At 64.5% G+C, this 111,982-nt stretch carries 111 protein-coding genes, 3 tRNA genes and 2 rRNA genes (2 of these 116 cut by a window edge); 52 read left to right on the top strand and 64 right to left on the bottom strand.

Going from position 1 to position 111,982, the window contains the following annotated elements:
* From rpsP to FIV09_RS01010, 12 genes are all read left to right on the top strand, one after another.
* Positions 1–104 carry the final stretch of a 30S ribosomal protein S16 gene (rpsP, locus tag FIV09_RS01065; protein ID WP_152448245.1) on the top strand. 283 nt of this gene lie to the left of the window's left edge, so the window shows 104 of its 387 coding nt (coding positions 284–387); the start codon falls outside the window, past its left edge; it ends in the stop codon at positions 102–104.
* A gap of 237 nt (positions 105–341) precedes the next feature.
* Positions 342–1,130 (top strand): MipA/OmpV family protein, encoded by a 789-nt coding sequence (locus tag FIV09_RS01060; protein WP_152448244.1) that lies wholly within the window; start codon positions 342–344, stop codon positions 1,128–1,130.
* Between the two features lie 78 nt (positions 1,131–1,208).
* Positions 1,209–1,718: a ribosome maturation factor RimM gene (gene rimM / locus FIV09_RS01055; RefSeq protein ID WP_152448243.1), complete on the top strand. Its 510-nt coding sequence runs from the start codon at positions 1,209–1,211 to the stop codon at positions 1,716–1,718.
* An 89-nt stretch (positions 1,719–1,807) separates the two neighbouring features.
* Complete coding sequence (locus FIV09_RS01050) at positions 1,808–2,956, top strand: hypothetical protein (protein ID WP_152448242.1); 1,149 nt, start codon at positions 1,808–1,810, stop codon at positions 2,954–2,956.
* Positions 2,957–3,024: 68 nt separating this feature from the next.
* Complete coding sequence (trmD, locus tag FIV09_RS01045) at positions 3,025–3,834, top strand: tRNA (guanosine(37)-N1)-methyltransferase TrmD (RefSeq protein ID WP_152448241.1); 810 nt, start codon at positions 3,025–3,027, stop codon at positions 3,832–3,834.
* A 54-nt stretch (positions 3,835–3,888) separates the two neighbouring features.
* The gene (rplS, locus tag FIV09_RS01040) at positions 3,889–4,296 is read left to right on the top strand and encodes a 50S ribosomal protein L19 (protein ID WP_152448240.1); all 408 of its coding nucleotides are present in this window, start codon (positions 3,889–3,891) and stop codon (positions 4,294–4,296) included.
* Positions 4,293–4,514: a 50S ribosomal protein L31 gene (gene rpmE, locus FIV09_RS01035; protein WP_152448239.1), complete on the top strand. Its 222-nt coding sequence runs from the start codon at positions 4,293–4,295 to the stop codon at positions 4,512–4,514. The genes rplS and rpmE overlap by 4 nt, the downstream gene beginning before the upstream one ends.
* A gap of 349 nt (positions 4,515–4,863) precedes the next feature.
* Positions 4,864–5,382: a hypothetical protein gene (locus FIV09_RS01030; RefSeq protein ID WP_216646440.1), complete on the top strand. Its 519-nt coding sequence runs from the start codon at positions 4,864–4,866 to the stop codon at positions 5,380–5,382.
* Position 5,383: 1 nt separating this feature from the next.
* Entirely contained in the window at positions 5,384–6,304 is a 921-nt protein-coding gene (locus FIV09_RS01025; RefSeq protein WP_152448238.1) for an endonuclease/exonuclease/phosphatase family protein, read from the top strand.
* Between the two features lie 120 nt (positions 6,305–6,424).
* Positions 6,425–7,234, top strand: coding sequence for a division plane positioning ATPase MipZ (locus FIV09_RS01020; RefSeq protein ID WP_152448237.1), 810 nt, complete (start codon positions 6,425–6,427; stop codon positions 7,232–7,234).
* Positions 7,234–7,431 carry a hypothetical protein gene (locus FIV09_RS01015; RefSeq protein ID WP_152448236.1) on the top strand — a complete coding sequence of 66 codons (198 nt, stop codon included), beginning with the start codon at positions 7,234–7,236 and terminating at the stop codon, positions 7,429–7,431. The genes FIV09_RS01020 and FIV09_RS01015 overlap by 1 nt, the downstream gene beginning before the upstream one ends.
* 105 nt (positions 7,432–7,536) lie before the next feature.
* On the top strand, positions 7,537–7,950 hold the full coding sequence (locus FIV09_RS01010; protein WP_152448235.1) for a hypothetical protein: 414 nt from the start codon (positions 7,537–7,539) through the stop codon (positions 7,948–7,950).
* Here the strand turns inward: FIV09_RS01010 and FIV09_RS01005 are convergent.
* Entirely contained in the window at positions 7,925–8,398 is a 474-nt protein-coding gene (locus FIV09_RS01005) for a GNAT family N-acetyltransferase (RefSeq protein WP_152448234.1), read from the bottom strand. The genes FIV09_RS01010 and FIV09_RS01005 overlap by 26 nt on opposite strands.
* A 189-nt stretch (positions 8,399–8,587) precedes the next feature.
* Between FIV09_RS01005 and smc the strand changes: the two genes are divergently transcribed.
* Positions 8,588–12,043 carry a chromosome segregation protein SMC gene (gene smc / locus FIV09_RS01000; protein WP_152448233.1) on the top strand — a complete coding sequence of 1,152 codons (3,456 nt, stop codon included), beginning with the start codon at positions 8,588–8,590 and terminating at the stop codon, positions 12,041–12,043.
* A 329-nt stretch (positions 12,044–12,372) separates the two neighbouring features.
* Here smc and FIV09_RS00995 read toward each other — a convergent pair whose 3' ends face one another.
* Positions 12,373–13,545, bottom strand: coding sequence for a lytic murein transglycosylase (locus tag FIV09_RS00995; RefSeq protein ID WP_152448232.1), 1,173 nt, complete (start codon positions 13,543–13,545; stop codon positions 12,373–12,375).
* Between the two features lie 166 nt (positions 13,546–13,711).
* Here FIV09_RS00995 and FIV09_RS00990 point away from each other — a divergent pair, with 166 nt between their 5' ends.
* Positions 13,712–14,086, top strand: a complete 375-nt coding sequence (locus tag FIV09_RS00990; RefSeq protein WP_152452265.1) for a response regulator — start codon at positions 13,712–13,714, stop codon at positions 14,084–14,086.
* Between the two features lie 20 nt (positions 14,087–14,106).
* On the opposite strand, the gene FIV09_RS00985 is transcribed toward FIV09_RS00990, so the two are convergent.
* The 8 genes from FIV09_RS00985 to FIV09_RS00950 form a co-directional block, all read right to left on the bottom strand.
* The gene (locus FIV09_RS00985; RefSeq protein ID WP_152448231.1) at positions 14,107–15,096 is read right to left on the bottom strand and encodes a glutathione S-transferase family protein; all 990 of its coding nucleotides are present in this window, start codon (positions 15,094–15,096) and stop codon (positions 14,107–14,109) included.
* 190 nt (positions 15,097–15,286) lie between these two features.
* On the bottom strand, positions 15,287–15,523 hold the full coding sequence (locus tag FIV09_RS00980) for a hypothetical protein (protein WP_152448230.1): 237 nt from the start codon (positions 15,521–15,523) through the stop codon (positions 15,287–15,289).
* Positions 15,523–16,440, bottom strand: coding sequence for a methionyl-tRNA formyltransferase (gene fmt, locus FIV09_RS00975; protein ID WP_152448229.1), 918 nt, complete (start codon positions 16,438–16,440; stop codon positions 15,523–15,525). The genes FIV09_RS00980 and fmt overlap by 1 nt, the downstream gene beginning before the upstream one ends.
* A gap of 73 nt (positions 16,441–16,513) precedes the next feature.
* Positions 16,514–18,055, bottom strand: coding sequence for a sodium:alanine symporter family protein (locus FIV09_RS00970; protein WP_152448228.1), 1,542 nt, complete (start codon positions 18,053–18,055; stop codon positions 16,514–16,516).
* Positions 18,056–18,066: 11 nt separating this feature from the next.
* A complete protein-coding gene (locus FIV09_RS00965; RefSeq protein ID WP_152448227.1) occupies positions 18,067–18,501 on the bottom strand; it encodes a universal stress protein in 435 nt (144 codons plus the stop codon).
* Between the two features lie 82 nt (positions 18,502–18,583).
* Positions 18,584–19,285: a metallophosphoesterase family protein gene (locus tag FIV09_RS00960; RefSeq protein WP_152448226.1), complete on the bottom strand. Its 702-nt coding sequence runs from the start codon at positions 19,283–19,285 to the stop codon at positions 18,584–18,586.
* A gap of 98 nt (positions 19,286–19,383) precedes the next feature.
* Positions 19,384–20,982 (bottom strand): phosphoglycerate dehydrogenase, encoded by a 1,599-nt coding sequence (serA, locus tag FIV09_RS00955; RefSeq protein ID WP_152448225.1) that lies wholly within the window; start codon positions 20,980–20,982, stop codon positions 19,384–19,386.
* Between the two features lie 116 nt (positions 20,983–21,098).
* Positions 21,099–22,253 carry a phosphoserine transaminase gene (locus FIV09_RS00950; RefSeq protein WP_152448224.1) on the bottom strand — a complete coding sequence of 385 codons (1,155 nt, stop codon included), beginning with the start codon at positions 22,251–22,253 and terminating at the stop codon, positions 21,099–21,101.
* A 215-nt stretch (positions 22,254–22,468) separates the two neighbouring features.
* Between FIV09_RS00950 and serB the strand changes: the two genes are divergently transcribed.
* Positions 22,469–23,350: a phosphoserine phosphatase SerB gene (gene serB / locus FIV09_RS00945; protein WP_152448223.1), complete on the top strand. Its 882-nt coding sequence runs from the start codon at positions 22,469–22,471 to the stop codon at positions 23,348–23,350.
* A gap of 5 nt (positions 23,351–23,355) precedes the next feature.
* Here serB and FIV09_RS00940 read toward each other — a convergent pair whose 3' ends face one another.
* Positions 23,356–24,357, bottom strand: a complete 1,002-nt coding sequence (locus FIV09_RS00940; protein WP_152448222.1) for an asparaginase — start codon at positions 24,355–24,357, stop codon at positions 23,356–23,358.
* Between the two features lie 169 nt (positions 24,358–24,526).
* Here FIV09_RS00940 and FIV09_RS00935 point away from each other — a divergent pair, with 169 nt between their 5' ends.
* Together FIV09_RS00935 and rlmN are read left to right on the top strand one after the other, a co-directional pair.
* Positions 24,527–25,054, top strand: coding sequence for an invasion associated locus B family protein (locus FIV09_RS00935; RefSeq protein ID WP_152448221.1), 528 nt, complete (start codon positions 24,527–24,529; stop codon positions 25,052–25,054).
* A gap of 131 nt (positions 25,055–25,185) precedes the next feature.
* Positions 25,186–26,364, top strand: a complete 1,179-nt coding sequence (rlmN, locus tag FIV09_RS00930) for a 23S rRNA (adenine(2503)-C(2))-methyltransferase RlmN (RefSeq protein ID WP_152448220.1) — start codon at positions 25,186–25,188, stop codon at positions 26,362–26,364.
* A 16-nt stretch (positions 26,365–26,380) separates the two neighbouring features.
* Here rlmN and FIV09_RS00925 read toward each other — a convergent pair whose 3' ends face one another.
* Both FIV09_RS00925 and FIV09_RS00920 read right to left on the bottom strand, forming a co-directional pair.
* Entirely contained in the window at positions 26,381–27,613 is a 1,233-nt protein-coding gene (locus FIV09_RS00925) for a GAF domain-containing sensor histidine kinase (RefSeq protein WP_152448219.1), read from the bottom strand.
* Positions 27,614–27,680: 67 nt separating this feature from the next.
* Entirely contained in the window at positions 27,681–28,796 is a 1,116-nt protein-coding gene (locus FIV09_RS00920) for a TauD/TfdA family dioxygenase (protein ID WP_152448218.1), read from the bottom strand.
* A gap of 207 nt (positions 28,797–29,003) precedes the next feature.
* Here FIV09_RS00920 and FIV09_RS00915 point away from each other — a divergent pair, with 207 nt between their 5' ends.
* The gene (locus FIV09_RS00915) at positions 29,004–29,534 is read left to right on the top strand and encodes a DUF3833 domain-containing protein (protein WP_152448217.1); all 531 of its coding nucleotides are present in this window, start codon (positions 29,004–29,006) and stop codon (positions 29,532–29,534) included.
* 87 nt (positions 29,535–29,621) lie between these two features.
* Here FIV09_RS00915 and FIV09_RS00910 read toward each other — a convergent pair whose 3' ends face one another.
* Positions 29,622–30,527 (bottom strand): LysR family transcriptional regulator, encoded by a 906-nt coding sequence (locus FIV09_RS00910; RefSeq protein ID WP_152448216.1) that lies wholly within the window; start codon positions 30,525–30,527, stop codon positions 29,622–29,624.
* Positions 30,528–30,726: 199 nt separating this feature from the next.
* Between FIV09_RS00910 and FIV09_RS00905 the strand changes: the two genes are divergently transcribed.
* Positions 30,727–31,176, top strand: coding sequence for a DUF4399 domain-containing protein (locus FIV09_RS00905; protein ID WP_152448215.1), 450 nt, complete (start codon positions 30,727–30,729; stop codon positions 31,174–31,176).
* 72 nt (positions 31,177–31,248) lie between these two features.
* Here the strand turns inward: FIV09_RS00905 and FIV09_RS00900 are convergent, their stop codons facing one another.
* Positions 31,249–31,809, bottom strand: coding sequence for a DJ-1/PfpI/YhbO family deglycase/protease (locus FIV09_RS00900; protein WP_152448214.1), 561 nt, complete (start codon positions 31,807–31,809; stop codon positions 31,249–31,251).
* 161 nt (positions 31,810–31,970) lie between these two features.
* On the opposite strand from FIV09_RS00900, the gene rnhA reads away from it, so the two are divergent.
* Together rnhA and FIV09_RS00890 are read left to right on the top strand one after the other, a co-directional pair.
* Positions 31,971–32,429 carry a ribonuclease HI gene (rnhA, locus tag FIV09_RS00895; protein ID WP_152448213.1) on the top strand — a complete coding sequence of 153 codons (459 nt, stop codon included), beginning with the start codon at positions 31,971–31,973 and terminating at the stop codon, positions 32,427–32,429.
* A complete protein-coding gene (locus FIV09_RS00890) occupies positions 32,426–33,073 on the top strand; it encodes a trimeric intracellular cation channel family protein (protein WP_152448212.1) in 648 nt (215 codons plus the stop codon). Before rnhA ends, FIV09_RS00890 begins: the two co-directional genes overlap by 4 nt.
* 5 nt (positions 33,074–33,078) lie before the next feature.
* Here the strand turns inward: FIV09_RS00890 and FIV09_RS00885 are convergent, their stop codons facing one another.
* The 3 genes from FIV09_RS00885 to FIV09_RS00875 all read right to left on the bottom strand — a co-directional run bounded on the left by FIV09_RS00885 (position 33,079) and on the right by FIV09_RS00875 (position 37,369).
* Positions 33,079–33,945 (bottom strand): FAD:protein FMN transferase, encoded by an 867-nt coding sequence (locus tag FIV09_RS00885; RefSeq protein ID WP_152448211.1) that lies wholly within the window; start codon positions 33,943–33,945, stop codon positions 33,079–33,081.
* Positions 33,942–36,053: a 4Fe-4S binding protein gene (locus tag FIV09_RS00880; protein ID WP_152448210.1), complete on the bottom strand. Its 2,112-nt coding sequence runs from the start codon at positions 36,051–36,053 to the stop codon at positions 33,942–33,944. The genes FIV09_RS00885 and FIV09_RS00880 overlap by 4 nt, the downstream gene beginning before the upstream one ends.
* 62 nt (positions 36,054–36,115) lie before the next feature.
* Complete coding sequence (locus FIV09_RS00875) at positions 36,116–37,369, bottom strand: RsmB/NOP family class I SAM-dependent RNA methyltransferase (RefSeq protein WP_152448209.1); 1,254 nt, start codon at positions 37,367–37,369, stop codon at positions 36,116–36,118.
* 65 nt (positions 37,370–37,434) lie between these two features.
* Between FIV09_RS00875 and FIV09_RS00870 the strand changes: the two genes are divergently transcribed.
* A complete protein-coding gene (locus FIV09_RS00870) occupies positions 37,435–37,617 on the top strand; it encodes a DUF1674 domain-containing protein (RefSeq protein ID WP_152448208.1) in 183 nt (60 codons plus the stop codon).
* A gap of 72 nt (positions 37,618–37,689) precedes the next feature.
* On the opposite strand, the gene FIV09_RS00865 is transcribed toward FIV09_RS00870, so the two are convergent.
* Both FIV09_RS00865 and dapB read right to left on the bottom strand, forming a co-directional pair.
* Positions 37,690–38,046 carry a dihydrodipicolinate reductase gene (locus FIV09_RS00865; protein ID WP_152448207.1) on the bottom strand — a complete coding sequence of 119 codons (357 nt, stop codon included), beginning with the start codon at positions 38,044–38,046 and terminating at the stop codon, positions 37,690–37,692.
* A 97-nt stretch (positions 38,047–38,143) separates the two neighbouring features.
* Positions 38,144–38,956, bottom strand: coding sequence for a 4-hydroxy-tetrahydrodipicolinate reductase (gene dapB, locus FIV09_RS00860; protein WP_152448206.1), 813 nt, complete (start codon positions 38,954–38,956; stop codon positions 38,144–38,146).
* An 84-nt stretch (positions 38,957–39,040) separates the two neighbouring features.
* Here dapB and rbfA point away from each other — a divergent pair, with 84 nt between their 5' ends.
* The 6 genes from rbfA to lpxK all read left to right on the top strand — a co-directional run bounded on the left by rbfA (position 39,041) and on the right by lpxK (position 44,878).
* Positions 39,041–39,439, top strand: a complete 399-nt coding sequence (gene rbfA, locus FIV09_RS00855) for a 30S ribosome-binding factor RbfA (RefSeq protein WP_152448205.1) — start codon at positions 39,041–39,043, stop codon at positions 39,437–39,439.
* A 4-nt stretch (positions 39,440–39,443) separates the two neighbouring features.
* The gene (locus tag FIV09_RS00850; protein ID WP_152448204.1) at positions 39,444–40,193 is read left to right on the top strand and encodes a phosphodiester glycosidase family protein; all 750 of its coding nucleotides are present in this window, start codon (positions 39,444–39,446) and stop codon (positions 40,191–40,193) included.
* Between the two features lie 81 nt (positions 40,194–40,274).
* Positions 40,275–41,621 carry a TldD/PmbA family protein gene (locus FIV09_RS00845; RefSeq protein ID WP_152448203.1) on the top strand — a complete coding sequence of 449 codons (1,347 nt, stop codon included), beginning with the start codon at positions 40,275–40,277 and terminating at the stop codon, positions 41,619–41,621.
* Entirely contained in the window at positions 41,608–42,402 is a 795-nt protein-coding gene (locus FIV09_RS00840; protein WP_152448202.1) for a 3'(2'),5'-bisphosphate nucleotidase CysQ, read from the top strand. The genes FIV09_RS00845 and FIV09_RS00840 overlap by 14 nt, the downstream gene beginning before the upstream one ends.
* 254 nt (positions 42,403–42,656) lie before the next feature.
* On the top strand, positions 42,657–43,871 hold the full coding sequence (locus FIV09_RS00835; RefSeq protein ID WP_152448201.1) for a 3-deoxy-D-manno-octulosonic acid transferase: 1,215 nt from the start codon (positions 42,657–42,659) through the stop codon (positions 43,869–43,871).
* Entirely contained in the window at positions 43,871–44,878 is a 1,008-nt protein-coding gene (lpxK, locus tag FIV09_RS00830) for a tetraacyldisaccharide 4'-kinase (protein WP_152448200.1), read from the top strand. Before FIV09_RS00835 ends, lpxK begins: the two co-directional genes overlap by 1 nt.
* A 15-nt stretch (positions 44,879–44,893) precedes the next feature.
* Here the strand turns inward: lpxK and FIV09_RS00825 are convergent, their stop codons facing one another.
* Positions 44,894–45,757: an N-formylglutamate amidohydrolase gene (locus FIV09_RS00825; protein WP_152448199.1), complete on the bottom strand. Its 864-nt coding sequence runs from the start codon at positions 45,755–45,757 to the stop codon at positions 44,894–44,896.
* 162 nt (positions 45,758–45,919) lie between these two features.
* Here FIV09_RS00825 and FIV09_RS00820 point away from each other — a divergent pair.
* The 3 genes from FIV09_RS00820 (at position 45,920) to yghX (ending at position 47,272) form a co-directional block, all read left to right on the top strand.
* Positions 45,920–45,994 (top strand) — tRNA-Val (locus tag FIV09_RS00820).
* 84 nt (positions 45,995–46,078) lie between these two features.
* A complete protein-coding gene (ykgO, locus tag FIV09_RS00815) occupies positions 46,079–46,204 on the top strand; it encodes a type B 50S ribosomal protein L36 (protein ID WP_005850168.1) in 126 nt (41 codons plus the stop codon).
* Between the two features lie 162 nt (positions 46,205–46,366).
* Positions 46,367–47,272 carry a YghX family hydrolase gene (yghX, locus tag FIV09_RS00810; protein WP_152448198.1) on the top strand — a complete coding sequence of 302 codons (906 nt, stop codon included), beginning with the start codon at positions 46,367–46,369 and terminating at the stop codon, positions 47,270–47,272.
* Between the two features lie 56 nt (positions 47,273–47,328).
* Here yghX and FIV09_RS00805 read toward each other — a convergent pair whose 3' ends face one another.
* The 16 genes from FIV09_RS00805 to FIV09_RS00730 form a co-directional block, all read right to left on the bottom strand.
* Positions 47,329–48,999 (bottom strand): peptidoglycan-binding protein, encoded by a 1,671-nt coding sequence (locus FIV09_RS00805; protein ID WP_152448197.1) that lies wholly within the window; start codon positions 48,997–48,999, stop codon positions 47,329–47,331.
* Positions 49,000–49,034: 35 nt separating this feature from the next.
* Positions 49,035–50,246 (bottom strand): phenylacetate--CoA ligase family protein, encoded by a 1,212-nt coding sequence (locus FIV09_RS00800; protein WP_152448196.1) that lies wholly within the window; start codon positions 50,244–50,246, stop codon positions 49,035–49,037.
* 187 nt (positions 50,247–50,433) lie between these two features.
* A complete protein-coding gene (locus FIV09_RS00795) occupies positions 50,434–50,706 on the bottom strand; it encodes an HdeA/HdeB family chaperone (protein ID WP_172975593.1) in 273 nt (90 codons plus the stop codon).
* Positions 50,707–50,857: 151 nt separating this feature from the next.
* Complete coding sequence (locus FIV09_RS00790) at positions 50,858–51,682, bottom strand: ABC transporter ATP-binding protein (protein WP_152448194.1); 825 nt, start codon at positions 51,680–51,682, stop codon at positions 50,858–50,860.
* A 2-nt stretch (positions 51,683–51,684) separates the two neighbouring features.
* Entirely contained in the window at positions 51,685–52,449 is a 765-nt protein-coding gene (locus FIV09_RS00785; protein ID WP_152448193.1) for a polysaccharide lyase, read from the bottom strand.
* A gap of 87 nt (positions 52,450–52,536) precedes the next feature.
* Positions 52,537–53,838 carry an ABC transporter substrate-binding protein gene (locus FIV09_RS00780; RefSeq protein WP_152448192.1) on the bottom strand — a complete coding sequence of 434 codons (1,302 nt, stop codon included), beginning with the start codon at positions 53,836–53,838 and terminating at the stop codon, positions 52,537–52,539.
* Positions 53,839–53,898: 60 nt separating this feature from the next.
* Positions 53,899–54,975, bottom strand: a complete 1,077-nt coding sequence (locus tag FIV09_RS00775; RefSeq protein ID WP_152448191.1) for a branched-chain amino acid ABC transporter permease — start codon at positions 54,973–54,975, stop codon at positions 53,899–53,901.
* Positions 54,976–55,058: 83 nt separating this feature from the next.
* Positions 55,059–56,012, bottom strand: a complete 954-nt coding sequence (locus tag FIV09_RS00770) for a branched-chain amino acid ABC transporter permease (protein WP_152448190.1) — start codon at positions 56,010–56,012, stop codon at positions 55,059–55,061.
* 123 nt (positions 56,013–56,135) lie between these two features.
* Complete coding sequence (locus FIV09_RS00765) at positions 56,136–56,948, bottom strand: ABC transporter ATP-binding protein (RefSeq protein ID WP_152448189.1); 813 nt, start codon at positions 56,946–56,948, stop codon at positions 56,136–56,138.
* Between the two features lie 3 nt (positions 56,949–56,951).
* Positions 56,952–57,539 carry a hypothetical protein gene (locus FIV09_RS00760; RefSeq protein ID WP_152448188.1) on the bottom strand — a complete coding sequence of 196 codons (588 nt, stop codon included), beginning with the start codon at positions 57,537–57,539 and terminating at the stop codon, positions 56,952–56,954.
* The gene (locus tag FIV09_RS00755; protein ID WP_152448187.1) at positions 57,536–59,512 is read right to left on the bottom strand and encodes an AMP-binding protein; all 1,977 of its coding nucleotides are present in this window, start codon (positions 59,510–59,512) and stop codon (positions 57,536–57,538) included. Before FIV09_RS00755 ends, FIV09_RS00760 begins: the two co-directional genes overlap by 4 nt.
* Before the next feature lie 288 nt (positions 59,513–59,800).
* Positions 59,801–62,587, bottom strand: coding sequence for a formate dehydrogenase subunit alpha (fdhF, locus tag FIV09_RS00750; RefSeq protein ID WP_152448186.1), 2,787 nt, complete (start codon positions 62,585–62,587; stop codon positions 59,801–59,803).
* 155 nt (positions 62,588–62,742) lie between these two features.
* The gene (locus FIV09_RS00745) at positions 62,743–64,311 is read right to left on the bottom strand and encodes a GMC family oxidoreductase (protein WP_152448185.1); all 1,569 of its coding nucleotides are present in this window, start codon (positions 64,309–64,311) and stop codon (positions 62,743–62,745) included.
* Positions 64,312–64,329: 18 nt separating this feature from the next.
* Positions 64,330–64,854 carry a Twin-arginine translocation pathway signal gene (locus FIV09_RS00740; RefSeq protein WP_152448184.1) on the bottom strand — a complete coding sequence of 175 codons (525 nt, stop codon included), beginning with the start codon at positions 64,852–64,854 and terminating at the stop codon, positions 64,330–64,332.
* Between the two features lie 75 nt (positions 64,855–64,929).
* The gene (locus tag FIV09_RS00735; protein WP_152448183.1) at positions 64,930–65,325 is read right to left on the bottom strand and encodes a VOC family protein; all 396 of its coding nucleotides are present in this window, start codon (positions 65,323–65,325) and stop codon (positions 64,930–64,932) included.
* Positions 65,326–65,419: 94 nt separating this feature from the next.
* Positions 65,420–65,713, bottom strand: coding sequence for a ribbon-helix-helix domain-containing protein (locus FIV09_RS00730; protein WP_152448182.1), 294 nt, complete (start codon positions 65,711–65,713; stop codon positions 65,420–65,422).
* Between the two features lie 196 nt (positions 65,714–65,909).
* On the opposite strand from FIV09_RS00730, the gene FIV09_RS00725 reads away from it, so the two are divergent.
* A complete protein-coding gene (locus FIV09_RS00725) occupies positions 65,910–66,566 on the top strand; it encodes a histidine phosphatase family protein (RefSeq protein WP_152448181.1) in 657 nt (218 codons plus the stop codon).
* Positions 66,567–66,615: 49 nt separating this feature from the next.
* The gene (locus FIV09_RS00720) at positions 66,616–66,954 is read left to right on the top strand and encodes a DUF2794 domain-containing protein (protein ID WP_152448180.1); all 339 of its coding nucleotides are present in this window, start codon (positions 66,616–66,618) and stop codon (positions 66,952–66,954) included.
* Positions 66,955–67,025: 71 nt separating this feature from the next.
* Here the strand turns inward: FIV09_RS00720 and FIV09_RS00715 are convergent, their stop codons facing one another.
* The 4 genes from FIV09_RS00715 to FIV09_RS00700 form a co-directional block, all read right to left on the bottom strand.
* On the bottom strand, positions 67,026–67,979 hold the full coding sequence (locus FIV09_RS00715) for an agmatinase (protein WP_152448179.1): 954 nt from the start codon (positions 67,977–67,979) through the stop codon (positions 67,026–67,028).
* On the bottom strand, positions 67,969–68,841 hold the full coding sequence (locus FIV09_RS00710) for a C40 family peptidase (RefSeq protein ID WP_254702282.1): 873 nt from the start codon (positions 68,839–68,841) through the stop codon (positions 67,969–67,971). Before FIV09_RS00710 ends, FIV09_RS00715 begins: the two co-directional genes overlap by 11 nt.
* Positions 68,838–70,223 carry a M17 family metallopeptidase gene (locus tag FIV09_RS00705; protein ID WP_152452262.1) on the bottom strand — a complete coding sequence of 462 codons (1,386 nt, stop codon included), beginning with the start codon at positions 70,221–70,223 and terminating at the stop codon, positions 68,838–68,840. Before FIV09_RS00705 ends, FIV09_RS00710 begins: the two co-directional genes overlap by 4 nt.
* Positions 70,224–70,338: 115 nt before the next feature.
* Positions 70,339–70,719: a hypothetical protein gene (locus FIV09_RS00700; RefSeq protein WP_152448178.1), complete on the bottom strand. Its 381-nt coding sequence runs from the start codon at positions 70,717–70,719 to the stop codon at positions 70,339–70,341.
* Between the two features lie 151 nt (positions 70,720–70,870).
* On the opposite strand from FIV09_RS00700, the gene FIV09_RS00695 reads away from it, so the two are divergent.
* A complete protein-coding gene (locus FIV09_RS00695) occupies positions 70,871–71,524 on the top strand; it encodes a carbonic anhydrase (protein WP_152448177.1) in 654 nt (217 codons plus the stop codon).
* Positions 71,525–71,543: 19 nt separating this feature from the next.
* On the opposite strand, the gene FIV09_RS00690 is transcribed toward FIV09_RS00695, so the two are convergent.
* Positions 71,544–71,858, bottom strand: coding sequence for a hypothetical protein (locus FIV09_RS00690; RefSeq protein ID WP_152448176.1), 315 nt, complete (start codon positions 71,856–71,858; stop codon positions 71,544–71,546).
* Between the two features lie 149 nt (positions 71,859–72,007).
* On the opposite strand from FIV09_RS00690, the gene FIV09_RS00685 reads away from it, so the two are divergent.
* Positions 72,008–72,493, top strand: a complete 486-nt coding sequence (locus FIV09_RS00685) for a hypothetical protein (RefSeq protein ID WP_172975586.1) — start codon at positions 72,008–72,010, stop codon at positions 72,491–72,493.
* On the opposite strand, the gene FIV09_RS00680 is transcribed toward FIV09_RS00685, so the two are convergent.
* Entirely contained in the window at positions 72,490–73,512 is a 1,023-nt protein-coding gene (locus FIV09_RS00680) for an aspartate-semialdehyde dehydrogenase (RefSeq protein WP_152448175.1), read from the bottom strand. The genes FIV09_RS00685 and FIV09_RS00680 overlap by 4 nt on opposite strands.
* A gap of 135 nt (positions 73,513–73,647) precedes the next feature.
* Positions 73,648–74,490 (bottom strand): TIGR00730 family Rossman fold protein, encoded by an 843-nt coding sequence (locus tag FIV09_RS00675; RefSeq protein WP_152448174.1) that lies wholly within the window; start codon positions 74,488–74,490, stop codon positions 73,648–73,650.
* Positions 74,491–74,629: 139 nt separating this feature from the next.
* Here FIV09_RS00675 and dapD point away from each other — a divergent pair, with 139 nt between their 5' ends.
* The 4 genes from dapD to FIV09_RS00655 all read left to right on the top strand — a co-directional run bounded on the left by dapD (position 74,630) and on the right by FIV09_RS00655 (position 77,265).
* On the top strand, positions 74,630–75,457 hold the full coding sequence (dapD, locus tag FIV09_RS00670; protein ID WP_152448173.1) for a 2,3,4,5-tetrahydropyridine-2,6-dicarboxylate N-succinyltransferase: 828 nt from the start codon (positions 74,630–74,632) through the stop codon (positions 75,455–75,457).
* Between the two features lie 68 nt (positions 75,458–75,525).
* Positions 75,526–76,554, top strand: a complete 1,029-nt coding sequence (locus tag FIV09_RS00665) for a sodium:calcium antiporter (protein ID WP_152448172.1) — start codon at positions 75,526–75,528, stop codon at positions 76,552–76,554.
* Positions 76,555–76,601: 47 nt separating this feature from the next.
* On the top strand, positions 76,602–76,847 hold the full coding sequence (locus FIV09_RS00660) for a GlsB/YeaQ/YmgE family stress response membrane protein (protein WP_152448171.1): 246 nt from the start codon (positions 76,602–76,604) through the stop codon (positions 76,845–76,847).
* Positions 76,848–76,911: 64 nt separating this feature from the next.
* Positions 76,912–77,265 (top strand): hypothetical protein, encoded by a 354-nt coding sequence (locus FIV09_RS00655; protein ID WP_152448170.1) that lies wholly within the window; start codon positions 76,912–76,914, stop codon positions 77,263–77,265.
* Positions 77,266–77,304: 39 nt separating this feature from the next.
* Here FIV09_RS00655 and FIV09_RS00650 read toward each other — a convergent pair whose 3' ends face one another.
* Positions 77,305–78,378 (bottom strand): Hint domain-containing protein, encoded by a 1,074-nt coding sequence (locus FIV09_RS00650; RefSeq protein ID WP_152448169.1) that lies wholly within the window; start codon positions 78,376–78,378, stop codon positions 77,305–77,307.
* The gene (locus tag FIV09_RS00645; protein WP_152448168.1) at positions 78,375–79,946 is read right to left on the bottom strand and encodes a Hint domain-containing protein; all 1,572 of its coding nucleotides are present in this window, start codon (positions 79,944–79,946) and stop codon (positions 78,375–78,377) included. The genes FIV09_RS00650 and FIV09_RS00645 overlap by 4 nt, the downstream gene beginning before the upstream one ends.
* Positions 79,947–80,194: 248 nt before the next feature.
* Here FIV09_RS00645 and dapE point away from each other — a divergent pair, with 248 nt between their 5' ends.
* The 4 genes from dapE (at position 80,195) to FIV09_RS00625 (ending at position 85,470) form a co-directional block, all read left to right on the top strand.
* The gene (dapE, locus tag FIV09_RS00640) at positions 80,195–81,337 is read left to right on the top strand and encodes a succinyl-diaminopimelate desuccinylase (protein WP_152448167.1); all 1,143 of its coding nucleotides are present in this window, start codon (positions 80,195–80,197) and stop codon (positions 81,335–81,337) included.
* Positions 81,334–81,753, top strand: a complete 420-nt coding sequence (locus tag FIV09_RS00635) for a GNAT family N-acetyltransferase (protein WP_152448166.1) — start codon at positions 81,334–81,336, stop codon at positions 81,751–81,753. Before dapE ends, FIV09_RS00635 begins: the two co-directional genes overlap by 4 nt.
* A gap of 41 nt (positions 81,754–81,794) precedes the next feature.
* Positions 81,795–84,089, top strand: a complete 2,295-nt coding sequence (gene rnr / locus FIV09_RS00630) for a ribonuclease R (protein ID WP_152448165.1) — start codon at positions 81,795–81,797, stop codon at positions 84,087–84,089.
* A gap of 97 nt (positions 84,090–84,186) precedes the next feature.
* Entirely contained in the window at positions 84,187–85,470 is a 1,284-nt protein-coding gene (locus FIV09_RS00625; RefSeq protein ID WP_152448164.1) for a lytic murein transglycosylase, read from the top strand.
* Between the two features lie 56 nt (positions 85,471–85,526).
* Here the strand turns inward: FIV09_RS00625 and FIV09_RS00620 are convergent, their stop codons facing one another.
* Genes FIV09_RS00620 through gpmI form a run of 5 tightly spaced genes read right to left on the bottom strand, consistent with a single transcriptional unit; the run spans position 85,527 to position 90,582 of the window.
* Positions 85,527–86,018: a hypothetical protein gene (locus FIV09_RS00620; RefSeq protein WP_152448163.1), complete on the bottom strand. Its 492-nt coding sequence runs from the start codon at positions 86,016–86,018 to the stop codon at positions 85,527–85,529.
* Positions 86,018–86,500: an RNA pyrophosphohydrolase gene (locus tag FIV09_RS00615; RefSeq protein ID WP_152448162.1), complete on the bottom strand. Its 483-nt coding sequence runs from the start codon at positions 86,498–86,500 to the stop codon at positions 86,018–86,020. Before FIV09_RS00615 ends, FIV09_RS00620 begins: the two co-directional genes overlap by 1 nt.
* A 54-nt stretch (positions 86,501–86,554) precedes the next feature.
* Complete coding sequence (locus FIV09_RS00610; protein WP_152448161.1) at positions 86,555–87,940, bottom strand: S41 family peptidase; 1,386 nt, start codon at positions 87,938–87,940, stop codon at positions 86,555–86,557.
* Positions 87,941–87,946: 6 nt separating this feature from the next.
* Entirely contained in the window at positions 87,947–89,074 is a 1,128-nt protein-coding gene (locus tag FIV09_RS00605) for a murein hydrolase activator EnvC (RefSeq protein ID WP_152448160.1), read from the bottom strand.
* The gene (gene gpmI / locus FIV09_RS00600) at positions 89,071–90,582 is read right to left on the bottom strand and encodes a 2,3-bisphosphoglycerate-independent phosphoglycerate mutase (protein ID WP_152448159.1); all 1,512 of its coding nucleotides are present in this window, start codon (positions 90,580–90,582) and stop codon (positions 89,071–89,073) included. The genes FIV09_RS00605 and gpmI overlap by 4 nt, the downstream gene beginning before the upstream one ends.
* 165 nt (positions 90,583–90,747) lie before the next feature.
* Here gpmI and FIV09_RS00595 point away from each other — a divergent pair, with 165 nt between their 5' ends.
* On the top strand, positions 90,748–91,635 hold the full coding sequence (locus FIV09_RS00595; RefSeq protein WP_152448158.1) for a capsular polysaccharide synthesis protein: 888 nt from the start codon (positions 90,748–90,750) through the stop codon (positions 91,633–91,635).
* Between the two features lie 33 nt (positions 91,636–91,668).
* Here the strand turns inward: FIV09_RS00595 and carB are convergent, their stop codons facing one another.
* Positions 91,669–95,013 (bottom strand): carbamoyl-phosphate synthase large subunit, encoded by a 3,345-nt coding sequence (gene carB, locus FIV09_RS00590; protein ID WP_152448157.1) that lies wholly within the window; start codon positions 95,011–95,013, stop codon positions 91,669–91,671.
* A gap of 290 nt (positions 95,014–95,303) precedes the next feature.
* On the opposite strand from carB, the gene bchJ reads away from it, so the two are divergent.
* Complete coding sequence (bchJ, locus tag FIV09_RS00585; RefSeq protein ID WP_152448156.1) at positions 95,304–95,909, top strand: bacteriochlorophyll 4-vinyl reductase; 606 nt, start codon at positions 95,304–95,306, stop codon at positions 95,907–95,909.
* Between the two features lie 5 nt (positions 95,910–95,914).
* On the opposite strand, the gene FIV09_RS00580 is transcribed toward bchJ, so the two are convergent.
* Positions 95,915–97,147 carry a cyclopropane-fatty-acyl-phospholipid synthase family protein gene (locus FIV09_RS00580; RefSeq protein ID WP_152448155.1) on the bottom strand — a complete coding sequence of 411 codons (1,233 nt, stop codon included), beginning with the start codon at positions 97,145–97,147 and terminating at the stop codon, positions 95,915–95,917.
* A gap of 169 nt (positions 97,148–97,316) precedes the next feature.
* Here FIV09_RS00580 and aspS point away from each other — a divergent pair, with 169 nt between their 5' ends.
* A complete protein-coding gene (gene aspS, locus FIV09_RS00575) occupies positions 97,317–99,098 on the top strand; it encodes an aspartate--tRNA ligase (protein WP_152448154.1) in 1,782 nt (593 codons plus the stop codon).
* 3 nt (positions 99,099–99,101) lie between these two features.
* Here the strand turns inward: aspS and FIV09_RS00570 are convergent, their stop codons facing one another.
* The 3 genes from FIV09_RS00570 to FIV09_RS00560 form a co-directional block, all read right to left on the bottom strand.
* On the bottom strand, positions 99,102–99,947 hold the full coding sequence (locus FIV09_RS00570) for an NgoMIV family type II restriction endonuclease (protein WP_152448153.1): 846 nt from the start codon (positions 99,945–99,947) through the stop codon (positions 99,102–99,104).
* Positions 99,944–100,924 (bottom strand): DNA cytosine methyltransferase, encoded by a 981-nt coding sequence (locus tag FIV09_RS00565; RefSeq protein WP_152448152.1) that lies wholly within the window; start codon positions 100,922–100,924, stop codon positions 99,944–99,946. Before FIV09_RS00565 ends, FIV09_RS00570 begins: the two co-directional genes overlap by 4 nt.
* A 270-nt stretch (positions 100,925–101,194) precedes the next feature.
* Positions 101,195–101,911 (bottom strand): response regulator, encoded by a 717-nt coding sequence (locus FIV09_RS00560; RefSeq protein WP_152448151.1) that lies wholly within the window; start codon positions 101,909–101,911, stop codon positions 101,195–101,197.
* A 129-nt stretch (positions 101,912–102,040) separates the two neighbouring features.
* On the opposite strand from FIV09_RS00560, the gene mce reads away from it, so the two are divergent.
* Positions 102,041–102,445 carry a methylmalonyl-CoA epimerase gene (gene mce / locus FIV09_RS00555; RefSeq protein ID WP_152448150.1) on the top strand — a complete coding sequence of 135 codons (405 nt, stop codon included), beginning with the start codon at positions 102,041–102,043 and terminating at the stop codon, positions 102,443–102,445.
* Between the two features lie 31 nt (positions 102,446–102,476).
* Positions 102,477–102,764: a DUF1467 family protein gene (locus tag FIV09_RS00550; protein ID WP_152448149.1), complete on the top strand. Its 288-nt coding sequence runs from the start codon at positions 102,477–102,479 to the stop codon at positions 102,762–102,764.
* Positions 102,765–102,772: 8 nt separating this feature from the next.
* On the opposite strand, the gene FIV09_RS00545 is transcribed toward FIV09_RS00550, so the two are convergent.
* The 4 genes from FIV09_RS00545 to FIV09_RS00530 all read right to left on the bottom strand — a co-directional run bounded on the left by FIV09_RS00545 (position 102,773) and on the right by FIV09_RS00530 (position 104,851).
* Positions 102,773–103,471, bottom strand: coding sequence for an EI24 domain-containing protein (locus FIV09_RS00545; RefSeq protein WP_152448148.1), 699 nt, complete (start codon positions 103,469–103,471; stop codon positions 102,773–102,775).
* Entirely contained in the window at positions 103,468–104,046 is a 579-nt protein-coding gene (locus FIV09_RS00540) for a nitroreductase (protein ID WP_152448147.1), read from the bottom strand. The genes FIV09_RS00545 and FIV09_RS00540 overlap by 4 nt, the downstream gene beginning before the upstream one ends.
* A gap of 114 nt (positions 104,047–104,160) precedes the next feature.
* Positions 104,161–104,406: a hypothetical protein gene (locus FIV09_RS00535; protein ID WP_152448146.1), complete on the bottom strand. Its 246-nt coding sequence runs from the start codon at positions 104,404–104,406 to the stop codon at positions 104,161–104,163.
* Positions 104,407–104,464: 58 nt separating this feature from the next.
* Positions 104,465–104,851, bottom strand: a complete 387-nt coding sequence (locus tag FIV09_RS00530) for a thiol-disulfide oxidoreductase DCC family protein (RefSeq protein WP_152448145.1) — start codon at positions 104,849–104,851, stop codon at positions 104,465–104,467.
* Positions 104,852–104,938: 87 nt separating this feature from the next.
* Here FIV09_RS00530 and FIV09_RS00525 point away from each other — a divergent pair, with 87 nt between their 5' ends.
* The 3 genes from FIV09_RS00525 (at position 104,939) to FIV09_RS00515 (ending at position 106,270) form a co-directional block, all read left to right on the top strand.
* Positions 104,939–105,682, top strand: a complete 744-nt coding sequence (locus FIV09_RS00525) for a M48 family metallopeptidase (protein ID WP_254702281.1) — start codon at positions 104,939–104,941, stop codon at positions 105,680–105,682.
* A gap of 70 nt (positions 105,683–105,752) precedes the next feature.
* The gene (locus tag FIV09_RS00520; RefSeq protein WP_152448144.1) at positions 105,753–106,013 is read left to right on the top strand and encodes a DUF6455 family protein; all 261 of its coding nucleotides are present in this window, start codon (positions 105,753–105,755) and stop codon (positions 106,011–106,013) included.
* Positions 106,013–106,270, top strand: a complete 258-nt coding sequence (locus tag FIV09_RS00515; protein WP_152448143.1) for a DUF6455 family protein — start codon at positions 106,013–106,015, stop codon at positions 106,268–106,270. The genes FIV09_RS00520 and FIV09_RS00515 overlap by 1 nt, the downstream gene beginning before the upstream one ends.
* A gap of 20 nt (positions 106,271–106,290) precedes the next feature.
* Here FIV09_RS00515 and FIV09_RS00510 read toward each other — a convergent pair whose 3' ends face one another.
* Positions 106,291–107,280, bottom strand: coding sequence for a complex I NDUFA9 subunit family protein (locus FIV09_RS00510; protein WP_152448142.1), 990 nt, complete (start codon positions 107,278–107,280; stop codon positions 106,291–106,293).
* A 146-nt stretch (positions 107,281–107,426) separates the two neighbouring features.
* Here FIV09_RS00510 and FIV09_RS00505 point away from each other — a divergent pair.
* Positions 107,427–107,512 (top strand) — tRNA-Leu (locus tag FIV09_RS00505).
* Between the two features lie 614 nt (positions 107,513–108,126).
* On the opposite strand, the gene FIV09_RS00500 is transcribed toward FIV09_RS00505, so the two are convergent.
* From FIV09_RS00500 to FIV09_RS00490, 3 genes are all read right to left on the bottom strand, one after another.
* Positions 108,127–108,203 (bottom strand) — tRNA-Met (locus tag FIV09_RS00500).
* A gap of 58 nt (positions 108,204–108,261) precedes the next feature.
* Positions 108,262–108,376, bottom strand: a 5S ribosomal RNA gene (rrf, locus tag FIV09_RS00495).
* Between the two features lie 195 nt (positions 108,377–108,571).
* Positions 108,572–111,982 (bottom strand): 23S ribosomal RNA (locus tag FIV09_RS00490) (it continues 90 nt past the right edge of the window).

Below are 111,982 nucleotides of genomic sequence, written 5' to 3'. Positions count from 1 at the left end.
CCCCGGGCAAGGCCGCGCAGGAGCGCGCTGCAGAAAAGGCCGAGAAGGCCGCCGCAGCCGAAGCGCCCGCAGAGGACGCAGCAGCGGAAGAGACCGCGGAATAATTCGGGCACCCGGTTCGTCCGGCTCGATCGGAACGCGCGGCGGATAACCCGTCGCGCGTTTTCTTTCGGGGACAGCGTCACTTTCCTGCGGCGGAAGATCGCGGATTCGTGTGCGGGCAGACACAACATCTGGTCAAGACGCCCACCGCGCCTTAGGTATCTGAGTAACAACAGTTCGTATCCGCGCGCAGCGTGCCGTTTCTGCGCCCCCGCACGACATTCGCAGGAGCATCCGCGATGAAGACCCTGATTTCCGTGGCAGCCCTCGCCGCCACCTTGGGCGCCTCGGGCGCGACGATGGCAGCCGCGCAGTCGCAGGCATCGCCCGGCGATCCCGCACTGAGCTTCACCCTGCGCGGCGGCGTCGCCTCCGGCCCGGCCTATTTCGGTGCCGAGGAATATGAATACGCGCCCGATCTGGGCTTCAAGTTCCATTCGATCAATATCGGGCCGCTGGCCTTCGGCGATCCCGACCCGCAGGCCCCCAAGCGCGGCTTCGGCGTGGGCGGATCCTTCCGCTATATCGGACTGCGCGATGCCAGCGAGTATGACCTGCTGACCGGTCTCGATGATATCGACCCGGCCTACGAGCTTGGCCTCGGTGTCAGCTACGCCACCCAGAATTTCAGCGCTTTCGCCGATCTGCGCCGTGGCTTTGGCGGTCACCAGGGCGTTGTGGGCGAACTGGGCGCGGACGTGACCCTGCAGGCCAGCTCCGAGGTGACGCTGACCATGGGGCCGCGCGCCCTGTTCGGCGATGCGGAATTCACCGACACCTATTTCGGCGTGTCCTCCTCGGAGGCCTCGGCGCTCAACCCGGCCTATGACGCCGAGGGCGGCCTGGTCTCTGTCGGCGCTGAGATCGTGATGACCTATCAGATCAACGACGATTGGGGCATCGAGACGGGTCTGACCTGGGATCGCTACATGAACGATGCCGCCGACAGCCCCATCGTCGAGAACGGGCGCCGCGACGATCTTGGCGCGCGGGTGGGACTGACGCGGAATATCCAGCTCGGTTTCTGATCCAGCCCTTATACCAGATTGCGCTTCGACCGCGCCCTGCGCTAACGCTGTGACGCGAAAAGCGAGAGGGATCCTGCCATGTCGGACGATCGCATCTGTGTAGGCGTTGTGGGCGGCGCGTTCGGCGTCAGCGGCGAAGTGCGCCTCAAGAGCTTCACCGCAGAGCCCGACGCGATTGCTGATTACGGCCCGTTCGAGACGGAAGACGGCGCCCGCAGCTTCGACATGCAGCTTGTCCGCCCGATCAAGCAGGGCTTCGCGGTGCGTCTATCCGGAGTACGCTCCAAGGAAGATGCGGATGCCCTGAAGGGCGTGCAGCTGTTCGTACCGCGCACGCGCCTGCCGCAACTGCCCGATGACGAATATTACCACGCGGACCTGATCGGCCTCGCGGTCCTCGACACCGGCGGAGTGGCCTTGGGCACGGTGCGCGCCGTTCTGAACCATGGCGCGGCGGACCTGCTGGAGGTCGCGCAACCCGGCACGAGCCAGACTGCGCTTCTGCCCTTCACCCAGGCAATCGTGCCCACGGTCGATCTGGCCGCGGGAAAGATCATCGCCGATCCGCCTGACGGCCTGTTTGAATAGGAAAAATTCTATAAACCGCCCAGCCGCTGCCAGAACTCTGCCGGATTCACGCACGATGTGTTGCGCGTGCAATGATGGGTGGATTTGGTTTGGACACGCAGCGACTGGCCCTGACGGTACTGGCCTTGATGCCGGGTCTTGTGCTCCTCGCGATCCCCGCGCCCGTGGTGGCGGAGGCGGCGGATGCGTTGGGCATCACGGGCCTAATGGGCCTCAGCGCCCTGATCTCCGTGATCGCGGTTCACGTCTCCGGCTGGCGCATGTCCGGGGTGCCTAGCGCAAGCCGGACCCCGTCGCCTGCCCCCGCATTGGGAGGCCTTCTTCTGCCGCGCGCACATCGCACGCCCCCTGCGGATTTCCCACCGCTCGACCGGCAACGCGCGCATGTGCTGCAACGGCTCAATCTTCGCACCCGGCCCCAGCCGAAACCCTATGGCGCGGCGGAACCGGACCGCGTGGATGACGCTCTGGCCACCGTGATCGGGCATGTGGTCGAGCTGTGGCAGGTGGAAAGGCCCGAGGAACTGACCGATCCGCAGATCCGCGAATTGTACATGCTCGACCGGCTTGCGCGCTCGGCTCCTGCCTCGGCAGGCAGGCTCGCACAGAACTTCCGCAACCCGTCTCTGGCCATCGATATCCGCGACAAGATCGCCGCCTTGCGCACGCGTCGGAAGGACTTCGAGCAGCACCGCGACGCGCTCGAAGCAACGCGGCACCTGTTCAGCACCGGTACAGCGCAGGGCGGCCTGAAAGATGCGGCGACCGTGCCGGACCCCGATCTGTGGCACCATGTCATCACGCAGCATGACCCGACCGACCTCGCGCAACGCGACGCGGCGCTGGCCTGTGTCCTGCAGCGCGACTGCAACAGGGCCACGATCGCCCTTTGGTTCTTCGATCTCGTGATGGACGGCACGCTCGAAGAGGCCGCCCGCGCAGGCGATACTGCCTTCCTCGACAAGGTGCGTGAGGTCATCGCGCGATGGAATGCCCACCGCTATATGCGAGACGAGATCGGCCTTACGCCCGAGGATGCGCTGGCAGACGCTGCGATGGCGGTCGCGCGCCGCCTCGACCGGGTTGCCGAGCTGGCGGGAACACCGCGCTGGGACATGCCGGTCGCCATGTTCGAGCAGTATGACGGCCCCCCGCCGCGGCCGCGCCCGGCCTGGAACATCCCCGAGGGCTGCATCACCACCGCGCCCCGCGACGCCGATTACCTGCCCGCGCCATAGGCCTTTGCTTCCCGCCCGGGAGGGTCTAAAGCCCGCAGCTGAAGCTTGATCGGGACGGACCATTCACCATGCGATCCTACGGGCGCAAATCCATCTCTGCCACGTCGCGCCCGCGGGATCTCATGACCCCCGACGCGGCCCTTGCGGGCGTCTGGACCGCGCAGATCATCACGCTCTTTCCCGAAGCCTTTCCCGGCACGCTCGGCCTGTCGCTCACGGGTCGCGCGCTGAAGGAGCGGCTCTGGCAACTTGAGACGATCCATCTGCGCGATTACGGCGAGGGCAAGCATCGCAACGTGGACGACACACCCGCAGGCGGCGGCGCAGGCATGGTCCTGCGCGCCGACGTGATGGAAAAGGCGATTGCCGAGGCGCGCGCACGCATGCCGAAAGACGCCCCCCTGATCTACCTTTCGCCCAGGGGCCGCCCGTTCACGCAGGAGCGCGCGCAGGCTCTGGCCGCGGGTCCAGGCATGACGCTTATCTGCGGCCGGTTTGAGGGGCTCGACCAGCGCGCTATCGACCATTTCGGCATCGAAGAGGTCTCGATGGGCGACTTTGTCCTCACCGGCGGTGAGATCGCCGCGCAGGCCTTGATCGATGCGAGCGTCCGACTTATACCGCGCGTGCTCGGGAATCAGTCGTCCGTCGAAGAGGAAAGCTTTTCGCACGGACTTTTGGAGCACCCGCAGTACACCAAACCCGCCGTCTGGAACGGTCGCGCGATCCCCGAAGTTCTTCTGTCGGGCCATCACGCGAAGATCACCGACTGGCAGCGGGACCAGGCCGAAAGGCTGACGAAAGAACGACGACCTGATCTCTGGCGGGCTTACCTTCAAGCGCAAGGTAGGGACCCGGATGAAGACCAAGAGCTCTGAGGCGGCAATCACCTTTGCGGATCGAAACCGCAAGCATGTATAGGAGTGGATCAGATGAACCTGATCGCAGAACTCGAGGCGGAACAGATCGCCTCGCTCGGGAAGGACATTCCCGATTTCAAGGCCGGCGATACCATTCGCGTCGGCTACAAGGTGACCGAAGGGACCCGGAGCCGCGTGCAGAACTTCGAAGGCGTCTGCATCAGCCGCAAGAACGGCAAAGGCATCGCGGGCTCGTTCACCGTTCGCAAGATTTCCTTCGGTGAAGGTGTGGAGCGTGTGTTCCCGCTCTACTCGACCAACATCGAAACCATCGAGGTTGTCCGCCGTGGCCGCGTGCGTCGCGCCAAGCTGTACTACCTGCGTTCGCGTCGCGGCAAATCGGCCCGGATCGCGGAAGACACAAACTACAAAGTCCTCAAGGGCGACGGCAAGAAGCCGGTTCAGGGAGCGTCGACATGAGAAAAGGCATCCACCCCGAATACCACGTCGTGACCGTCAAGATGACCGACGGCTCCACGTTCGAGACCCGCAGCGTCTGGGGCAAGGAAGGCGACACGCTGTCGCTCGACATCGACCCGACCGTGCACCCCGCCTGGACCGGTGGCTCCTCGCGCCTGCTCGACCAGGGCGGCCGCGTGTCGAAGTTCAAGAAGAAGTACGAAGGCCTGGGCTTCTAATCCCCGCTTTCATGATGTTTCGGATGACGCCGCCCTTCGAGGCGGCGTTTTTCGTTTCGCACATCCGCTCGAAGAGGGAGGAGATATCCTTCGTTGAAGCGGATGCTTTTCCTAACTTTCGTCACGCCACTTCTGTTGGCCCTCGCAAGGGAACAGCGTGGGTCCGGATCAAGCCCGCGCGAGGTATGGCGCGACGGCTCGACAGCACCCTGTCGCACTCCTAGTGTCTCGCTCAAATCGAGACGATATCGAGCAGCCCATGCAAGCCTTCCTCCTCCGTGCCGCCATGATCTCACTCGCGCTGTTTGTGGCAGGATGCGGGGCCGCGCCTGTGGACCGGGATCCTGCCGTGAGCCAATCCGAAATCCGCGCGCTGGCAGCGGCCTTCGAAGACCTGGCCCCAGAGGTCGATCCCGAGGAAGCGGCCCGCGCCGCCCGGATCGCCATCACCTATCCGCTGGAACTGCGCGCGCTCTACGAGGTGGAGGACGGGCCCGTCCTGCACAATACCAAGGTGAATACCGGATTGAAGCCGCGCGGGCTCTGCTGGCACTGGGCTCAGGACATGGAGCGGCGCATGCGTCAGGAAGGCTTCGAGACGCTGGCCCTGCACCGCGCCGTCGCCCCGCCTCGCAACCTTTTCCGGCTGGAGCATTCCACCCTGATCATGTCGGCATCGGGCGCGCCCATGGAGAAGGGGCTGGTTCTCGATCCGTGGCGCATGGGCGGTGTGCTTTACTGGGGGCCCGTGACGGAAGACCCGCGCTATGACTGGCTGCCCCGGGCCGAGGTTCTGGCCAGCAAGGGCTACAGCATACCCGCGGGCGCGCCGAACACGCTCGTCCCGATCACACGGGATGCTCTGTGACATGCGCCTGCTGCGCCGTATCACAAAACTGGCCGTCGGCCTCTGCGCCTTTCTGTTCCTTGTGGCCTGCGCGTTGCATGTGACCAACAGCACCGCGAGCGATGTGCCCGCGAAGGTGGAGGGCACCCACCGGGTCGCCACGCATAACGTCCATTACATCTTAATGAACGAGGCCGAGGGCGCCTGGTCGCGGGGCGATTGGCAGGCCCGCGCGCCCGCCATGGACGCGGCCTTCAAGGCGATGGACGCCGATATTGTGGCGTTTCAGGAGATGGAAAGCTTCGCGGGCGGCAATTCGGACGATGTGAACCTCGCCCGCAGCTACCTTCTGGAGAACAATCCCGGCTATGCGGCGGCAGCCGTCGGCGATTGGCGCGATTTTCCCTCCACCCAGCCGATCTTCTATCGCACCGACCGCTACGAGCTGGTCGATCAGGGCTGGTTTTTCTTCTCCGACACGCCGGACGTCATTTATTCCCGCACCTTCAACGGCTCCTACCCCGCCTTCGCGTCTTGGGCGCGGTTCCGCGAGCTGTCGGGCGGCACGGAATTTGTCGTGAAGAACGTGCATTACGAATACCGGTCCGGCTCCAACCGCCTTAAATCGGCAGAACTGACGGCGCAGCGGTTAGCGCCCTTCCTGAACGAAGGCCTCCCGGTTCTCCTGGTCGGGGATTTGAATGCACGGCTGGGCTCCGAGACGGCGGGTATCCTTGAAGACGCGGGCCTTGCCTTTCTGGACGTGGACGGCGCGACCTATCATTTCGATCGGGGCATCAACCTCTTCGGTGCCATCGATCATATTGGCCTGTCGCAAGGGATCACGGCCCGCGCCGGTCCCTTCACGCTGCAACGCAAATTCGCAGGCGAATGGCCCTCCGATCACTACCCTGTGCTGGCGGATATCACGCTGCCCGAGTGATCAATCTGCCGCGCCCGGCCTGGCATCGCGTGGCGGCGTTGACGTCGTGACTTCCCTTGTGATGGCACCCAAGATACCGTAGCGCCGGGGACGGGTAACGGAATATCTGGGGAAGCTCGCGTGGCGCATATCATCGTTGTCGGAAACGAAAAGGGCGGTGCAGGCAAGTCTACCGTGTCGATGCATATCGCAACCGCCCTGTCGCGGATGGGCCATCGCGTCGGCACGCTCGACCTCGATCTGCGCCAGCAGACCTTCGGGCGCTACATCCACAATCGCAACGCGACGCTGCAGGCCGAAGGCCTGTCGCTGCCGACGCCGCATTACATGGAGCTCCCCGAGGTCGACAAGGAGACGCTGGCCCCGGGCGAGAACGTCTACGATCACCGCCTATCCGCCGCCGTCGCCGTGCTGGAGCCGCAATCCGATTTCGTGCTGATCGATTGCCCGGGCTCGCATACTCGTCTCAGCCAGGTCGCCCATTCGCTGGCCGACACGCTGGTCACGCCGCTCAATGACAGCTTCGTCGATTTCGACCTGCTCGCGCATATCTCCTCGGATGGCGAGAAGATCGAGGGTCCCTCGGTCTATTCCGAAATGGTCTGGAACGCCCGGCAATTGCGCGCACAGGCAGGGCTCGCCCCGATCGACTGGGTCGTGCTGCGCAACCGGCTTGGCGCGCAGAACATGGTGAACAAGCAGAAGATGGAAAAGGCGCTCGAGCGGCTTTCCAAGCGGATCGGCTTCCGCGTCGCCCCCGGCTTTTCCGAGCGGGTGATCTTCCGCGAATTGTTCCCGCGGGGCCTCACGCTGCTCGACCTCAAGGATGTTGGCGTGAAGCAATTGAACATCTCGAATGTCGCGGCGCGCCAGGAATTGCGCGACCTGATGAAGACGATGAACCTGCCGGGCGTCGAGGTGGCGTTCTGATGGCCGGACCCGGACCCACGCGCGGCGAGCTGATCTTCCGGCTTTGCTTCTCCATCGCGGGTCTGGGGCTTCTCGCCGTTGCCGTCGCAGTGCGTGGCATGCCCCGGGGCGCTGCCCTGTTCGAGGTCTTCGGCATTGCGGGCGCCTTCTTTCTGGGCACGGCGATCTGGACCATCATCAAGCTGCGCAAACGTTGAAGCGGCGGCCTGCGCAGCCTGTGCGCCCTGCGACCGACAGGGGATTTTAGCCCCTATGAGAGCCGCATTAACCGGGCCTTAACCACCCCTGCCGTCCCTTGGCGCATGCGTTGCTTCCTGCCCCTCCTGCTCGCCCTCGCACTCTCCGCCTGCAATACCGGCGGGCCCGGCTTTTCGCGGATCGCGGCGGAGCGCGTGACCCAAAGCGGCAGCACCTTCCTCTTTCGCCGCAACGGTCCCCTGATCGAAGCGCAGCGTGTCTCGCCCGAGATGCTGCCCCGCTTCCAGCCCGTCGCACGCAAGGCAGGCATCGCCGCGCAGGCCCGAACGGGATGCCCCGTCCGCTGGATCGTTGGCGATCAGGCGATGATGATCATGGCATTGGATTGCCCCGGCGGACCGAAGCCACCCAAAATCCCACGGTCGCGCTATTGGAGCTGTGAGGCGATCGGCTATGCGCGCCCTGTGGGTGAGCGCCTCGTCTCCGCCGACGTCAATCTGACGTGTCGCAGGCGGTGAGCGCCTTTTCGTAGAACACGCTCGTGCCGTTCTCCTCATAGGCCCCGAACGGCCCCCGCCGGACATATCCCGCCCGTATGTAAAGGCGGCCCGCTGCTTCCAGAAGATCGCCCGTCTCGAGCCGCAGAAGGGTGATGCCCCGCGCTTGCGCCTCGGCCTCGGCATGGGCCAGAAGCGCTGCGGCCACACCGTGCCCTCGGGCCTCCGGCATCACGAAAAGCGATTTGATCTCCCCGTATTCGCCCGCGGCCTTCAAGGCGACCGTCCCGAGGATTGCGGCGTCATCCCGCGCCGCCCACAGGGTGATCTCGGGTGCGGCCAGCGCATCAAAATCCAGAAAGGAATTATGCTCTGGCGGGAACAGCCGCTGCATCAGCGCATGGCTTTCGCTCAATACGGTCTCGACGCCCTCGGCGCGCGGTGCGGTGGTCTCGATCCTGATCGGCATGGCTGTCCTTTCCACCGCGATAGGGAAGAAGCCCAGACCTTTTCCTGTCAAGGCCGCTACGACTTGCGGTTAGCACCGATATCTTGTGGATAAGCCGGATCTCACAGCGATATACAGGTGGTTTTGTTTGACTCCGAGGGCTGCCAAACCCCAATCTGACGGGAACGGGCGGAATCGGGAGCCAGAGCCTTGCGCTTTTCGAAACTGAAACTGACGGGCTTCAAAAGCTTTGTGGACCCCACCGATCTGGTGATCTCCGACGGGCTGACGGGCGTTGTCGGACCCAATGGCTGCGGCAAGTCGAACCTTCTCGAAGCGCTGCGCTGGGTCATGGGGGAGAACCGTCCGACCGCGATGCGCGGCGGCGGCATGGAAGACGTGATCTTCGCCGGGGCCGCGTCGCGTCCCGCGCGCAACTTCGCCGAAGTGGTCCTTCAGATCGACAACAGCGAACGGCTGGCGCCCTCGGGGTTCAACGATACCGACAGCCTCGAGATCGTCCGCCGGATCACGCGGGATGTGGGGTCCGCCTACAAGACCAACGGCAAGGATGTGCGCGCGCGCGACGTGCAGATGCTGTTCGCCGATGCCGCGACCGGGTCGCACTCGCCGGCCCTTGTGCGGCAGGGTCAGATCTCGGAACTGATCAATGCCAAACCCAAGGCCCGCCGCCGCATCCTCGAAGATGCCGCGGGAATTGCGGGGCTCTACCAGCGCCGTCACGAGGCGGAGCTGAAGCTGAAGAATACCGAGGCGAACCTCGCCCGCGTCGATGACGTGATCGAGAATCTGGCCAGCCAGCTCTCCAGCCTTGCGCGGCAGGCCAAGCAGGCGGCGCGGTACCGCGCCATCGGCACCGATCTGCGGCAGGCCGAAGGGTTGCTGCTTTACCGGCGCTGGAAGGATGCCGACCTCGCCCGCGCCACGGCGGAAGAGGCGTTGCGCGGCAAGCTCGCCACCGCCGCACAGGCCGAACGCACCGCCCGCGACGCGGCGAAGACGCGCGAAAGCGCGGAGGAGGCGCTGCCGCCCTTGCGCGAAGAGGAAACGGTCTCCGCGGCGATCCTTCAGCGCCTGACGGTGGAGCGGGATACCCTGTCCGAGCAGAAGGCGCGTGCCGAAGACACCATCCGCACGCTGTCGCGCCGGATCGAACAGCTGACCCATGACCTCGACCGCGAGGCCGGCCTGAACCGCGATGCAGGCGAGACGATCGAGCGCCTGGAATGGGAGGCGCGCGAGCTGGACAAGGCAGGCCGGGGCTATGACGACCGCCTCGCAGAAGCCGCGGAGCAGGCCTCCGATGCCGCCACGATCCTGCAGGAACGCGAAAGCCTGCTATCCGAGCAGACCGAAGACGTGGCGCGCCTCGCCGCTCGGCACCAATCGGCGCATCGCTACCTTGCCGACACGCAGAAGACACTGGCGCGCAACGCGACGGAGGCTGAAAAGGCACAGGCGCTCGTCACGGAGGCGCAGGAGACGCTTGCCGGCGCCGCCGACACGCGCCACGCCGCCGAAGAGCGTCTTGCCGCGGCGCAAGCCATGGCCCAGCGCGCAGACACGGTCCTGACGGATGCCGAGGCAGCCCGCGCCGAGACGCAGAGCCGCGAAGCCGATGCCCGCGCCGAACGCTCCGAGGCCGAGGGCGAGATGAACGCGCTCCGCGCCGAGGTCACCGCCCTTGCGCGGCTTCTGGATCGCGACACCGCAGAAGGCGGCCAGATCCTCGACCGCCTGCAGGTCGAACAGGGTTTCGAGAAGGCCCTGGGCGCGGCCCTGGCCGATGATCTACGCGCACCCGAAGTGGATGCGGACGGACCCTCGGGCTGGGCGGTCCTGCCCGCCTATGACGTGGCACAACCCCTTCCCGGCGGCGTGACCGCGCTGACGCAGCATGTCTCCGTGCCCGAAGTGCTTGAGCGCCGCATGAGCCAGATCGGGCTCGTTGATGCCGATGAGGGCAATGCGCTACAGGCCGCGTTGAAGCCCGGTCAGCGGCTTGTCAGCCTCGATGGCGATCTCTGGCGCTGGGATGGCTATCGCGCCTGGGCGGAGGACATGCCCTCGGCCGCAGCACTCCGCCTGGAGCAGCTCAATCGGCTGGAAGCGCTGAAACAGGAGAACGCGCGCGCAAGCTCCCGGCTCGACGGCGCGGCACAGGCCCATGAAACGCTGAAAGCGCGGCTCGCTGACCTGACCCGCGCCGACAAGGAGGCCCGCGAGGCCCGTCGGGCTGCCGATCAGGCCGTGACGGAGGCCTCCCGCGCGCTGAGCCGTGCGGAGGCGGATCGCGACATGGCAGAGGGCAAGCTGGAAAGCGCCCGTCTGTCCGTGAAGCGCCACGAGGATGAGGCCGCCGCCGCGCGCGCCCAGGTCGCCGAGGCCGAGCAGGCCGTGGCCGCACTCGGGGATCTGGAGACCGCCCGCGCCGAGGTCGAAGACGTCAAGATGACGGTTGAGGCCGCGCGCATGACGATGATGGCCAAGCGCTCTGCCCATGACGAGATCCGCCGCGAGGGCGATGCCCGCCGGGCGCGCTCCCAGCAGGTGACCAAGGAGCTGTCGGGCTGGCGCCACCGTCTGGAGACGGCAAAGGGCCGCAGCAGCGAACTGGTCGCCCGCAAGGAAACCGCCGAAGCCGAACTGGCAGAGGCCGAGACCCTGCCGGGCCAGCTCGAGGCGGATGAGGCCCGGCTGGGCAAGGCGATTGCGGATGCGGAGGCGCGCAGCAAAGGGGCCGCCGATGCCCGCGCCACGGCGGAGGCGACCCTGCGCGAGGCGGTCGCGGCCGAGCGTGACGCGGAGCGCACGGCCTCCGAGGCCCGCGAAGCTCGCGCCGCCGCCGAAGCCCGCGCAGAAGCCGCACGCGACGCGGTAACGGCCGCCGCCGAGCGCATTTCTGAGGAGCAGGAGACGACACCCGCCAAACTCCTGGAGCGGCTGGATACCGACGCCGAGGCGATGCCCCGCGCCGACGAGATAGAGGCGCGCGTCAACGCCCTCAAACGCCAGCGCGACGCCCTCGGTGCCGTCAACCTGCGGGCCGAGGAAGATGCCCGCGAGGTGCAGGAGGAGCATGATCTGCTCCTGTCCGAGAAAACCGACCTCGAAGAAGCCGTGAAGACCCTGCGCTCTGGCATCGCCTCGCTCAATCGCGAAGGGCGCGAGCGGCTGCTGACGGCCTTCGAACAGGTGAACGCCAATTTCTCGCTCCTGTTTACGCATCTTTTCAACGGCGGCGAGGCGAACCTCGTCATGGTCGAAAGCGACGATCCGCTGGAAGCGGGGCTCGAGATCATGTGCCAACCGCCCGGCAAGAAGCTCTCGACCCTGTCGCTTCTGTCCGGGGGGGAGCAGACGCTGACGGCGCTGGCGCTCATCTTCGCGGTTTTCCTCGCGAACCCGGCGCCGATCTGCGTGCTCGACGAGGTGGACGCGCCGCTCGACGACGCCAACGTGACCCGCTTTTGCGACATGCTGGACGAGATGTGCCGCCGCACCAACACGCGCTTCCTGATCATCACGCACCACGCGGTAACCATGGCCCGCATGGACCGTCTCTTCGGCGTCACGATGCAGGAACAGGGCGTCAGCCAACTCGTCTCGGTCGACCTCAAGAAGGCCGAGAAGATGGTCGCCTGAGGCGCGTATCGGGCGTCCTCAACGCCTCTTTAACCATGTTGTCCCTCTATGGTGCCGTCGCGACACATCGCGGCGCAAGGAGGTGATCCAATGTGAGTGAAGATCAATTTCGAAGATGGATGGTCGTCATCGCGGTGGCAACGCTGTGCGTGACGATCCTCCGGCTCTGGATCGGCCAGTAGGCTGAAAAAGAGTGACCCGGCGGAGAGGCAACTCTGCCGGGTCTATTTTGAGGCGATCATGTGAGCGCACCAATTTCGATGTCTCACTGAATACCATATTTCTTTCCATTGCGTAAAGATCCCGCAGCGCCCTGCCTCGCGACCCGCTTACAACCGGTTCAGCAAGTCCCGCGTCGGCCAGGCATCGGCCGGAAGGCCCAGTTCTCGCTGCACATCGCGCACCGCGGCCCGCGTGCCCGCCCCGAGGATGCCATCCGCACCGCCGACATCGTAGCCCCGCGCCTGAAGCTTCTGCTGCAAGGAGACCATCTCTTCGCCCGACAACCCCGCCGATGGGTTGCCCGCATCGTAGACCGGTGCGCCCTCCAGCCGCGTCGCAAAATAGGCCGCGGTCATGACGTAGGTAAAGCTCTGGTTCCATTCGAAATAAACGCTGAAATTGGGATAGGCGATGAAGGCCGGCCCGTCCTTGCCCTGCGGGATGACGATGGAGGCGCCCGGCCCCGAGCCATCGAATGTGCCATCGCGGGGTGCCACGCCCATGGCGCGCCATTCCTCCACGCTCTTTTCGGTCTCGAGCCCGGCCTGGTACCAGTCGAAATTCTCCGGCAGGCGCACTTCCTCGATCCAGGGCGCGCCCGGACGCCAGCCGAGATCGGCGAGCATCGCGGCGCCGGAGACCAGCGCATCCGGTGCCGAATTCTTCAGATCGACGCGCCCGTCACCATCGCCGTCGCGGCCGTTCTCCAGGATGTCTTCCGGCAACATCTGCACCATGCCGATCTCCCCGGCCCAGGCACCGGTCGTGCGCGCGGGGTCGAAGGCGCCCTGCTCGAACAGCTCCATCGCCGCGAAAATCTGCGGGCGGAAGATCTCGGGCCTGCGGCAATCATGCGCCAGGGTCACCAGTGCGTCGGCCGTGTTGAAATCGCCCTGGAAGGCGCCGTAATCGGTCTCGAAGGCCCAGAAGGCCAGAAGCACACCGCGAGAGACGCCATATTCCGCTTCGATCCGGTCGAAGATCGCATCGTATTGGCGGCCAAGCTGTTGTCCGCGGTCCAATCGGTTCTGACTGATCAGCTTGCGCGAAAACTCCAGGAACGGTGCCTGAAAGAAGCCCTGCTGACGGTCGCGGTTCAAAACCGACTGGCTCTGGCGAACGGGTGCGAGGAACCGCTCTGCCACGGACGGGTCGATCCCCCGGGCCTGGGCCTCTGATTTCAGACCGGCGAGGAAGTCCGAAAATCGGCCCCCGCAAGCGGTGTCTGCGTGAAGGGGGCCTGCGGTGAGGGCAAGCGTGAAGGCGAGTAGGCGGATCATGGAATATCCTGAATTCTGATACGGTTGTCCGACGCTAACAGTGCTGCCGCCCCGGTGAAAGATCGGCGGGAATCCGAGCAGAATGGCGCCACCCGGAAATAAAACCTAGGTCTGACGCATCTTTTGCCTGATATTGTCGACAGAATCCCGGCTCGTCTGGACCTGCATGAATATCCTGATCGTCGAAACCAATCCCGATCTCGGTCGCCTGTGGCAAAGCCATGTGGAGCGGCTTGGTATGGACGTGACCAGGACCGAAAGCCAGGCAGGCGCGGCCCATGCCATCCAGACCCAGCATTTCGATCTGATCGTTCTGAACCTTCTGCTCGAAGATGGCAGCGCCTTTGCCGTGGCCGATTTCGCAAGTTACCGGCAGCCCGATTGCAAGGTCATCTTTGTCAGCCGTTCGAGCTTTTTCTCCGACGGCTCGATCTTCAATCTATGTGCCAATGCCTGTGCCTTTGTCCCCGCGGGCACCGCGCCCGAGGATCTGGCGGCCATGGCCGAACACTACGCCTCGGAGCCGGGCGGCACGCGCTAGGCGCACCAACCCCGCGTAAATCAGGCCGCGCGGAGCCGCTCCCGCCCATGCGGCGCATCGAGATCGAGCGCGGGTCCAATGGGCACGATCCGATGCGGATTGATCGTCTCGTGGCTGTAATGGTAGTGGCGCGAGATATGCGCAAAATCGACCGTGTCGGCCACGCCGGGCCATTGGTAGAGCTCGCGCAGATAGCCGGACATGTTGGGGAAGTCCGTGATCCGGTTGCGGTTGCACTTGAAGTGACCGTGATAGACCGTGTCGAACCGAATGAGCGTGGTGAACAGGCGCCAATCGGCTTCGGTGATCCGGTCCCCCATGAGGTAGCGCTTCTGCGACAGCCGATCCTCGATCCAGTCGAGCGACGCAAACAGCGGCCGCACCGCGTCCTCATAGGCCTCCTGCGTCGTGGCGAAGCCGGATTTGTATACACCGTTATTGACCGTGTCGTAGATGCGCGCGTTCAAGGGTTCGATCGCCTCCCGCAGCGCCTCGGGCCAGTAATCGTCCGTATTGCCCGTCAGCCCGTCAAAAGCGGAGTTCAGCATGCGGATGATCTCGGCCGATTCGTTCGACACGATAGTCTCGCGCTCGCGGTCCCACAGGATCGGCACCGTGACGCGACCCGAGATCTCGGGGTCCGCCTTGAGGTAGATATCCCGCGCAAAGGGCAGACCGTAGAGCCTGTCGCCCGTGGCGCCTGGGAAATCCGTCTCGAATGTCCAGCCATCGGACAGCATGTCCGGATGCACCACCGAGACGTCGATATGATCCTCGAGCCCCTTGAGCTTGAGGAAAACCAGCGCTCGGTGCGCCCAGGGGCAGGCAAGACTGACATAGAGGTGATAGCGGCCGCTCTCGGCCGGAAAGCCCCCCTCACCCGACGGACCTGCCGACCCATCCGCCGTAATCCAGTTCCGGAACTTTGTCTCGGACCGGACGAATTTGCCGCCGGTTTTCGACGTGTCGTACCAGGTGTCGTGCCATGTGCCGTCAACGAGTTGACCCATCGGAGCCTCCCTTTTCTGCTGACGAACAGATATACCGGGCGGCAAACCGATCCATTCCCGCTCTCCGCGCGCGCCTCGTGCGTCACCGCACAGCGGGCCGCCCCTCACGTTCGGACCAGAAATACCTCCGGAGAGCACGAGAGGCTGGCCTCTCGTACGCCGCGGACCGGCTCGATGCCGGTCTGCGGTGTCACTTGCGCCAGTGGAAGGGCACGATGATCAACGATCCGATCGAGGCGGCAATGGCGTTCCAGCCCTGCCGACCGAACCCCACACCGAACATGATCGAGACGAAGTAGAACAGGAAGGCGCCGCCGATGCAGATGATCACGCTTTGCAGGATGCCGTTATGGGTGAACCCCGTTTTCTCCGCCGCGACGCCCACTAGGGCTGCGATGACAACTGTACCGATAAGGGTGGGAAGCATCAGTCGTCCTTTCCAAGAATGGTGCCCGCGGGCAGATCCGTGCCGCGCAAGAAGTCGTCCGCATCCTGCGCGCCGCGTCCGGGCTTCTGCGCGCGGGTGATCTCCACCGCGCCTTCGCCACACGCGACCCGAAAGCCGCCTTCCAGAACCTCGCCCGGCGCGCCCGATCCCTCCGCAAGCCGCGATCCCAGCAGTTTCAGCCGTGTCTCGCCTGCCTCGGTCCAGGCACCGGGCCAGGGTGCGAGCCCCCGGATCTGACGGTCGACGATGCGCGCCGGGCGCGTCCAGTCGATCCGCGCCTCCGCCTTGTCGATCTTCTCGGCGTAGCTCACGCCCTCGGTCGATTGCGGCTCGGGCGTCAGGCTGCGCAGCTTCATCAGCGTCTCGACGATCATGCGCGCGCCCATCTGCGAGAGCCGATCCTGCAGCTGGCCGGTCGTCTCCTCCGCGCCGATATCGAGCGCTTCGGCCATCAGCACGGGCCCGGTATCGAGCCCGGCCTCCATCTGCATGATCGCGATGCCAGTCTGCGTATCGCCCGCCATGATGGCCCGGTGAATGGGCGCCGCCCCGCGCCAGCGCGGCAGAAGCGAGGCATGGATGTTGATGCAGCCATAGGTCGGCGCATCGAGCACCGCCTGCGGCAGGATCAGACCATAGGCCACGACCACGGCGGCTTCCGCCCCATGCGCCGCGAACGCCTCCTGCGCGTCGGCATTCCGCAGCGATTTGGGATGGTGCACAGGCAGCCCCAAGGCCTCGGCCCGCGCATGCACCGGCGTCGGACGGTCCTTCTTGCCGCGCCCGGCAGGTCGAGGCGGCTGGCAATAGACCGCCGCGATATCGTGGCCCGCATCGACCAGCGCATCCAGAACCGGCACCGCGAAATCCGGCGTGCCCATGAATATCAAGCGCATGGAACCTCCCAAGTGATCCTTGCGCCTTGGTCCTAGCCCGCGCGGCCCCTCGTGGAAAGGGCCGCGCGCTTTCTTATGCCTTGTACTTCTTGATCTCGCCCGAGCGCAGCTTGGCGCTGTAATTCGTCAGCTCCCGCTTCACGATCGGCATCAGGAAATAGAGCCCCAGCACGTTCACGACCGCCATGGCGAAGATCGCCGCATCCGAGAAGTCGATGACCGGGCCGAGATTGGCCGAGGCACCGATGATCACGAAGAGGCAGAAGATCACCTTGAAGACGACCTCCTTGGTCTTTCCCTCGCCCACGAGGAAGGTCCAGGCCTTCAGGCCGTAATAGGACCAGCTCAGCATCGTCGAGAAGGCAAACAGGATCACCGCCAGCGCGAGGATGTACTTGAAGCCGTCGATCTCGGACGAGAAAGCCGCCGAGGTCAGCGAGACACCGGTATTGCCACCCACCGTCTGGATCGCGTTCCCCGCCTCGGTCAGCACGAACAGCCCGGTTTCGGGATCGGTGATGAGCTGATCTGTGATGATGATGACAAGCGCGGTCATGGTGCAGACGACGACGGTGTCGATGAAGGGCTCCAGCAGCGACACGAAGCCTTCGGTGATGGGCTCCTTGGTGCGCACGGCGGAGTGCGCGATGGCTGCCGATCCCACGCCCGCCTCGTTGGAGAAGGCCGCGCGGCGGAAGCCCTGGATCAGCGCGCCGACCATGCCGCCTGCAACGCCGAGGCCCGTGAAGGCGCCCTCGAAGATGCGGCCGAAGGCGGTGCCGATCTGATCGGCATTCATGGCGATGATGATGATCGCCGTGCCGACGTAGAGCACCCCCATGAACGGCACGACCTTTTCCGTCACCCGCGCGATGGATTTCAGACCGCCCACGATCACCGCGAAGACGATGCCCGCAAAGACGATGCCCGTGATCCAGCCCGGGTAATCCCCGAAGACGCCGGCAAGCTGCTGATGCGCCTGGTTGGCCTGGAACATGTTGCCGCCGCCCAGCGCTCCGAAGATGCAGAAGATCGAGAACAGAACCGCGAGGATGCCGCCGCCCGGCAGACCGCGCTCCGCAAAGCCGCGGGTGAGGTAATACATCGGCCCGCCCGACACCGTCCCGTCGGGATATTCGTTGCGGTATTTCACCCCGAGCGTACATTCGGTGAACTTCGACGCCATGCCCATGAGACCCGCAAGGATCATCCAGAACGTGGCCCCCGGCCCGCCGATGCCGATGGCGACCGCAACACCCGCGATGTTGCCAAGGCCCACCGTGCCCGACAGCGCCGTGGCCAGCGCCTGGAAATGGCTGACCTCACCCGCGTCATTCGGGTCCGAGTAATCGCCTTTCACGAGGGCTATGGAATGGGCCGCCCAACGCAGCTGCACGAAGCCGAAATAGAAGGTGAAGACCGTCGCCGCGACAACCAGCCAGCCGACGATCCACGGGAAATTGGTGCCAGGGAAATTGGAGAAAATCAGGCTGACGAACCAGCCGGTGGAATTTGCGAAAATCGCGTTCACGGTCTCGTCGATGCCTTGCGCCGCGGCGGGTGCCGCGAAGGCCAGCAAGGCCATGACGCCCAGGAAAATACGGGAAAATGTCATGAGATGTCTCCTCACGGAACGATGGTACAGGGGATTGTGGCGATCTGTATGAGCGTCGCCGCCGTCGAGCCGAAAAAGCGCGCGGCGAGACCACCATTGCCGTCACGTCCGACGACGATCTGGCTGGCCCCGTGGTCCTTGGCCACACGGGTCAGGATTTCGGCGGAATGGCCGTACTGGATGACGGGCGTGATCTCGACGCTGCTGCCCGACACCCGTTCCAAGGCGGGTTTCACGACGGCGCTTTCGGCGCGGGCCAGCTCTTCCTTGCGGCGCGAATGACGCTCCGCCAGCTCTTCCGCGGTCAGAAAGGAATAGGGCGACCATTCAAGGACATGCACGAGGATGATCGACGTGTCTTGCGACTTTGCCACCGTCAGGGCGTGGTCGAGGGCGCGGTGCGACGGCTGCGAGCCGTCATAACCGACAAGGATGGGAGCAGGCATCTTGGAACTCCGTGATGAGGGACTGAGAAGCGAGAGCGTAGACCCGCCCGCCCGACCTCCAAAACGATTTGTTACAAAACCTTCAGATTTGGCGGAAAGTGCCGTCCTCAAAGGCAAAAGCATGACGCCCCTCAAGGCGCACGGGCACCAGCGGACGACCGTAACCCGCCCCGCCATCAAGGTTCAGCCGATTGCCGTAATGGCATGGCGCCTCCAGCGCGGTATGGCCGTGCACGATCAGCTTGCCGTGGTCCTGCGGGGCGGACAGGAACGGCTCGCGGATCCAGAGAAGATCGCGCCTCGCCTGCCTGGCGAAGGGCACACCGGGCTGGATGCCTGCGTGACAGAAGAAGTGGTGCTCCGTCTCGAAGGACAGTCGCAGGCTGCGCAGGAAGGTCACATGCGCCTGGGGCACGGTGGCGCGCATCTCGGCATGGATGTCGGCGTCGGGGCGGCGCGGATCGGGGTCGACGCCGTAAGACGCGGTCGTGGCGCGTCCGCCGACAATGTCCCGCAGCCAGAAGGCAGGCTCCTTCCGCGAGGGTGCGGGCCCGAGCAGAAAATCCAGCATCATCTCGTCGTGGTTGCCCATGAGGAAGGTCCAATCGGCCCCGCTGGCCTGCCCTTCAATCAGGATGTCGAGGACGCCGCGACTGTCCGGGCCGCGATCGGTGTAATCCCCCAGAAAGACCACAGGCGCGTCTTGCCCGTCCTGCGCGATCGCGTCGAGCGCCCGCTGCAGCGCGTCCCGCTGGCCGTGAATGTCACCGATGGCATAGATCATGCAGGGCTCCTTCGGACGAATTGCGGATACGGCCCTTCAAACGATGAGGCCGCGGGCGTGCACCCGCGGCCCCTGACAGGATAACGCGTCCGGCCCGATCAGGCGACGTCGAATTCCAGCGGCTTGACCTGCTGGAACATGCCCGTGCCGTGGAGCTCTTCCACAACCGTGTCGTTGATCCGGTCATCGACGTAAAGCAGCGCAATCGCCTCGCCATGCGCCGCGGCACGGCCCAGGGTGAAGTTCGCGATGTTCACGCCGTTCTTGCCCATGGTCATGCCGAGCGTGCCGATGATGCCCGGCACGTCTTCGTTGGTGGTGTAGACCATGTGGCGGCCGACCTCGGCGTCGATATTGATGCCCTTGATCTGGATGAAGCGCGGCTTGCCGTCCGAGAAGACGGTGCCCGCGATGGAGCGCTCGCGCTTTTCGGTCTTCACGGTCACCTTGATGTAGCCCTCGAAGGCGCCGGACTTGCCCTGGTTCGTGGTCGACAGCTTGATGCCACGCTCCTTCGCGATGAGCGGGGCCGAGACCATGTTCACCTCGGGATTCACGCGCTTCATGATCCCTGCGATCAGGCTGCAATTCAGCGCCTCGAGGTTCATCTCCGCAACAGAGCCGTCATAGAGGATGTTGATCGCCTTGATCGGCTCATCGGTCATCTGCCCGACAAAGGCGCCGAGATGCTCGGACAGCTTGATCCAGGGGCCCATGACGCGGGCTTCCTCGGCGGTCACGGACGGCATGTTGAGCGCGTTGGTCACAGCGCCCGTCAGCAGGTAGTCGGCCATCTGTTCCGCGACCTGCAGGGCGACATTCTCCTGAGCCTCAGTGGTCGCAGCACCGAGATGCGGGGTGCAGACGACGTTGGGCAGACCGAAAAGCGGGTTCTCGGTTGCGGGCTCCTCGGCGAAGACGTCGAAGGCGGCACCGGCCACGTGGCCCGATTTCAGAAGATCCGCGAGAGCTGTCTCGTCCACGAGACCGCCACGCGCGCAGTTGATGATCCGCACGCCCTTCTTGGTCTTCTCGAGGTTTTCGCGCGACAGGATGTTCCGGGTCTGGTCGGTCAGCGGCACGTGCAGCGTGATGAAATCGGCGCGCGACAGAAGCGCGTCCAGCTCGACCTTCTCGACGCCCATCTTGTCGGCCTTTTCCTCGCTGAGGAAGGGATCATAGGCCACGACCTTCATCTTCAGGCCGCGCGCACGGTCGCAGACGATGCCGCCGATATTGCCCGCGCCGATGACGCCCAGCGTCTTGCCGGTCAGCTCGACACCCATGAACTTCGACTTCTCCCACTTGCCCGCATGGGTCGACGCGGAGGCCTCGGGGATCTGGCGCGCCACGGCGAACATCATCGCGATGGCGTGCTCGGCGGTGGTGATCATGTTGCCGAAAGGCGTGTTCATGACGATGACGCCCTTCTTCGAGGCGGCATCCTTGTCGATATTGTCGGTACCGATGCCCGCGCGGCCGATGACCTTCAGGTTCGGCGCATTCTCGAGGATCTTCGGCGTGACCTTGGTGGCCGAGCGGATGGCGAGGCCGTCATACTGGCCGATGACTTCGGCGAGCTTGTCCTTGTCCTTGCCGAGATCGGGCTGGAAATCGACGTCGATGCCGCGATCGCGGAAGATCTGGACGGCGGCGTCCGACAGCTTGTCGGAGATGAGAACCTTGGGTGCAGTCATGTGCATCATGCCCCGGATATGTTCCGGGGCCTCCTGGAATTGTGGGGGAGGAAGAGGACCCGGATCACGGTCCGGGACCTGTTGCGCATCATTCGCAGGGTGGGTGAAAAACCACCTCAGGCCGCCTGGGCCTGTGCCTGCAGCTCGGCGTGATAGGCCCAGTCGAGCCAGGGCAGCATCGACTCGATATCCGCCGTCTCGACCGTACCGCCGCACCAGATCCGCAGACCGGCAGGCGCATCGCGGTAGGAGCCCACGTCGAGCGCGACACCCTCGGCTTCGAGCCGCTTCTGCACGGCCTTGGCGAAGGCCGCCGGATCGGCAATGGCCGGGTCCGTGAACTTCAGGCAGACGGAGGTGTTCGACCGCGTCGCGGGATCGCTTGCGAGGTTGTCGATCCAGTCATTGGCGTCGCAGAAATCCCAGACCGCCTGTGCGTTGGCATCTGCCCGCGCCATCAGGCCCGTGAGACCGCCCACGGACCGCGCCCAGTCGAGCGCGACGAGGTAGTCTTCGACCGCCAGCATCGAAGGCGTGTTGATCGTGGCGCCTTCGAAGATGCCGTCAATCAGCTTGCCGCCCTTTGTCAGGCGGAAGATCTTCGGCAGCGGCCATGCGGGTGTGTAATTTTCCAGCCGCTCCACCGCGCGCGGTGACAGGATCAGGATTCCATGCGCCGCCTCGCCGCCCAGCACCTTCTGCCAGGAGAAGGTCGTCACATCGAGCTTGTCCCAGGGCAGGCCCATCGCGAAGGCCGCGGACGTCGCATCGCACAGGGTCAGACCCTTGCGATCCGCCGGGATCACGTCGCCCGAGGGCATGCGCACGCCGGACGTGGTGCCGTTCCAGGTGAAGCAGACATCGTTGTCGTAGTTGAGCGACGCCATATCGACGATTTCGCCGTATTCGGCGGTGTGAACCTGGTGCTCGATCTTCAGCTGCTTGACCGCGTCGGTGACCCAGCCCGCGCCGAAGCTTTCCCACGCGACCATCTCTGCCGGACGCTCGCCCAGCATGGTCCACATGGCCATCTCGTAAGCGCCGGTATCGGAGGCGGGCACGATGCCGATCTTGTAATTCTCGGGGATGCCCAGAACCTCGCGCGTGCCTTCGATGGCCGCTTTCAGCTTGTCCTTGCCCACCTTGGCGCGGTGGGACCGGCCGAGGGCTGCATCAGACAGCTTGTCGAGGGAGAATCCGGGGATCTTGGCGCAAGGGCCAGAGGAAAAACGCGGATTTGCCGGCCGCGTTGCCGGTTTCGTGGTGCTCATGATGGCTAACCTTCCAGATAGTCGCCCTTCGTTGGGGAAGGGTGTCCCACCGCCGCATGTACTGCCCAACCCCCGGCGCGGCAAGCCTTGTTCTGCAGGCAAGGCCGATTTGGCGCAGGGCGGGGCTAACACGGCCCGCAAAAGGCCGATGCCCAAGCCTTCCGTCGCCGCATCCTTGCCGCTATAGCGCGGCAAACGCGCGAAAGGCCTAAGCCATGACCCAGATCGTCACCCTTCTGAGCAACCCCGCAGTCCCAAGCCTGGACCCCGCCGCAGCAGAGGCGCTGCGCAATGCCTGGGGTGGCGGCGATCTGGATTGGCTCGCACCCGACGAGGCCTGCGAATTCCCGATCGGGTCGGTGCCCGGCAATGCGGCGATGGTGCGCCTCGACATGGCGGCACTTGGCATCGACATGGTCATCCAGCCCGCCGAGGGGCGTCGCAAGCGCATGTTGCTCGCGGATATGGACAGCACGATGATCGAGCAGGAATGCATCGACGAGCTGGCCGAGGTCGCGGGCGTCGGCGCGCATGTGAAGGACATCACCGCGCGCGCCATGAACGGAGAGCTCGATTTCGAAGGCGCGCTGACGGAACGGGTGGCGCTTCTGAAAGGGCTCGATGCGGGGGTGATCGACGAGGTGCTGCGCACGCGAATCACCTACATGCCGGGTGGGCGCACGCTGATTGCCACGATGAAGGCCCATGGCGGGCATGCGGTGCTGGTGTCGGGCGGGTTCACCGCCTTCACGCAATCGGTGGCTACGGAACTGGGCTTCGACGAACATCGCGCCAACACCCTTCTGACCGAGAACGGCACCCTGACCGGCGAGGTGGCACGGCCGATCCTCGGGCGCGCGGCGAAGGTCCAGGCCCTTGAGGAGATCACCGCAAAGCTGGGCATCACCGAAGCGGACGTGATTGCCGTGGGCGATGGGGCAAATGATCTTGGCATGCTCGGGCGGGCGGGCACGGGCGTCGCACTCCACGCCAAACCCTCGGTGCAGAAAGAAGCGCAGCATTGCGTCAATCACGGCGACCTGACCGCGCTTCTTTACATACAGGGCTATGCCAAGTCGGATTTCGTCACGGGCTGAAGCTCTCAGGCGCCCAGCGTCGGCGCAGGTCGGATCCCGCCCGTCACGATACCGCGCCAATTGCGGATCTCCGGATTGAGAAAGCGCTGCACGTCCGGATGGCCCGCATCGAGCGCGCCAAGCCGCACGAGCAGCGCCGCGATGGTACATTCGGCTGCCCGCGTTGCGCCATCCATCACCTTAACCGCAACGCCCAGGCCCCGGTTGGGCAGGATGGCCACGAAATAGCCCTCCGCGCCGGTTTTCAGCGCCACAGGCTCGGATGCTGCGCGCATCAGCAGCGTGCAGGCGCGCCCCTCGCCTGCCACCAGCTCGGGATGCGCGATCATCGCGTCCCTGAGGCGTGTGGCGGCGCCTGACAACGCGTCGGATCGCTGATGCGCCGTGGCAAACCATGCCATCGCGCGCGCCATCCCGGACATCGTCGTCGCGAAATTCGGGGCAGAGCAGCCGTCGATCCCGAAAAACGGGCTGGCCTGATCGGTCACAACCTCGAACGCCTCACGGCAGGCCTGCTGCACCGGGTGATCGGGCGCGTGGTATTCCGGACCGCCACCCAGATGCGCGTTCAACGTCAGAAAACCCGCATGCTTGCCCGAGCAGTTGTTGTGCACCTGGCAGGGCGCCTCATCCGCCTTGAGCATCTCGTGACGCAGGGCGCGGTCGCGGCTCGGTTGCGGACCGCAGCGCAACGCGTCGTCGGACAGGTTCAGCGCCTGAAGCCAGTCCTCCACCGCCGTGACATGGACGGGCGCGCCGTTATGGCTGGCGCAGGCCAGCGCCAGGTGCCGGTCGGTCAGTCCATGCGCGTCCGCGGCACCCGACGTCAGCAGCGGCAAGCCCTGGATCATCTTCGAGGACGAGCGCGGCAGCACGATGGCCTCCGCATCGCCCCAGACCTCCTGGGGCACGCCATCCGGCCCCGCGATCACCGCGTGGCCGCTATGGACCGATTCGGCCATCGGGCCACGCCAGATTTCACACAAATGGGCGGCAGGTCGGGTCATCTCGGGCGCTCCTCACGTCTTGGCGATAATCTGCCGACGGGGCTTTTCGCGCTCGGCAAAATCGGGCTAGTGTCCAGCCCGATATCGGGGTTCAACCGGGCAAGATAACCCGGAGCCGCCTTGGCACAACCCGTAACATTGAGGGTCAGGTCTGGTGGAGTTTCAGGCAATGAAGTTGAGAGTGAAAAGCAGCCTGCTTGCGGCGTGTCTGGCCTTTGGCAGCACCGCTGTGGCGCAGGAAGAAAGCACGAACCGCGTCGACGCAATGACCGACTGGTCGGTCTTCGAAGGCACCGATCCGCGCGAATGCTGGGCGGTCACGACCTACAAGGAAAGCGTGAACACCCGGGATGGCCGCGTCGTGGCCGTGACCCGCGGCGAAATCCTGCTGATGGTCTTCTACCGCCCCGAGGCGAACGTGACCGGCCAGGTCGCGTTTACCGGCGGATACCCCTTCGCGGATGGATCGACCGTGAACGTCAATATCAGCGGCACGGAGTTCGAGCTCTTCACCGACGGCGAATGGGCCTGGCCCGCAACGCCGCAGGACGATGCGCGCCTCGTGACCGCGATGAAACGCGGCGCCGATGCCGTCGTGACGGCGCGATCCTCGCGCGGCACGCAGACCAAGGACACCTTCTCGCTGCTGGGCTTCACCGCCGCCGTCGAGGATGCGGAGCGGCGCTGCACGAGCTGAGCCTATCGCATGGATGCGACGATCCGGGCGGCTTCGGTCGCCCTTTTCCTTTTGGAATCGCGGCGCAACTCCTATATGCAGCCCACTTTCATTGGTTTTCAGGCGGCACGGACCGCCCCGGAGCGACTCAAATGACCGCGAACGCACCGATCACGCAGGACCTCGTCACCATTCCGCGCAAGGGCGAGGATGGGCTGCCGAACATCATCGGCCTCACCCGCGACGCGCTGCGCGACCGCTTCGCCGCGCTCGGCACGCCCGAGAAGCAGGTGAAGATGCGCGTGAACCAGGTCTGGGCCTGGCTCTATCATTGGGGCGTGCGCGATTTCGACGCGATGACGAACCTGTCGAAAGACTATCGCAAGCTCCTGTCCGAGAATTTCGTAATCCGCGTGCCCGAGGTCGTCTCGAAGAATGTCTCCATGGATGGGACGCGCAAATACCTTGTGCGGATCGCGGGCGGACATGAGGTCGAGGTCGTCTACATCCCCGAGGCGGATCGCGGCACGCTCTGCATCTCGTCCCAGGTGGGCTGCACGCTGACTTGCTCATTCTGCCATACGGGCACGCAGAAGCTCGTGCGGAACCTGACCGCCGGTGAGATCGTGGGCCAGATCATGGTCGCGCGCGACGACCTGGGCGAATGGCCCGAACAGGGCGCGCCCAAGAACGAGACGCGTCTTCTGTCCAACGTCGTGCTGATGGGCATGGGCGAGCCGCTCTACAATTTCGACAACGTGCGCGACGCGATGAAGATCGCCATGGATGGCGAGGGGATTTCTCTGTCGCGCCGCCGCATCACCCTATCGACCTCCGGTGTTGTGCCCGAGATCGCCAAGACTGCCGAGGAGATCGGCTGCCTTCTGGCGGTGTCCTTCCATGCGACGACGGACGAGGTGCGCGACAAGCTCGTGCCGATCAACAAGCGTTGGAACATCGAGACGCTGCTGGCTGCACTCAAGGAATATCCGCGCCTGTCGAACTCGGAGCGGATCACGTTCGAATACGTGATGCTGAAAGACGTCAATGACAGCGACGCCGATGCCAAGCGGCTGGTGAAGCTGATCCAGGGCATTCCCGCCAAGATCAACCTGATCCCGTTCAACGAATGGCCGGGCGCGCCCTATCAGCGGTCGGACTGGTCGCGGATCGAGGCATTCGCGGACATCATCTACAAGGCGGGCTATGCCTCACCGATCCGCACACCGCGGGGCGAGGACATCATGGCCGCCTGCGGGCAGCTGAAATCGGCCACGGAACGCGCCCGCAAGAGCCGCCGCGAGATCGAGGCCGAGGCCGCGCGCGGCTAACGCCGGTCGTGGCGGATCACTCCGCCGCGATGACCTTCGGTGTTTGCGCCGCATCGATGCGCCAATGTGGCAGCCGGATGCGCGCGACCGTGTGCTCCGCGTCGGCATCGATCATGAAATCACCGCCATGCAGCTCCACGAGCTTGCGGGTCAACGGCAGCCCGAGGCCAAGACCGCCTCGCGCATCACGATTGTCGATGGCGGTACCCACGACGAACGGCTTGTAGAGCTCCGCAAGGTCCACATCCCCGGACATGGTCCCGTTGTCGCGCACGATGATTTCGAGATTGCCCTCCGCATCGAGCGCTGTTTCCAGCACCATGTCCGATCCGCCATGCACGATGGCATTGAGCGAAAGCGCCGCCAGTGCCAGCTTGATCTGGTCGGCATCGGCCGAGAGCGCACCGTCGAAACCAAGCGTGCCAAGGGTCATGCTGCGATCCGCGCCCTCGGCCGTGGGGACATGCACCGCCACGACATCCTCAAGAAGCGACCGCAAATCCACGACCTCATCGTTCAGCCGCAATTCCCCGGTCTGCGCGTCCGAGAAGGTGATGACCGAGTCGATCAGCTTGGCGAGGTTTTCCGACGCCCGAATGGCCGCATCGGCCAGCCGTGCCTCCAGGGGTGTCTCAAGCCGCGATTGCAGCATCCGCATGCTGCCCAGGGCCACCGTCAACGGCGTGCGCAATTCGTGGCTGATCAGGTTGAAGAACCCGGCCTGGCTCAGATCCGGCGCATCCGACGCCTTGTCGAGCGGTGCGGCTTCAAGTGCCGCGACCACCGCCTGGCCGAGCGCACGCAGCGTGTCGAGCTGCTGCTCGCTGGGCATCTCGTGCGGCTTGAGATCGATGGCGCACAAGCTGCCGAACCGGTAACCGTTCGACAGAACCAGCGGGACACCCGCATAAAAGCGCGCGCCGGGGCTGCCCGGCACGACCATGGGATGCGCCTTGAAGCGCGGATCTAGGGTCATGTCCGGCACCACCATGACCTCATCGGACATGATCGCGAAGGCGCAGAAGCCTTGCGTTTTCGGCATCGTGGGCAAGTCCATGCCCACGACCGATTTGTACCACTGCTCCTCTTCGTCGAGCACGGAGATATGCGCCAGCGGGCAATCGAACAGCTTGCGCGTCGCATCGCAGATCGCGTCGAACATCGCGTCGTTTTCGGGCGTCAGTCCCGGCACTGCGCGCAACGCCGCCAATCGTTCCTGTTCGTTGAAGGGGATCGGGTAGTTACGCATATCAGGGACCATTTCGCTTTGTTCAGCTTGAGTTAGTTCCCGACGCTAGGCGCGTTTTACGGCTGATCTAAGGCGCGTCTCGGTCCATTATGCGGATACGGGAATCCCATTCGCCACGATCCACGTAGCACCCATGCAGATGCCGGAACCCCGTCGCGGGATCGAAGGCTTCGCGGCCATGCAGGATGCGGCGATTGTCGAAGACCACCATCTCGCCCGCCTGCAATTTCAGGGTCACCGCACGCGCGGGATCGCGGCAAAGCTGCATGAAGCGGCGATAGGCGCGGTAATAATCCGGCATCTCCTCGGGTGGCAGATCGAGAAGATCGGCCAGATGCGCGTTGAAGCAAATTTCAGACGCCGTTCCATCCTCTGCCAGCGAAATGACGCATTTGCGCGACCGGATATCCGTCTCACCGTCATGAAAACGGAACGGTACGGAGACGCGCGCCAGCGTCTCGAACGCGGCGGGATCCTCGGCATAAAGTGCGTTTGCCACGGCGATTCCGTCGCAGAAGACCGACCCGCCGCCCTCGGCCTCATTCGCGAGGCAATGCAGGAACTGGTAACCCGGCGGCAGATCCTGGTTGGTCAGATCGGTGTGCAGGGGCAGCGCATCGGCGGTATAGGCAAGGTTGTTCGGGTTGGGTTTCGAGACGACCTCGAAGGTCACGCCGAAATTCGTCTCGCGCAGGAAGCCTGCCCGGCGCGCGATGGCGAGCCCGGCATCGACGCTGTCCGCGAGGCCCTCGACAATGGTGAGCCCGTCGCGTTTGCCGGCGACAAGCCAATCGCGCAGCGCCGCATCCGAGGTCGCGATCGCCTCAGCGTCGAACCGCTGGATATTCTGGGCGGTGCGCTCCTCGGGCCAGGGCGCGAAGGGAATATGCGCGGGATCATGACGGGCCTGGCCGGGCCGATGCGCCCAGAGCCAATCCAGTCCGAAGAGGGACGGCGCGTCCTGATCGGGCCAGTCGATGCGCAGCATACCCTCCTCGATTCGCGCGTCATCGGGCGCGGTGTCGAGCGGGACCTGGGTCAGGTCGAAAAGCCGCTCCTGCGTTTCGGGGTGAAAGCCCGCGGGATCGGCATCGCGCAGCCAGAGATAGGGAAACCGCGCCACGCGTCCATCTGCATGGCGCAACTCGAGGCTGTCCGCCCCGGTCGTCAGGTCTTGGGTCATCTTGGTGTCTTTCGGATATGTCGTTTGGGATCAGACGGCAGAGGTCTGTCCCGGCGGCGGCCACCAGGCATGGATCTTGGCATGGGGATGGCCGGGAGCCCGGCCGACGACGACACACATGGGTCCAGTCTAGCCTCCCGACGCCTGCGTGGAAAGCACGGGCGCGCAGACCATATCGCAAGGAAGACGCAGCAAAGGATGCCCAACATGAAACGGATTGCGCTGGCCCTGACGGCCCTGACGATGCTGGCCGCCTGTGCGGGGCGTCCCTCGCTCGATGCGCCGAAGCTGTCGGACCGGGCGCTCGATCTGGAGGTATTCTTTGCGGGCGACACGCGCGCCCATGGCCAGTTTCAGGACGTCCTCGGCAATGTCAGCCGCCGCTTCACGGTGGACATCACCGGGACATGGGACGGGCAGGTCCTGCGGCTCGTGGAGGATTTCGTCTACGAGGATGGCAGCACCGAGCAACGCATCTGGACGCTTGAGAAAACCGGCGCGGAGACCTGGCGCGGCACGGCGCCGGGCGTCATCGGCACCGCGACGGGGACCGAGGCGGGCGATACGTTCAATTGGGCCTACACGATCGACCTGCCGCTGGGCGACGGCACCACGACACGGGTCTCCTTCGACGATTGGATGTGGCTCCTGTCGGACGACCGTTTGCTGAACAAGGCCTACATGTCGAAATACGGCCTGCCCGTGGGCGAGGTCACGATCTTCTTCGAGAAGCCCTGAGCCACCGCCCTTGATGCCAGCCAATAAAAAACCCGGACGCAAGGATGCGCCCGGGCCAGGAATTGCCTCGGAACAGGCAGGGGAAACTTACCAGTCGGTCGGGCCGGTATCGGCGAATTGATGGACCAGGAAATCGATGAAGGCGCGCACCTTGGGCTGCGTGAAGCGGCCCGGCGGGTAGACCGCGTAGATGCCTTGCGTCTCGGCGGGCAGGTCGGGGATCGCATCCTCGACAAGGCCCGCGGCCATCGCATCGCCGTAAAGGAAGGACGGCAGATACGCGATGCCCAGCCCCGCGATGCAGGCATTGAGCAGCGATTGCCCGTCATTGACCGACAACCATCCCGCGGTGCGCACCTGGCGCTTTTCGCCGGAAGGTGCGGTGACCTTCCAGACATTGCCGGAGGATTGGTTGGAATAGTGCAGAAGCTTGTGCTCGTTCAGATCGTCGATCCGCGTCGGGCGGCCGAACTTCTCGAAATAGCCCGGGGAGGCGATCATCCGCTTCTGGCAATCGGCCAATTTACGGGCGCGGAGCGTGGAATCCTCCAGCTCGCCGATACGGATGGCCATGTCGAAGCCTTCCGAGATCAGCTCGACGTAGCGGTTGTTCAGCACCATGTTCACGGTGATGTCGGGAAATTCCGCAAGGAACTCACCCAGCACCGGGGAAAGGTGGTTGACCCCGAAATCCGTGGCCACCGAGATGCGCAAGAGCCCCGAGGGCGCCGATTGCATCGAGGTGACAAGCGCGTCGGCCTCGCCTGCATCGTTCAGAACCCGGCGGGCCCGGTCGTAATAGGCCAATCCGATCTCCGTCGGGCTGACCCTCCGGGTGGTACGGTTCAAGAGCCGCGCCCCCAGACGCGCCTCCAGTGAGGAGACATGTTTCGATACAGCGGATTTGGAAATACCCATCTTCTTGGCGGCATCTGTGAAGCCCCCTTGATCCACCACTGTGGCGAATGCCTCCATCTCGGTCAGCCGGTCCATTAGGCCGCTCCTTCACGTCATTCGTCGTCAGCGCCGGGTATGATGAGAAATCTGGGCACAATCGCGGCGACCCGCGGACAATTGGAAGGTAATTGCGCGCGGCGTTCCGGATGCGGAAACAAGCGCAAGGTGAAATTCGGGCGCGTCGCGCTACCATTTGAGCCGTGCCAGGAGGCACCGCCAAACGGGAGGATGTATCATGTTCACACGTTTAATAACCGCCGCGAGCTTTGCGCTCGCCACTCTGGCCACACCGGGCCTTGCTCAAGACGCAACCCCCGCGCCCGAAGGCGCAGAGGTCTATTTCATCGGTCTGGAGGATGGCGCGAGCGTCACTTCTCCGGTCACGATCCGCTTCGGTCTGTCCGAAATGGGCGTGGCGCCTGCCGGGACCGAACGCGAGGCGACAGGCCACCACCACGTTCTGGTCGACCGCGCGCCCTTCGGTGAGGCCGAAGGCGATGACGAGGCCATGATGAATGGACTGCCCGCAGACGACAATCACCGCCATTTCGGCGGCGGGCAGACCGAGACCACGCTGGAGCTGGCACCGGGCGAGCATACCCTGCAACTGGTGTTGGGCGACGCGATGCACCGTCCGCATGATCCGGTGGTCGCTTCCGACCAGATCACGATCACGGTCGAATAACGCCTGAGCGCAAAATCGCCGCCGGGCAGAACCGGCGGCGATCATCGTCTTTGCCATTGTCAGGCGCGCGCCTTACGCGGCTTTACGCTCGAACGTGCCTGCCTCGACCGCCTCGACGATCTTCTTCACGAAGGCTTCAAGGTCGTCGGGGTTGCGGCTGGTGATGATGCCCTGGTCCTCGACCACGGTCTCATCGACCCAATGCGCACCAGCATTCTTCACGTCGGTCTTGATCGACGGATAGGACGTGGCCTTGCGGCCCTTCACGATATCCGCCTCGACCAGAAGCCAGGGTGCATGGCAGATCGCGGCGATGGGCTTGCCCGCATTGTGGAAGCTGTGGATCGTGTCGATCACGTCTTTCTCCACGCGCAGGACGTCGGGGTTGATCTGACCGCCCGGCAGGACGAGCGCATCGTAATCGGCCGGGTCGATATCGGACAGTTTCGCGTCCGCCTCGGCCTTCCGGCCCCAATCGTCCACGTCCCAACCCATGATCGCGTCACCATCGAGCGTTGCCACGTGAACGGTCGCGCCATGCTCGCGCAGCGTGTCGCGCGGGAACTCAAGTTCGGATTGCTCGAACCCGTTGGTCGAGATGACAAGGATTTTCGCAGTATTGATCGTCGGCATGAGGTGCCTCCTTTCAAATTTCCATGCGGGCCGTTGCCCGGTTCACGGAAGTAACGGGAAGCCGTGCCGGGATGTTCCAAAAGGCGCCAATCGGTTTTTGCGACCGCGACCTCGCGCGATCCCCTCTTGACGGCGCGGACGCCCTTCGCGACACGAGGCGCATGCCAGATCTATACGCCTTCACAGACGGAGCCTGCTCCGGCAATCCCGGCCCCGGGGGATGGGGTGCGCTTTTGCAGGCCCGCGATGGCGAAACCGTCGTGAAGGAACGCGAGCTTTCGGGCGGTGAGGCCACGACCACCAACAACCGGATGGAGCTTCTTGCGGCGATTCACGCCCTGGAAAGCCTGTCGCGGCCCTCGGACATCACCATCGTGACCGACTCGACCTATGTGAAGAACGGCGTCACCGGCTGGATCCATGGCTGGAAGAAGAACGGCTGGAAGACCGCCGCGAAGAAGCCCGTCAAGAACGCGGAGCTCTGGCAGCGTCTCGATGCGGCGCAGGCGCGCCACCGCGTGGTCTGGGAATGGGTCAAGGGCCATGCGGGCCATCCCGAGAACGAGCGCGCGGATGAATTGGCCCGCGCGGGCATGGCGCCGTTCAAGCCCGCCAAATGAGCCTCTTCACGCTTCTCGATTACGCCGCCGTTCTGGTCTTTGCCGCCACCGGCGCATTGAGCGCGTCGCGGGCGCAGCTCGACGTGGTGGGCTTCGTCTTCCTCGCCTGCCTGACCGGTGTCGGCGGCGGCACGGTCCGGGATCTGCTGCTCGACCGCAATCCGGTCTTCTGGATCGCCGATCCGAATTATCTTGCCGTGGCGAGCGTGACGGCCCTCGTGGTCTTCTTCACCGCGCACCGGGTCGAAAGCCGCCTCGTTGCGCTGCGCTGGCTCGATTCCGCTGCGCTTGGTGTCGCGGCGGCGGCAGGCTCCGGCATTGCGCTCTCGCTCGGTCTGCCCGCGCCCATGGTGCTGGTGATGGGCATGGTCACGGCCTGCATGGGCGGGCTGATGCGCGACGTGGTCGCCAATGACGTGCCCGTCGTGCTGAGCCAAGGCGAGCTATATGTCACCTGCGCGCTGGCCGGATCGATCACGACGCTGGTGCTGGGTCGGCTGGGCTTGGGCGACGTGATCGCGGCGGCGGGCTGCATCGCGGTCACCTTCGGTTTGCGTGCCGGAACCCTGACATTGGGCTGGAACCTGCCCACCTACAGAAGCACGCCCCCGCGCGAGCAGACGCCGCCCGACGAGACGGAGTGATCGCGTCAGATCGTGCGCAGATCGCCGTTCTGCGCCACGCAGGTGATCCGGGAAAGGCCCGCGCCCGCCTTGAGGTCCCGCAAGGCGTCGAGATCCATGAACACCCCTGCCGTTGACAGCGCATCGGCGAGCGTGGCGCGCGGCGCCTCGACGGAGAGCGTCGACCAGAGCGGCGCCCGCCCGTCGGGGGACAGGATATGCCCGCCCGTGCCCAAACGCATCGCCCCGGGGCTCGATGTGGCAATCGCTCCGTCTTGCAGCGAGCGTTGGCCCAAATGGCCCGCGTCGGGATCCGTCAGGCCCAGCCGGAACGGCCCGCCCAACGCCTGGAATTCGCCGATATTGACCAGAGCCTCCGAGGCTCCGCGCGCCTTGAGATGATCGCGCACGAGATCGGTGGCATAGCCCTGCGCGATGCCATTGAAGGTCAGCGCCTGTCCGGACCCGAGGATGATCTCATCGCCGCGCCTCACGCGATCCCAGCCGATCAGATCGCGCGCTGCCGCAAGATCACCGCCCGCAGCCAGTGCCCGCCAGAGGGGTTGCACGGTCGGATCGAAGAGCCCGTCTGTCAGCGCGTGGGCCCGGTCAACCTCTGCCACGAGGTCGCGGAACACGGCACTCGGGATCAGACGGCCCGTGCGGTTCAGGATCGAGACCTCGCTGTTCTCCCGGTAGATCGAGAACGCGGCCTCCACCCGGTCCAGGATCACGGGGATGTCGCGCAAGGCCGCGTGCACCTCGTCCCGTGGTCCGCGTAGCGTCACGGACACTTCGGCGCCCAGCGCAATGCCGCTCCATGTCGCCGCCTGCGACAGACGCGGTGCGCAGGCAAAGGCAGCCGCCAGGGTCAGAAAACGCCGCCGCCTCATTCCGCGGGCACCTCGTTCGGATGGCCGGTCACACGCGGCGGGCGCTTGGCGCTGCGGTTCTGCAGCACGAGCGGCACGCAGCGCGCGGCATCGTCGTGGATCGTCACGCAATCGAGGCATTGGAAACATTCGGAATAATCGATCCGGCCCGATTTCTCGATCGCCCCATAGGCGCATTTCACCCGGCAAAGCTGGCACGGTGAGCCGCATTCGACCCTGCGCGGGATCCAGCGGCGCAGGCGCAGCGCACCGCCGATGGCCATGAGCGCGCCCAGCGGGCAGACATAGCGGCAGAAGCCCTTGAACAGCACCATGCCAAGAAAGACCCAGAACAGCGCATAGGCGGCGTAATACCATTCGCGCAGGAAGAAGGTCGTGATCGCGGTCTTGAACGGCTCCACCTCGGCGGCCTTGTCCATCGCCGACGGGATCGTCAGCGTGATCGCCACAAGCCCGGCCAGCACCACGTACTTGATCCACTTCAGCCGCGCGTCCCAACGCGCAGGCACCTCGATCTGCGGGATGCGCAGAAGGCGGCCGATGTGATGGGCGAATTCCTGCAGCGCGCCGAACGGACAGAGCCAGCCGCAAAAGAGACCCCGGCCCCAGAGGAAAAAGCCCAGGATCGTCGCGCCCCAGATCAGCAGCGAGAACGGATCGTAAAGCAGGAAGGCGTAAGAGCCGCCCGCAAGCCCCGTCTGCAGAACGGCCAGCGGCGTGACGATGGACAATTGCCCCTGCCCCCACCAGCCGACAAAGCCCAGAACGACCGCCAGCACGCCAAGTCGCACAGGCGTGAAGGCAGAAAGCCCCGCGAGACGCGATTGCGCGAACAGAAGGCTGGGCACCATGACACCCAACAGGGCCGCGAGAACGATCAGATCGCCCTGCCGATTGCGGATCGCTTCCTCGAACGGGGACAGCCGCTCGATCTGGCCGGGCCGCGTGAAGAACCGCTCGGGCGTGGCATGGGTCATCGCCAGCGTGACTGATCCAATCTCGGGCTGGAACATCCCATGCTCGCGCACCGCCTGCACCTTCAGCGTCCATTCGGCGGCCGGATCGAAGCCCAGACGCCGGTCGGTGCGCAGGATCAGCGCCGCACCATCGTGCAACGCGTCGGGCACGTCATCGGCAAGGCCCACGAAGAGGTCCGCATCGCGCAGGGCCACGGGCAGACCGCCCTGCTCCGCCGAAAGCCAATCGGGAGAGGTGTTGCGCACAAACTCTTCCGAGACGAGCCCGTGCCGCGCGGTCTCAACCACGAGGATCGGCTCGTCGAAATCGGAAATTTCCATGAAGCGCTGCAGGTCTTCATAGGTGTCGTCGTCCAGAACGGCCCGCGCGATAGAGGGCGGGCCGAGATCCACCACCCAGAGATCGAGATAGACCTCGCCCGGATAATCGGTCGCCTCGGGGTCGTCATCGGCCCAAATCGTGCCCGCGAATTCCGCGTCGATCTCGGCATTCGTGACGCGTTTGTGGGCCACGAGCCCCTGATCGACGAGGGCCTGCCAGTCGAGCTCTTCCACATGATCCGGGTCGGGATGCGCGGGCGGGCCGGAGGCGATGCCCTGCATCTTTTCGCGCGCGACGGCGAGCGTAGCCGCCAGCACCGATTCATGCGCGATCCGCACGCTGGCCGTGGCCTTCGTCACCCCGTCGAGATAGACCAGCGATCCGCCCGCCGTGCCGCCCCCATAGGGCGTGCCGACAACCATGCTTTCGGAGATCGAGCGGCCTTCATATTGCTCGAAGAAGGCGTGAAACGGTGCCTGGCCCAGCCCCGAGACGAAGATCGGCTCGTTGTGATCCAAAAGCCGGACCGAGATGAAGCGCCCTTCGAGGTCCAGCACGACGAGCACGTTGATCGGCGCGCCCGAGAAGCCCGGCAGGGGCGCCAGCGGTTCGGTCTCGAACACGTAGCCCGCGTGCTGACCGCCGGAATTGAGAAGCTCGTAGACACCGTCTTCGCTGATCAGCTCGCCGAGGCTCATGGGCGCGATGACCTTCTCGGCGATGCGCGCACGGTCGGACGGCTCGGCGGCGAGGGCCCCCGCGCAGAACAGCCACAGACAGGCGACGAAAATGGCGCGCAATCCTCCCATGGGACCGGAGCCTATGGGCAACCCGGCAGCGCCCAAATGCGACCTTGGTCCGGGGCGCGGGCTCAGCCCTTCGCGAGACAGGCCATGTAGAAGCCGTCCATGCCACCCCGGTCGGGCCAGAAATCGGGCCGCAGGCGCAGACCGCCTTCCGAGCTGCGCCAGCCCTCTTCGATCCAGGGCGCATCAAGCGGCAGGACCGACAGATCCGCATGACGGGTCAGCGCCTCGTCGATCTGCACCTCGCCCTCGTCGGGGATGATCGAGCAGGTACAGAACATCAGCCGCCCGCCGGGCGCCAGCAGGCTCAGCGCGTGATCGAGCATCCGCGCCTGCAGGTCGATCAACTCCGAGATGCCCTCCCCGGTGCGGGCATGGGGCAAGTCGGGATGGCGCCGGATCGTGCCGGTGGCGGAACAGGGCGCATCGAGCAGGATCACGTCATAGGGTCCGCCTTCGTGCAGCAGCGCATCGCCCTGTACCAGTGTGGCCTTCAACTTGGTGCGGTCGAGGTTCTCCTGCACGCGTGTGAGCCGTGCCGCCGACAGATCGAGCGCGGTCACCTCCGCCCCTGCCGCGGCAAGCTGCATCGTCTTGCCGCCGGGTGCGGCACATAGATCGAGCGCGCGCTGCCCCGCGATATCGCCCATGAGCCGGACGGGCAGCGCGGCGGCAGCGTCCTGAACCCAGAACTCACCCGGCCCGTAGCCCGGCAAGGCCGAGACCTGGTGCCGCCCATCGAGTCGCACAGATCCCGTCGGCAAGAGCGTGCCGCCGACCGCATCGGCCAGAGCCGCCGCATCACCCCGCGCTGTCAGATCGAGCGGCGCACCGGCCTGATGTGCGGCCTCCATGCCGCGGACCGCATCACGCCCCCAAGCGGCCAGAAGCGGCCCCCGCAGCCATTCCGGCAGACGGGCGGGCGGCAAATCCGCCCAGGTTGCCGGTGCCTCAACGACCATCTTGCGCAGAACCGCGTTGATCAGCCCTTTCAGCGCCTTGGTGCGCTTGTGGCCCTCCGCGATGCCGACACAGGCATTCACGACCCCATGAGCGGCCCCGCCCATGGCCAGTTCCACCGTGCCGAGCCGCAGGATGTTCTGCCCCCGAAGCGGCGGTGCCTTCTTGAGATGTTTGGACAAAAGCCGGTCGGCCCGGTCGATATGGCGCAGCACGTCGGCCGTGAGACGCTGTGCGGCAGCGCGGTCTTCGGGCGCCAGCCGGGCGAACCTGTCGCCTCCGGTCAACTCGCTCAGCAGGCGTCCCTCGCCCAGAACGCCATCGAGAAGGTCCACGCTCGCGCGCCGCGCCTGATCCATTATGTCTGCCTTGTACCGCTCATTTCGCGGCGTATATCAACCGTAGCGAACCGGAGGAACAGCGAATGACCGACGAAAAACGCGACCTGCCCCCCGCCGCCCAGCGCGCTCTGGCAGAAGCCGAAGAGCGGCGAAAGAAGGCCGAAGCGGAACAGACGGCCCTGCCGTTGGAGCTTGGTGGCCGCGACGGGCCGGAGCCCGTGCGCTACGGCGATTGGGAAAAGAAGGGCATCGCGATCGATTTCTGATCGCGAATGCTGCGGGGTGTCCGCGACGGATCACCTTGCAAACGGCCCTCGGTCTTGTCGAAGGGTGAGGCCTTAGCGAAGGGTGAACCCGGCCGACCGGCCTTGCCCACGGTCCGACGTGAAGGTGATGCGGTTTCCGTCGGCGGTCACGAGCTGGCAATTATAGCCCAAGGGATCGCCACCCCATTCGAGATCGCGGCAGAAGAAACCATCTTGCCAGGTCCAGTTGCCGGTCACGTCCCAAGCAGCACCCGTGCCCGAGATCTGACCGCTCGGGGTGACTTGCAAGTTGACCAGAGGGCGCGTCAGCCGCTTGCCCTGAACGAGCTCCACGAATTCCTGCTTGGTTCCGATCCGCTCAGCCGAGGCGTGCGCTGCGATCGGGGCGGCCATGGCCGCGCAGAGACCCAAAGTTACAGCAATGCGCATGTCATCATCTCCAAAACTGGCTACGGAGACAAAAATAGCGGGCTTTGCCATAAGGCAAGCTGGGCTGACAGCCGTGTGAGAGGTTGAAACAAAGCCCTCAGGTCAGGCCGAGCACGTCCAGCATGTCGTAAAAGCCTGCCGGTTGCTCCAGACCCCAGCTTGCGGCCTTGAGCGCACCACGCGCAAAGAGCGCCCGGTCGGAGGCCACGTGCCGCAGCACGATCCGTTCGCCGGAACCTGCGAAGATCACGTCATGCTCGCCCACGATATCGCCGCCGCGAATCGCGGAAAACCCGATATCGCCGCGTTTGCGCGCGCCGGTGATCCCGTCACGTCCCCGGTCGGAGACATCGCCCAGCGCCACGCCACGGCCTTGGGCGGCGGCCTCACCCAGCATCAGCGCCGTGCCGGACGGCGCGTCGACCTTGCGGTTGTGATGGGCCTCAACGACCTCGATGTCGAAATCGGCATCGAGCGCTTCGGCGACCTTCCGCGTGAGCACCGTCAGCAGATTCACGCCGAGCGACATGTTGCCCGCGCGGATCTGCACCGCGCCCTCCGACGCCGTCTCGAGCGCTTTGATCTGATCGTCGGTGAACCCCGTCGTGCCGATGACATGGACGGTGCCGCGCGCCGCCGCCAGGCGCCCGAAGGCGATGGTCGCGTCGGGTGCCGTGAAGTCGATCACGACCTGAGCCTCGGCAAAGGCGGCTTCAGCGTCGTCGGTGACCATGATACCGGTCTCTGCACCGCCCATCGCGGCCCCAAGGTCCCGGCCAACCCAGTCATGTCCCGTCCGCTCGATCGCGCCCGCCAGCCGCAGCTTGTCCGAGCCTGCGATCTCCTGCACCAGCATCCGGCCCATCCGGCCCGACACACCCGTTACCACCACGCCCGGCAGATCGCCCATCACATCGCTCCATCACAGCTTTCGCGTTCCTTACCGCGCATGCGCCGCCTTGGCAAAGCGGGGTCGAAGGCGTATCTGCCCCTCATGGCAAAACGAAGCTTTCATGACGGCCCCGGACCCAGCCAGCGCCAATTGCGCGTGGGCGAACTTGTGCGCCGCACCCTTTCGGACGTGCTGATGCGCGGGGATATCCACGACCCCGACTTGCAGGGCATGTCGATCACCGTGGGCGAGGTGCGCGTGTCGCCCGACCTCAAGGTGGCGACGGCTTATGTGGTCCCGCTCGGCGGCAAGGGGCAGGACACGGTCGTCAAACTGCTCGCGCGGAACGCGGGCGAGCTGCGGCGCGCGGTCTCGAAGAACCTGACGCTGAAATTCGCGCCGGAGCTGCGTTTCCGTCTCGACGAGACCTTCGACAAGCTCGACGAGACGCGCCGTCTGTTCTCACAGGAGGATGTGCAGCGCGATCTGGACGAGGATTGAGCCGATGCGCTGGCCTGCCCTCCTGTTCCCGATGCTGTTCGGCGCCCTGCCCGGACCTGCCGACGCGCAGGCCGTCTCCTGCGAACAGATCACGCATGACGGTACGCCCTATACGATCTGCCGGACGGATGCGGCGCAGGATCTGCGGCTGTTTCTCTATAATGCCGAGGGTCAGCCCTACGGACAGTTCGGGCAGGTCGAGCAGACACTGAATGCGCAGGGCCAGAAACTGGCCTTCGCGATGAATGCGGGCATGTATCACCCCGACCGCGCGCCCGTCGGCCATTATGTCGAGGATGGCGCAGAGATCAGCCGCGTCGTCGCTTCACCCGGACCGGGAAATTTCGGCCTGCTGCCCAACGGCGTGTTCTGCATCCGCGATGGCCGCGCGGACGTGATCGAAACCCGGCGCTTCGAGGCCGATAGCCCGGACTGCATCCATGCGACGCAATCGGGCCCGATGCTGGTGATCGACGGCGAATTGCATCCCCGCTTTCTCAAGGACAGCGACAGCCGCTACGTGCGCAACGGCGTGGGCACTTCGGCGGACGGACAGGAGATCGTCTTCGCCATCTCCGAAGTGCCCGTGACCTTCCACGCATTCGGACGGCTCTTCCGGGACGAACTGAAGATGCCGCAGGCGCTGTTTCTCGATGGCAATATCTCGCGGCTTTATGCGCCCGCGCTCAATCGCGCCGATTTCGGCCGCCCGATGGGGCCCATCGTGGGCATCGTGGTCCCTGCGGCGGAATAGGCCCGCGCCTTGCGCTCGGGCGGGCTGCGGCCTACCTCTGCCATGCCTGCCTGATACGGGTGCATGTAATGCGAAGTGCCGATGACCCATGATCTCGACAACCTGACCCACCAGCTTCTCGATGCCGCCCGCAAGGCTGGTGCCGAGGCTGCCGATGCGATGGCCGTGGACGGCACGTCGCTGTCGGTGGATGTGCGCGGCGGCGCTCTCGAACAAGCGGAGCGGTCAGAGGCGGTCGAGATCGGGCTGCGCGTCCTTCTGGGGCAACGCTCCGCCACGGTCTCCGCGTCGGATGTCCGTGCCGAAACCATGGCCGAGATGGCCGAGCGGGCTGTCGCCATGGCGCGCGAAGCGCCCGAGGATCCCTATATCGGCCTGGCGGAGGCGGACGCGCTGGCCCGCGACTGGGATATCGACGCGCTGGAGCTTTATGATCCGGCAGCAGAGCCCGATCCCGCCATGCTCGAGGACGATGCCCGCCGCGCCGAAGCCGCGGCCCTTGCGGTGGAGGGCATCACCCGGATCGACGCCGCCTCTGCGGGATATGGCGCGACGCGCGTGCATCTTGCTGCGACAAATGGCTTTTCGGGCGGATATCGCCGCACCCAGCGCTCAACCTCCTGCGTGGCGATTGCCGGCGAGGGCACCGGGATGGAGCGTGATTACGACGGCGATGGACGCATCTTTCAGTCCGATTTGCGCAGCCCCGAGGAAATCGGGCGCAGTGCGGGCGAACGGACCATGGCGCGGATGGCGCCGCGTCGCCCCAAGACCGGCGCCTATCCGGTCCTCTTCGATGAACGCATATCCTCCTCGCTGATCGGGCATCTCCTGTCGGCGGCTTCCGGGCAGTCGGTCTCGCGCGGGGCGTCCTGGTTGCGCGACGCCTTGGGCCGGGAGGTGCTGCCCGCGGGCCTTTCCCTGACCGAAGATCCGCACCGTCCGCGCGGGATGTCCTCGCGCCCGTTCGATGCCGAGGGCCTGCCGACCCGCCCCCGCGCCATCGTCGAGGACGGCGTGCTGAAATCCTACACGCTCGATCTGGCCTGCGCGCGCAAGCTCGACCTTGCCCCGACCGCCAATGCCGCGCGCTCCGTGGCGTCCGGCCCCTCGCCCTCGGTGTGGAACGTGGCCTTGTCGCAGGGCAGTCAGACCCGCGACGACCTGATCGCCGAGATGGGCACCGGGCTGATCGTGACGTCGATGATCGGCGCGACGATCAATCCGAATACCGGCGACTATTCCCGCGGCGCGGCAGGCCTCTGGGTCGAGAACGGGCAGATCGCCTACCCTGTCTCGGGCGTGACCATCGCCGGATCGCTGCCCGATTTCCTGCGCCGCATGACGCCAGCCAATGACGCGCGGCCCTGGCTCAGCCGGGTGGTGCCATCGCTACTGGTCGAGGGCCTGACCCTTGCCGGAGACTGATCTCGCGCTTCTCCTCCGCGCGGCAGAACGCGCCGCGGAAACCGCGACCAGCTTCATCGGCGGGCCGCTCGGCACGCGCGACAAGGGCGATGGGCAAGGCCCGGTCACCGCCGCAGATATCGCCGTGAACAACGTGCTCGAAGACATCCTGCGCAGTGCCCGGCCAAGCTATGGCTGGCTGTCCGAGGAAAGCGATCACGATCCGCTGCGCCTGGCCTCGCCCACCACCTTCATCGTCGATCCGATCGACGGGACTCGCAGCTTCATCGACGGCTCCGACACCTGGGCGCATTCGCTGGCGGTGGCGGAGAACGGCCAGATCACCGCCGCCGTCGTGTTCCTGCCCATGCGCGACAAGCTATACGAGGCCGCACTCGGCACCGGTGCGCGGCTGAACGGGCAGCCCATCGCGCCCACGACGCGGGCCGAGATCACGGGCGCCGAGGTGCTGGCAACGAAGCCCAATATTGACCCCAAGCATTGGCCGGGCGGCACGCCGGATTTCCGCCGCTCGCACAGACCGTCGCTGGCCTACCGTATGTGCCTTGTCGCCGACGGCTCCTTCGACGCGATGCTGACCTTCCGCGACGCCTGGGAATGGGACGTGGCGGCGGGCGCGCTGATCCTTGCCGAAGCGGGGGCGCGCGTCAGCGACCGGGCGGGCGGCGCATTGCAGTTCAATACCGAGCGGGCGATGACCGACGGCATCGTCGCAGGTGGCCCCCGCATCTGGCAGGGCACGCTTCGCGCGCTCGGACACGCGCTGCCGCAGGCGGGCTAAACCGCCGCATCGCTTGCATTTCGCCGCACGCCGCGCGTAATCGGGAAAGGCGCGGTCGTTTGTCCCCGCGCAGTCCCGAGGAGACCGGTCGCATCGAACCCTTGGTATGCATGTCCTGTTCAGACACGGCGTTCCGACGCGCCCACGCGGTTGCGTCGGAGATCCTCGCCCGTGCGCAGCACTACGCGATACCTGCGCCTTGCGCGATAGGCGCGAGCCACGGGCGCATTTCTGCGCGGCGGAAAAGCTAGACGATGTCGCGCCGCTCCCTCGCCCTCTCGGCTTATCTGGCATTGTCCCGGACGCAGGACGGTCCGCGCTCAGAGGACGACATCCCGACACGGCCCGCGGGTCAGCTCGTCTGGATGCATGCGGAGACGGCGCGCGATGCGACGGCGCTGGCGGCCCTTGCCCAACGGCTCTTGCAGCCGAACCCCGATCTGTCCTTCCTGTGGACCGGGCACGCGCCCCGCGACGCGCGTCTTGCGAGCGGCTTGCCCGAGGAGACGATCTCCGCGACCCAGGCGTTCCTTGCACATTGGCGACCCGATCTGATGGTCTGGTCCGGGCAGAGCCTTCGCCCCGCCCTGATGGAGGCCGCGCATGAGGCGCATCTGCCCTGCCTGATGGTCAATGCCGACGAGGCTTCGTTCACCACGCCCGCGCCGCGCTGGATGCCCGACATGACCGCTGCGGCCCTGATGCGCTTCGACGTGGTGTTCTGTACCTCGCGGGAGGCGGAGCGAAAGCTGCGGCGCTACGGGCTTGAAGGACATCAGATCGTTCGGGCGGGCATTCTGAACGATGCGCCGCCCCCGCTCGATTGTGCGCCCGAGCTTCACGAAGAGGTGGCCGCGTCCATCGGCGGGCGGCCGATCTGGCTTGCCGCGCGTCTGCCTGCCGCAGAGACGCGCATGGTGCTCGACGCGCATGTGGCCGCGGGCCGTCTCGCGCCGCGACTGTTGCTGGTGATTGTGCCGGCCACGACGGAAGATGCGGATGCCGCCTGGGCTGCGGCCGATGCAACCGATCTCAGGACATGTTTCTGGGATGCGGGCGAGATGCCCGACGAGCTGACGCAACTCGTGCTGTGCGAAGGGCCCGATGAGCTGGGCCTGTGGTATCGCCTCGCCCCGCTGGCCTATCTTGGCGGGTCGCTGGCAGCCGGTCAGTCCGATACCAATCCGCTCGAGGCCGCAGCCCTCGGCTCCGCGATCCTCTACGGGCCGAATGTGGGGCGCTACCTTTCGACCTATACGCGGCTCGTGGAGGCCGGTGCGGCGCGGATCGTGCGCGATTCGGATTCGCTGGCCGCCGCGGTCAGTCAGATCATCGCGCCAGACCGGGCCGCCAGCATGGCCCATGCCGGTTGGGACGTGGTCACTGCAGGGGCCGAGACGGAGGACAGGGTGATCGCGCGAATCTCGGAACAGCTGGACCGCCGCAGCGCAAAGACGGAGGCCCGCTGATGCGCCCGCCTGCCTTCTGGTCCGCCCCGCCGGATGCGCCCGGCGCGATGGCCCGGCTTCTCGCGCCCCTGTCGGCGGTGACGGCTGCGGTGACGGCCCGCCGGGTGGCGCAGCCCGGTCTTCGGCTTCCCGTGCCGGTCATCTGCGTCGGCAACATCAACGCCGGCGGCACCGGCAAGACGCCCACGGTCATGGCCCTGCTGGAACGCCTGGGCGCCCGGGGAATTGCCGCGCATGTGGTTTCCCGCGGGTATGGCGGATCGGAAACCGGGCCGCTGCGGGTCGATCCCCGTCGGCACGATGCGCAGGCGGTCGGCGACGAGCCTTTGTTGCTGTCGGCCTTCGGGCCGGTCTGGGTGGCGCGCGACCGGGCCGCAGGCGCTCAGGCCGCGGTGGAGGCCGACGCGCAAGCGATTCTGCTCGATGACGGTTTCCAGAACCCCGCGCTGCAGAAGGATCTGAGCATCGTCGTGATCGACGCCGTGCAGGGCTTCGGGAATGGGCGTTGCCTGCCTGCCGGCCCCCTGCGCGAACCGATCGCGGCCGGGCTGGCCCGCGCGGACCTGACGCTCTCGATCGGGCCTGATGAGGCGCAGGACGCCCTCGCCAAGACGTGGCCCGCGCTGACCCGATTGCCGCGTGCCACCGCCGCCTTGGCCCCCCTGCAGACCGGGATGAACTGGGAAGGCCTCAGAACGCTGGCCTTCGCAGGCATCGGCTACCCGGAGAAGTTCTTTGCGACCTTGCGCGGGCTCGGGGTCGAGATGATCCGCGCCGAGGCGCTGGACGACCATCAGGCCCTGTCGCCCGCGCTGCTGACGCGGCTCGAAGCGGAGGCCTCCGCGCTCAACGCGCAGCTCGTCACGACCGAGAAGGACGCGGTTCGATTGCCGGATACGTTTCGGATGAAGGTGCTGACACTGCCGGTTCGGCTGCGATTCGCGGATGCGCAGCCATTGGAGGATGCACTCGACAGGCTGTTCCCGGACGTCAACCGGCCCCGGTGACGCAGGCCTGCGCCGCTACTCGGCGGCCAGGGGCGGCGCGTTTTCGGCGCGCAGGCTTGCAATCTCGGCGATGACGCCGCGCAGCAGCTTTCGAAAGGCATGGAAATTCGCGTTGGGCCGGATTTCGCGTTCGTCCATGTAGATGGCGCGGTCGATCTCGATCTGCACGGTGTGCTGTCCGCGCGACGGACGACCGTAATGCTGCGCGATATAGGCACCGGCAAACGGCGTGTTACGCACCACGACAAGGCCCGCGCGTGTGAAGGCGGCCTCGATCCGGTCGACGAGCGCCGGATCGGCAGAGGCGCCGAAACGGTCACCCAAAACGATCTCGGGCCGCACACCACCCGAGCGCGCCGCCCCTTCGGCCGCTTCATGCGGCATGGAGTGGCAATCGATCAGCACCGCCTGCCCGAAGCCCATCCTGGCCTCGTCGAGAAGCTGTTGCAGCCGCTGGTGATAGGGCCGCCAATATCCGTCGAGCCGACGCTCGGCCTCGGCCAGGGGCAGCTTGCCGCGATAGATCGAGCGACCATTGGCCACCACGCGGGGCACCACGCCAAGCCCGGAGGCCACGCGCGGATTGTGACCCACACGGCGCACGCCTTCGACGAGCGCCGGGTCCATTTCCTCCGCCGCGCGATTTAGATCCACGAAGGCCCGCGGTGCGCCCGCCTTCAGGAACGGCGCGCCGTAATCCGGCGCACAATCGAAGAGGCGATCCACATAGGCATCTTCCGACGAGCGAATCGTGTGCTGGTCGAGCACCGTGTGACGCAGGAACGACCACGGGTAATCGCGCCCCGAATGCGGGGATGCGAAGACCACGGGCGATGTCAGTCGCTCCGGCCGGTAAACGTGATACGCCGATTTGGGCATGACTGCTCCTTGCGATTGGCTGCAAGATAGCGCGAATTTTTCTATCACCAAAAGCCCTTGATCTCATCGGTGCAACCTTTTAAAGACCGCTCCACCGGCGCGGGGTCTTCCGCGCCCCATTTCGTTATGGGGTGCGTCGCATGGAAGGCCGCAAGGCGGGATGGGCGGTTAGCTCAGCGGTAGAGCACTACGTTGACATCGTAGGGGTCACTGGTTCGATCCCAGTACCGCCCACCATCGAATTCACTGCCTCGGGGCCTATTTCCGGGGTGAACAGACACCCAAAGGCGCGCTTGGCGCCGCGATATGAGGAGAAGGCCGATGAAAGTCCGGAATTCGCTCCGCTCGCTCAAGAACCGCCATCGCGATTGCCGCGTTGTGCGCCGTAAGGGCCGAGTTTACGTCATCAACAAGACCCAGCGCCGCTTCAAGGCTCGCCAGGGCTGATCCGGTCGGATCGCTGATGTGCAAAAGGCCGCTCCTTCGGGAGCGGCCTTTTTCTTTGCCTGTAGGGGCGTTCCCCAATTGTGATGCGGCCGTGTCACTGGGCTCTGCTACGCTTTTCGCGGCGGACAGTCATGGTCCGCGCACACCAACCCGGAGCGTATGATGACCGACATCCCCCCCCCTGCGCGCAAGAAAGCGCGGGATTTCGACCAGCGCATCCTCGAAATTTTTGACGGATATGTGCATGGCAAGATCTCCAAGCGCGATTTCATCACTCAGGCGGGCAAATACGCCGCCGTCGGAGTGACCGGCGCGATGATTCTCGAACAATTGCAGCCGAATTATGCCTGGGCACAGCAGGTCGCCCCCGACGATCCGGATATCGAAACCGAGATCATCGAATATGACAGCCCCGAGGGTCACGGAACGATTCGCGGCCTTATGGCGAAACCCGCAGGGGCGTCAGGCCCCCTTCCGGCGGTGCTGGTCGTCCACGAGAACAGGGGGCTCAATCCCTATATCGAGGACGTCGTGAGACGTGCGGCCAAGGCCGGGTACATGGCGCTTGGCCCGGACGGGCTGACGCCGCTCGGCGGATATCCGGGCACCGACGAAGAAGGGCGTGAAATGCAGCGATCGCTCGACGGGGCGAAGCTGATGGCGGATTTCTTCGCCGCATTCGAGTTCCTGCGTGACCACGACGGATCGACCGGGAAGGTCGGCGCGGTGGGCTTCTGCTATGGTGGCGGCGTCTGCAACGCGCTGGCCGTGGCCTATCCCGAACTCGCAGCCTCCGTGCCCTTCTACGGACGCCAGCCCGCCGCCGAGGACGTGCCTGCCATCGAGGCACCGCTTCTGATTCATTATGCCGGGCTGGATGAGCGGATCAACGAAGGCTGGAATGCCTATTCGGAGGCGCTGCGTGCGAACCAGAAGGCGTTCAGCGTGCACTTCTACCCCGAGGTGAACCACGGCTTTCACAACGACACGACACCGCGCTACGACGAGGACGCGGCACGCCTCGCCTGGGATCGGACGCTGGAATTTTTCGAGGACAAGCTGGCCTGACCAGTCCCGGAAGCATAAGGGCAGCGGAGCGCTTAAGCACCGCTGCCCCTTAATCCTCAGCGTCGGATCGAATCGGCCAGAAGCCGCACGACCGTCAGCTGATCGAGATAGCCGGTGACGGTCAGACCGCGCGATTGCTGGTAGCGGCGAATGGCGCGGCGGGTATCGGCATCGAAGGTACCATCGACGCGCCCCGGCTCCAGATCGAACGCTTCGAGCCGCACCTCCGCGAGACGCCGCGCGATGGGCGATAGGTTCAGGGCAGCTTCCTGCGCCTGGCTTTGGGCCTCGGCCTGCCGCTCCGCACTGGGACGGGACAGCTCGGATATGCGCCGCTGCGCCTCTGCGGCGAAGGCACCGTCCGGATAGGATTGCAGATAGCCGCGATAGGCGCCCTCGGTGCCGGTGGCTTGTGCCTCGTCCCAGGCCGCGCGGTCCTGTGCTGCGGCAGCGGCGCGCGCCTCGGCTTCGATCTCGTTCAGCCGCCGTTCCGCTTCGGTCGCGAAATCACCATCGGGATACCGGTCGAGATAGGCGCGCAGATCCGCTTCCGCGCCCGACGCTCCGGTCTGCTGCCAATAGGCCTGATCGGCGCGGGCGCGTTCTTCCTCGCGGCGGGCCGCTTCGCGCTCAAGCTCTGCGGCGCGATCCGCGGCCTGATCGTCGAGACGCGCCACCTGATTCCCGGTCAGAAAGCCCGTACCCTCGATCCGGTTGTTGCGCTGCCATTCGGTGATCGCATTGCGGGTGCCGGGTCCGAAGATGCCGTCAATCCCGCGCGTGTTGTAGTCAAGCAGCGTCAGATCGCGCTGGATCTCGGCGCGCGCTTCGCGGTCGAGTTGCAGCGCCTCTTCGGCCTGTCGCGCCTCCCGGTCAGGATCGGCGGCGATTGCGGCGATCCGGTCGCGCGCTTCAGCCGCATTGGGGCCAGCCGGGAAGGCCGCGAGATAGAGCGCGTAGGCTTCGCGCGTGTCCTCGGAGACGGCTTCGCGCCAGAGCCGGGCTTCGGCTTCGACATCAAAGGGCGGTGGGGTCGATTCCGCCGCCTCGCTTGGGGGCGCCTCTTCCTCGGCCGGAGGCAGCGGAAGGAAGGCGAAATCCTCGGGCGCATATCCCCCGACATCCAGCTCCGCTTCTCGCGCGAGCGGCAGGAGCGTGCGCGCAGGCACGGGCAGGTCGCGGGTGATCAGCCGCGTTGTCGGTGCGGCCTCTCCCCGGATCAGCGTGACGCCTTGGGGCATTTCGAGCGGCCCTGCGCCATCCTCGAAAAACCGCGCAGAAACCGCGTCGGCCTCCGCTTCGGCCACGACCAACAGCGCGCGGCCGGGATATTCGGCCAGAACCGAAAGAACAGGCGCAAGCGGCATGGCCTCCGCATAAACCGCGGCGGCATCTGCCGCCTCCGCATCGGGCGGCAGCAGATAGGTTTCCGCGCTGCTATGAAGGAACCGCCCCGACAGCAGGACAGCGACGCGATCCGTGTCCTCATCCAACGTCTCAAGGAAACGAGCCAGCCCATCGGCCATTTCCGCAGCATCCGCGCCGCGCAGCGCCAGAACGTCCGCACCCTCGTCCCGGAGCGGCCCGACAGCGCCCGCGATCCCTTCAGAGCCGCGCAGGCGGTCCAGAACGGAGGGCGCTGCATTCTCGATCAGCAGCACAGCCGGATCGGCCAGCGCCGTGCTGCCCCAGAGGCAAAGTCCCACAAGGGGTCCGAAGCGAAGCATAAAGGTCCTTTCTCCGGGCCTGTTCGGCGCCGGGATCAGTCGTAGCTGCGGGTATCCTCGATCACGACCCCGTCGCGCGGCAGGCTGCCGGGGGCCACGATCTCCACCGTCGCCTTGAGTTTCAGAATGTCGGCGATGCTGGCTTCGAAGGCGGAGCCGTCCGAAGCGGTGCTTTCGAGACGCACGGTCATGACATCGCGCTCATCGGCGCGGGACGCGATCACGCGCGCGCGCTCGATTTCGGGGTGACGCGCGACAAGCTCGGCCACCTGTTCGGGACGCACGAACATGCCCTTGATCTTGGTGGTCTGGTCGGCGCGTCCCATCCAGCCCTTGATGCGCATGTTGGTCCGTCCGCAGGGGCTCTGACCGGGCATCACCGCCGACAGATCGCCCGTGGCGAAACGAATGAGTGGGTAGTCGGGATTGAGCGTGGTCACGACAACCTCGCCAACCTCGCCCTCGGGCACGGGATTGCCGGTGCCGGGGGTGACGATCTCGACGATCACGCCCTCATCGACGATCATGCCCTCCAACGCGTCGCTCTCATAGGCGATGAGGCCCAGATCGGCGGTTGCATAGCATTGCAGGCAGTCGATGCCGCGCGCGGTGTAGAATTCGCGCAGCGAGGGGAAAAGCGCCCCTCCCGAGACGGCGGCCTTGGCGAAGGACAGCGCGATCCCCATTTCATCGGCCTTCTCGAGGATGGCCTTGAGGTAATCGGGCGTGCCCGCATAGGCCGTGCTGCCCACATCGGCGGCGGCGCGCACCTGCAATTCGGTCTGGCCCGTGCCCGCGGGAAGAACCGTCGCACCGATGGCGCGCGCGCCCGATTCGAACATCATCCCCGCAGGCGTCAGGTGATAGCCGAAGCAATTCTGGATGACGTCACCATTATGCAGGCCCGCCGCGCGCAGGAACCGGCCCAGGCGGAACCAGTCATCATCGATATGGCCCGGCTCGTAGATGGGTCCGGGGCTTTGAAACACATGGCTGAACGAGCCGAGCGGACCCGCCATCGCGCCAAAGGGCGGGGCGGAGGATTGCGCCGCGACGAGGTCGGATTTGCGCAGCACCGGCAGACGCGCCAGGGCGTCGAGATCGGTGATATCCGAGGCGTCGATCTCGCGCAGATGCGCGAAGCCTTCAAGCGCCTGCGCGCGGGCCACCTGATGCGGCAGGGCGTCGGCAAGATCGCGCGCGCGCTCGTCGGCGCTGCGCATCTCAAGAGTATCGGGCTCGGTCATTGCGGGTCTCCTCCTGCGATCTGCGCAGATCGGCGCAGGTCATTCCATATCGAGGGGGACGCTATCAGATATCCGCTCGGGCGCGACCCCGCCGGGCCCGCTGCGGCGGGCTTTTGCAGGGCCAGCGCATGAAAAAACCCGAACGCGGTTTCCCACGTTCGGGTCGGTCATTCAGATAATCCGAAGATTAGCCTGCGGTCGCCGCGTTCAGGACAGTGAGGTCCTCGGAACCCGACTCGGAACAAGCCGTGTCGATCTGGATCATCAGCGCGTCTGCTTCCGCGGGGGTTTCGAGCTGCTCCATCACGGCTTCAGCAAGACCCATCTTGCCTTCGTCATCCATGTCGATGAATTCGGCGCAGGTCACAGCGGCGGGGTCCATGGCATGCGCCGCGGCGAAAGCTGCGGAACCGGAAGCGGCAAGGCCAAGGGCGGCGAGAATGGTCGTCGTCGTCTTCATAACAAGTCTCCTTCGTTGGACATCGTGTTGCATACGATGATCTGAAAACGAGGCGGCGTTAGGAAGAGTTCCCAAGAATCATGCGCTGACGAAACATATATTTTTCTTGTCGGCTCTTGCCGAAACTTTCGGTCGCTCTAGACGCCCGCGCTCAGGACAGCCACCGCTTCCGGCGCCGGTAGGACCGCACGTCGCGGAAGCTTTTTCGTCCCTCGTCCGACATGCCGAGATAGAATTCCTTCACATCCGGGTTCTCGCGCAGTTCGGCAGCACTGCCTTCCATGACCACACGACCCGATTCAAGAATGTACCCGGTATGCGCAAAGCGCAGCGCCACATTGGTGTTCTGCTCGGCCAGCAGGAAGGACACGCCCTCGCCTTCGTTGACGGCCTTCACGATCTCGAAGATCTGCTCCACCAATTGCGGGGCAAGGCCCATCGACGGCTCATCGAGAAGGATCGTCTCGGGCCGCGACATCAGCGCGCGACCGATGGCGCACATCTGCTGCTCCCCGCCCGATGTGTAGCCCGCCTGGGATTTCCGGCGCTCTTTCAGACGCGGGAAGTAGTCGTAGACCATTTCGAGATCCGCCTCGACCGCGCCCTTGCCGTCCTTGCGGGTATAGGCGCCGGTCAGCAGGTTTTCCTCGACGGTCAGGTGGCCGAAACAATGGCGACCCTCCATGACCTGGATGACGCCGCGCTTCACGAGCGCCGCGGGATCGAGGCCCTGGACCCGCTCGCCCTTATAGAGGATCGAGCCCTTGGTGACCTCGCCGCGCTCGGAATGCAGCAGGTTCGAGATCGCCTTGAGCGTCGTCGTCTTGCCCGCACCATTGCCGCCCAGTAGCGCCGTGATGCCGCCCTGTTGAACGGTCAGGGACACACCTTTGAGCACGAGGATCACGTGGTTGTAGATCACCTCCACGTTGTTGACCTCGAGAAGCGCGTGGTCGGTCTTGGCTGCGTCGAGCATGGCTATTGTACCTCGGCTTGCGTGCGTCCCTGTCGGACATTGCGGTAGAAGACGGTGGCATCCGGGCACGGCCCGCCGCAGCGGGACACGAAGGACCGGTAGAGCCCGTATTTGAAGTAGAGCGGATCGTTGGCGTTCGTTGTGGCGCCGCGGTACGACCAGACCGGCCGTCCGTTCATCCAGACATTGATGAACCCGTCCTCGCCCCGTGACCACCGGGCCTGCACCATGATGCGCGTCCAGCGGTTGGTCAGGTCGTCCTGCCGCGCGATGCGGATCTGGCGATAGGGTCCGATCGGGTTCATCGGATCGTCGTCGAGCTGAAACGGGTTCGAGAGATTGATGAAGAACCCGTCCGAATAGAGTTGAAACAGAAGTTCCGGCCCGCTGCGTTCACGCTGATGCACCTGCCCGAACGTGTAGCCCGGGCCGTTCCCACGCAGACGCGGAAACCCGTCCGAAGGCAGGTAGAAGGACCATGCGTACCAGCGCTCGTCGCCGGGCCGGATGGATTGCCGTTTGTCGAAGAACTCGACCCGTTCGCGGTCATCGCGGCAATCGCCGTTATTGCGAACGCAATCGCCCGCCTTCAACGTGAACCGCTCCCCTTTCGTGCCATCGCTGAAGCTCACCCGTGCGTAGGAATACGGCTTCTTCGGCGACTGAATCTCCATCTGGCCACCTTCCGACAGGCTGCGTTGTGCCTGCGCGGAGGGCGCGGTGAAGAAAAGCCCGCATGTCACGAATATGACCGTCAGAAGTCGCATGCCGTCAGGGTCTCGGGGTTGGAAGGGGCGCGTGCCGGAATTCGAGAAAGGGGGACGGCGCACTGCCGCCCCCCTCGCGTGCAGGCCTTAGCCTTCGGCGTTGCACTCTTCGTTCGTGGGCCAGGGCGCGTTGGCCTCGGCATACTCGCCCGCCTTGTCGGCGATGAGCTGCTGATAGTCCGACGTGTCGGGCAGCATGTGGTCGGAGACCTTCACGAACTGCTCGCCGTCCCACTCCAGCATCCAGCCACCGGAATGACCGGTATGGTTGGCGCAGGAGGTCGAGAACGGCGGCACCATGCCGGTGAGGCCCAGCTCATCGATGCGCTCCTCGGTCATGTTGATGTTCTCAAGACCCCAGCGCAGCTGGCTCGCGTCGATCTCGGCTGTGCCGAACTCCTGCTGCGCGGCGGTGATGCCTTCGGCGAGGATCGCAGAGATGACGATACCGCGGCCATAGAAGACGCCCGACATTTCCTCGGGGTTCGACTGCGACAGGCCCGCATCGACGACATGCTTCTGGATGTCGGCCATCACCGGTGCTTCGGCGTTCGGGAACGACCAGGAGATCGACTTGTAGCCCGCGCCATCGGCGCCGACGATCTTGAGGTCGGCATCATGCCCGGCCCACCAGACACCAATGAAGTTTTCCATCGGGAACTTGGTCTTCACCGCTTCGGTGATGGCACCGGCATTCATCGCACCCCAGCCCCACATCACGACGTAGTCGGGACGCTCGCGGCGGATCTGCAACCACTGCGCGGACTGGTTCTGCATTTCCTTGAGGCCCACCGGGATCGGCAAAAGCTCGAAGTTCAGCTCACCCGCCTTCTTCTCCAGCAGCGGCAGCGGCTCCTTGCCGTAGGGGTGATCGAGATGCAGGAAGGCGATCTTCTTGCCGTCAAGGCTGCCGTTCTCGTCGTGCAGGTATTGCAGGATCATCGAGGCCGCGTCCCAGTAACCGGACGGCGTGTTGAACGCCCACTGGAAGACCTTGCCGTCAGCCATCGGCGAGAAGCCGTAGCCGGGGGCGAGGATCGGGATCTCGTCCACGTTGGTCTTGGGCAGAACCTGCAGGGTGATGCCGGTGGACCAGGGCTGGGTCACGATCGCACGGCCCTTGGTCTTCTCGTAGCATTCCACGCCCTTCTCGGTGGAATAGCCGGTCTCGCATTCCTCGGCGTTGACCATGATGCCGCCGACGCCGCCATCGCGCGCGTTCAGCATGGCGAAGTAATCCGCCTGACCGTTCATCAGCGGAATGCCCGTGGCCGCGAAGGGACCGGTGCGATAGGCGAGGTTCGGTGCGTAAAGCTCCTGCGCCACCGCCGCCGTGCCGAGCGTCGCGCCCAGCACCGCCGCCGCGGCGAGTTTCGTAAAGTGTCTCATTCTGTTTCCTCCCATTGGATGAATCGACGTTATCGTTGTTTTTGGGTCGCCCCGGTCACATTAATGCGGGAACGGCCAGATGATCAGCTTCTCGCGGATGAGACGCCAAAGCTGTGCCAGACCGTGAGGCTCCACGATCAGGAAGAAGATGATGAGCGAGCCCACGATCATGATGTTGAGATGCTCGACCAGCGCAGATGAAATCGACAGGCCAAGTGCTGCGGGCAACAGGTTCAGAACCACCGGCAGGCCGACGATCAGGATTGCGCCCAGGTAATTGCCGAGGATCGAGCCCAGCCCGCCGATGATCGCGATGAAGAGCACCTGGAAGCTGAGCGGAATGTCGAAGAGGTTGGGTTCCGCCGCACCCTTCCACATGAAGACGTAAAGCGCGCCCGCGACGCCCACGACATAGGACGAGATCGCAAAGGCGATGAGCTTCGATTTCATCAGGTTGATGCCGATGAGTTCGGCCGCGATGTCCATGTCGCGCGTGGCTTTCCACGTCCGCCCGAGATTGCCCCGCGTGAGGTTGATGCAGAGCATCGTCATCACCGTCACGATCACCAGGACGAGGTAATATTGCGTCACGGAGCTTGCGAGGGGGCCGGTCAGGTAGACCCCGAACATCTCCGTATTGGGCACCTGGATCGCGCCCGAGGCATTGTAGTTGTAAAGCCACGCCCATTTCTCGAAGAGCCAGACGAGAAAGAACTGCGCGGCCAGCGTCGCGATGGCGAGGTAGAAGCCCTTGATCCGCAGCGACGGAATACCGAAGGCCACGCCAATCCCCGCGGAGAACACGCCCGAGAACAGGATCGCCACGATCGGGTTCATCCATGGAAACAGCGTGATCAGCTTGTAGCAGGCATAGGCCCCAACCCCCATGAAGGCGCCAGTGCCCAGCGAAAGCTGCCCGGCATAGCCCGTCAGGATATTCAGCCCCATCGCCGCCAGCGCGTAGATCATCACGGGGATCAGAAGGGTCTGGTAGGCGAATTCGGACGCGATCAAGGGGAAGATCACATAGGCCACGATCAGGATGGCGATCAGCAGAACCGCATCCTGCCGGATCGGAAACAGCGCCTGATCGGCCTTGTAGCTCGTCTTGAATTGTCCGGCGGTGCGATAAAGCATGTGGCTTGTCCTGCGTCATTGGGCGTCGGTGAGGGTCGGTCTGGTCAGAGGCGGCACGGATCGGGTGTGATCCGCGCGCCTCGCTACACCCTCTCGATGATGCGCTCCCCGAAGAGGCCCTGCGGGCGGAACAGCAGCACGATGAGCGCCAGCACGAAGGCGAACCACGTCTCGGTATTGCCGCCGAGGAAGGGCTGCCCCCAGTAGATCTCGAACAGTTTCTCGAGCATGCCGATCATCAGGCCGCCGACGATTGCGCCGGTGATGCTCTCCAGCCCGCCCAGCATGAGAACCGGCAGCGCCTTGTAGGCGATCACTTCGAGCGCGAAGGACACGCCCGCGCGTGCGCCCCAGGCAATGCCCGTCACGAGCGCGATGATGCCTGCGATGAACCACACGAGAACCCAGATCGTCTGAAGCGAGATGCCCACGGACAGGGCGGCCTGGTGATCGTCGCCCAGCGCCCGGATCGCACGGCCCATCTGCGTGTAGTTGAGGAAGGCCAGAAGCGCCAAGACGAGAAGCGTGGCCACGACGACCACCGTGATGTCGAGATGCTGCAGGATCAAGAGGCCGCCGAAGGGCTCCAGCACGAAATCCCCGGTGGGAATGCCCAGCTCCTCGGTGATCATCACCTTGTTCTCGCCGCCGAAGATCGTCTCGCCCGCGCCAATAAGGAACAGCGTGATGCCGATCGTCGCCATGAAGAGGATGATATCGGGCTGGCCCACCAGCGGGCGCAACACGACCCGTTCGATGGTCACCGCAAGGCCGAACATCACCACCAGCGTCAGACCCACCGATATCCAGGCGGGCACGCCGAGCGCATGCAGGCCCACAAGTGTCAGGGCCGCGAACACGACCATGATGCCTTGTGCGAAGTTGAAGATCCGGCTGGAACGGAAGATCAGCACGAACCCGAGCGCGATAAGCGCGTAGAGGATGCCCGAGACGAGCCCCTCCCACAGCACCTGCATCAGGAAGTCCGGCGCCGTGAACATATCGACGAAGGGGGCGATAAGGTATTCGTAGAACATGTTAGCTCCTGCCTTGCTGCGGCGTCGGGGCGATTTTCAGGTCTTGGTTGTGGCGGGGCTGGTCGCCTTCCGCTGGGTCCGGCGCGCCGTGCATGCGCAGGGCCTGATGACATCTTCGGCGCATCAGTGCTGAACCCCCAGATAGGCGTCGATGACCGCCTGGTTGTTGCGCACCTCGTCGGGCGAGCCGTCACCGATCTTCTTGCCGTAATCCATCACCACGACCCGGTCCGAGAGATCCATGACCACGCCCATATCGTGCTCGATCAGGCAGATCGTGGTGCCGAACTCGTCGTTCACGTCGAGGATGAAGCGGGACATGTCCTCCTTCTCCTCGACGTTCATGCCCGCCATCGGCTCGTCGAGCAGCAGGATGGACGGCTCGGCCGCCAAGGCGCGCGCCAGCTCGACCCGCTTCTTCAGACCGTAGGGCAGACGGCCCACCGGCGTCTTGCGGATGTTCTGGATTTCGAGGAAGTCGATGACCTTCTCGACGACCTCGCGGTTTTCCATCTCCTCGTCGCGGGCCTTGCCCCACCAGAGCGCTTGCGAAAAGACGCCCGCGTTCATGTGCGTCAGCCGCCCGGTCATGACGTTGTCGAGCACGGTCATGCCTTCGAAGAGTGCGATGTTCTGGAACGTCCGCGCGACGCCCATCCGGGCTACTTCGAACGGTTTCATCGGCGGGCGCTTTTCGCCCTTGTAGAACACTTCGCCCTCGGACGGCGTGTAGAAGCCCGAGATAATGTTGAGCATCGACGACTTGCCCGCCCCGTTCGGGCCGATGATGGCGCGTATTTCGCCCTCGCGCACATCGAAGGAAATGTCGTTGATCGCCACCACACCGCCGAAGCGCAGAGTGATGTTCTTCATCTCCATCAGGACGCCGCCGATCTGGCGGCCATCCGCGGTGATGTAGCCTTCGGTATCCTTCATGCCCTAGCCCTTATCCGTTTGGGAGACGGTGCAATTCATGCCGATCAGCCGCGCGTAGAAGCTGGCCGTACCTGGCGCCCATTCGATATTGATCCGACCCGCCGCGAGGCAGCCCGAGGGCCTGCGCTGGTGGATGTCCTTTTCCAGAAGCGCCGCGTCGTTGAAGGTGAAATCGCCCTGGGTCCAGCCCGCGGCGAGCATCTCGTCGTAGCGCGCCATCGTGGCCGCATGCGCGGCCTCGAGCGCCTCCGCGGGCACCTCCGTTTCGGTCCAGACAAGGCAATGGCGCGCATTCTTGGGAACAGCCACGTCACTCGCACCGAAGCGCAGCCGCAGATCATGCGGCTCGGCATGGATCTGCCGTGCGATGCCACCGGGGCCTGTGCCCTTCTCGATAAGGGGGCCGAGCCCGTCCACGGCCATGTCCTCGCCCGCGATATAGCCGATGCATTGGTCCATCAGCCGCGTCCAAGTCGCCTCGAACTCCGCACTTGCCCGCGCCTCCGCGACAGGTCCGATCATCAGCGCGGCACAGAGCGCACCTGTCCAGCACGTCGATGCGCCGGGGATCGCGGGCAGGCGAGCGATCACTCTGCCGCCTCCAGCGTCTTGGTCTCGACGGGCACGACCTTGGGCGCGCGGGCATAGAGCGTGGCCTTGATCTTGCCCTTGCGACCGTCCTCGTAGGTCACTTCCGTCTCGGTGTAGACGCTGTCCGCATCGGCATAGAGCCCCTCGACCAGATCGGCGAACTTCTCCTCGATGATCTTGCGGCGGACCTTGCGGGTGCGCGTCAGCTCGCCATCGTCGGCGTCGAGCTCCTTGTGCAGCACGAAGAAACGGTGGATCTGGCAGCCTGACAGCATGTCGTCCTCCGCGACGGAGGCGTTCACCTCCTCCACATGGGACTGGATCGTGTCGAGCACCTGCTTGTTCTGCGCGAGCTCCTGGTAGGAGGCATAGGCGATGTTGTTTCGCTCGGCCCAGTTGCCCACGGCGGCGAGGTCGATGTTGATGAACGCGACGCAGCGGTCCCGGTTCGCCCCGAACACCACCGCTTCGAGGATGTTGGGGTAGAACTTGAGCTTGTTCTCCACGTATTTCGGCGCGAAGAGCGCGCCATCGGCCATCTTGCCCACATCCTTGGCGCGGTCGATGATCCGCAGATGACCGGTATCTTCCTCGATGAAGCCCGCATCGCCCGTGGCGACCCAGCCTTCCGCGTCCTTCGTTCCAGCGGTCGACTCGGCGTTCTTGTAATACTCCACGAAGACGCCCGGAGAGCGGTAGAAGACCTCTCCGTTCTCCTCGATGCGGATCTCGACGCCCGGGGACGGCACACCGACCGTGTCGGAGCGGACCTCGCCATCGGGTTGCTGGGTGATGAAGACCGACGCCTCGGTCTGGCCGTAAAGCTGTTTCAGGTTGATGCCGAGCGCGCGATAGAAATCGAAGATCTCCGGCCCGATGGCCTCACCGGCGGTGTAGCCCACGCGGACGCGCGAAAAGCCCAGCGCGTTCTTCAGCGGCCCGTAGACCATGAATTCGCCGAGCCGATATTTCAGGCGGTCCATGACACCCACGCTTTCGCCGTCGAGTATCTTCGGGCCGACCCTGCGCGCATGGTCCATGAATTGGTGGAACATCTTCCGCTTGAGCGGTCCTGCATCCTCCATCCGGATCATGATCTGTGTCAGCTGCGTCTCGAAGACGCGCGGCGGCGCAAAGTAATAGGTGGGCGCGATTTCCCGCAGATCGGTCATCATCGTGTCCGGGCTTTCGGGGCAGTTCACGCAGAACCCCGCCCAATAAGCCTGCCCGACCGAGAAGATGAAATCGCCGACCCAGGCCATCGGCAGATAGGCGAGGATCTCTTCCTTTTCGGTCAGGTGATCGAACTCGCAGGAGGCCTTCGCGGTCTCGATGATATTGCGGTTGGACAGCACCACGCCCTTGGGCTTGCCGGTCGTGCCAGAGGTGTAGAGCATGACGCAGGTATCGTCGTAGCCGAGGCCCCCGCGCCGCTTGTCCAGCTCGGCCTTCTGCGCAGCACTGGCTTTGCGGCCCACTTCCTGAATATCGGCGAAGGACGTCAGGGTGCTGTGGTCGTATTTCCGCATGCCCCGCGGATCGAGATAGATCATGCGGTGGAAATCGGGCAGCCGGTCCTCGATCTCGAGCACCTTGTCCACCTGTTCCTGATCTTCCGCGATCACCAGCTTGGCGCCGCAATGATCGAGGACATAGGCCATCTCCTCGGCGACCGCGTCCTGATAGAGCGGCACCGGCACGGCACCCACGGATTGGATCGCCACCATCGACCAGTAGAGCGAGGGACGGTTGCGCCCGATGATGGCGACGAAATCACCCGGCGCAACGCCCAGATCCAGAAGACCCAGCGCGAAGGCTTCGATCTCGGCTTCCACCTCGGACCAGGTCCAGGTCTGCCAGATTCCGTATTCCTTCTCGCGGAAGGCAGGCCGCGTCCCGAAGCGGGTCGCGTTGCGGTGCAACAGTGCAGGAACGGAGCGCAGGTCGCCTGCGCCCTCGGACGTCTGTGTCAAAGCGTTTCCTCCCGGCAGCCCGTTTTCCGGGCCTTTTTCGGTCTGCCTTGCCGTGGCAAGTGCATCGCCTCCTCCAAGGCTGTGACCACATTAGGTCCGGCCCGGCCCTTTGGGTCAAGCCCCTTGGCGTCGCGGGAGAAAAAAATTGAACACTCATTAAATTAATGACGGAATTGCGGGGTGTTCCGCCCTGCCCTGTCGAAGTGAAACGGCGCGAAAATGGGCGATTTTGGCGCGAATCACCCCGTCAGGCCGCGAGGGGACGCGGCCCGACTGTAAGGGACGCACCTATTCCGCGGCGACCCGGCTTTCCGCATCCGCTTCGATCAAGACGGCGGAATACTTGAACTCCGGGATCTTCCCGAACGGATCGAGCTGCGGGTTGGTCAGCACGTTGGCCGCGGCCTCGACGAAAGCGAAGGGAATGAAGGCCGTCTCGGGTGCCACGTTGCGATCCGCGCGTGCGAGCATGCTGATCGTGCCGCGCCGCGTTGTCAGTCGAACGCGCCCGCCCGCCGGCACATCGAGCCTGCGCAGCGTCGACGGGTGCAGCGAACAGGTGGCCTCGGGCTCCACGGTATCGAGCGTCACCGACCGCCGCGTCATCGACCCCGTGTGCCAGTGTTCGAGCTGCCGCCCCGTGATCAGGATCATCGGGTACTCCTTGTCCGGGCTCTCGGCAGGCGGTGTCACGCGCGCGGGCGTGAACTGCGCGCGGCCCGCGCGGCGCGGGAAGCCGTCCCCGAACACCACCGACTGGCCCGGATCGTCCGGCCCCTTGCAGGGATAGGTCACGGCCCCTTCGTTCTCGAGCCGCTTCCAGGTGATGTGGTGCAGCGACCGCATGGACATCTTCATCTCGTCGAAGACCTCGCGCGGATCGTCGTAGTCCCAGTCGAGCCCGATGCGGCGCGCGAAATCGACGAGGATCTCCCAGTCCTGCCGCGCCTCCCCCGGCGGCTCGGTCGCCGCGCGCACCACCTGCACGGTGCGGTTGGTGTTGGTGACGGTGCCCGTCTTCTCGAAGAGCGCCGAGGCCGGGAGAATCACGTCCGCGAACATCGCCGTCTCGGTCAGGAAGATGTCCTGCACCACGAGGCAGTCGAGCTTGGCCAACGCCTTGCGCGCGTGTTCCACATCCGGGTCGGACATGGCCGGGTTTTCGCCCAGAACGTACATGCCCCGGATCGAGCCGCGATAGACGCGGTCCATGATCTCGACGACCGTCAGGCCGGGTGCGGCGTCGATCTCGGTACCCTGCCAGATATGCCGGAAGAGGTCGCGCACATGACCGTCCGTGACGGTCTGATAATCGGGCATGACATGCGGGATGAGGCCGGCATCGGACGCACCCTGCACGTTGTTCTGACCGCGCAGGGGATGCAGGCCCGTGCCGGGACGCCCCACATGCCCGCAGAGGAGCGCGAGCGAGATCAGGCAGCGCGCATTGTCGGTGCCGTGGATATGTTGGCTCACGCCCATGCCCCAGAAAATCATGCCGCGCTGCGCGCTTGCGAAGTCCCGCGCCACAGCGCGGATCGTGTCCGCGTCGATGCCGCAGATCTCGGCCATCTTCTCGGGCGGGAAGGCGCGAATGTGATCGCGGAACTCGAAGAAGCCTTCAGTGAAGCCCTGAATGTATTGCCGGTCGTAGAGCTTTTCCTCGACGATCACGTTCATGATCGCGTTCAGCAGCGCGACATCGGTGCCGGGCTTGAACTGCAGGTTATGCGTCGCGTGCCGCTTCAGCCCGTTCTGCAAGCGCGGATCCATGACGATCAGATTGCCGCCGCGCTTGGCGAATTGCTTGAAATAGCTCGCCGCGACGGGATGGTTCTCGGTCGGGTTGGCGCCGATGACGATGGCGACATCCGCGTTCTCGATCTCGTTGAAGCTGGCGGTGACCGCACCCGAGCCCACGTTCTCCTGCAACGCCGCGACGGAGGAGGCGTGGCAGAGCCGCGTGCAATGGTCCACGTTGTTGTGCTTGAAGCCCTGCCGGATGAACTTCTGGAAGAGATACGCCTCCTCGTTGGTGCATTTCGCGGATCCGAAGCCCGCCACCGACTGCCCGCCGAAATAGGAGCGCAGATCCACGAGCCCGCGCGCCGCGACCTCCAGCGCCTCCTCCCAGGTCGCTTCGCGGAAATGCGTCCAGGGGTTTGCCGGGTCAACATTAAGCCCCTTGTCGGGCGCGTCTTCGCGGCGAATGAGGGGTTTCGTCAGCCGGTCGGGGTGCTGGATGTAGTCGAAGCCGAACCGCCCCTTCACGCAGAGACGCCCTTCATTCGCGGGCCCGTTGATGCCGTCCACGCGCTTGACCGCGCCATCCTTGACCTTGATCGACACCTGGCAGCCCACGCCGCAGAACGGGCAGACGGATTTGACCTCTTCGTCGAAATCACGGCTATCGCCTTCCTGCGCGGCGTTCAGTTCGGTCGCGGGCATCAGCGCGCCTGTGGGGCAGGCCTGAACGCATTCGCCGCAGGCCACGCAGGTCGAGGCGCCCATCGGGTCGTCCTGATCGAAGACCGGGAAGGCATCGTGCCCGCGACCGCCCATGCCGAGCACGTCGTTCACCTGCACGTCACGGCAGGCCCGGACGCAGAGGTTGCACTGGATGCAGGCATCGAGGTTGACGCGCATGGCGACGTGGCTGTCGTCCAGAAGCGGGATGCGGTCGGGCTCCATCGTCGGCAGGCGGCTTTCGCTGACGCCGACCTGATCGGCCATGTCCCAGAAATGCGACGACCGATCATGCGCCGCGTCACGTTCGGGCTGGTCGGCCATCAGCATCTCGATGACCATCTTGCGCGCGCTTTCGGCGCGCGGGGTGGCGCTGCGCACCTCCATGCCCTCGGCTGCTTCGCGGATGCAGGAAGCGACGAGATTACGCTCGCCCTCGACCTCGACCATGCAGGCGCGGCAATTGCCGTCGGGTTTGTAGCCCGGCTCGGGCCGGTGGCAGAGATGCGGGATGACCAGACCGCGCCCATGCGCCGCTTCCCAGATCGTCGTGCCCTTGGGCACCTCGACACTGTCGCCATCAAGCGTGAAGCGGATCGTTTCGGCCATGTCGCATCTCCTTCATTCACTTCCTGTCTATGCCAAGGCCCGATGGCGCCCCACCCCCAATTCCGACCTGATGTGCGGAATTTACGGCCTTCCTCCCAAAGGAAAAGGCGCGCCCGCTAGGACGCGCCTTTCAGTGCTCTCGTGGATCGCGCAGATCAGAGGTTCTGCGCCGCCATCTCGCGAGCGATGTGATCGGCCTGACGGATCGCCAGCGCCACGATGGTCAGCGTCGGGTTCTCCGCAGCACCCGTTGTGAATTGCGAGCCGTCCGAGATGAACAGGTTCGCGATGTCGTGGGTCTGACCCCACTTGTTCACCACGCCGTCCTGCGCATTGGCCGACATCCGGTTGGTGCCGAGGTTATGCGTCGACGGATAAGGCGGCGTCGGCATCGTACGCGTGGCGCCGATCGCGTCATAGACCGCGCGGCCCCGGTCATAGGCGTGGTTGCGCATCGCGATGTCGTTCGGGTGATCGTCGAAATGCACGTTCGCGACCTTGAGCCCGTATTGATCCTCGGTCTCGGACAGGGTGACGCCGTTGCCTTCCTGCGGCATGTCCTCGCCGACGATCCACATGCCGGCCATGTTCTCGTAGGCATCGAGTGCCGTCGTGAACTCGCGCCCCCAGGCGCCGGGATTGAGGAAGGCCGCCATGAAGGGCAGGCCCAGCGCGAGCGTCTCGAGCTCGTAGCCGCCGACGAAGCCGCGCGAAGGATCGTGCCGCGCCTCGTCCTGGATGATGCCCGCCATCGTGGTGCCGCGCCACATGCGGACCGGCTCCTCGAAGGTCGCATAGACCGACCCGGTCATGTGCCGCATGTAGTTGCGCCCGACCTGCCCCGAGGAGTTGGCGAGCCCGTCCGGGAACATCGAGGAGGCCGAGTTCAGCAGCATCCGCGGGCTCTCGAATGAGTTGCCCGCAACCGCGACAATGCGCGCCTTCTGCATCTGCAGGTTGCCGTCTGCGTCGAAATACTCGACGCCCGTCACCTTGCCCGCCTCGTTGTGCAGGATGCGGGCGACATGGGCGCGCTCGCGCACTTCAAGGTTGCCCGTCGCCTCACCCGCCGGGATGTCGGTATAGGCCGAGGACCACTTCGCGCCCCATTTGCAGCCCTGGAAACAGAACCCCGTCTGCTGGCACGCCATGCGGCCGTCGCGCTCCTGGCTGTTGATGGCCATGCGGCCCGTATGGACCTCCTTGTAGCCGAGCTTCTTCGCGCCGGCCTCGAAGACCTTGTAGTTGTTGTTGCCGGGCAGGCCGGGAATGCCGTTGGTGCGGGTCACGCCGAGCTTTTTCTCGGCAAGGTCATACCAAGGGTCCATCTCGGCGGCCTCGATCGGCCAGTCGAGAAGGTTGGCGCCCTCGACCGCGCCGTAATTGGTCAGGGCTTTCCACTCATGCTCCTGAAAGCGCAGGCTTGCACCCGCCCAATGCGTTGTGGTGCCGCCGACGGCCTTCACGATCCAGGCGGGCAACCCGGAGAAGTCCTTGGCCACGCGCCAATCGCCCGACGTGGTGCGCGGATCCAGCCAGGCGAGCTGGCCGAAGCTGTCCCATTCGTCATTGATGAAATCGTCCGGCAGGTAGCGCCCGCCCGCTTCCAGCGCGACGACGCTGACGCCTTTCTGCGCCAGTTCGTTTGCCAGGACACCGCCGCCTGCGCCGGTGCCGATGACGACGACGACGCTGTCGTCATTCTTGTCAAAAGGTGCTGTCATGGTTCGGTTCCCCCCGCCTCAGATCCACGAAATGTCGTCGAAGCCGCGGTACATATATCCACCCTGGCTGTAGGACTCGCCCTCGTAGCCGAAGATCGGCCAGACGGCTTTCTGGTTGTAGAGGCCTGTAACCAGCCCGCCCCGCACGCGTTGGAAGAACGCGGTGTCCTCGATCGTACGCAGCACCTCCACGCGCTCGGACTCCCAACCGAGGTCGAGGTACCGGCCCGCGCCCGAGACCTGCGCCTTTTCGTTCAGCATCTCGATGCCGCCCTCGACGAAATCGACCTCGTCCGGCACGTCGTAGCCCTTGACCGCGGCGGCGTAATACTGGTCCCCGACCTTGTCGTGGGGGTAGATGTCGCGCGCCATCTGGATGAGCGTGGCCATCGTGTCCGGCTTCAGCGCGTTCATTTCCGTGGCCCAGGCCGCATCGCTGCCCGCCACGAAGCCCGAGCCCACGACAAGGCCCGCACCCGCCGCGACACCTTGCGACAGAAGCTGCCGCCGCGTGAGCGTGCGGATGGTTGGTGTATCGGTCATCAGTTTTCCTCCCTTTTCACCGATATCGGATGCGAAAAGGGCCGCACGTCACGTGCGGCCCTTTTCGGTCTCATGTCATTTGAAGCGGCCTGAGCGTTCCAGAACCTCGATCTGGTAGCCATCGGGATCGGCCACGAAGAAGAAACGCCCGACCAGCGTGCCGCCGGGTGCAAACTCCACGAGCTTGCGCGGCTCCAGGCCCTCCGCCTCGAAGCGCGCATGCTCGGCATCGAGATCGGCCACCGAGACCGCAAGATGCCCGTAGCCATTGCCGAGATCATAGGGCTCGCTCTGGCCCTTGTTGACGGTCAGCTCGAGCTCGAATTCCTGCTCGGCGTTCGACAGGTAGATCAGCGTGAAATCGTCAAAATCCAGCCTGTCGGCGATCTCGAGCCCGAACGCCTTTCGGTAGAATGCTACGGACCGGTCCTCATCGAGAACGCGAATCATGCTGTGAATGGCCTTGGCCATGAAGCCTCCCTTGGAAAAATCGTCGCGATTGATCCAAGCCTAGGAAGGCACGCTCCGGCGTGGGTAGTAGACTGTTACTACAGCGCCGCCTTTGTCACTCCGCCGCGATGACGAGCGGCGCGGCGGCTGCGCTCCGACCCGCATAGATCAGGCAGGTCGTGCGCAGGAGCGACGAGAAATTCTCCGGCTCGCCCTGCCGCTCCAGCACTTCGGAATGGAGTTTGGACAGGAACGTGGGCGTGCTGACGCCCTCGCCGGTGGCAATCTCATCGAGGGTCGCCCAGAAGGCATTCTCCAACCGGATCGAGGTGGATTGCCCGTTGATGCGCACCCGGCGCGTGGTGGACCGATACCGCGACCGGTCCTGACCGGCATAAACCTGGCACATGGCTGTCTCCTAGGGATGCGGGGCACAGGCCTGGCCACCCGGAATGTCGGATAGCCTGTCTTGACCGCGCCAATTGTGCAGACGTCAAGATTTCCAAAGCCCGCGACGAAAGTCTGTAGGACTTTCGGACTATGTGCGGGTTTTCCTTTTGCGGGATCGGGTCTAGGTCCGGGCAACGCCGCTTGGAGCACCCTTCATGTCCCAGATCCTTCTCGTCCGTCACGGTCAGGCCAATTCGGGTGCGCGGGACGACACGGACTACGACCGCCTCAGCGATCTCGGGCGGATCCAAGCGCGCTGGCTCGGGGCCCATCTGCGCGACAATGGCGAGCGGTTCTCCCACGCGGTCTCGGGCACCTTGCAGCGCCAATCGGAGACACTCGCGGAAATGGCCGTGGCGGAGACCCCACCCGCACGAGATCCGCGACTGAACGAGCTAGAATATTTCACCCTCGCCCAGGCCTTCGAGGCCGAGCACGGGGTGGCGATGCCCCAGGACAGGGCCGCTTTCCTGACCCATCTGCCACGCATGTTCGGTGCATGGGCGCGCGGCGAAATCGCGGGTGCGCCGGAAACTTTCGAGAGCTTCGAGACGCGCGTGGCGGACGTCCTGCGCGAGCTGTCCGCCGGGCATGGACCCAGCGTCGCGGTGACCTCGGGCGGCGTCATCGGGATGGCGATGCGGATCGCCCTGCGCCTCGATATCGACGCCTTCGCGCTGATGTGCCTTTCGATCGAGAACACCTCCGTGCACCGGCTGCAAATGATGCCCTCGGGCCTCGCCCTTGCGCAGTTCAATGCCTGCCCGCATCTCGAGCCGCAGGAGCGGCGCCTGTCCCGTACGCATCTTTAAGGTCCGCAAAAGCCTTGATTTCAGCGGGCCTGCACCGCACCTTTGGTTCATGAACTCGCTCACGCCCTTCCCTAACCGGCCCGAGCTGACCGAAACGGTGATGTTCCACCGGCTCGAGTTGAACGAGATCCTGTCGCTTTACGGACGCATGGTCGCTGCGGGCGAATGGCGGGATTACGGCATATCGGCTTTGCGCGATGCCGCTGTCTTTTCCATTTTCCGCCGCGCGGCGGAGCAGCCGATCTACAGGATCGAGAAGCGCCCCAAGCTGCGCAACCGGCAAGGGATGTACTCGGTCGTCGGCATGGACGGTCAGATCTTGAAACGGGGTCATGATCTGAAGACGGTCCTGCGCGTGCTGGAGCGCAAGCTGATCCGCGCCGTTTGATCCAGATTCACGCACATCTTTAAAACGATCTTAATTAAGATCGTTCCTAAACCATTAATTAATGGTTTAGTTTACGCGGTCATCGCACATAAAAGTTCGAACATGATCGACACGCCAAGATAGGCCGTCGCGCCGGACGGATCGAAGGGCGGCGACACCTCGACCATATCCGCCCCCACTATGTTCAGACCGGTCAGTTCCCGACAGACGCACAGCGCCTCAAACGAATTGGGGCCACCCACCTCCGGCGTTCCCGTGCCGGGCGCGAAGGCCGGGTCCACGAAGTCAATGTCGTAGCTCACATAGGTCCGGTCCTGCCCCACCACGTCACGCGCCTCGGACATCACGTCCTTGACGCCGCGGCCGTGAAACTCCTCGATCGGGATCACACGGATGCCGCAAGCCTTGGCGAAATCCCGATCCTCCGTGTCATAGGCGGTGCCGCGAATGCCAATCATCACGATCCGCTTCGGATCGAGCAGTTCTTCCTCGACCGCACGCCGGAACGGTGTTCCGTGGGTGTACATCGTGCCGCCGAAATACGAATGGAAAAGGTCCGTATGGCTGTCGAAATGCACCATGCCGAGCGGCCCATCCGCAGCCAGCGCGCGCAGGATCGGAAGCGAGGTCAGGTGATCGCCGCCCGCCGTCAGCGGCCGGATGCCGGAGGCGCGCAGATCCTGATAGAAGGCGGTAATCCGCTCCATCGTGGCGGGAATATCCGCGGGGTTCGGGCCGACGTCGCCCAGATCGGCGCAGCGCACCGCCTCGAACGGGCGATGACCGGTCACCGGATGCTGCGCCCGGATCATGGTGGACGCGTCGCGGAGCTGCCGTGGCCCATGACGCGGGCCGGGCCGGTTCGTCGTCCCGCTGTCCCAGGGCACGCCAACGAGCCCGACCTCGACCTCGCCCAGACGCGGATGATCGAGCGGCACATGGGGCAAACGCATGAAGGTCGGCACACCGGCAAAGCGCGGCAAATCGAAGCCCGAGACCGGTTGGAAGAAGGGATCATGGGTCATGGGAAACCTCTAGCTGGAGCCTGACATGGGACGTGACGGAACCATCGCCCTGTGCCGCGATCCGGGCGACAGCGGCATCGAGCCCTTCATAGGCGACGGCCATGTGATGCGCATTGGCATGCAGGATCGTGTCGGGCGCGGACACCCAGGCCACGTGGCCCCGCCAGAACAGAATATCGCCCCGGCGCGGCGCGTCTTGCGTGCGAAAGGGGGCGAAGGCGGCCTCTTGCAGGTCGCTGTCGCCAGGGCAATCGAGGCCCGCAAAGTGACAGCCGATCTGAACAAGGCCCGAGCAATCGATCCCCTGGGCCGAGTTTCCGCCCCAGAGATAAGGCGTGCCCAGCAGGCGCTCCGCCACGGCGACTGGATCGGCGTGCACCGTGTCGATCGCCTCGAGATGAACGCTGGGGATGTACCCCGCCTCTGTCCGGGCGAAGGCTCCGTCGGCGCCCGAGACGGCGACAATCGTGCCAAGGCTGAGCGTCGCGCGCTCCGGCGCCTTGATCGAGGGGGCCTCGTAAAGATGCGTGGCCCGGGCCGCGACGCGGTGTGTGACGGGATGATCCGCGACGAGGGCGTCTTCGGCCACATAACCCACATAGCCATCCGCATCGGCTTGCACGAAGGCCCAACCGTCCCGCGTCTCGAACAGCGTGATCCGCGCCCCCATCAGGAGTTGGCGGTCCCTTGTCCCGCCGGGATCGCGCAAGAGGTCCGCGACGGGTACGCCGACCCGGCGCACTTGCCCGGCGACGAAGCGATCCGCGGCGACTTCTCCCTTCAGCGCGTCCGCCGCCACGCGCCCGTTGGCTGCCAGAAGGCGCCGGTCCGTCGGTATTGCGGATTGCGTGCCGTCGCTCACAGGTCAAGAAGCTCCGGCAATGCGGCGAGGATGGCGCGCGCGCCCTGTCCGACCCCGCCCTTGCTGCGACCGGGCGCGGCCTGCGGCTGCCAGCCGTAGATGTCGAAATGCGCGTAGCGCGGCGTATCGGTCACGAAGCGGCGCAGGAAGAGCGCGGCCGTGATCGCCCCGGCAAACCCGCCCTTCGGCGCATTGTCGAGATCGGCAATGCCCGGTTCGATCATCGTCTCGTAAGGGGCGTGGTAAGGCAGGCGCCATACCGGGTCGGCCGCGCCGGGTGCTGCTGCCTCCAGCGCCTGCGCAATCCGGTCATCTGTGGCGAAGAACGGCGCGATATCGGGGCCCACGGCCACACGGGCCGCCCCGGTCAGCGTCGCCATGGACAGGATCAGATCCGGCGTCGTCTCATCGGCAAGCGCCAGCGCATCGGCCAGAACAAGCCGCCCCTCGGCATCGGTATTGTTGATCTCCACCGTCAGGCCCTTGCGCGATGTCAGGATGTCCTGCGGGCGGAAGCTGTCGCCTGCGACGGAATTTTCGACCGCCGGAACAAGGACGCGCAGCTGCAGCTTGAGGTCCAGCTCCATGATCGCCTTGGCGAGGCCGAGCACGGTTGCCGCACCGCCCATGTCCTTTTTCATCAAGCCCATCGAGGCGCCGGGTTTGAGGTTCAGCCCGCCCGTGTCGAAACATACGCCCTTGCCGACAAGGGTCAGCCGCGGCCCTTCGGATCCCCAGAGCATGTCGATCAGCCTCGGGTCATCTTTCGCGGCACGACCCACGGCATGGATCATGGGAAAATTGTGCTCGAGCAGGCCCTGCCCTGCGATGACATCCACATGCGCGTCGTGATCGCGGGCAAGATCCCTGACGGCCGCTTCCAGCGCTTCCGGCCCCATATCGGCTGCGGGCGTGTTGATCAGGTCGCGGGTCAGCGCTTCTGCTGCGGCCAGCGCTTCGACGCGGCCCGCATCGATCCCATCCGGCGCCACGAGTTCCCCGATCTTCGGCGTCTGATCGCGGTAGCGCGAGAAGCCATATCCGCTCAGAAGCCAGCCCAGCGCTTCGCGTTCCGCGTCGTCTGCGGGCAGCCCATCCGCGACCCGCAGGACATGCCCCTTGAAACGGGGAGCGGCGGCGGCCAATGCGAAATGGCTGCGCGCGCGGGAAGCGGGCGTGCCATAGCCTGCCAGCGCGGCGACCGGCGCCCCATCCGGGCCCGGTATCAAAACCGCTTCGCCAATGGCGCCTTCGAAGCCGCTGGCCTCGACCCAGGCCGCGACACGGGGCTCCTGCCCCTCCAGCCATTGGGCAACCTGACCCTGTTCGAGCACATGAAGATCGAGTGCGCCGTCTGTGGCGGATGCAAAGCGGAGCGTCATGGTGTCCTCTGGCATGGGGCCTGTTCCGCGGGAGCCTAATCCATGCGGCCCGCGCTACAAGGGTCAGTTTGCCCGACGGCGCCATGACCGCCCCGGGGGACCGCAGGGGAGCCCGCTACAGGGTCAGGTCCTGACGATCCCAAAGGGCCAGAAGCGACCGTTCGCCGGTGCGCAGAAGCCGCGCGAGCGTGGCGGCCAACGCAACGCTGTCACCGACCTCGAGGCAGGCCCGGCAATCGCGCGCGACCCGCACGAGGCCCACCATGCCGATCTGGCGTGCGATGGCGATCACGCGGCGCAAGACATTGCCCATCTCTGGCCAATCGTCGCTTCGAAAAGCGCGCTCCGCCTCGGCCAGACGCAAGGCCAGCTCCTCCATCGCGCGGCAGACCGCTTCCTCAGCCGCCGAGGGGCCCATATCGCCATAGAGATCGGAAAGCGTGTCTATATCCAGTCGCGCCGGTTCGTGCGGCGCGAGCATCTTTATCGGTGCCATGACCTGGCTCCCTTCGTCCAAATACCCCGTATACCCAAGGGAGACTTTGCCACGAAGGGCTTCAGAAAACGTTTCCAGCCAAATGCCTTTTCTCTCGAATTTCATGCAAATGACGCTTATCCGGGAAGACAGGAAGACCCCGGAGAGCCGTATGAAATTCGTCCGCCCCCTGCCGAGTTACCTCGTGACACGCTATCACGGCTGGAAGGCCACGGCTTATGCAGACAACAGCGCATGGTATCGCAGGCTCGCGGTCGAGGGGCAGCGCCCGCGCGCAATGGTGATTTCGTGCTGCGACAGCCGGGTGCATGTCACCTCGATCTTCGGTGCGGATCAGGGTGAATTCTTCATTCACCGCAATATCGCGAACCTGGTGCCGCCCTACGAGCCCGACGGCAACCAGCACGGCACATCTGCGGCCGTCGAATACGCGGTGACCGCCTTGCGTGTCTCGCACCTGATCGTGCTTGGACATTCCAGCTGCGGCGGCGTGCAGGGCTGTCTTGACATGTGCAGCGGCCGGGCCCCTGCGCTCGAGGAGAAGACGAGCTTCGTCGGGCGCTGGATGGATATTCTGCGGCCCGGCTATGAGCGGGTGAAGGCGCGCGGCGTCGATGAAACGGAGGCGGCGCGGGCACTGGAGAAAGAGGCGGTGCTCGTCTCGCTCGACAACCTGATGACCTTCCCCTTCGTCAAGGAAGCGGTCGAGGCGGGCGGGCTGTCCCTGCACGGCCTCTGGACCGATATCGCGGAAGGCAGCCTAGAGCAGTTCGATCCCGCGAACGGGATTTATACCGCCGTCTGACAGACTTGCTCAGCCCTGCTTAGGCCAGCCAGCCGGACCGTCCGTCGCGCCCGATCTTGAGCTGCGGCCGACCGAACCGCACGGCAAGCGCGGAGAGCGGCTCGCCCAGATCGCGCCCGGTGCAGAGCGGCCGCCCGTCATCGCGCGACGAGATCACCAGCCGCCCTTCATGGAAAGACAGATCATAGCCCCGCGCGGTGAGCTTGGTGACGAGATCCGCCCAGCTTTGAGCGTGTTCGAAAATCGGGCGGAGAAAGCCGCGGAACAATGCGGCGGTTTCGCAATCGAGGCGGCCGGGGAGCGCCTTGCTGGTCTGCGGGATGTCCTGTGCCATCGCATGGTCTGCCTTGCTGTTTTGCTTCTCGGTGAGCGTAGACGCGATTCGGGGTGAAATTAGGGCCGAGGCGGACCTTTTCTTCAGAATGTGGTTCTATGGTTACCATCCGTTAACATCGGCGGGCGTAGCCTGCGGGGATGGAACGCATGGATCTCTTTCTGCCACCGGATCTGCGCCGGGCGACGCTACAGGCCGCGAAAGCGGCCGACATGTCTCCGGGTGATCTGATCCGCTCTGCGCTCGCCGCTGATCTGAAGCGCAGGGCTTATCCCGCGAAGACGCCCAATCGGGCGGATGAGCAGCTCCTCGGCCCCTTGCGGGTCCTCCTCGCTCAGGATTTCGCGGCAGCTCAAGACTGGGGCGACCTCATCGCGCGGCTCAGGGCCAAGGGCTATGCCCTGCACGAGGCAGGGGGCGGGCTGGCGCTGCATTCCCATCCAGAGGGCCTGCGCCTGTGCAAGGCATCCGAGCTTGGCCATTCCTACGGTGCCCTCCTGCGTCGCTACGGCGCGCCCTTTCCCGGGCACAGCCACCATCACCTGGTGACCCGCCTCCTAGAAACGACAACGCCGCCGCCCCAGGCCCGGGACGACGGCGATGATGACGACTTTCAGGTGATCGAGGACGATTAGCCCTTCTTCAGCACCCGGTTGCCCAAGGTCTCCGCGATCTGAACGGCATTGAGCGCCGCCCCCTTGCGCAGGTTGTCCGACACGCACCACAGGTTCAGTCCGTTGTCGATCGTCGAATCCTGACGGATGCGGCTGATGAAGGTGGCGTAATCGCCCACGCATTCGACCGGCGTGACGTAGCCGCCGTCCTCGCGCTTGTCGATCACCATGATGCCCGGCGCCTCGCGCAGGATGTCGCGCGCCTCGTCCTCATCGAGGAACTCTTCGGTCTCGATATTGATCGATTCCGCGTGGCCCACAAAGACCGGAACGCGCACGCAGGTCGCGGTGACCTTGATCGAGCCGTCGACGATCTTCTTCGTCTCGGCGACCATCTTCCACTCTTCCTTGGTGGAGCCATCCTCGAGGAAGACGTCGATATGCGGGATCACGTTGAAGGCGATCTGCTTGGGATAGACCTTCGGCTTCACGTCATCCGTGGGATTGTAGACCGCCTTGGTCTGGTCCCACAGCTCGTCCATCGCCTCCTTGCCGGAGCCCGAGACCGACTGGTAGGTCGACACCACGACGCGCTTGATCTTGGCACGGTCGTGCAGGGGCTTCAGTGCGACGACCATCTGCGCGGTCGAGCAGTTGGGGTTCGCGATGATGTTCTTCTTGGAATAGCCCTCGACCGCTTCGGGGTTCACTTCCGGCACCACCAGCGGCACGTCCGGGTCGTAGCGGTAAAGCGAGGAGTTATCGATCACGACGCAGCCCGCCTTGGCCGCCTTGGGCGCATATTTCTTCGTCGCGTCCGAGCCGATGGCGAAAAGCGCGATATCCCAGCCGGTGAAATCGAACGTGTCGAGGTCCTGCGTCTTGTGGGTCTGATCGCCGAAGCTCACCTCGGTGCCGAGCGACCGGCGCGAGGCCAGCGCGGCCAGTTCGTCGACGGGGAACTCCCGCTCGGAGAGAATGTTCAGCATTTCGCGGCCCACGTTTCCGGTGGCACCAACGACGGCAACTTTGTAGCCCATGTGATCGGCTCCTGTGCTGTTGGCCGGGCAGGATCATCGCGCCCGGGCTCTCTGGTTGCCGCGCTATCTAACGCAGCCTGCATGGAGGGGAAAGGGGCGCAACGCGGTCGCGGTTCCGCGATAAGGCCCTGGCCGTCAGCGCGGCGGGAGCCGGTCCCGGGCAGGCTCCACCGGCCATTTGGCGATTTCCTCGAGCGCCTCGTCCGCCGTCTCCACGAAACGGAAGAGCTCGAGATCCTCCGCGCCGATCGTCCCGGCATCGGCCAGCGCCTCCCAGTTCACGATGGAGCGCCAGAAGGCCTCACCGAAAAGCAGGACCGGCACGCGGTTCATCCGGCCGGTCTGGATGAGGGTCAGCGCCTCGAAGAGCTCATCGAGCGTGCCGAAGCCGCCGGGGAACACGCAAATGGCCCGCGCGCGCATCAGGAAATGCATCTTCCGGATCGCGAAGTAATGGAAGTTGAAGGCCAGATCCGGCGTCACGTAGGGGTTCGGCGCCTGCTCATGCGGCAACACGATATTGAGCCCGACAGATCGACCGCCCGCCTCCTCGGCACCGCGATTGCCCGCCTCCATCACGCCGGGACCACCGCCTGTGACGACGACATCGCTGCCGCCATAGGCCTTGAGCGATTGCTCGGTCAGCACGCGGGCGAACTTGCGCGCCTCGTCGTAGTAGCGCGACAGCTCGGCCAGCGTTTCGGTCCGGGCCTTGTCGCGGCGCTCGGGCGCGGGGATGCGCGCGCCGCCGAACATCACGACCGTGGTCTCGATCCCGGCCTCATCAAGCAGCATCTCGGTTTTCAGAAGTTCCAGCTGCAGCCGCACGGGCCGAAGCTCGGGGCGACACATGAATTCTTCATCGGTGAAGGCCAGCCGGTAGGACGCGGATTGCGTCTGCGGCGTCTCCGGCACCTCGGCCGCTGTCTTGCGATCCCGGCCCGCGTCGCGGAACTGGCTTTTGCGATTATCCTTCATCGGGCCTCCGGTCATGATGTGCCGGGCAGACCTAGCCCGGATCGGCGGCGCCCGCCAGCACCTGCAGAGCGGCTTTCCTTGCGGCAAGTCGCGCGCTAAGAGGGCGCAAACCAAAACGACAGCGAAGGATTCAAGGTCCATGGATATCGTCCAGCTCGAAGCTGCCATCGAAAGCGCCTGGGAGGCGCGCGCCGACATCACCCCCGATACCAAGGGCGAGACCCGCAATGCCATCGAGGAGACGCTCGACGCGCTCGATTCGGGCAAGCTGCGCGTCGCCGAACGGCAGGACAGCGGCGACTGGCACGTCAACCAATGGGCCAAGAAGGCCGTGCTCCTGGGCTTTCGTATCAAGGACATGGAAAAGCATTCGGGCGGCCCGCAGGGCGGCACCTGGTGGGACAAGGTCGACAGCAAGTTCGAGGGCTGGAAGAAGAAGGACTGGAAAGAGGCAGGCTTCCGCGCTGTGCCCAACTGCATCGTCCGCAAATCCGCCTATATCGCGCCGGGCGTCGTGCTGATGCCGTCCTTCGTGAACCTCGGCGCTTATGTGGACGAGGGCACCATGGTCGACACCTGGGCCACGGTCGGCTCCTGCGCACAGATCGGCAAGAACGTGCACCTCTCGGGCGGCGTCGGCATCGGCGGCGTGCTGGAGCCGATGCAGGCAGGCCCCACCATCATCGAGGACAATTGCTTCATCGGTGCCCGCTCCGAAGTCGTCGAGGGCTGCATCGTCCGCGAAGGCGCAGTTCTCGGCATGGGCGTCTATATCGGCAAGTCCACCAAGATCGTCGACCGAGAGACGGGCGAGTTCACCTATGGCGAAGTGCCGCCCTATTCGGTGGTCGTCTCGGGTTCCATGCCGTCGAAGAACGGCGTGAACCTCTACTGCGCGGTGATCGTGAAGCGCGTCGATGAACAGACCCGCTCCAAGGTCGGGATCAACGAGCTCCTGCGCGACTGATTTCGACCTTGCCGGAAACAAAAATGCGGCCCGGTGGTTGTTCCGAGTGACACCGCCGGGCCTTTTTCATGATAGCGAGCCTTTCTTCGCCGTTCCTCTTCGCCGTGTTCGCCCTGGCTGCGAGCGCGGTCGTGGTGGCGTCGATCAAGGCCACGCAGCTTGCCGACATCATCGCCGACCGCACCCAGATGGGAGAGGCGATGGCGGGCGGCCTGATCCTCGGGGCGGCAACCTCGCTTGCCGGTGTCGTCGTATCGGTGAACGCCGCGGCGTCGGGGGATGCGAGCTACGCCTTCTCGAACGCGGTGGGCGGCATCGCCGCGCAGACGCTGTTTTTGGCCATCGCCGACCTGCTGCATAAACGCGCCAATCTCGAACATGCCGCGGCGGAGCCTGCGAACCTCTTTCAGGCGGTGATGCTGATCATCCTGCTGAGCATCCCGCTTTGCGCGCTATCCGGGCCGGAATTGTCCTATCTCGGCGTGCATCCCGCCTCTGTCCTGCTGTTTCTGGTCTATTTGGCCGGTGTGAAGCTCGCGACCTCCGTGCGCGAGGATCCGATGTGGCGTCCGGTGCGCACCTCGGATACGCGCGACGATGCGCCGGAAGACGGAGACGAGGCACAACGATCCGCCCGCGGCCCCGCGCTGCAATTCATGGGTCTTGTGGTCGTCATGGGCATGGGCGGCTGGGTCATAAGCCAGGCCGGGGGCGTCTTCATTTCCCGTTTCGGGCTGTCCTCGTCGCTGGTGGGCGCTGTTGTCACGGCCGTGGTCACGTCGCTTCCGGAATTCGTCACGACATTGGTGGCCGTGCGCCGGGGCGCGCTGCAACTGGCGGTCGGCGGCATCATCGGCGGGAACACCTTCGACACGCTCTTCCTCGTGGCGGGCGATGTCGCCTATCGCGACGGCTCGCTCTATCACGCCATCGGCACAAACGATGCCTATTGGCTGGCCACGGGCCTGCTGATGACGTCCGTGCTGCTGGCCGGGCTGATCCTGCGTCAACGCGAGGGACCGGGCCGGATCGGCATCGAAAGCGTCCTGATGATGGCCATTTACGCGACCGCACTGGTCACGGAACTATTCGGCTGAAACGGCGCCGTGGAAACCGCAGCGCTTTGTGGAAAAGGAGATAAGACATGGGACTAGGATTTTTCGGATCGATCATCGTGGGTGGTCTCGCGGGCTGGTTTGCGAGCATGATCATGAAGGCCGACACCGGCCCCTTCCTGAACATCATCCTCGGCATCGTCGGCGCGATCGTCGCCAATTGGCTTCTCGGCATCCTCGGCATCATGGCATCGGGATGGTGGGTGTCGCAGTTGGTCGTCGGCTTGATCGGGGCCTGCATCCTGATCGGCGGCTGGCGCGCAATCCGGCGTTAGGCAGCGGTACGGGCGTGACGCATGGTGTTGACAAGGCGCCACCGGGACCGGCAAGCACGACGCCATGACAAAGCCCGACGCCAAGCCCAAATCGAAACAGAAGGTCTACACGCTGGTCGTGGAACTGGGCCGCAAATCCGGTGACGGGCTGCCCGACGGCGCGACCGGTGCTGCACTCATGTGCTATGCGTCCGGCGTGGACGAGGCGGAGGCCGTGCGCGAGACGGTGGCGATCCTCAAGCAGGCGGATATGGCCCCGCTCGATGTCACGGGCTACGGCACCGAGGAAGAGCGCCTCGCTGCCGGGCACGAGATCGAGGCGGAGGAGCGAGCATTGATGGCCCGCGCGCTTGAGGAAAACTCCGTCGTCGTGGCCCAGATCACGCCCTATTTCGACAAACCGACGCATCCGGGCTGACGGCGCGCCACCGCGTCGACCCGAGCATAGGATCAGGCCTCAGGCGGCCCGCGCTTCGGCCAGCGTCACAGCCTCGAAGGGGCGCAGGACCTGATAGCCCGCGCGCACATGTTCGGGGAATACGCGCGGGTCCATGTCGGCCAGAAGCGTCGCCGGGACCATATCGCGCTTGCGTCTCAACCGCCCGAGATACAGGCTTTCGAACGCGGCGCCCGCGATCATCAGCGCGTCATGGCGCGGCAGGACCAATTGGTAATATTGCACGAAGCTGCGTTTCGTATCGCGCAGGCCGGTAAACCCGTTTGCCAGCGCATCGGCGGGGATCAGAACGGTTTCATGCCCGAAGATGTATTCCACCTCCGAGCCGCCGATCACCAGCCTCTGATGCGGCGCCACGAGAACATCGCGCACGAGACCCAGATAGGGCGCGCGCAGCCGCACCGGCTGGAAGGAGCCCAGCGCCGGCACGTTGCGCTTGACCACTTTCACGACCGGCTGCAGAGCGCCGCCCAATGTGCGCACCAGATCGCCCTCCCGAATGTCCGAGACGCGTTTGGGCCCGGTTTCGGTCGTGATCCTCGAATTGGCGGCAAGGGTCGGCTGCGGCCCCACAGGCTCGATCTTGTTCGAGACCGCGAAGAACACCACATCCGCGTCCCGCTCGCAGAGCTGCGGGCGGTGGATCATCGTGAAGATGTCTTCGAGCATCAGCGGCGGCGGCGGCGGCGTCTCGATCATGCGGAAGCCCGAACTTTCAGGCCGCTCCACCACGAGCCGCCCCCAGCGCGCGGGCGCATCCCAGGACAGTGTCAGCCGCAGCGTTTCGGTGCGCGCACCGCTTTCGGGCGGGATGACGGTGTGAAAATGCGACGTGCCTTGGTTCAGCACGACCACGACGCCGCCACCGGGCACTGCCTGCAAGGAAATCCGGCCCGACCACGGGTGACGGCGCTCATATCCCAAAAGCGTCTGCGGACGACCATAGGGGGAAAGCCGTGTCTCGATCACCATGGAGCCGCGCGTCAGCAAGGCATGGCGGTCGGCCGGCGTCGCGCCAAACGTGTCCTCGCAGGTCCATTCGATGTCCCGACCCGACAGCGCGATCCAGCTCATGCGGCCCGCTCGAACAGGGCGCTGGCTTCGTAATTTCGCAGAATGCGGCGCGCCGCCTCGCCATATCCGTTCCCCGTGCGGGGATCGAGATCCGGGAACAGCGCGCAGATCTCCTCCAGGACCTCCTGTTCGAAGATCGAGGTGATCATGGACCCCGGCAGGAAACTCTCCGAGGGCAGGCCATTGCCGAAGACGATCTGGTGGCGGTCAAAAAGCAGGTGAACATAGGTCACCGAGCCGCCCTCGACCGGGAAGACAGTGTCCCCGTTGACGAGGTACTTCGCGGAGACCAGCACCGCCGCCTCGCCGAACATCAGCTCCGCCCGGGCATCTTCAACGAGGATGCGGTGCAAGGGCGAGACCTGGAGGCGCAGATGCGCGCCGAAGGTGTTGGCCGCAATCTCGATCGGGGCATGTTTGCCGGTTGCCTCGACCTGGCGCTGTCCGATCCAGCGCAAAGGCTGGTAGCCCTCGTCGGCGGTGCGGATCATGTCACCGGGTTTCAGATCCTCGACCAGCCGCGGTCCGTTCTCGGTGTCGATCACGGTGCCCGCCACGAAACAGGGCACCTGGTTGATCGTGATGAAGCCGGTGTCGCTGTCGCCCGCGCTGTTCTCGATCTGGTAGGTGAAATTGACGGTTTCTTCGTCCGTGTCGCCCACGGCGCTCAGGGTGCCATCCGCGTTCAGCGTGATGACCTGACCGGTCGTCAGGGTGACGCTGTCGCCCGCAGACACGGCGATCCCGTTGATATGCGTGACAAAGAGCGCGCCATTGGTGCTGTCGATATCGTTCGCCAGCACGTCGAATGTCCGGCTTCCGCCCGGCTCAAGCTGCACCACATCGTCGAACGCCACCAGCTTGGTGGTGCCAGAGCCTGCAGCGATCATGATCGTCGAGTCGTAATTGGAATCGCTGACATCGGCGATGCCGATGCGCAGGGAATTCACCTCTCCGGCCTCGACCGGGATCACGACGGACATCGTGACGGTGAAGCCGTCCATCTCCGTGTTGTACTGGTCGGAGGTGTTGTCGATGTAGAGGTTGGCGTTCGACTGGGAGTTGAGGTTGTTGGGGTCGATATCCCCGTCGCCGATGCTCAGGGGCACCAATTCGCCATTGATCCAGACGCCGACGAAATCCTGATAGATGCCCGTCTCGTATTCGGGGAATTCCTCCGACAGGAAGACGAAATCGAATGTCAGGTAATCCCCCTCGGGGATCAGATCCACGTCGAGATAGGCCGCGTCATAGGTCGCAGCCCCCGCTGCGGCGTTGAAATCGGGATTGTTGTTCTCGCCGCTGGTATTGGTCGAGGTGTTCGTTCGCTGGTTGGAGGAGCCGCGAGAGTTGGTGACATCATCCACATCGCCGGTCGACAGGATCACGCCGGTATCACCGGGCGCCACGCCCGGCATCAATGCGTCGCCGTTCGAATAGACGCCGGAGCCATCGGAATCGCCCGAATAGCTGGCGCCCACGATGGTCACATCGTCGGCGAAGATGGTCTGCGCCATCTCCGTGGCCGATGCGCCTTCATCAATGGGAAGTTCGCGCGCGCGTACCATGTCTCATCTGCCTCAACGGGCCGATGGCTGGGGCTGATCCACCACGCAAAAGGTACGCGATCCACCGCGCGGCCTGACGCCACACCGGGATCGGATACGAAACTGAAAAAGCTGCCCTGCCTCGGACGTGTTATTTTTTCCAGACACTAGCCGCGCGCGCCTTGAAATGGTTAAGGAATTACGACCACCGCCGCATTTCCGTCATCGAATTGCGGCAAACGCGCCACATCCTCGCGACTGGAGTTGCCATGACCGTCGATCCCGTTCGTCTGACCGCCGATCTGATCCGCTGCCCCTCCGTCACGCCCGAGGAAGGCGGCGCGCTTGCCCTCTTGGAAAACCATCTGAGCGCGGCGGGCTTCACCTGCATGCGCGCCGATCGCGGTGAGGTCTCCAATCTGTTCGCGCGCTGGGGCGACAAGGGCCATGCCCGGACCTTCGGCTTCAACGGACATACCGACGTGGTGCCCTTGGGCAATCTCGCCGATTGGTCGGTCGACCCGTTCGGCGCGGAAGAAAAGGACGGCCAGCTCTGGGGGCGCGGCGCCACGGACATGAAGTCGGGGGTCGCGGCCTTTGCCGCCGCCGCCATGGATTTCGTCAAGGATACCCCGCCCGATGGCGCGCTGATCCTCGCCATCACCGGCGATGAGGAAGGCCCCGCGCTCGACGGGACGCGCGCGCTGCTCGACTGGATGGCCAATCAGGGCGAGGCGATGGATGTCTGCCTCGTGGGCGAGCCCACCTGCCCGTCCCGCATGGGCGAGATGATGAAGATCGGGCGGCGCGGCTCCATGTCGGCCTGGATCACCACGCGGGGCGTTCAGGGGCACGCAGCCTATCCGCATCGTGCGAAGAACCCCTGCCATGCGCTGTTGCGGCTTCTGGACGGGTTGGCCACGCATGAGCTGGACCGAGGCACCGATCACTTCGACGCCTCTTCGCTGCAGGTCGTCAGCATGGATGTGGGCAATCCCGCGACAAACGTGATCCCCGCCGAGGCGCGTGGCCTGCTGAACATCCGCTTCAACGACACGCATACCGGCGCCGCGCTGTCGGACTGGCTGCGGGCGGAGGCCGCCAAGGTCGATGCCGCGTTCGGCACGGTGACCGAGATGGAGATCAAGATATCGGGCGAGGCCTTCCTGACGCCGCCCGGCCCCCTGTCGGATCTGGTGGCCCGCGCAGTCGAGGCAGAGACCGGCATCGCGCCTGTCCTGTCGACCTCGGGCGGCACGTCGGATGCGCGCTTCGTGCGCGATCATTGCCCGGTGGTGGAATTCGGCCTCGTGGGGGAGACGATGCACCAGGTCGATGAACGCGTTTCGGTCGCGCAGATCCACCAGCTCAAGGCGATCTATTCCCGTATCCTGCGCGATTTTTTCGCATGAGCGTCACCATCTCCGAAGCCCCGGACTTCGCGCCTGTCCGCGCGCTGCGCATGGCGGTCTTCGTGCACGAGCAGGGCTTCACCGAGGCCTCCGAGTTCGACGCGCTCGATGCGACGGCAACCCATCTTCTGGCCTCCGACGGCTCCAGGCCCATCGGCTGCGCGCGGCTGTACATGGACGGGGGCGAGGGCCGGATCGGGCGCATCTGCGTTCTGCCCGAAGGGCGCGGCCGGGGCATCGGGGCCGCGCTCGTGCACGCGGGTCTTGCGCATTACGCCGCACGAGAGGTGGGCATCGTGGCGCTTGGCGCGCAGGTCCGCGCCATGCCCTTCTACGAGGGCCTCGGCTTCACGGCCTACGGTCCCGTCTATGACGACGAAGGCGTGCCTCACCGGATGATGCGCCGCGCGCCCTGATCCCGCGTGACGGAGCCCGGCCCGCGTGCTACGTGCGCGATATGGCAAAGCTTCCCACAAAGGCGGAAATCCTCGACTGGATCTCCGAGAACCCCACCCAGACGGCCAAGCGCGACATTGCGCGGGCCTTCGGGATCAAGGGTGCCCAGCGCATCGATCTGAAAAAACTGCTCAAGGAGCTGGAAGCCGAAGGGCATCTGGAGAAGCGCAAGAAGACATATCGCGATCCCGATCGCCTGCCCCCCGTGAGCGTGCTGGAAGTGCGCGCGCCGAACGACGATGGCGATCTTTTTGCCAAGCCCCTGGAATGGGCAGGCACCGGGGCGGAGCCGCAGATCCTGATCATCGCCCGCGACAGCGATCCGGCCCTCGGCGCCGGGGATCGCATCCTCGCCCGGCTGCAAGAGGTCAAGGCCGACGATCACCATTACGAAGCGCGGCTCATCCGCCGGATCGGGGCCAATCCGCTCAAGGTCGTGGGGATCTTCAAGACAGGCTCCGAAGGCGGCGCGATCAAACCTATCGACAAGGGGGCTGACCGCGAATGGCGCGTGGCGCCCGATGCCACGGGGGGCGCCAAGGACGGCGAGCTGGTGGAGGCCGAACAGATCGGCCCCAAGGGCCGCATGGGCAATCCCCGCGCGCGCATCACCGCGCGTCTCGGCGATCCGTCGGAGCCGCGGGCCGTGTCGCTGATCGCGATCCACCAGCACGGCATTCCCGACGCCTTCCCCGACGAGGTCATGCACGAGGCCGACCGCATGGCGCCCGCGGGTCTTGGCGACCGGGTCGACCTGCGCGAGATGGACCTGATCACCATCGACCCCTCCGATGCCCGTGACCGGGACGACGCCGTCTATGTCGCACCCGATGACGACCCGAAGAACAAGGGCGGCTACGTCATCTGGGTCGCCATCGCCGATGTCGCGCACTACGTCCGCCCCGGATCGGCGCTGGATCGCGAGGCCCGAAAACGCGGCAATTCGAGCTATTTCCCTGACCGCGTCGTGCCGATGCTGCCCGACCGTCTGTCCGGCGATCTGTGCTCGCTGCACGAAAACGTGCCCCGCGCCTGCGTCGCGGTCCGGATGGTGATCGACGCCGAGGGCAACAAGAAAAGCCACCGCTTCATGCGCGGGCTGATGCTGTCCTCGGCAGCCCTCAGCTACCAGGAGGTGCAGGCCGCCCGCGATGGCACGCCAAGCGACAAGACCGCGCCCCTGGTCGAGGACGTGATCGACCCGCTCTACGAGGCCTACGCCGCGTTGCGGGCCGCGCGGGACCGCAGGCAACCGCTCGACCTCGACCTGCCGGAGCGGCGCATCCAGCTTTCCGAGGACGGCCATGTGGAAAGCGTGAACTTCGTCGACCGCCTCGATGCCCATCGCCTGATCGAGGAATTCATGGTGCTGGCCAATGTCGCCGCCGCCGAGACGCTGAGCGCCAAGAACACGCCGCTTCTCTTCCGCGTGCACGAGGAGCCGCCAGACGACAAGCTCGACACCCTGCGCGACACCGCCGAGGCGGCAGGCCTGACGCTCGCCAAGGGGCAGGTCCTGAAGACCGCGCATCTCAACCAGCTGCTGGCGCAGGCCGCGGGACGGGACGAGGCGGAGCTGATCAACCTCTCGACCCTGCGCGCCATGACACAGGCCTATTACAGCCCCAAGAATTTCGGGCATTTCGGCCTCGCGCTGCGCAACTACGCGCATTTCACCTCGCCCATCCGGCGCTATTCCGACCTGATCGTGCACCGCGCGCTGATCACCGCGCATGGCTGGGGGGATGACGGGCTGTCCGAGACCGATCTCGACAAGCTTGACGCCACCGCGCAGCACATCTCCGAGACGGAACGCCGGTCGATGGTGGCGGAACGGGACACGACGGATCGCTACCTCGCGGCCTTCCTGTCGGACCGCGTGGGCGCGGAATTCACCGGGCGCATCTCAGGGATCGCCAAGTTCGGCGTTTTCGTGAAGCTCGACGAGACGGGCGCGGACGGGTTGATCCCGATGCGCAATCTCGGATCGGAATATTTCCACTTCGACCGCGACGAAGGCACGCTGATGGGCTCCGAGACCGGCACCGTCATCGGGCTTGGCCAACGCGTCACCGTGAAGCTGACGGAGGCCGCACCCGTCACGGGCGGGATCGCCTTCGAGCTGATCACGCTCGAGGATCGGGAGATGCCGCAAGGCTCCGGCCGAGGCGGGGGCGGACGCCCCGGAGGACGCCGCAAGAAGCCCGGCACATCGCCCAAGCGCAAACTCACGCGCGCCAAGAAGAAGGACGGCAAGACCGCGAAGGTCAAAGCCCGCCGGTCCCGTCAGCGCTGATCGGCGAGGCTCCGCGCGGACACGAAGCCGTGCTTTGCCGCTTGGCCCGACTGGCGTAGACTGCGCAAAAAAGAGCAGCACGCTTTACAGGTGGGTCATGCGCAGTCACATCCCTTTCGGCTTCCTTCTTTCCGCTCTCACGCTGGCCGGACCGCTGGCCGCGGACGCGCCCTTCGATGCGCCGCGTCCGCAAGCGCGTCCGCTTATCCTGGCGGCGACATCCACGGTGTCGCTGACCGATCCGGCCACCCTATCCCAGATCGGGTTTGAGCGGTGGATCCGCGATTTCCGGGCGACGGCACGCGCGGCGGGCATTTCGGACCGGACTTTTGACGCGGCCTTCGCAGGCGCGCGCTTCGATCCCAAGATCGTTGATCGGGACCGCAACCAGAACGAATTCACCAAGACGATCTGGGATTACCTCGATACCGCCGTGTCGGATGCGCGCGTCGCCAACGGGCGCAAGGCGCTGGCCGCACAGAAAAGCGTGCTGGCGGGGATCGAGGCGGAATACGGCGTGCCTGCAGAGATCGTGACCGCGATCTGGGGGCTCGAATCCGCCTATGGCGGCTATCGCGGCAACACGCCGACACTCGCGGCGCTGGCCACCCTCGCCTATGAGGGCCGCCGCGCGGAGTTTTTCGAGGCGGAGGTGCTGGCCGCCCTCGCAATTCTGGAGGCGGGAGAGACGACGCCCGATCAGCTGCGCGGCTCCTGGGCAGGCGCGATGGGGCACACGCAATTCATGCCGAGCTCATATCTGGAGTTGGCCATCGATCATACGGGCGACGGGCGGCGCGACATCTGGTCGGACGATCCGAGCGACGCGCTTGCCTCGACGGCGGCCTACCTTGCCCACCATGGCTGGCAAACCGGCGTGCCCTGGGGGATCGAGGTCCTGCTGCCGCAGCCTTTTGACTACATGCAGGCGCGACGCGACAACACCATGACCCTGGCCGAGTGGCGCAGCCTGGGCGTGACGCCCGTGGGCCGTGCCAAAATGCCCGACGAGACACCTCTGTCGCTACTGCTGCCTGCGGGCGCCGATGGCGCGGCCTTCCTCATCTCCGACAATTTCGAGGTGCTGGAGCGGTACAATACCGCCGATGCCTATGTGATCGCGGTCGGTCACCTCGCCGACCGGATCGGGGGCGCGGGGCCGCTGACCGCGGATTGGCCGCGGCAGGATCGCGCGCTCAGTTTCGATGAACGGATCGAGTTGCAGACCCGGCTGCGTGCCGCGGGCTTCGATCCGGAGAAGATCGACGGGCGCATTGGTCCTCTGACCATCTCTGCCGTGCGGGATTTCCAGAAAGCCGACGGCGCGCGGCCCGACGGATACGTATCGCTTCGGGTTCTGGAGCGGTTGCGCGACGGATAAGCAAGTCTCGAGATTATTAGAAAAATCTCATCAGAATTTTAGTGAAATTCTGCGGCTCAGCGGCCCATCTTCGGCGTGCATTCCCCGCCATTGAAGCAGGACGTCACGGTCGCCAGCATCTCCGGCGTGGGATTGTAATAGATCATGCCCGGACAGGGCGACGCCATCGCCACGTAATCGTCGCCCTCCTGTTTCAGGAAGGCCAGCACGTCGCTACCGCTTTCCGCCCCGCCGCACCATGGGCCAAGGCAGAGAACGCGCAGGGTGATGTCGCGCGTGAATGCGCGGGTGAACCCGTCCTTGCCCAGGGACCCGCCAGAAATCTGCGCGGGGATATCGGTCTCGGGCGGGGCCTCCTGCTGTTGACTCAGATCGGTATCGGGCAATTGGCTCGTGTCGAAGGTCAGCTTGCCGGTGACGACGATCCAGGCGGCCTCGTCCTCCTGCGCCTGCTGGTAGTCCCTAGCCAGGTCCGCAGGCATGCAGGACAGGGCCAGACCCGGCGTTGCGGTCAGGGCCATGCAGGCGGCCAGAACGAATGCGCGCATCACAGGTATTCCTTCAACTCACCGATCACGGCTTCATAGACAGGACGCTTGAAGGGCACGATCTGTTCCACCACCGCGTCGGGCGCCAGCCAGCGCCATTCGGAAAACTCGGGATGCTTGGTTGCTATATTGACCTGGCCGTCCTCGCCCAAGAAGCGCAGCAGGAACCATTTCTGCTTCTGGCCGCGATACCGCCCCTTCCAGATGGGCGGGACGATGTCATGCGGCAGATCGTAGGACACCCAATCGCGCGTTTCGGCTTCGGGACGCACCAGATCCGCGGGCACGCCGGTCTCCTCCAGCAATTCGCGCAGCGCGGCCTCCCGCGGTGTCTCGCCCGGGTCGATCCCGCCCTGGGGCATCTGCCAGGCGGGCTCCTTCGTCTCGAAACGCTGACCGACGAAGATCTCCCCCTTAGGATTCGCGAGGACGACGCCCACGCAGGGGCGATAGGGCAGTTTGGCGATCTCTTCGGGCGACATGCGCTATCCTCGAAAACGTCGCCGGGCGCCCCCGCAAGGGCGCCCGGTCGTGGATCACTCGGACTCGGTCTCGGCCGCCGGTGCCGCGCCCTGGCTCAGGGCCTGCACTTCGGGACCCAGCGCCGAAAGGCCCTTGAGGATGTCAATGGCATAGGCCAGCTGGTAATCCTCTTCGCGCAATGCAGCGGCGGTTTCTGCCTTTTCGCGATCTTCCTCGATCTGGCGCAGCTCGTCTTCGGACAGGCTGTCATTGTCGAGCGAGCCGCGAAGATCCGCCTCGGTGCGGGTGGGCAGGCCGCTGGCCTCTTCGTCCTCCTCGCTTTCGGGGCGGCGCGGGGGCTGAGCCACGACGATATCGGGCGAGACGCCCAGCGCCTGGATCGACCGGCCCGAGGGCGTGTAATACCGCGCGGTCGTCAGACGCATCGCGCCATCGCCGCGAAGCGGCATCACCGTCTGAACGGAGCCTTTGCCGAAGGACTTGGTGCCCACAACGATGGCCCGGCGATGATCCTGCAGCGCGCCCGCGACGATCTCGGACGCCGAGGCAGAGCCGCCATTGATCAGGACCACGATGGGCTTGCCCTCGGCCAGATCGCCCTCTTCGGCGTTGAAGCGGTCGCCGTCCTGCGGATCGCGGCCACGGGTCGAGACGATCTCACCCGCATCGAGGAAGGCATCCGAGACGCGGATCGCCTGGGTCAGAAGACCGCCCGGATTGTTGCGCAGATCGACGACGAAGCCGTTCACGTTCTCCATGCCGCCCAGCGCTTCCACCTGTTCGTTCAGACCTTCCTCGAGATTGGGATAGGTCTGATCGTTGAAGGTGGTGATGCGCAGAACCACGGTCTGGCCTTCGGTCCGGGTGCGCACGGCGGTCAGGGTGATCGTGTCGCGCACGATCTCCACATCGAAGGGCTCGCCCTCGCCCTCGCGCACGACGGTGATGATGATCTCGGAGCCCACGGGCCCGCGCATCATGTCCACCGCCTCGTCGAGCGTGAGGCCCAGGACCGACTCGCCATCCACATGGGTGATGAAATCACCGGCCTCGATCCCGGCCATTTCGGCAGGCGTGCCGTCGATGGGCGAGACGACCTTCACGAAGCCGTCTTCCTGCGTGACCTCGATGCCGAGGCCGCCGAATTCGCCGCGGGTCTGGACGCGCATGTCCGCGGCATCGTCGGGCGAGAGATAGCTGGAATGCGGATCGAGCGAGGTCAACATGCCGTCGATGGCCGCCTCGATCAGGTCTTCCTCGTCCACCTGTTCGACGTATTGCGCGCGGATGCGTTCGAAGATGTCACCGAACAGATCGAGCTGTTCGTAGACGCTGGTGGCGCGGTTTTCTTCCTGCGCCAGAAGCGGGCCCACGAATTGCGTCGTCGCGACGATGCCGGCGAGCGTCCCGCCAAGCGCGGCCATGACGAATTTCTGCATAAGATGTTATCCCTTGTCGGTTGTGAACCACGCCAGCGGATCGACCGGCGCATCCCCTTCTCTGACTTCTATATAGAGCGTTTCCGGACGGGTGTTTCCACCCCCCTCTCCGGCCTGTAACACAGAGGTGTTATTCCCGCCGCCGCCCATCAGGCCCACCGGCGCCCCCTGCGGCAGAACCTGCCCCGCTGCGCCGAAGAGCGTCTCGAGACCCGCGAAGACAAACAGAAGGTCGGCCCGCGGCTCGAGGATGGCGACGAGCCCGTAATCGAGCAGCGGCCCCATGTAGCGGATCGTGGCGGGCACGGGCGTTGTCACCAGTGCCTCGGGGCGTGTGGCCAGCACGATACCCGGGCGGGCGACGCCCGCGGCATCCGCCTCGCCTGCGCGACGCAGGATCCGGCCCGAGACCGGCAGCGGCACCGCGCCCTGCGCGAGCGCGGGGCTCGCATCCGGTGCGACATCGCGGCCCGTCATCTCGGTCAACCCGCTGGCAAAGCCTTCGAGCGTTTCGGTCGCGGCGATCAGAACGGCGGTCTGGACGGGGTCTTCGGTAAAGCGACGCGGCAGGTCGGTGCGGTCGGAGACGGCCTGGCTCAGCGCCGCGCGGGCCTCCTGCACGCCGGACAGCCCGTCGCGCAGGGTGTCCGCGGCGTTTTCCTGCAATTGTCGCAAGGTCGCGACCTCCTGCAGGTCGCGCGCCAGCGCCTGCGCCTCGGCGGCAAGTCCGGGCGTGACGGCGGAGACCAACATGCCCGAGCGGGCAGCGCCCAGAGGCCCCTCGGGGTGCAAAAGCTGCTGTGCCACCTCGGCGCGACCGAGCGTCTGCAATGCGGCCAGCAGGGACGCCACCTCGTCCTCGCGGGCAGCGAGATCGCGGCGCAGGGTCGCCTCACGGATGGAGGCATCGCGCAACCCGTCGCGCAGGGCGGTCAGACCGTCCTCGTAGGCCCGCACGGTCGCGGTCAGCGCCGCCACCCGGTCCGAGGCGCGCCGCGCGGATGCCAGATCCTGCCCGGCCTGATCCAGCGCCGCAGCCGCGGCCCGTGCTGCCGCGCCGGCATCCTGCGCGGCCAGCGGCGATGCGTTCAGCGCAAGGGACAGGATCAGGGACAGGCCCAGCGCACGGATCATTTGCGGATCAGGCTCCGTCCAGTCATTTCCTCGGGCTGCTCAAGGCCCATCAGCTCCAGCAGTGTGGGGGCCAGATCCGCAAGACGCCCCTCGGCAAGGCGCGTGCCCTCCGGCCCACCCACGAGGATCACCGGCACCGGGTTGAGCGTATGCGCCGTGTGCGGATTGCCCGTCTCCGGATCGACCATCACGTCGCAATTGCCGTGATCGGCGGTGACGATCATCGCGCCACCGACCTCGTGCAGCGCCTCCAGCACCTCGCCGAGGCCGCGGTCCACCTCGGCGCAGGCGGCCATGGCCGCTTCCAGATCGCCGGTATGTCCGACCATGTCGGGATTGGCGTAGTTCACCACGATCAGGTCGTAGCCCGCATGCACGGCCTCAACGAATTTCTTCGTCACCTCAGGCGCGCTCATCTCGGGCTGCAGGTCGTAGGTCGCAACGCCGGGCGATTTCGGCATGAAGCGGTCCTCGCCCCCTTCGGGCACTTCGCGGCCGCCATTGAGAAAGAAGGTGACGTGCGGATATTTTTCCGTTTCGGCCAGACGAAACTGGGTGAGCCCATGTTTCGCCACCCATTCACCCAGCGTGTTGACGATCTTCCGCTTGGGATAGGCCGTCTCCATGTAGGCGTTGTGCGCGTCTGAATATTCCACCATGCCGAGCCGCGCCGAAAGCTCGGGGGCCGTGCGCTCGAAGCCGTCAAAGTCCGGCGCACAGATCGCAGCGAGGATTTCGCGCGCGCGATCGGCCCGGAAATTGAGGCAGAAAAAACCGTCGCCCGAGGCCATGCCCTCATAGCCGTCGATCACCGTTGCCGGGATGAATTCGTCGGTCTTGCCCGCATCCCATGCCTGCTCGACCGCCCCTGCGGGCGTGCTCGCGGTGTCGCCTCTCCCGTCCACGATGGCGCGATAGGCCGTCTCGACCCGGTCCCAGCGATTGTCGCGGTCCATGGCGTAATACCGCCCGATCACGGTGCCGATCGTCGCGCCCTCGGGCAGATCCGCGGCAAGCGCGTCGATAAAGCCATCGGCGCTTTTGGGCGGCACGTCGCGGCCATCGGTGATGGCATGGATCACGACGCCCAGGCCCTTCTCCGTCAGCAGCTTCGCCGTGGCGAGGACATGCGCGAGATGGCCATGCACGCCGCCATCCGAGATCACCCCGAAGAGATGCGCGCGCGCGCCTGCGGCCTTCACGCGGTCGGCAAAGGCGAGGATCGCTTCATTCTCGAAATAGCTGCCATCCTCGATGGCCAGATCGATCTGGCCAAGATCCATCGCCACCACTCTGCCCGCGCCGATATTGGTGTGGCCCACCTCGGAATTGCCCATCTGCCCGGTGGGCAGGCCCACATCGGGGCCGTGGGTGATCAGCGTCGCGTTCGGGCAATCGCGCATCAGCCGGTCCATGTTGGGCGTGTCCGCGAGCGCAGGGGCGTTCGCCTCGCGCGTGTCCGACAGGCCCCAGCCATCGAGGATCGTGAGGATGACGGGTTTGGTCATGGATCAGCCCTTCGTCATTGGCGTCGGGAAAGACGTATCAGAGGCCGAGGGGGCGGGGAAAGCCACAACGCGCAGGGGCGCAAGATTCCCCCATTCCCCCGAGACGCGCGCTGTGCGACATATCGGAAAGGCAAGCGGCCCCGACTGCACCCGATCAGAGGACGCATGGATACGACATTCAACCGCACCGTTTTCGGCTACTGGCATCAGGGCCGGGAGGCCGCCCCCGACGATATCAAGCGCTGCTGGGATCTCTGGGCGCGGATGAACCCGAACTGGGATGTTCGCATCCTCGAATGGGAGGATGTGACTTTCGACTTCGAGGAGTTCGGCGTCGATGGATCAAAGATGTCCTTCAACGGCGTTGCCAATATCGTGCGCCTGCATTGCCTGGCCACACAAGGCGGTGTCTGGGTCGACGCCTATACCGTGCCGCTCCGCCCGCTCGACGCCTTTCTGCCGCCCCTGATGACGACGGGCTTTTTCGCCTATCACGACCCCTACCGGAAACGGCTGTCGGAAAACTGGTTTCTTGCAGCGGACAAGGACAACGCACTGGTCACAGGCTGGCGCGACAAGATGGTGGAATACTGGCGCATTCCGCGCAGGCCGATGCGGTTCCGCCGCGAACTCGACCGCGGCACCAAGGGGGATCTGGCCCGGCTGGCGGGGCGCGTTCTCGATGCGGTTCAAGGCATGCCCTCGATGCGGAGCGGCAAGCGCATCTACCAGCCCAAGGATCCGAACTGGGCGGTCGACGTAACACGCGGCGGCGGCGGCCGGGTCACCCCGTATTTCACGCTCGCGATGCTGTTCGACCTTCTGCTGGAGGAACGCCCGGATCTGTGGCGCGAATGGGAGACCATGCCGAAGCGCACCTCCTACGACTGCCTGTATCTGCGGCACTGGAAGCGGAATTACCGGCGGCTCAGCCCGGAAGGCCTCAGGGCTTTGTGCGACGCCACGCCGATGCAGAAGCTGGCCTTGCCGACAAAGCTGCCATCCGAGCTGATGGATGTGCTGGTCGAGATGTCCGAAGCCGCGATGCCCTGATCGGCGCGCCTTGGAACGCGCCGATCGATCTCGTCAGCCCTGAAGCGACTTCACCACCAACTCGCCCTCGTCACGGGCCTGGATGGCTTGTGCCGCGGCATGCGCACCTGCGAGCGTCGTGAAATACGGGATCTTGTCGTAGAGCGCGACTGACCGGATTTCGCGGCTGTCCTCCAGCGCGGCAGCGCCTTCGGTGGTGTTCAGAACCAGCTGGATCTCACCGTCCTTGAGCATGTCGACCACGTTCGGACGGCCCTCGTAGACCTTCTTCACGATGTCGGTGTCGACGCCTGCTTCCTTGAGATAGGCCGCCGTGCCCGCCGTTGCGACGATCTTGAAACCCTGCGAGATGAGGATCCGCGCGGTATCGATCATCTGCTCGCCCTTGTCGTCGTCCTTGATCGACAGGAAGACACGGCCGCTCTCGGGGAGCATGTTGCCCGCGCCGAGCTGTGCCTTGAGGAAGGCGCGCGGGAAGGACCGGTCCCAGCCCATGACCTCGCCCGTGGAGCGCATCTCGGGACCGAGCACGGTATCGACGCCCGGGAAACGGGCGAAGGGCAGCACCGCCTCCTTCACCGAGAACCACGGCATCATCGGATCGGCAAGCGTCATCGGATCGGCCATGGGCACGTCCGTGTCGTAGTCGATCTTGTCGCCATGGGGCGGACGCTGCGGGAAATCCGCGAGCTTCTCGCCCGCCATGATCCGCGCGGCGATGGATGCGATGGCGCTGTCCGTGGCCTTGGCCACGAAGGGCACGGTGCGCGATGCACGCGGATTGACCTCGATCAGGTAGATCTCGCCGTCCTTGACCGCGAATTGCACGTTCATCAGGCCGACCACGTTCAGGCCCTTGGCGAGCGCCACGGTCTGACGCTTCACCTCGTCGATGATCTCCATCGGCAGCGAATAAGGCGGCAGCGAGCAAGCGCTATCGCCGGAATGGACGCCCGCCTCCTCGATATGCTGCATGATGCCAGCCACGTGCACGTCGGTGCCGTCGGACAATGCATCGACATCCAATTCAACCGCGCCGGACAGATACCCGTCGAGCAGCACAGGCGACTTGCCGGAGACCACCACGGCCTCGCGGATGTAGCGTTCCAGATGCGCCATATCGCGGACGATTTCCATCGCGCGGCCACCCAGGACGTAGGAGGGACGGATCACCAGCGGGAAGCCGATCTCGTCGGCGATGGCCAGCGCCTGTGCGTCGGAGGACGCGATGCCGTTCTTGGGCTGCTTCAGACCCAGATCGTTGACCAGCGACTGGAACCGTTCACGGTCTTCGGCAAGGTCGATTGCGTCGGGCGTGGTGCCGAGGATCGGGATACCCGCCTCTTCGAGATCATTGGCCAGCTTCAGCGGCGTCTGGCCGCCGAACTGCACGATCACGCCGTGCAGCGTACCGTTCTCCTGCTCCACGCGCAGGATTTCCATGACATGCTCGAAGGTCAGCGGCTCAAAATAGAGGCGATCCGAGGTGTCGTAATCGGTCGACACGGTCTCGGGGTTACAGTTGATCATGATCGTCTCGTAGCCCGCATCGGTCAGCGCGAAACAGGCGTGACAGCAGCAATAATCGAACTCGATCCCCTGCCCGATCCGGTTCGGACCGCCGCCCAGGATGACGACCTTCTTCGCGTCCGACGGGCGCGCCTCGCACTCGACCTCGCCCATCAAGGGGGCCTCGTAGGTCGAGTACATGTAGGGCGTCTGCGCCTCGAACTCGGCGGCACAGGTGTCGATCCGCTTGAAGACCGCCACAACGCCAAGGCCCGTGCGATGCGCGCGCACGGCATGTTCGTCCATGCCTGTCAAGGCGGCGAGGCGCATGTCGGTGAAGCCCATCATCTTCAGGTCGCGCAGGCCCTGCGCATCCTGTGGCAGACCCTCGGCGCGGATCTTGTCCTCTGCCTCAACGATTTCGCGGATCCGCGCGAGGAACCACGGGTCGAACATGGTCACGCCGTGGATATCGTCGTCAGACAGGCCGTGCCGCATGGCCTGCGCGATGGTGCGCATCCGGTCGGGCGTCGCCTTGGAAATGGCCTTGATGACGGCCGCGCGGCCATTGGCGGGATCGTCCGCGCCTTCGATATGGACCTCGTCGAAGCCCGACAGCCCCGTTTCCATAGAGGCGAGCGCCTTTTGCAGCGACTCGTGGATGGTGCGCCCGATGGCCATCGCCTCGCCGACCGATTTCATGGCGGTGGTCAGATATGGCTCGGAGCCCGGGAATTTCTCGAAGGCGAAGCGCGGGATTTTCGTGACGACGTAATCGATAGAAGGCTCGAACGAGGCGGGCGTCACCTTGGTGATGTCGTTGTCGAGCTCGTCGAGCGTGTAGCCCACCGCAAGCTTCGCGGCGATCTTGGCGATGGGGAAGCCTGTGGCTTTAGAGGCCAGCGCCGAGGAGCGGGACACGCGCGGGTTCATCTCGATCACGACCATGCGGCCATCTTCGGGGTTCACCGCCCATTGCACGTTCGAGCCGCCTGTCTCCACCCCGATCTCGCGCAGGACCGCGATCGAGGCCGAGCGCATCATCTGGTATTCCTTGTCGGTCAGCGTGAGCGCGGGTGCCACGGTGATCGAATCGCCCGTATGCACGCCCATCGGATCGACGTTCTCGATGGAGCAGACGATGATGGCGTTGTCCGCGCGGTCGCGCACGACCTCCATCTCGTATTCCTTCCAACCGAGCAGCGACTCGTCGATTAGGATCTGGTTCACCGGCGAGGCATCCATGCCCGAACGGCAGAAATGCTCATAATCTTCGCGGTTATAGGCGACGCCACCACCGGTGCCGCCCAAAGTATAGGCAGGGCGGATGATCGCGGGCAGGCCGATATGTTCGAGCTCGGCAAGCGCCATGCGCACGCCTTCCTTCAGGTCCGCGCTGCCATCTTCGCGCTTGGGCGCGGTGACGATGGTGGCCTTGGGATTCTCGAGCCCGATCCGGTCCATCGCCTCTCGGAAGAGCGCGCGGTCCTCGGCCATCTCGATGGCGTCGCGGTTGGCGCCGATCATCTCCACGCCATGTTCGGCCAGCACGCCCATCTCTTCGAGCTTGAGCGCAGTGTTCAGACCGGTCTGCCCGCCCATCGTCGGCAGAAGCGCGTCCGGCTTTTCCTTGGCGATGATTTTCGCAACGATTTCAGGGGTGATCGGCTCAATATAGGTGGCGTCCGCAAGCCCCGGATCGGTCATGATCGTTGCCGGGTTCGAGTTCACCAGAATGACGCGGTAGCCTTCCTCGCGCAGGGCCTTGCAGGCCTGAGCGCCGGAATAGTCGAACTCGCAGGCCTGTCCGATGATGATAGGCCCGGCGCCGATGATCATGATGGATGAGATATCGGTGCGTTTGGGCATGGGATCCTCGTCAGACGAAGGGTGGCCGACCCCCTGAAAAGGGCGGGTCGCAAATTGTCGTGCGTTATAGACATGCGCGGGCCCGGTTCAAGGCCGAAAGCCCCCCCGCAAAGCGCGTTGCCACAAGTGCGGACGATCCGCGGACGGGAGTCGCAGCTACGTTGACCTAAATTGTCACAATAATCTGACACGCAAATGTGTCTAATCTGCTATACAAGGCTAACACGCCACGCCAACCTTGGGTATCCGCAGCAAGAGACAGACCCGACATATCCGGCAGGAGCCGATGAATGGCCGCAGCTTTCGACAACAGCCACCCCCCGCAAAGACAAGCGGGCCTGATGGGGGCGAACATGGTCGTGCCGCTTCACGCCGTCATCGAAAAGGAAATCGGGGGCGTGGACCGCGACCTCGTTTTTCATGCCTCCGGCATTACCGATCTGCCCGGTGAAGCGGAATTCGTGCCCGAGGGCAAGGTCGCACATCTGCATCAGCTTGTCTGGGAGAAATGGCCCGAACAGGCCCCCCGCATGATGGACATGGCGGGCCGCGTCGCGGCAGAGGTCTTCGTGGCGCATTACATCCCGCCCAAAGCCCGGCTGATGTTGCAGAACATGCCTTGGTCGATCTCGGCCTGGCTGGTGGGCAAATCGGCAAGGCACAATGCGTGGACCTTCGCCGGATCGGGCATGTTCGCCATTCAGTCGACCTCGCGGCTGGCGCTGTTTCACAACCCGCTTGCACTGAACATCAACGCGGACGGCCCCTGCTGCCAATATTACGCGGCCATGTTCGAGCACATGTTCCAGCGCTTGTCGCACCGGGATTTCACCTGCAAGGAGGTGTGCTGCTCGGCCACGGGCAGCGATCACTGCGCCTTCGACATAAGCTTGTGAGAGATTTATTCCGCCGCCTGTGACAGCTGCCCCGCTGCGCCGGCGTAAAGGTAATCGCGCGTGACCGGCACGGCCTGCTGCGCATGTGAGAGCTGGAACTGAAACACACCCTGGTGCTGCTCCTCGAAGGCCGTCTCGCAGGCCACGAGGTAAAAGCGCCACATGCGCACGAAGCGCTCGTCATACATCTCGCGCACCTGATCGAGCGCGGCCTCGAACCGGTCGCGCCAGTGATGCAGGGTGCGCGCATAATGCCCGCGCAGCACCTCGATATCCGCCATCCACAAATTCGCGCGCTCGATTTCGGGCGCAAGGTCGGACATCGTGGGCACGTAACCGCCGGGAAAGATGTACTTGTCGATCCAGGGCGAGGTGGGCGTCGGACGGCGGCTCAACCCGATCGTGTGGACCAATGCGATGCCGCCCGGTTGAAGCAGTTCGGCCACTTTGCCGAAATACGTGCGGAATTGCGGGCGGCCCACATGCTCCAGCATGCCGACGCTGACGATCCGGTCGAAGCTGTCGCGTACATGGCGGTAATCCTGAAGCCGGATGTCGATCCTGCCTGACAATCCCGCCACCTCGGCCCGCGCCTGCGCCGTGGCATGCTGGTTTCTGGACAGGGTCACCCCGGTCACCTCCACGCCGTGATCCCGCGCCAGCGTCAGCGCCATTCCACCCCACCCGCAGCCGATATCGAGCACCCGCATGCCTGGCTCCAGCCGGAGCTTGGCGGCGATATGCGCCTTCTTCGCGGCTTGCGCGTCTTCGAGGCTCATGCCCGGATCGGTGAAATAGGCGCAGGAATACTGCATGTCCGCGTCCAGAAAGAGCCGGTAGAGATCGTCCGATATATCGTAGTGATGCGCCACGTTGCGACGCGCCGAGATCGGCGAGTTGCGCTGCAGGAAGACGCTCATCGCGAGCTTCACGTCATTCGCGATCTCAAGCCATCGCGGCATCCGCCCGCCGCGTTGACGGGCGCGCTGCAGCAAGGCCAGAAGCGGATGCAGGTCGTCGTCCGATATCTCGATCCGCCCATCCATGTAGCCCTCGCCCAGCGCGAGAACCGGGCGCAGGCAGAGCTGCCGCACGATGGACGGCTCTTTCAGGATAATATGAGCACGCGGCGGCGCATCGGCGCCATAGCGCGTCTCGCGGCCATCGGGCCAGGTCACGCGAAGGTCGCCAAGCGTGACCAGGCGCGCCAAGATCGAATCCAACATCCGGTCCCACATGAAACGCCTCCTTCTGCAAAGGCCTGTCAAAACGGTCCGCCGATTCCGCGGCCCAGAATACGACAAGTCGCGTATCCCACCAAATCGGCGGGCCTTTTGCTTGACTTCCGGGGCCGGGGGCGGTGTATCGGCGCCTAACTTTCCGGCAATTTTTACGGGGGCAGACCCAATGCACGCCTATCGCAGCCAGACCTGCGCCGATCTTCGCAAGGACCATGTGGGCCAGGATGTCCGCCTTGCCGGCTGGGTGCACCGCATCCGCGACCATGGCGGCGTTCTCTTCGTCGATCTGCGCGACCATTACGGCATGACGCAGGTGCTGTGCGATCCCGACAGCCCGGTCTTCGCTGAGGTCGAGAAGCTGCGCTCGGAATGGTGCGTGCGCATCGATGGCGTGGTGAAGGCGCGCGACGAAAGCCTCGTGAACCCCAAGCTGCCCACCGGCGAGATCGAGGTCTATATCCGCGACGTCGAGGTGCTGGGTGCCTCCGATGAGTTGCCGCTCATCGTCTTCGGCGATCAGGAATACCCCGAGGAAACGCGCCTGCGCTATCGCTACCTCGATCTGCGCCGCGAGGTCATGCAGAAGAACATGACCCTGCGCTCGGACGTGGTCGCCTCCATCCGCAAGCGCATGTGGGAGCGGAACTTCCGCGAATTCCAGACGCCGATCATCACGGCCTCGTCGCCTGAAGGCGCGCGCGACTTCCTCGTGCCCTCGCGTCTGCATCCGGGCAAGTTCTACGCCCTGCCGCAGGCCCCGCAGCAGTTCAAGCAGCTGATCATGGTGTCGGGCTTCGACAAGTATTTCCAGATTGCGCCCTGTTTCCGCGACGAGGATCCGCGCGCCGACCGCTCGCCCACCGACTTCTACCAGCTCGACATGGAGATGAGCTTCGTCGAGCAGCAGGATGTCTTCGACACCGTCTCCCCCGTCATCGCAGGCGTATTCGAGGAGTTCGGCGGTGACCGCAAGGTCGATGCGCCCGAGGACTGGCCGCAGATTTCCTACAAGGATGCGGCCCTCTGGTATGGCACGGACAAGCCCGACCTGCGCAACCCGATCAAGATGCAGGTCGTATCCGAACATTTCGCCGGCTCGGGCTTTGCCATCTTCGCCAAGCTTCTGGAGCAGGAGGGCACCGAGATCCGCGCGATCCCCGCGCCCGGTGGCGGCAGCCGCAAGTTCTGCGACCGCATGAACGCCTTCGCCCAGAAAGAGGGCCTGCCGGGGATGGGCTACATCTTCTGGCGCGATCAGGGCGACGGCATGGAAGCGGCCGGACCGCTCGCCAAGAATATCGGCCCCGAGCGCACGGAAGCGATCCGCGAACAGCTGGGTCTCGGTGTCGGTGACGCGGCCTTCTTCCTCGGCGGCAAGCCGTCGTCGTTCGAGCGGGTCGCGGGCAAGGCGCGCACAGTCATCGGTGACGAGCTGGGCCTGACCGATCAGGACCGCTTCGCCTTTGCCTGGATCGTCGATTTCCCGATGTACGAGGCCGACGAGGAAAGCGGCGATATCGACTTCTCGCACAACCCTTTCTCGATGCCGCAAGGCGGGATGGACGCGCTGTCAGGCGATCCGCTGGACGTTCTGGGCTACCAGTACGACCTGGCCTGCAACGGCTACGAGCTGGTCTCGGGCGCGATCCGGAACCACAAGCCCGAGATCATGTTCAAGGCGTTCGAACTGGCAGGCTACGGCGAAGACGAGGTGCGCAAGCGCTTCGGCGGCATGGTCAACGCCTTCCGCTACGGCGCCCCGCCGCATGGTGGCTGCGCCGCGGGTATCGACCGGATCGTGATGCTGCTGGCGGACGAGAGCAATATCCGCGAAGTCATCATGTTCCCGATGAACCAGCGCGCGGAAGACCTGATGATGGACGCGCCCTCGGAGCCCACGAGCGATCAGCTCATGGAACTGCGCCTGCGGGTGATCCCCGAGGAATAGGCCTCATATGACCAGATCGAGGGGAAGGTCGGCGATATCGCGCAGGCGCTTCCCTTCGATCATCATCTCAAGCTGGTCGAGATACCCCGCATCCCCGCCCTCGATCAGCGCATCGCGCAGCTCCGGCAGGGCGAAGTGATAGACGCAATCGATATCGCCCGTGCCCAGCGCCAGCGATGAGATGCGGCTCGGCAGCGGCTCTCCGGTGACGACCGCGATATGCGGCAGGCGGCCCTTGCGATTGCGCACGAGATTGAGCCCTTCGGACCGCGCATTCTGCGCGCGGTCGCTGCGCAGCGTCCATTTGCAGCTGATCGATGCGTGCAGGCTGGGCCTCGCCCAGAGATCGCCGCGCAACGGGCTGAGCCGCGCGATATCCGCATCGACCAGAACCGCATGGCGATTGATCTCCGCGTCGCTTTCCGGCGCGCGATACACCACCACGTCCGGCTTGATCAGGTAATCCGAGCCCAGCGCCGTGGCGATTTCGCGATTTTCGGACGCGATGATCTGCAATTCGTCCAGATGCTCGTATTGGTCAAATTCGGAGATGCCCCCGCCCTTGCGCACCTCGAACCGTCCCGGTCGCAGATGCGTGAGCTCAGCAAGGCTGACGCGCACGAAGGCTTCGCAGGCCGTCTCGAAATTCGCACCCATGGTCTGACCGGGCAGCTTGGAGGCGGTGGCCGACGCCCCCAGACGGTCCAGAATGCCATTGGCGGCGCGCTTGCTGGCAATGCTGCTGCTGTCGGCATTGCTGGGCACCCCGCCCGCGTTGCGGGTCAGCGTGGTCTCCATGAGTGTCGCGTGGAATTTCGCGCGCAATTCCCGAAGGCGCGGGACCGTCATTTGGCCAAGGCGCCGGCCATCGTCAGCGCCCGCGCGATGGAGGTGCCGAGCGCTTCGGCCACGGGCGGCGGGAACGCATTGCCGACCTGTCGATATGCGGGCGTTTTCTTGCCCGCGAATGTCCAGTTCTCCGGAAAGCCCTGGATCGTGGCGGCCATCTGCACCGTCAGTCGCGGCATGCCCTCGAAACCGGGGGCGGGCGGCTCTTCGGCGACGGTCTTGCCATCGACGCCCAGCGCCGCCCAGGCAGCACGGGCGCGGGTCGGACCGAGATCCGGACCGCCATGTTTCTTGGAGCCCCCGACAAGCGTCGGCGCGATGGTCTGCGCGCCCTTCGCCCAGGCCTCGGCCCCTTCCCAGCCATGCGCGCGCATCTGCGCGATCAGGGCCTCGCCTACGCTGGGCGCCGCGATCTTATCCTCGGGCCAGACGAAGGGCACGCCCAGCTCCGTCTTCAGGCCCACGATGGCCACGCGCGGGCGAAGTTGCGGTACGCCGAAATCGGAGGCGTTGAGCAGTTTGAAATCGATTCTGTAGCCGAGTTTTCGGAACGCCCGCTTCAGCTTCTCCCGGAAGCTTTGGAAATCCGGCGCCATCAGGCCCTTCACGTTCTCGATCAGGATGGCGCGCGGGGCGCATTCGGCGGTGATGCGCAGGAAATCGGGAAAGAGATTGCGCTCATCATTCTCGCCAAGCTTCTTTCCCGCGACTGAAAAGGGCGGGCAGGGCAGACCGCCTGCCAGAAGGTCGACCCCGTGATAGGGGCGTGCATCGAGCGTCTTGATATCCGCATCCGCACCTTCGAGGACATTCCAGTGCGGCCGGTTCAGCTTCAGCGTCTCGCGGGCACGCGCCTCGATCTCGCAGAGGGCGAGATGTTCGAATTGCGCTCGTTCAAGCCCGAGGGCCTGCCCCCCGGCACCCGCGCAGACTTCAAGCGACGTGAACCGACGCTCGACTAGGTTCGAGCCGTCCATTCCAGTCCCTCATGCGATGCGTACCAAAGATCGGCTTGGCGAGATGGGCGTTCCCGCGCGGCAAGGTCGGGCCGCACGCGCATGCGTCCCTTCGCAAAAGCCAGCGCGTCCCGATCGGAAGCGGGCATTCGCGCCAAATCTTGTGTTGCCTCAGAAGCCATGGCCAAGATCATGGTCGGTTTCGGCGGGATTGTCACCCCGGTTCGCGTGGATCTAATCGCGAACATAGGAAGAACATGCAAATCCGCCACGCGGCCATGACGGGCCCGGTCATACCGCCATGCGATCCTCCAGCCGTTCATGGACAAGACCCGACAATCGCGCGAGCGCGGAGCCGATCGGCAAGGCGGACATCCGCGCTTCGAACAGGGCATCGGCGGCATCCGCGAGGGCCCGGTCCCCTGCACTGAGGGCCACGCCCGATAGGAAACGCGCGGCATAATCGAGGCCGGGCAGATCCTCCTCCCGCGACAGCACCTCGGCCGCATGGGCCATGTCGTCGCGATAGGCGATGGGATCGGCGACGACCGACTCGTCGGACAAGGTGCGCGGGCCGATCGGACGCCGTTCCTGGGGCAGAAGGGACAGGATCTTGTTCTGGAAGACCGCGACACTGACCAAGGGCTTGGCGAGAAATCCGTCCGCACCGGCAGCCAGGGCGCAATGCTCCGCAAAGGGATCGCCCGAGGTCGCCAGAATGGCCGAGATGCGCGGCGTCGCTTGCGACACCTGCCGGATCAGATCGGCGCCGGAGCCGTCGGGAAGCCCCATATCGATGATGATGACCGAAGGGCGATAGACCTCAAGGTGGCGATGCGCCGAAGCCAGGCAATCGGCCCGCCGCAGCCGCGCGCCACTATGCACGCATAAAAGCCGCGCCGCATCGCAGGCATAGCGACTGTCCTCGACCATGAGGATCGTCAGACCCAGAAGCGGACGCGCCGCGGTAGGCTGTAGCTGACCACTGAAACTCAACGAATCGTTCATCACACCCTCCAGTTTTGTTCTGGCTTCACGGTGCACCCGAACAGCTAATGCACGGTTAATGCATGGCCGCTCTTGCGGTAAGGAAACGCCATACGTCATATGCGAGGCAGAACAGAAAAGGAGCCCGCCATGATCGGACGTCTCAACCATGTCGCCATCGCCGTGCCGGACCTCGAGGCGGCCGCGGCACAATACCGCAGCGCGCTCGGTGCCAAGGTCGGCGCGCCTCAGGACGAACCCGATCACGGGGTCACGGTCATCTTCATCGAATTGCCCAACACGAAGATCGAATTGCTGTATCCGCTGGGCGACGACAGCCCGATCAAGGGATTTCTCGAGAAGAATCCGGCGGGCGGCATTCATCACATCTGCTACGAGGTGGATGACATTCTGGCCGCGCGTGACCATCTGCAGGAGACGGGCGCGCGGGTCCTGGGCTCGGGCGAGCCGAAGATCGGCGCGCATGGCAAGCCGGTGCTGTTTCTGCACCCCAAGGACTTCAACGGCTGCCTGGTCGAGCTAGAACAAGTCTGAACGCGCGCATCCGCGCAGCCAGGAGATATCAATGACGATCACTTCCGCCTTCGTTCTCTACGCGGTCCTATGGTTCATGATCTTCCTGATCGCGATCCCGATCCGGCTCGAGACGCAGGGCGATCTGGGGGATGTCGTCCACGGCACCCACGCGTCGAGCCCCGAGAACCACCATCTCAAGAAGAAGGCCTGGATCACGACGGGGGTCGCAGCGGTCTTCTGGTGCATCCTCTACGTGATCATCACCTCAGGCTGGATCACCGTGCGTGACATCGACATGTTCGACCGGATGGGGCCTGCGGCGGTCGACGCAGAGTAAGGCCCGCGTCACGCCGCGCGCGACGCAGCCAGCGCGTGATAGAGATGGGTGAAGACGGCCGCGCCCAGAATCGGCACCAGCAGATTGACGAGCGGGATGGTCAGCGGCACCGCCATCAGCGCCCCCGCCACCCAGATCGTCACGAAATGCCGCTTGCGCATCTCCTGCGCGCCGCGCCGTCCGACCCGACGCATCGCGGCGACGGTGAAATATTCCCGCCCGAGCAGAAAGCCGTTCAGCCCCCAGAAGATGAAGGGCGCAAGCGGCGCAAAAAGCAGGTACAGGACCAACGCGCATAGATTGGCGACGATCAGCAGCCCCAGGAAGGATAGCGTGTCCCGCACAGTCTCGTTGAACGGAATGCGCCCCGGCGGTGCTTGATCAGGGTAATAGCGATCCTCCACCGCGGCTGCGACATCTTCGAGGAAAATGCCGGTCATGGCGGAGGCTACAGGCACCATCAGGAAGACCGACAGGACGAACATTAAAAGGATCGAGCCCCAGCTCAGCAAGTCGTCGATCCAGCGGACCTCCCCGATGAAGGGTATGGTCACGACCTCAGGCGTCACCCAGCCCACAAGCGTCACGAAGGCGGCATAGAACACCGCAAGAAGCGCTACGGCCAGACCCACACCCTTCAAGAGAACGGAACGAAACCGCGGATCCCCCATCTGGGAAAGCGCCCGCGTGATGGACCGCGCGATCATGCGCTCTGCCAGGTCACGATGCGATCGAGATCGGGGCGGGGCCGCTCCGGCGGGGTGGAGGTCTCGGTCCCGATATGGATGAACCCCGCGACCCGCTCCTCCTCGGAAAGATCGAGGGCGGATGCGGTGAGCGTGCGGTCATGGGCGACCCAGCCCGTCAGCCAGTTGGCGCCCCAGCCCGCTGCGAGCGCGGCATTCAAGAGCGCAAGACAGACGCCGCCCACGGCATAGGTCTGCTCAAGGGCAGGCACTTTGGGCGAGGCTTTCGGCGTCTCGATCACTGCAACGCACAAGGGGCTGTCCGCGAATTGCTTGCGCCCCTTCTCGATCTGCTCGGGATCGAGGCCCATGTCCTGACCGCGCGCCACGGCGGCCTCGGCCAACCGGTCAAGTGCCGCGCGTTCGAGCACGATAAAGCGCCAAGGCTCCAGCTTGCCATGATCGGGGCTGCGCGACGCCGCGGTCAGAAGCGGGACGAGCGCATCCCGGCCCGGCGCGGGACCCGACAGCGTCTTGGCCGGGCGCGAGCGGCGCGTCAGCAGGAAATCGAGTGCGGCAGGGTTTGCGTCTGGCATGGTCAATCCTTCGTCATCGACATTGCCTATGTCTGACCTCCAGACGCCGGTTTCAACCGGCGATCTTCGAGGGGACATCCCGCTGGCGAGAAAAGCGCAAAGCCGGTTCGCGCGTCAGGCGCCGGAGCCTTTGCCCGCGCGCCGGTAGACGCCTTCCGGCAGCTCGATCGCGGCGGCCAGATCGTTCATCTGGCTGATCGACAGGGTGATCTTCATCACCTGGTCCGTGCGCGGATCGAATTGCTCGATCGTGACGCATTCCTCGAAGGAATTGACCACGACGTCCTCCTGAAGGTTCGCCGCGCCCTCGTCGACCAGTGTGACGACCGTTGCGTCAAATTCGTGCTCGATGCTGAACATGGGGAAAGCCTAGACCGTGCCGCGGTATCTGGAAACCGGTTTTCGACATGACGCGCGCTCAACCGCGGCGATGGGCCTGGCCCTTGGCAACGCGCCGACGGTGCATCGCGAAGAGCGCGGGCGCTGCGACATGATCGTAGATCAGTTTCGCCATCCCATGCACGATGGGCAGACGCACGACGCGGGCCAGCCAGCGAAAGCGCGGCATCTCGGCCCAGATCAGCGCGAAGGCGTCCACCCCGTCATGGAGTTTGCCGTTCTTGACGACGTGGAACCGCCGCGCGGCATCCCGCGGGGTCAGTTCGAAGGCCTGCATCTCGCCTTCGCTGAGGCCATGATACCGGATCGGCAGGTCATGCTTGCGGGTGATGGATTTGTAGCCTTTCACCTCACGCGCGCAGATCGGGCAGGTATCGTTGTAGATGACGGTCATGGGTTCGGTCATGCCCAGGGAGATAGCCGTGAGCAAAGGCCTGCCAAGTGACGTCTTTGTGGCTTTATTCGTGAAATCGGCAGCTATATGCCATGAGTCATGCAAGCATTGAGCCGTATCCTGCCGCGCCTTTTGCCGCTGTTCCTGATCGGGATGGCGGCCTGTGCGCCGTTGCCCGAAACCGGGCCTGCGCAACCGCCTTCGGGCGTGTACGAGCCCACGGCCACACCGGATGTCAGCGAACGGGCCTCCCGGGCCGCGAGCACCTTCGTCGAGGTCGTGGAAACCATGGAGCCCGTGGCGGAGCGGGAATGCCGACGCGTGGCCCCCGGTGCGAATTGCAACTTCATCATCGTGATCGATGACCGGCCCGGCCAGGCGCCCAATGCCTTCCAGACACTCGACCGCGCGGGGCGTCCGGTCCTCGCCTTCAACCTTGCCCTGATCGCCTCTGTGGAGAATGCGGACGAGCTCGCTTTCGTGATGGGCCACGAGGCGTCGCATCATATCCTCGGCCATCTTGAACGGACGCAGCAGAACGCCGCCGTGGGGGCCGTGATCTTTTCCGGCCTCGCTGCGATGTCGGGCGCCAGCGCTGAATATGTCCGCGAGGCGGAGCAGATCGGCGCGCAGGTGGGCGCGCGACGCTATTCCAAGGATTTCGAGCTAGAGGCCGATCAGCTCGGCACGATCATCACCGCGCAATCGGGATACGATCCGGTTCGCGGCGCGGAGTTCTTCCTGCGCATCCCGGATCCCGGCAATCGTTTCCTCGGCACGCATCCTCCGAATGCGGCACGGATCGACATTGTGCGGCAGACGGCGGCGCGCCTCGGCGTTTGATTGAGATCAAGGCAATGCCTCCCCTGCCCTGACAGATTGGCCCGCATCCCCCAGTCAAAGGGAGTTGCGCATGTTGGGATCTGCCACCTTGGAAAAACACCGCCGCATCGTGTCGATGATGGCCGAGGCGCTTGGCCTCGATATCGAGACGCTGCGACAGCGCGGACGCGTGCCACCGGGAGAGATGGAGGCCGCGGTGCTGGCCTGCACGCAATGCGACCGCTCGGATGCCTGCGCCTCATGGCTGATGGATTTCACCGCACGGCCAGAAGAGACGCCGGGCTATTGCCGCAACCGCACGCGCTTTGCCGCTTTTAAAGCAGGCGTCTGATGCGGCCCCAGCCCCTGGGCGACCGGCGTCGTCATCTCATGCGCGTGCGCCGCATGGCCAAGATCGTCGGCGCCGATCCCGCGGCGGCACGGCAAGCGGGTGTGATCGAACATGCCGATTGGGCGGAGATTGTCGCGCGCTGCCGGACCTGTGGCGATACCGCCGGGTGCGATCGCTGGCTCAATACCCACGAAGAAAGCCCGGACGCGATGCCGGGCTGTCTCAACGGGGATATCCTGAAACGCCTGAAACCCTGAACGGCGCCTTGCACCGCGGCTCAGCGGGGCTTCAGTGAATCCGCAGATTCCTTAATCGCGAAATACTGGCCTGAGGGACGGAAGCGCCACAGGTAGTCGGGCAGCACGGCTTCCATCGACGTGGGCTCGATCCCGAGATCGGTGAAGGTCTTCACGCCCTCCTGCACGACGTTGTCGATCCGCAGGTTCGCGACCTGATCGCGGGTGATCTGCGCGGGCACCAGGCCCAGCGTGGCCGTATTCAGCACCTCGAAGAAACCACCCATCAGCCGGGCAACCGGGAACGGAATGTTCACGATCAGCCTGCGCCGTTTGATGATGTCGAGCATCTGGATCATCAATTCGCGGAACGTATCGACGTCGGGGCCGCCAAGCTCGTAGATCCCCGGCTCAGCCTGCCCCAGAGCACCCATGCAGGCGGCCTGTGCGACGTCGTCGACCCAGACGGGCTGGAACTTCGTATCGGCGCCCACAACGGGCAGAACGGGACCGAAGCGGGTCATCTGCGCGAAGCGATTGAAGAATTCGTCTTCTTGTCCGAACACGATGGAGGGCCGCAGGATGATCGCGTCCGGGAACGCGGACAGCACCGCGTCCTCGCCCCGCGCCTTGGTGCGCGCGTATTCGCTTGCGCTGTCGGCATCGGCCCCGATCGCGGAGATCTGCACGAGGCGGCCGACCTGCTCTTCGTTGGCGATCCGCGCGATGCGTTCCGCGCCTTCGGACTGCACCGCATCGAAGGTGTTCTTCCCGGTCTCTGCCAAGACGCCGACGCAGTTCACCGCAGCATCCGCATCTTTCATGACATTGCGGACCGATTCGTCATCGCGGATGTTGCAGAAAACGGGTTCGACCTGGCCGACCACGCCGTATGTCCGCACGTAGATCGCGTCATTGGGATGACGGCAGGCGACACGGACGCGCCATCCGTCCTGGGCCATCCGCCGAGCTATGTAGCGGCCCACGAAACCGGAGCCACCGAAGATCGTGACAAGCTTGGACTTGGGCATGGATCGCTCCTTCCACGGGTGCCGTTCGGCCTGTTCCTACCGGTCTGCGGGACGGCGGGCAAGACATCGGTGATCTTGGGTGAAAACGTGATCGCAAGGCGTTGACACGCCCCGTCGCTATGGATACATCGCGCCTCACGCAACCTGCCCAGGTGGCGGAATGGTAGACGCGCCAGCTTCAGGTGCTGGTGTCCGCAAGGACGTGGAGGTTCGAGTCCTCTCCTGGGCACCATTGCTTTTTCTCGATTTTGTCAGCGTGTAAACGCCGAACTGGGCGAGCTGAACCCGTCGGTTGTTTGCGGACTTTCGGTCATCCCCTGTGCGATCTTTTCTGCGAAGATCAGATATCTGAATACGTCTGAACCACCGCGGCAGGATCCGAGAGACGCCCGCAAAATCGGCGATTTCGTGTTCTGAGGAGTGAATTATCGGAGTAGGCGCCTAGGCATGTCTGCGCTTCGCTCACGTGAGGTGCGGGTTATTCAATTCAGCTACGCCTTACGATCCCGCATGAAGCTGCATGGGGATGCCATAAAGACGGTCGTAGACGATGATAAGCGCGCGATGCTTTTGACTTAGTAGATCTCCCGCGTTTGCGGGGATGCGTCCTACCGCGTGTAATCCGCAACGCGTCGTTTTTCGCGGCAATCAAAACGCACTGTGTCTGCTCTCGATTTACTTCGATTTTTGGAAGCCCTGCACTTGCTGTGGGATGATCCACAGTCTGTGTCGGGGCAAGTGTCAGCGGAGGACGCTGATCATTTTATGTGTAGAGATGCTTACAGCCGTTACTGACGCGGGCCAACGGGGCGCGTTGTTTGGTGTTGATGCTGATTTGGGTATTATTGGTTGCGGGAGTAGGATTTGAACCTACGACCTTCAGGTTATGAGCCTGACGAGCTACCGGACTGCTCCATCCCGCGACGCTTGGTGTTTTTTGCGCTGACCGTTTTGAGAGATACGATGTCTGGGTTTTGCTAGGTTTGGCGGCGACCTACTCTCCCACGTCTTAAGACGCAGTACCATTGGCGCGACGGCACTTAACGGCCGGGTTCGGAATGGAGCCGGGTGTTTTGCTCGTGCTATGACCACCAAACCAAGTAAAACCCAGGTGCTGGCACCTGGGTTTTAATTAGCGGGAGGCAGCGTATTTGCATGCAAATGCGCGTTCCCGCACCGGTGTCATTCCAGGTGCTGCAATATCAACCTTTATCGCTGTCCAAGCGTACTGTTTGTGTATGCTTTTGATTTTCATCCGGTAAGCGCAGGTTCCACCTGTCTGTTACTGGATCAAATCAAGCCTATCGGGCCATTAGTACCGGTCAACTGAACGCATTGCTGCGCTTACATCTCCGGCCTATCGACGTGGTGGTCTTCCACGGCCCTCAGGGATACCTTGTTTTGAGGGGGGCTTCCCGCTTAGATGCCTTCAGCGGTTATCCTGTCCGATCATAGCTACCCTGCACTGCTGCTGGCGCAACAACAGGTCCACCAGTGGATCGTTCACCCCGGTCCTCTCGTACTAGGGGCAACTCCTCTCAAGTATCCTACACCCACGGCAGATAGGGACCGAACTGTCTCACGACGTTCTAAACCCAGCTCACGTACCTCTTTAAACGGCGAACAGCCGTACCCTTGGGACCTGCTCCAGCCCCAGGATGAGATGAGCCGACATCGAGGTGCCAAACACTGCCGTCGATATGGACTCTTGGGCAGTATCAGCCTGTTATCCCCGGCGTACCTTTTATCCGTTGAGCGATGGCCCTCCCACTTGGGACCACCGGATCACTATGGCCGTCTTTCGACTCTGCTCGACTTGTCAGTCTCGCAGTCAGGCTGGCTTCTGCCATTGCACTCAACGAGCGATTTCCGACCGCTCTGAGCCAACCTTCGCGCGCCTCCGTTACGATTTAGGAGGCGACCGCCCCAGTCAAACTACCCGCCACAGAGGGTCCCGGAACCGGATAACGGTTCGCGGTTAGACATCAAGCAGGCGAAGGGTGGTATCTCAAGGATGGCTCCACAGAAACTGGCGTTCCTGCTTCGAAGCCTACCACCTATCCTGCACATCACATGCCTGATGCCAGTCTGAAGCTGTAGTAAAGGTGCACGGGGTCTTTCCGTCTAACCGCGGGAAGCCTGCATCTTGACAGGCAATTCAATTTCGCTGAGTCGATGTTGGAGACAGCGGGGAAGTCGTTACGCCATTCGTGCAGGTCGGAACTTACCCGACAAGGAATTTCGCTACCTTAGGACCGTTATAGTTACGGCCGCCGTTTACCTGGGCTTCAATTCAGAGCTTGCACCCCTCCTTTTAACCTTCAGGCACCGGGCAGGCGTCAGACCCTATACGTCGTCTTGCGACTTCGCAGAGCCCTGTGTTTTTAGTAAACAGTCGCCACCCCCTGGTTTGTGCCCCCAGCCCCTAGTTGCCTAGGAACCGGGCCTCCTTCTCGCGAACTTACGGAGGTATTTTGCCGAGTTCCTTCAACATCGTTCTCTCAAGCGCCTTGGTATTCTCTACCAGTCCACCTGTGTCGGTTTCGGGTACGGTCCGAAGGAGGGCTATTTCCAGGGACTGCTCAGCGGCCCATCCAATCCGATAAGGATGAACAACCTCCGCAATCCGTCACCATCTCCTGGCCCAGGAATATTAACCTGGTTCCCATCGACTACGCCTTTCGGCCTCGCCTTAGGGGCCGGCTTACCCTGCTCAGATTAGCTTTAAGCAGGAACCCTTGGACTTTCGGCGAGAGTGTCTCTCACACTCTTTGTCGCTACTCATGTCATCATTCTCGCTAGTGATCTCTCCACCGGATGGCTCACGCCCCGGCTTCACAGAAAGAACCCGTTCCTCCGCTACATCCCGAAGGATGCAAAAGAGGACAGGTCCTATGTCACACTACGCTCTGCTACCATGCCTTACGGCATCCTAAGCTTCGGCTCGTGGCTTGAGCCCCGTTACATCTTCGCCGCAGGACAACTTGTTTAGACCAGTGAGCTGTTACGCTATCTTTAAAGGATGGCTGCTTCTAAGCCAACCTCCTGGTTGTTTTGGTCGTCCCACCTGCTTTCCCACTTAGCCACGAATTGGGGGCCTTAGCTGTAGGTCAGGGTTGTTTCCCTCTCCACTACGGACGTTAGCATCCGCAGTGTGTCTGCCATCTAGTACTCCCGGGTATTCGGAGTTTGGTTAGGATCAGTAAGCCTGTGGGGCCCCATTACCCATCCAGTGCTCTACCCCCCGGGGTATTCGGATGACGCTCTACCTAAATAGATTTCGCAGAGAACCAGCTATCTCCGAGTTTGATTGGCCTTTCACCCCTAGGCACAACTCATCCCGACCTTTTTCAACAGGTGTGGGTTCGGACCTCCAGTAAGTGTTACCTTACCTTCATCCTGGTCATGCCTAGATCACTCGGTTTCGGGTCTGATCCATCTAACTCATCGCCCTATTCAGACTCGCTTTCGCTGCGCCTACACCTAACGGCTTAAGCTTGCTAGATAGACCAAGTCGATGACCCATTATACAAAAGGTACGCCGTCACAAGACTGGACACTTATAAACTCTGTCGGGAACGTTCATCGCAATGGCATGGAGACCCGGAATTGCACCGTTTCGATCCCCGGATTGTCTTCGTAGATCCCGGCGCTCGATCGATGGTCATAGCTGAGGCTCGCGCGCCAGCCATTCCGCATCTCGTAGCCGAACTCGATCCCGGATCGGAAGGCGATCGGCCCTCCAAGGTCGAATTCGTTCTCCACCCAGATGCCAGGCATCGAGTGCAGCTCGGCGTAAACCGGGCTGTTGCCGAGATTGATCGTGTAGGTCGACCCAAAGCCGATCCACGATCCCGCCTCGCCCGTCGACAGACCCAGGGCCTGGCCGAATGGCCCGCGCTTGTGTCCGAGATCGTAGCGAAGATAAACTTCCGGGCTTTCTTCGGCATTCCGTTCGATCACCGACCCGGCCGAGAAGGCCACGCGCGGTGTCGTATCGGTCTTGCCGAGGCAACCCGTTGCCGTGCCGCAATAATTGAGACCCATGTCGGTCAGACCCGCCACGAACATCAATACTGCAAACGTTCCATCAGCCATGTTAGTGCCCTACCACTTTGTTACTTGAGGGCAGAGCATCCGACAGCCCTACCACTTCGTTACTTGAGGGCTTTTGCCGCTCAACTCCTCGTGGAGGACCATGGCCTCAGAGTGTCATAAGAGTCCAGTCAAGCTCCGACTGATTGTAGGCGCTCGGTTTCAGGTACTGTTTCACTCCCCTCGTCGGGGTGCTTTTCACCTTTCCCTCACGGTACTGGTTCGCTATCGGTCAGCAAGGAGTACTTAGCCTTCGAGGGTGGTCCCCCGATCTTCAGACAGGATTTCACGTGTCCCGCCCTACTTAATACGTCCCATCACGCTTCTCATACGGGGCTGTCACCCGCTATGGCCCAGCTTTCCAACTGGTTCTGATCACGCTCAAGGCTCGGCTGGTCCCCGTTCGCTCGCCGCTACTAGGGGAGTATCAATTGATTTCCTTTCCTCCGGGTACTTAGATGTTTCAGTTCCCCGGGTTTGCTTTTATAACCCTATATATTCAGGTCATAAATACCTGGTCATGAGTGTTATTAGCTGCCCGAAGGCAATAATAACAAACATTCAGGTGGGTTGCCCCATTCGGAGATCCCTGGATCAAAGCCTATTC

The organism is Roseivivax sp. THAF197b, assembly GCF_009363255.1.
Lineage (GTDB): Bacteria > Pseudomonadota > Alphaproteobacteria > Rhodobacterales > Rhodobacteraceae > Roseivivax.
The sequence above is the reverse complement of the archived record's forward strand: the minus strand, read 5'-3'. Positions and strand labels throughout refer to the sequence as shown.

Coding starts and splice junctions, on each gene's coding strand:
- FIV09_RS00835 (WP_152448201.1), top strand. CDS start 42,657: ATGTCGCGCCGCTCCCTCGCCCTCTCGGCTTATCTGGCATTGTCCCGG.
- FIV09_RS00970 (WP_152448228.1), bottom strand. CDS start 18,055: ATGACATTTTCCCGTATTTTCCTGGGCGTCATGGCCTTGCTGGCCTTC.
- trmD (WP_152448241.1), top strand. CDS start 3,025: ATGCGATCCTACGGGCGCAAATCCATCTCTGCCACGTCGCGCCCGCGG.
- FIV09_RS00645 (WP_152448168.1), bottom strand. CDS start 79,946: ATGGTACGCGCGCGCGAACTTCCCATTGATGAAGGCGCATCGGCCACG.
- mce (WP_152448150.1), top strand. CDS start 102,041: ATGATCGGACGTCTCAACCATGTCGCCATCGCCGTGCCGGACCTCGAG.
- FIV09_RS00610 (WP_152448161.1), bottom strand. CDS start 87,940: ATGCAGAAATTCGTCATGGCCGCGCTTGGCGGGACGCTCGCCGGCATC.
- FIV09_RS00580 (WP_152448155.1), bottom strand. CDS start 97,147: ATGTGGGACCGGATGTTGGATTCGATCTTGGCGCGCCTGGTCACGCTT.
- FIV09_RS00570 (WP_152448153.1), bottom strand. CDS start 99,947: ATGACGGTCCCGCGCCTTCGGGAATTGCGCGCGAAATTCCACGCGACA.
- FIV09_RS00730 (WP_152448182.1), bottom strand. CDS start 65,713: ATGTGCCAGGTTTATGCCGGTCAGGACCGGTCGCGGTATCGGTCCACC.
- FIV09_RS00545 (WP_152448148.1), bottom strand. CDS start 103,471: ATGATCGCGCGGTCCATCACGCGGGCGCTTTCCCAGATGGGGGATCCG.
- FIV09_RS00920 (WP_152448218.1), bottom strand. CDS start 28,796: ATGACCCAAGACCTGACGACCGGGGCGGACAGCCTCGAGTTGCGCCAT.
- FIV09_RS00825 (WP_152448199.1), bottom strand. CDS start 45,757: ATGCCCAAATCGGCGTATCACGTTTACCGGCCGGAGCGACTGACATCG.
- FIV09_RS00900 (WP_152448214.1), bottom strand. CDS start 31,809: ATGCCGACGATCAATACTGCGAAAATCCTTGTCATCTCGACCAACGGG.
- FIV09_RS00595 (WP_152448158.1), top strand. CDS start 90,748: ATGGATACGACATTCAACCGCACCGTTTTCGGCTACTGGCATCAGGGC.
- lpxK (WP_152448200.1), top strand. CDS start 43,871: ATGCGCCCGCCTGCCTTCTGGTCCGCCCCGCCGGATGCGCCCGGCGCG.
- gpmI (WP_152448159.1), bottom strand. CDS start 90,582: ATGACCAAACCCGTCATCCTCACGATCCTCGATGGCTGGGGCCTGTCG.
- FIV09_RS00940 (WP_152448222.1), bottom strand. CDS start 24,357: ATGACCCGACCTGCCGCCCATTTGTGTGAAATCTGGCGTGGCCCGATG.
- FIV09_RS00770 (WP_152448190.1), bottom strand. CDS start 56,012: ATGTTCTACGAATACCTTATCGCCCCCTTCGTCGATATGTTCACGGCG.
- fmt (WP_152448229.1), bottom strand. CDS start 16,440: ATGCGCTTGATATTCATGGGCACGCCGGATTTCGCGGTGCCGGTTCTG.
- ykgO (WP_005850168.1), top strand. CDS start 46,079: ATGAAAGTCCGGAATTCGCTCCGCTCGCTCAAGAACCGCCATCGCGAT.
- FIV09_RS00985 (WP_152448231.1), bottom strand. CDS start 15,096: ATGGGTCAACTCGTTGACGGCACATGGCACGACACCTGGTACGACACG.
- FIV09_RS01025 (WP_152448238.1), top strand. CDS start 5,384: ATGCGCCTGCTGCGCCGTATCACAAAACTGGCCGTCGGCCTCTGCGCC.
- rplS (WP_152448240.1), top strand. CDS start 3,889: ATGAACCTGATCGCAGAACTCGAGGCGGAACAGATCGCCTCGCTCGGG.
- FIV09_RS00705 (WP_152452262.1), bottom strand. CDS start 70,223: ATGACGCTCCGCTTTGCATCCGCCACAGACGGCGCACTCGATCTTCAT.
- FIV09_RS00780 (WP_152448192.1), bottom strand. CDS start 53,838: ATGAGACACTTTACGAAACTCGCCGCGGCGGCGGTGCTGGGCGCGACG.
- FIV09_RS01015 (WP_152448236.1), top strand. CDS start 7,234: ATGGCCGGACCCGGACCCACGCGCGGCGAGCTGATCTTCCGGCTTTGC.
- FIV09_RS00915 (WP_152448217.1), top strand. CDS start 29,004: ATGAAACGGATTGCGCTGGCCCTGACGGCCCTGACGATGCTGGCCGCC.
- serB (WP_152448223.1), top strand. CDS start 22,469: ATGACCCAGATCGTCACCCTTCTGAGCAACCCCGCAGTCCCAAGCCTG.
- FIV09_RS00565 (WP_152448152.1), bottom strand. CDS start 100,924: ATGGACGGCTCGAACCTAGTCGAGCGTCGGTTCACGTCGCTTGAAGTC.
- FIV09_RS00715 (WP_152448179.1), bottom strand. CDS start 67,979: ATGACCCATGATCCCTTCTTCCAACCGGTCTCGGGCTTCGATTTGCCG.
- FIV09_RS00540 (WP_152448147.1), bottom strand. CDS start 104,046: ATGCCAGACGCAAACCCTGCCGCACTCGATTTCCTGCTGACGCGCCGC.
- FIV09_RS01010 (WP_152448235.1), top strand. CDS start 7,537: ATGCGTTGCTTCCTGCCCCTCCTGCTCGCCCTCGCACTCTCCGCCTGC.
- fdhF (WP_152448186.1), bottom strand. CDS start 62,587: ATGGCCGAAACGATCCGCTTCACGCTTGATGGCGACAGTGTCGAGGTG.
- FIV09_RS00795 (WP_172975593.1), bottom strand. CDS start 50,706: ATGAAGACGACGACGACCATTCTCGCCGCCCTTGGCCTTGCCGCTTCC.
- dapB (WP_152448206.1), bottom strand. CDS start 38,956: ATGGGCGATCTGCCGGGCGTGGTGGTAACGGGTGTGTCGGGCCGGATG.
- FIV09_RS00910 (WP_152448216.1), bottom strand. CDS start 30,527: ATGGACCGGCTGACCGAGATGGAGGCATTCGCCACAGTGGTGGATCAA.
- FIV09_RS00605 (WP_152448160.1), bottom strand. CDS start 89,074: ATGATCCGTGCGCTGGGCCTGTCCCTGATCCTGTCCCTTGCGCTGAAC.
- FIV09_RS00615 (WP_152448162.1), bottom strand. CDS start 86,500: ATGTCGCCCGAAGAGATCGCCAAACTGCCCTATCGCCCCTGCGTGGGC.
- FIV09_RS00535 (WP_152448146.1), bottom strand. CDS start 104,406: ATGTTCAGCATCGAGCACGAATTTGACGCAACGGTCGTCACACTGGTC.
- FIV09_RS00925 (WP_152448219.1), bottom strand. CDS start 27,613: ATGCGTAACTACCCGATCCCCTTCAACGAACAGGAACGATTGGCGGCG.
- FIV09_RS00700 (WP_152448178.1), bottom strand. CDS start 70,719: ATGGCACCGATAAAGATGCTCGCGCCGCACGAACCGGCGCGACTGGAT.
- yghX (WP_152448198.1), top strand. CDS start 46,367: ATGACCGACATCCCCCCCCCTGCGCGCAAGAAAGCGCGGGATTTCGAC.
- dapD (WP_152448173.1), top strand. CDS start 74,630: ATGGATATCGTCCAGCTCGAAGCTGCCATCGAAAGCGCCTGGGAGGCG.
- FIV09_RS00775 (WP_152448191.1), bottom strand. CDS start 54,975: ATGCTTTATCGCACCGCCGGACAATTCAAGACGAGCTACAAGGCCGAT.
- FIV09_RS00845 (WP_152448203.1), top strand. CDS start 40,275: ATGACCCATGATCTCGACAACCTGACCCACCAGCTTCTCGATGCCGCC.
- FIV09_RS00675 (WP_152448174.1), bottom strand. CDS start 74,490: ATGAAGGATAATCGCAAAAGCCAGTTCCGCGACGCGGGCCGGGATCGC.
- FIV09_RS00735 (WP_152448183.1), bottom strand. CDS start 65,325: ATGGCCAAGGCCATTCACAGCATGATTCGCGTTCTCGATGAGGACCGG.
- FIV09_RS00960 (WP_152448226.1), bottom strand. CDS start 19,285: ATGATCTATGCCATCGGTGACATTCACGGCCAGCGGGACGCGCTGCAG.
- FIV09_RS00870 (WP_152448208.1), top strand. CDS start 37,435: ATGACCGACGAAAAACGCGACCTGCCCCCCGCCGCCCAGCGCGCTCTG.
- FIV09_RS00695 (WP_152448177.1), top strand. CDS start 70,871: ATGAAATTCGTCCGCCCCCTGCCGAGTTACCTCGTGACACGCTATCAC.
- rnhA (WP_152448213.1), top strand. CDS start 31,971: ATGCCAGATCTATACGCCTTCACAGACGGAGCCTGCTCCGGCAATCCC.
- rimM (WP_152448243.1), top strand. CDS start 1,209: ATGTCGGACGATCGCATCTGTGTAGGCGTTGTGGGCGGCGCGTTCGGC.
- FIV09_RS00720 (WP_152448180.1), top strand. CDS start 66,616: ATGAACTCGCTCACGCCCTTCCCTAACCGGCCCGAGCTGACCGAAACG.
- carB (WP_152448157.1), bottom strand. CDS start 95,013: ATGCCCAAACGCACCGATATCTCATCCATCATGATCATCGGCGCCGGG.
- serA (WP_152448225.1), bottom strand. CDS start 20,982: ATGACTGCACCCAAGGTTCTCATCTCCGACAAGCTGTCGGACGCCGCC.
- FIV09_RS00520 (WP_152448144.1), top strand. CDS start 105,753: ATGTTGGGATCTGCCACCTTGGAAAAACACCGCCGCATCGTGTCGATG.
- FIV09_RS00680 (WP_152448175.1), bottom strand. CDS start 73,512: ATGGGCTACAAAGTTGCCGTCGTTGGTGCCACCGGAAACGTGGGCCGC.
- FIV09_RS00800 (WP_152448196.1), bottom strand. CDS start 50,246: ATGACCGAGCCCGATACTCTTGAGATGCGCAGCGCCGACGAGCGCGCG.
- bchJ (WP_152448156.1), top strand. CDS start 95,304: ATGGCCGCAGCTTTCGACAACAGCCACCCCCCGCAAAGACAAGCGGGC.
- FIV09_RS00650 (WP_152448169.1), bottom strand. CDS start 78,378: ATGAGCTGGATCGCGCTGTCGGGTCGGGACATCGAATGGACCTGCGAG.
- FIV09_RS00625 (WP_152448164.1), top strand. CDS start 84,187: ATGCGCAGTCACATCCCTTTCGGCTTCCTTCTTTCCGCTCTCACGCTG.
- FIV09_RS00865 (WP_152448207.1), bottom strand. CDS start 38,046: ATGCGCATTGCTGTAACTTTGGGTCTCTGCGCGGCCATGGCCGCCCCG.
- FIV09_RS00740 (WP_152448184.1), bottom strand. CDS start 64,854: ATGACCGATACACCAACCATCCGCACGCTCACGCGGCGGCAGCTTCTG.
- dapE (WP_152448167.1), top strand. CDS start 80,195: ATGACCGTCGATCCCGTTCGTCTGACCGCCGATCTGATCCGCTGCCCC.
- FIV09_RS00805 (WP_152448197.1), bottom strand. CDS start 48,999: ATGCTTCGCTTCGGACCCCTTGTGGGACTTTGCCTCTGGGGCAGCACG.
- rlmN (WP_152448220.1), top strand. CDS start 25,186: ATGACCGCGAACGCACCGATCACGCAGGACCTCGTCACCATTCCGCGC.
- FIV09_RS00785 (WP_152448193.1), bottom strand. CDS start 52,449: ATGCGACTTCTGACGGTCATATTCGTGACATGCGGGCTTTTCTTCACC.
- FIV09_RS00965 (WP_152448227.1), bottom strand. CDS start 18,501: ATGCCTGCTCCCATCCTTGTCGGTTATGACGGCTCGCAGCCGTCGCAC.
- FIV09_RS00745 (WP_152448185.1), bottom strand. CDS start 64,311: ATGACAGCACCTTTTGACAAGAATGACGACAGCGTCGTCGTCGTCATC.
- FIV09_RS00530 (WP_152448145.1), bottom strand. CDS start 104,851: ATGACCGAACCCATGACCGTCATCTACAACGATACCTGCCCGATCTGC.
- rnr (WP_152448165.1), top strand. CDS start 81,795: ATGGCAAAGCTTCCCACAAAGGCGGAAATCCTCGACTGGATCTCCGAG.
- FIV09_RS00995 (WP_152448232.1), bottom strand. CDS start 13,545: ATGATCCGCCTACTCGCCTTCACGCTTGCCCTCACCGCAGGCCCCCTT.
- FIV09_RS00620 (WP_152448163.1), bottom strand. CDS start 86,018: ATGCGCGCATTCGTTCTGGCCGCCTGCATGGCCCTGACCGCAACGCCG.
- FIV09_RS01060 (WP_152448244.1), top strand. CDS start 342: ATGAAGACCCTGATTTCCGTGGCAGCCCTCGCCGCCACCTTGGGCGCC.
- FIV09_RS00880 (WP_152448210.1), bottom strand. CDS start 36,053: ATGGGAGGATTGCGCGCCATTTTCGTCGCCTGTCTGTGGCTGTTCTGC.
- FIV09_RS00980 (WP_152448230.1), bottom strand. CDS start 15,523: ATGCTTCCCACCCTTATCGGTACAGTTGTCATCGCAGCCCTAGTGGGC.
- FIV09_RS00685 (WP_172975586.1), top strand. CDS start 72,008: ATGGATCTCTTTCTGCCACCGGATCTGCGCCGGGCGACGCTACAGGCC.
- FIV09_RS00885 (WP_152448211.1), bottom strand. CDS start 33,945: ATGAGGCGGCGGCGTTTTCTGACCCTGGCGGCTGCCTTTGCCTGCGCA.
- FIV09_RS00665 (WP_152448172.1), top strand. CDS start 75,526: ATGATAGCGAGCCTTTCTTCGCCGTTCCTCTTCGCCGTGTTCGCCCTG.
- FIV09_RS00935 (WP_152448221.1), top strand. CDS start 24,527: ATGAAGTTGAGAGTGAAAAGCAGCCTGCTTGCGGCGTGTCTGGCCTTT.
- FIV09_RS00660 (WP_152448171.1), top strand. CDS start 76,602: ATGGGACTAGGATTTTTCGGATCGATCATCGTGGGTGGTCTCGCGGGC.
- aspS (WP_152448154.1), top strand. CDS start 97,317: ATGCACGCCTATCGCAGCCAGACCTGCGCCGATCTTCGCAAGGACCAT.
- FIV09_RS00690 (WP_152448176.1), bottom strand. CDS start 71,858: ATGGCACAGGACATCCCGCAGACCAGCAAGGCGCTCCCCGGCCGCCTC.
- rbfA (WP_152448205.1), top strand. CDS start 39,041: ATGGCAAAACGAAGCTTTCATGACGGCCCCGGACCCAGCCAGCGCCAA.
- FIV09_RS00790 (WP_152448194.1), bottom strand. CDS start 51,682: ATGCTCGACGCAGCCAAGACCGACCACGCGCTTCTCGAGGTCAACAAC.
- FIV09_RS00765 (WP_152448189.1), bottom strand. CDS start 56,948: ATGAAGGATACCGAAGGCTACATCACCGCGGATGGCCGCCAGATCGGC.
- FIV09_RS00990 (WP_152452265.1), top strand. CDS start 13,712: ATGAATATCCTGATCGTCGAAACCAATCCCGATCTCGGTCGCCTGTGG.
- FIV09_RS00725 (WP_152448181.1), top strand. CDS start 65,910: ATGTCCCAGATCCTTCTCGTCCGTCACGGTCAGGCCAATTCGGGTGCG.
- FIV09_RS00635 (WP_152448166.1), top strand. CDS start 81,334: ATGAGCGTCACCATCTCCGAAGCCCCGGACTTCGCGCCTGTCCGCGCG.
- FIV09_RS00890 (WP_152448212.1), top strand. CDS start 32,426: ATGAGCCTCTTCACGCTTCTCGATTACGCCGCCGTTCTGGTCTTTGCC.
- FIV09_RS00875 (WP_152448209.1), bottom strand. CDS start 37,369: ATGGATCAGGCGCGGCGCGCGAGCGTGGACCTTCTCGATGGCGTTCTG.
- FIV09_RS00560 (WP_152448151.1), bottom strand. CDS start 101,911: ATGAACGATTCGTTGAGTTTCAGTGGTCAGCTACAGCCTACCGCGGCG.
- FIV09_RS00905 (WP_152448215.1), top strand. CDS start 30,727: ATGTTCACACGTTTAATAACCGCCGCGAGCTTTGCGCTCGCCACTCTG.
- FIV09_RS00550 (WP_152448149.1), top strand. CDS start 102,477: ATGACGATCACTTCCGCCTTCGTTCTCTACGCGGTCCTATGGTTCATG.
- FIV09_RS00510 (WP_152448142.1), bottom strand. CDS start 107,280: ATGCCCAAGTCCAAGCTTGTCACGATCTTCGGTGGCTCCGGTTTCGTG.
- FIV09_RS00515 (WP_152448143.1), top strand. CDS start 106,013: ATGCGGCCCCAGCCCCTGGGCGACCGGCGTCGTCATCTCATGCGCGTG.
- rpmE (WP_152448239.1), top strand. CDS start 4,293: ATGAGAAAAGGCATCCACCCCGAATACCACGTCGTGACCGTCAAGATG.
- FIV09_RS00850 (WP_152448204.1), top strand. CDS start 39,444: ATGCGCTGGCCTGCCCTCCTGTTCCCGATGCTGTTCGGCGCCCTGCCC.
- FIV09_RS00525 (WP_254702281.1), top strand. CDS start 104,939: ATGCAAGCATTGAGCCGTATCCTGCCGCGCCTTTTGCCGCTGTTCCTG.
- FIV09_RS00655 (WP_152448170.1), top strand. CDS start 76,912: ATGACAAAGCCCGACGCCAAGCCCAAATCGAAACAGAAGGTCTACACG.
- FIV09_RS00950 (WP_152448224.1), bottom strand. CDS start 22,253: ATGAGCACCACGAAACCGGCAACGCGGCCGGCAAATCCGCGTTTTTCC.
- FIV09_RS01005 (WP_152448234.1), bottom strand. CDS start 8,398: ATGCCGATCAGGATCGAGACCACCGCACCGCGCGCCGAGGGCGTCGAG.